This window comes from Bacillus sp. FJAT-50079 (assembly GCF_018343515.1).
Taxonomy (GTDB): Bacteria; Bacillota; Bacilli; order Bacillales; family Bacillaceae_C; genus Lederbergia.
Window position 1 is genome coordinate 1 of the sequence record NZ_JAGYPD010000002.1, and the last position, 115,343, is coordinate 115,343.

Genomic DNA, 115,343 nt, shown 5'->3' on the forward strand with positions numbered 1-115,343 from the left:
AGAAATCCCATCAACGGCTTAGAAATCCCATCAACGGCTTAGAAATCCCATCAACGGCTTAGAAATCCCATCAACGGCTTAGAAATCCCATCAACGGCTTAGAAATCCCATCAACGGCTTAGAAATCTCATCAACGGCTTAGAAATCTCATCAACGGCTTAGAAATCCCAACGACGAATTACAATCTCTATTAAAATAGTTGGAGAATTGATATGAATACCATAAGATGGTGTAAAGACTTCAATCTATGTAAAAAGAGATAGGATGATCATTGGATGAATATTTTGCTAGTAGAAGATGATAAAGCGATTGCGGCAGGGCTTGAATATTCGCTGCAGCAAGATCATTTTACAACAGTCATTTGCTATGATTTTGCATCAGCGAAAGAAATCATTACGGAGCAAATCGATCAATTTACTTTATGCTTGTTTGATTTATCATTGCCAGGGGGAAGCGGCTACGAGCTATGTAAGCTTGTAAAGGAAAAAAGTGATATTCCTGTCATCTTCTTAACAGCGGTCGATGACGAGGTAAATGTCGTGATGGGACTCGATATGGGAGCAGATGATTATATTACAAAACCGTTCAGGATTCGCGAACTTTTATCTAGAATCAAATCCGTTTTACGGCGATATCAAAAACATTCACAATCAAAGGCGATCATTGACATTGAAAAGATTCGGATCAATACATTGGAAGGCAAAGTGTATAAACAAGGCGCTGAAATCACTTTAACTGCACTTGAGTATCGTTTATTGCTCATCTTTGCCAATCATCTCGGCCAAGTTCTTTCAAGAAATCAGCTTTTGGAGCAGATTTGGGATGTGGCGGGAGATTTCGTCAATGATAATACGTTAACCGTTTATATAAAAAGACTACGGGAAAAATTAGAGGATGATCCACAACATCCTACGATGATCAAAACGGTCCGTGGTTTAGGGTATAAGGTGGGTGATTCATATGTTCCGTAATAAAGAGATTCAAGCGTTCATACTCATGATGTGCTCTATTAGTGTAGTGGCAACGATTGCGGCCGCTTTTTTCTCGTATGCGAGTGCGTGGATCGTTTTCGTTACCACAGCATTGCTTATTATTTGCAGCCTCGTATTTACACGCTGGCGTTATCGTGAAATTGCCAAGCTTTCAGGCTATTTACGAAAAATTAGCAGCGGTGATTATTCCCTCGATGTTCGTGATAATCACGAAGGTGAATTAAGTATTTTAAAGAACGATATGTATAAAGTCACGCTCATGCTTTCAGAGCAAAGCTCGTTATTACGCCAAGATAAAATCCAGCTGACAAATGCGATTTCTGATATTTCCCATCAGCTTAAAACGCCGCTAACATCGATGATGGTGATGTCGGATTTACTAAGCGATGATGAGCTTCCCAAAGAGAAAAGAATCGAATTTACCCACCATATTCAAGTTCAGTTAGAGCGGATTGAGTGGCTAGTATCCGCATTATTGAAACTATCGAAAATTGATGCAGGAACGGTGCAATTTAAAAAGGAGCCCATCCTCGTTAAAGATATAATTAAAAAAGCACTGGAACCGTTTCTTATTCCAATCGATATTAAGCAACAAGAGGTGAAGATTGACGGTGATGAGAACGCCTCTTTTCTAGGTGATTTTCATTGGACGCTCGAAGCATTCGTTAATGTGATCAAAAATTGTATCGAGCATACACCAGAGCGTGGCACCTTTCATATTTCTTTTTCAGAAAACGCCTTGTTTACAGAAATCACCATCACCGATAATGGAAAAGGGATCCCAAGAGAAGATCTTCCATACATCTTTCAACGTTTTTATAAAGGGAAAAATGCAAGTGAAGAGAGCGTTGGGATTGGGCTTGCAATGGCACATAGCATTATTACGAGCCAAAATGGTGATATAGCAGTAACGAGTGAAAAAGGCACTCAGTTCCGCATGAAATTTTATAAACAAATCATTTAATCCTAAGTGACTAAATTGTCACTTTCCAGTCACGTGAAAGTCATTTTAGACAGATAGACTAAATGCAACAGTCACATTATGGAGGTTTTAAAATGGAAATGTTAAAAATTGAACATCTGTCTAAAGTGTACGGTAAAGGTGACACGGCCGTTAAGGCACTTGATGATGTTTCATTTACAGTCAATAAAGGAGAGTTTGTAGCGATTATTGGTCCATCCGGTTCTGGAAAATCGACATTATTACACTTGCTTGGTGGAGTGGATCGGCCGACGAGTGGAAAGGTATTTGTCGATCATACCGATATTTACAATCTAAATGAAACACAACTCGCAATTTTTAGAAGGCGACAAATTGGTCTGATCTATCAATTTTACAATCTTATTCCCGTATTAACTGTGGAAGAAAATATCACACTTCCATTGTTGCTTGACGAACAAAAAGTCGATAAAAACCAGTTTCATAATATTGTTGGAGCACTTGGTTTAGAAAATCGCTTAAATCATTTACCTAATCAGCTTTCTGGTGGACAGCAGCAAAGGGTGTCAATCGGGAGGGCGCTGATGAATCAGCCCGCGATTATGCTTGCAGACGAACCAACAGGAAATTTAGATAGTAAAAATAGCAAAGAGATCATTGATTTATTAAAAATGTTTAATAAAACATATAACCAAACATTGATCGTCATTACTCATGATGAACGAATTGCTTTACAAGCAGACAGGGTTATTTCTATTCAAGATGGGAGGATCGCTAAGGATGAGGTGATTCGTCCATGAATATCGTCAATAAACTAACCATTAGGCATTTGCGGCAAAATAAGAAAAGAACGCTCGTAACGATGATCGGTGTTATTATTTCTGTGGCGATGATTACGGCAGTTGCTACACTTGCTGTCTCCTTTTTGGATTTAGTGCAAAGACAGACGATTGCCAACGAAGGCGAATGGCATGTCCTATACAAAGATGTAAATAAAGCTCAGCTTGAAGCGATAAAAAAAGACGAGGCAACGAAAGCCGTTGTCATGTCAAGAAATCGCGGTTACGCCACCTTAGCTGAAAGTCAAAATGAAAATAAACCGTATTTATTCATCAAAGAGTATAATGCTCAAGGTTTTCAGCAGTTTCCAATAGAATTAAGTGAGGGGCGACTTCCAGAAGCAGAAAATGAGGTTGTCATTTCCGAAGACATTGCAAGCAATGCCAACGTTCATTATAAAATCGGCGACCAACTGACAGTGGAAGTAGGAAACCGAGTACTCGTCAAAGAGGATGGAATAAATCAGGAGCTTTTACAGAACGATTCATTAATAAAAAGTGAGAATGGATTAGTAGAAGTAATAAAAAATAAAAAAATAGAAAACTACCATATTGTCGGAACAATCAAGCGTCCGGTCTGGGAACCGACATGGTCACCAGGATATACAATCATCACTTACGTAGATGAACGTATGATGATAGGGAACGATACAATTGATGCGATTGTTGTATTAAAAAAAGTGAGAAATTCTTTATATAAACATGCGAAAAAATTAGCAGAGAAAACTGGCATCGAGTCAGTCTCTTTTAATAATAACTTACTTCGTTATTACGGTGTAACGAATAATGGTGACTTAAGTAAAACACTTTATTCGCTCGCAACGATCATTATGGTAATCATCATTATTGGTGCTGTCTCGTTAATTTACAACGCATTTGCGATTTCTGTCTCCGAACGCTCTCGTCATTTAGGGATGCTTGCGAGTGTAGGAGCGACGAAAAAACAGAAGAGGAATTCCGTTTTTTTTGAGGGAAGCGTCATTGGAGTCATTAGTATCCCGATCGGAATCATTTGCGGACTGGTAGGAATTGGGGTTACGTTTTTCTTCATTAACTCGACAATTCAAGGTGCGCTCGGAGTGACAGAAAAATTAAACGTAACAATTACACCACTATCGATCATTGCTGCTTGTGGTGTATCGTGTATCACCATTTTTATATCCGCGTATCTTCCGGCGATCAAAGCGTCGAGAATTTCAGCCATTGATGCGATCCGCCAAACAACAGATGTGAAGCTGACTCGAAAAGCAGTGAAAACGTCAAAGCTTGTTCGCCAGCTGTTTGGCATTGAGGCGGAAATTGGTTTGAAAAACTTAAAGAGAAATAGACGTAGATATCAAGCAACGGTATTTTCGCTCGTTATTAGCATCATCTTGTTTTTAACGGTTTCTTTTTTCACAGCCAATTTGCAAAAATCGGTTGAGCTTTCACAGATAGGTGTGAACCATGACATTCAAATAGCAAATGGTAGTGTCGATATTATTGATGATCAATTCACTCAGTCCGTTGCCTCGCTTCATGATGTCACGGAATATAGCGTCATTCATATGTTGAGTGTTAATGCAATGATTGAAGAAGCAAAAATGTCTGATAAGCTACTGAGAACGGAGAATTCTGAGGCGTTTCCATATAGTATTCAATTATATGGTCTCGATGATCAAAGCTTAAAAAAATATGCAAGTCAGGTTGGTGCCGATTACAAACAATTAATCGATCCGCAGGCATTTTCAGGCATTGTCATTGATACGATTCCATATGAAGACCCCCATACTGGAAAATATGTCGAAACGAAAGCGATCCATACGAAAGTGGGAGATCGCATAGATTTGGTAGATTTTGATTGGGAAAAAGAGGAGACACATTTTTTAAATACATTGCATGTCTCTTCTTTAACGGATCAGTTTCCGATGGGGGTTTATCCAGCGGGACTAGGTAATTTAGGTATCGTTATTTCAGAGAAAGTAATGCGTCAGGTGTTTGATGACGAGGCATTAGAATATATGAACACGGATCTCTTTTTAAAGAGCTCAGATCCAATGAAAACTCAACAGGAAATAGAGGAAATGAAAGACTTTAAAATAATGGTTCACAATGTGTATCATTATAGGCAGCAGGAAGAGCAGTTGATTATGTTAATGTCGGTATTTACTTACGGCTTTATCGTTCTCATTACAGCGATTTCGATCGCTAATATCTTCAATACGATATCAACGAGCATTTCCTTGCGAAAACGAGAATTCGCGATGCTCAAATCAGTTGGGATGACACCAAACAGCTTTAATAAAATGATCCATTATGAAAGCATCTTTTATGGCATGAAGTCATTGCTTTACGGACTTCCAATCAGTGTTGCTGTCATGTATTTGATCTATAAAGCATTGATGAACAGTTTTGAGTATGGCTTTGCTTTACCTTGGATCAGTGCCCTATATGTGATAATCGCCGTGTTTATCATCACCGGCGCGGCAATGCTTTACTCAAGCGCCAAAGTAAAAAAAGAAAATATTATCGATGCGTTGAAACAGGAAAATATATAAAAGATTGAGCGGAGCATGGAAGAACAACATCCATTGCTTTTGGATTTCATAACAACCTTGCCAATAATTTAGAAGGCAAGACGAAAAGCGTCTTTCAAATCGTATTTGTAGGACGCTTTTCTTATTATCTATTAAGCAATTGTCTTTCAACTGTTTGAAGGACGGTTCAATCTAAAATGTTTCGTTTTTCGTCCTTCAAATCTGATAAGAGCTTTTCAATTTTTCACTTAAGCGATCTAATTTATCTTCAATCCGATGAAGCTGATCTTTTCGCAGACTTTTAAAAAAACACGACCAACATAATAAGAAATAAGAAAAATACTACGTTCAAAAAAGCAAACAATGTATACATAATATCGCCATAATTGATTGCCAATGAATTGACCTCCTTTTGCTGGTCATACGGATTAAGTCGGCGAAAGGATTCATCGAAGTAAAAAAAGAAAATAATTAGAGTGATTTTCCAAGTGTAACGCTCATTAAGAAAGTGGTTTGGATTGCATATAACAAAAAGAGGTGCGAATTAAGAAGGGTGTTCAAAAAGTCGATGAAATCAACTTTTTGAACACCCTTTATTACCAGGAAAGCAAGGGTTTAATCGCTTTTCTTAAAAGGTGATAAGTATCTAATTTGAAGTAATAGTACATACGTAAACAACGAAAAGCCAAATGCCATTCCCAATTGGAGGAAGTCGTTTGCATGACTGACGTATTGATACATGAACAATCCGGCATAGCCCATCAACATCCCAGATAAAATGACCTTTACAAAGTCCAATGAATGGAGACGGATTGTAATGAATTTAATCAAGGTGAAAAAATGAAAGGCTGTACTTAAAATCACTCCGACACTCATCGCAATCGCTACACCATTCATACCAAATCGAGAATTAGAAGCAAGCAAAAACATAATCGGAAGCGTCATGAAAGAAGAGACTAAGTTGTTGAGCATGACGACTTTTACTTTACCTAAACCATTAAGCACTGCTTGGGTCCATGGTACACCAACAACTAAACTTATTTTAATTGCCTGCTGGATATGTTTATTGATCAGTGAATGGTCATTTTTCTCATGGGCTTCACTAATCGCTGGAACTAAAGAAACCGTTAAAGAGTGAGTGACAAATCCAGGCAGCATTAATAACGGAATCGTATAGCCCATTAACATCCCAAACTGTTTTGTCGCAAGGGAAGTCTCCACACCAGCAATCGCTAAGCTTTGTGTAATAAGGACAGGCATAAACATGCCAATCGCCGAGAGAATGATCCCATCTCCGCTATTGGGAAGGCCAATTTGAAGCAACGATTTCAGAACAGCTTTGCAGCCGCGAAGATGTTTAATGAACGATTCTCGCAATTTGAAACTCTTCTGTTTGTCCTTTTTAAATAAAATCAAAATATAGAGTAAAGAACAAACTTCTCCAACGACACTCCCCAATACCGCACCTGCTGCCGCAAATTCAATCCCAAAAGGAAGAAGCCATTGAACAAAGACATATATACATCCGATTGTCATTACTTGCTCCAGTACTTGGGATGAGGCAATCGGCGTCATATGTTGTTTTCCTTGAAAATAGCTTTTGAAAACAGAGGAGATCGCTATTAGTGGCACGATCGGGATCAAAGCAAGGAAAGAATAATACGCTCGTTTGTCTGTTAATAGAAAGGTAGATAAAAAATTTACGGATAAAAATGCTCCGATCATGATGACGATGCTTAATAATGAAATCGTTGTTAAGGAAACGACCAGAATCTTTTTGACTCGGAGCTTGTCTCCCTTTGTTTCGGCTTCTGCGACAAGTTTGGATATGGCCAATGGGAATCCTAACGTTGTTAAGATGATGAGCAAACCGGTGAGCGGCATCGCCATCATCATGAGGCCAACTCCTTCAGGACCAAGAATTTTTGCTAACATTAATCCAATAGCAAATCCAAATAGTCTTGTAATAAAAGCAGCGGAAGTTAAAATGATCGTCCCTTTCATAAGGCTTTGTTTTGTCATCTGTTCCATCCTTTAATATAGTTTAATAATTCATCTATATGCGGGAGATGGATAGAGTATGGATAATGAAATTCATTTAATCATAAATAAAGAAAATAAGCAGAATGTGATTGAATTAGCAATCACGTTTGAAGTGGGGCCAGAAAGTCTTTGCGCTGGCGTCTTCCTTTTTCGTATGTACTAGAATGGTTGATTTTCTTAGAGGGAGCGCTTATTCACTCAGTGACTACAAATAGATTTGTGTAGTTTATATGTGATGAAGCAATGATGGAAGACGGTTTGGGATGATTAAAAACAATAATTGGGGGTACTCAATCTATTAAAATTGTGGTATGTTATAGTGGTAACGCACTAAAGTGAAATGATACTCAGTTAAAGGTGGTTTTCGACAATTATGAAACGTTTCGTAACAATGATTCTGGCGATGGTAGCGGTATTTACGCTCCTGATGGGGTGCTCTAAATCGTCAGATAAAAATCAAGACAACACATTGGTAATTGGCATTGACGATCAATTTGCACCGATGGGATTTCGGGACGAAAATAACGAAATCGTCGGTTTTGATATAGACTACGCCAGAGCAGCTGTTGAAAAAATGGGGTACACACCAAAATTTCAGCCGATTGACTGGAAAACAAAAGAGTCTGAACTTAGCAGTGGACGAATTGATCTCATTTGGAATGGATATACCATTACAGATGACCGTAAAAAGATGGTTTTATTTACAAAGCCATATTTAAAAAATGCGCAAGTAGTTGTCACGTTGGCTAAATCAGACATTCATGCACTTGATGATTTAGAAGGGAAAGTTGTTGGATTACAAGCTCTTTCATCTGCTGAAAATGCTTTAAATGCAAATCCAATTAAAGAAAAAATCAAAACCGTTTCTGAGTTTGCTGACAATGTTCTTGCCTTAACGGATTTAAAAACAGGTCGTTTGGATGCGGTTGTGATTGATGAAGTTGTCATTGACTATTATATGTCAAAAGAGGAAGGTACCTTCAAATTGCTTGATGAATCACTTACACCAGAAGAATATGGCGTAGGTGTGAAAAAAGGGAACGAGGAGTTATTGAAGAAACTTCAAGAAGCTCTTGATGAAATGAATGAAGACGGCACGGCTGCCGAAATCTCACAAAAATGGTTTGGAGAAAATAAAGTATTAAAGTAAATAAACAGAACAAATAAAAGGCAAACAGGATTTCCTTTGGGAACCCTGTTTTGTTTTTGGAGGAATCTTTTTTATGTCCTTAGATTATATGATCTCAATCCTTAAGCCCTTGCTAGCGGGAGCACAAGTAACGATCTTATTATTTGTCATCGCGATTGTCGTGTCCATTCCACTAGGCTTCATATTGACTTTGGCTGTTAGAAGCAGGATCAAACCGTTATCCTTGTTCGCCCAAGGTTATATCTATTTAATGCGGGGCACACCGCTTTTGCTGCAATTATTATTTATTTGTTTTGGGCTGCCACTCATCCCAATAATTGGTGAATATTTAGTTTTGGACCGCTTTGTTGCGGCTTGTTTAGGATTTATTTTAAACTATGCTGCCTATTTTGCAGAAATATTCCGTGGTGGACTTCTCGCTATTGATAAGGGACAATATGAAGCTTCCCAAGTGCTTGGTTTGAATAAATGGCAGACGACAACACGAGTGATATTGCCGCAAATGTTCCGGATTGCACTTCCAGCCGTTTCGAACGAATCGATAACACTTGTCAAAGATACGGCGCTGCTTTATGCGGTTGCTGTACCTGAATTATTACACTTTGCACAAACTGCGGTAAACCGTGACTTTACGATTGTGCCTTTCTTTTTCGCCGGCATCATTTATCTATTGATAACGCTAGTCATGACCTTATTTTTTAAATGGCTTGAAAGACGGTACAAATTTAACTAGAAAGGAGTGGTGAAAATGGCAATTATGGAAGTAACTAACCTCAAAAAATCATATGGCGAACTTGAAGTATTAAAACAAATTTCTTTTGATGTAAATAAAAATGATGTGATTGCCGTGATTGGTCCCTCCGGTTCTGGGAAAAGCACAATGCTCCGCAGCTTAGTTCATCTAGAGGAAATAAACGGTGGTAGTATTTGTGTATCTGGCGATTATCTCGTAAAGGACGGTCTCTACTCTAAGCCGCAAGAGATTAAACGGATTACAGCTAAGATGGGAATGGTCTTTCAACATTTTAATCTTTTTCCGCATCTTTCAGTAAAAGAAAACTTAGAACTAGCTCCTAGATTAGTAAAGAAGGAGCCGGTGGAAGTCATCCGACGACGAAGCGATGAGCTCTTGGAAAAAATCGGTCTCTCTAAATGGGCGACAGCTTATCCGTCAACCCTTTCAGGTGGTCAAAAGCAAAGGGTGGCAATTGCTCGTGCGCTTATGACGAACCCTGAAATCCTATTGTTTGATGAGCCTACTTCTGCATTGGATCCAGAGCTGACAGGAGAAGTACTACAAGTAATGAAAGACCTAGCTGAAGAACATATGACGATGATTGTCGTTACACATGAGATGGGATTTGCCAAAGAAGTAGCAAATAGAGCCATTTTCATGGATAATGGAGAAATTATTGAATCTGGAAATCCAGTTGAAATGTTCACCAATCCTTGTTTTGATCGAACAAAGGCATTTTTAAATCGGAGTTCATCGAGCTGAGTTTATCAAATATAGTGAAAAGTGGACGAGGAGTCATCACAGGTGGCTTTTTGGTCCATTTTTATTTTAGCTGATTTGGATTTTAAAGAGAGATATGGCGTTGTTTAGGTGAAATTTTCTTGGGGACTGAAATCCTAAGTAATCGTTACGATGAAGAAAAAACGATCCAAATTATTTTTTTTGCATAGTTTATGATTGACCTAGAAAAAAAGAATGTAGTATGATTATTTTTGTTTCACTTTTACTCAAGAAAGGAAAGGAGCATAGAGGTTATTTTTTATATAAAGCGCCAGAACTAATCGCGGATTGATTAGTTGACGAGGTGGAGGTTTATCGAATGGTTCGGCGGATGCCTCCCGGCTGTGACACACAGTCGTATGTTCTTTCATAAATCATCAGAGGTGACTCGGTGGACAACGGAAAGATCATGTGCACATATAAAACATCATAAACAGAGATAAGGGGGCAAGTACGCCCCCGTGCCGCTTGCCCCCTCTTTAGGGAGGAACGGAATATGTGCGGAATTACAGGTTATATTGGAACGAAAGATGCTAAGGAAATTTTAGTAAAAGGTTTGGAAAAGCTTGAGTATAGAGGCTATGATTCTGCCGGGATCGCAGTAAACAATGAAGTTGGTATTCATATTTTCAAAGAAAAAGGCCGTGTAGCTGATTTAAGAAATTTCATTGATACGCAAATCTCAGCTCAAGTCGGGATCGGACATACAAGATGGGCTACACATGGAGTACCAAGTCATGCGAATGCACATCCACATTCAAGTAGATCAGGTCGCTTCGTCTTAGTTCATAATGGGGTCATCGAAAACTATGCTTTGCTGCAGCGTAAATTTTTACAAAATGTCCTGTTTCAAAGTGATACCGATTCAGAAGTGATTGTTCAATTAGTTGAACAATATGTTTCAGAAGGAATGGGAACAGAAGCCGCCTTTAAACAAACGTTAAGCTTGTTACATGGTTCCTACGCAATCGCTATGCTTGATAAGGAAAACCCAGACACGATTTTCGTCGCGAAAAATAAAAGCCCGTTGCTTGTTGGTGTCGGAGAGGATTTTCATGTCGTAGCTAGCGATGCAATGGCAATGATTCATATGACTGATTCTTTCATTGAATTAATGGATCAAGAAATCGTCATCGTACAAAAGGATCGTGTAACGATTAGCAATCTTCAAGGGGAAATCGTTTCAAGAGCACCGTACAAAGCAGAAATCAATGCTGGTGATATTGATAAAGGGACATATCCTCACTATATGCTGAAAGAAATTGATGAACAGCCGCTCGTAATCAGAAAAATTATTCAAGCGTACCAAAATAAAAATGGTCAACTTGAAATTGATAAAGAGATCACAAAGGCGTTGGCGGAAGCTGATCGCATTTATATTGTCGCATGTGGAACGAGCTACCATGCTGGATTGGTTGCGAAGCAATTCGTTGAACAATTGGCGAAAATCCCAGTCGAAGTTCATGTAGCAAGTGAGTTTGGCTATAATATCCCGCTTTTATCTGAAAAACCATTTTTCATTTTTCTATCCCAGAGTGGAGAAACGGCAGACAGCAGAGCCGTACTCGTCAAAACGAAAGAAATGGGATACAAGGCATTAACAATCACAAATGTCCCGGGATCAACGCTTGCCCGTGAAGCCGATTTTGCCCTTTATTTGCATGCAGGTCCTGAAATTGCTGTCGCATCAACAAAAGCGTATACGGCACAAATGGCTGTCATGGCCATTCTTGCCAATGCCATTACAACATCCAAAGGACGAGACATTGACTTTGATCTCGTTCATGAATTAGGAATCGTTGCTCATGCGATGGAAATGCTTTGCCAATCCAAGGACGAATTCGAAAACATTGCTATTGAGTTTCTGCCATTTACAAGAAATTGTTTCTTTATTGGCCGTTCCCTCGATTACTTTGTTTGTCTCGAAGGAGCATTAAAATTAAAAGAAACATCCTATATCCAAGCAGAAGGTTTTGCCGGTGGCGAATTAAAACATGGAACAATTGCCTTAATTGAAGAAGGCACACCAGTGATTGCACTAGCCACTCAGGAAAACGTAAACGGGAGCATTCGCAGCAACGTAAAAGAAGTCGCTGCAAGAGGGGCCAACCCATGCATCATTTCGCGGAAAGGGCTCGAATCAGAGGAAGATCGTTTTGTCTTGCCCGAAGTAAATGAACTATTCACACCTCTTATCTCTGTCATCCCGCTCCAACTCATCGCATACTACGCATCAATACACCGTGGCTGCGACGTTGATAAACCTAGAAATCTCGCAAAAAGTGTGACGGTTGAGTAGGTGGAGGGAATTGTTGGCTTTTGTTGTATAGGACAATTAAAGTTGGAAACGTACAAAAAAAGATGGAAATGTACAAATAAAGTTGGAAACAGTCAAAAAAAGTTGGAAACTGTGGATAAGTTTCCAACTGTATTAGTAAAAGGTTTAGAAGATGTATAATATTGGGTATAATGGAAACAGTTTAGACATTAAGTGTCGTTGATATAGTGGTGATTAAAATGAAATGTTTTTCTACCCGAAAAAAATTAAAAATAAGTGTTTTAAAAAAAAGAGGACTATCCCACGGGATAGTCCTCTTTTTGGATAACTTCATAAAATAATATTCTTATGAAGTTACTTTGGAACTTTTAAGGAGAAAAAAATGGCGAAGAGAAAAAGGGAAAATTCAACTGAAACAAAAATTGAACGGTGGATTAAAGAAGGAAGAGGTCAAGGGGAAGGGACTAATTATCAACCGTGGTTGGAGATTCAAGATGTTGCTTCTAATGGTTATGCAACGAGAAATTTAGGATGGAAGACACAACGCAAGCATTATTTTCTTTCAGACCTTGAACTTCATTACTTTTATACATTGGAATGGTCTCCCCATGTATTAGACATAAGGGAACAATATCCCTTATTGCCTTTAGAGAGAACAATTGAAATTGCTGAAAGCTTTGGCATTAATCACCCTAAAGAAAATGGGAGTACAGGGCCATTAAAAGTAATTACAACAGATTTTTATTTAATTGTGAAAACACAATCTGGTTTGAAAACAGTTGTGAGAAGCATTAAGCCGTCTAATAAACTAACCATAAGGGAATTAGAAAAATTCGATATTGAGAGAACGTTTTTTAAAGAGATTGGGATAACGGATTGGGGAATTGTGACGGATACAGATATACCTAAAACCTTTATAAAAAATATTAGTTGGTTTTATGATGCGAAGACCTTAGATAATCGACCGAATTTGGATACTGCGTTAGTTAGAAAATTGGAACCTAGATTATACAAAGCAATAAAGACGGAAGAATTAGGATTATCCCAACTCGCATTGAAGTATGATGAGATATTTGGACTGGAATATGGTTCATGTTTATTTATGGTCAAGCATCTACTTGCAAATAAAATATGGCAAATGGACATTATGAATAAACTAATTAATCCATCCGCGAAGATGGAGATATTTGATAAACAAACGAATCAAATAAGTGAGCGATTAGGAGGAATATCATGACAGTTCATGTTAATACATTAATTGAATTTAGAAATAGTGGGATGGAAACAATTGCGGTTGAGCGAGTTCTTTGGATATCGTCTGATTTAGAAGATGTTGTTTTATTCAATATTGACAAGAAACTGCCCCACGTTCCTACAATTAAATCATATTCTGAATTGGCCGAAGAACTAGCTACTCCATATGCGTTAGTCCTAATGGTTGATCCATATAAAGCTTTAAATGGACCAGAACAAGATTATTTAGAAAAACATAAAGAAATAAGGGACGGAAAATGGGAGATTATTAAAGATTATATTGAGGACGAACCCTATATTTATGATCCAGATTATTTAAAAAAAATGGTTGCTGAAATGAAAAGGAAAACAGGCAAAAGTAGCAAAAGGGTCTATGCAATATTAAGAGAATATTGGCGAGGGGGAAAAACTATTAATGCATTATTGCCCAATTATGCCAATAGTGGCGGTAGAGGGAAACCAAAGCAATTAAAAGATAAAAAGATAGGTCGGCCTTCAAAATTGTCTATTGAAAAAGGAATTCAAGGGGTTAATGTCACTGATGCTGATAAAGAAATATTCGAAATTGGAATCAAACTTTACTATAAAGGAAAAAAGACAAAATTAAAAAAGGCATATGAAGAAATCATAAAAAAATATTATGTAGCTGGATACAAGACTGTAAATGGAGTTTTGGTTCCAATTGCATTACCAGACGAACGAATTCCAAATTATCGACAATTCTTAAACTGGTACAATTCAACCTATAATACCAAAGAAAGGCTCATCAATAAGAACGGTGAAAGAAAATATTATTTGAATCATCGTCCATTACTAGGGGATGCAACAAATAAGGCTGCAGGACCCGGTGATATTTTTGAAATTGATGCTACTATTGGGGATATTTATTTAGTGAGTGAAATTGATCGTTCTCGAATAATAGGTAGACCTGTTGTTTACATTGTGAAAGATGTTTATACGAGAATGGTTGTCGGTGTTTATGTAGGATTAGAGGGGCCGTCATGGATTGGGGCAATGATGGCATTAGGAAATACAACAACTAACAAAAAGGAATATTGTAAAAAAATCGGAATTGATGATATCGAAGAAGAGGATTGGCCGTGTGAACATTTGCCAAAGAGAATTAAGGCAGATAGAGGGGAAATGGAGAGTAAAAATGCTGATAACCTCGTAGCATCGCTTGGCATCCAAGTTATAAATACTCCACCGTATAGAGCAGATTTAAAGGGAATTGTTGAACGTCACTTTAGAATCCTTAACGAAAGAATCAGCCAACATTGGATGCCCGGAGTTGTCCATAAGGACTTTAAAGAAAGAGGGGGTAGGGACTACAGACTTGATGCAAAGTTAACGCTAAAAGCGTTTGAGAAGGTGATTGTCTTAACAATATTGGAACATAACAATAGCATCCTAAATGGTTACGCATTAGAGAAAGAAATGATGGAAATTAACTTACTACCTACGCCAATTAATTTATGGAATTGGGGACTTAAACACCGATCTGGCTTGTTAAAAACGGTAGACCGAGATTTAGTCAGATTAAATTTAATGCCTTCAAAAGAAGTAAGCATAACAGCAGAAGGAATTGTTTTTAATAAAATGAGATTTTCAAGCGACTTTTGTATAGAAAATGCTTGGTTTGAACAGGCAAGAATAAAAAGATGGAAGGAAGTCATTTACTACGACCCAAGAGATATTCAACATATCTATTTAAAGACAGCGGAAGGTAACAATTTCGTTAAGTGTCAAATAGTAGAGGGTGATCAAAGGTATTCTCAATTTAGATTAGAGGAAGTACAAGAGCAACAGTTCACTATGGATATTAATCAAGCATTACAGGCAACTTCACAAAGACAGTTAAAAATTGACACGAATGCACAGATTGAAAAGATTATGAAGGATGAGAAAAGGGATACAGACAAAATGAGTAATCCAGATGAAAGTAAGGCAGCAAGGTTAAGGGACATAAGGGAAAATAGAAAAAATGAAAAAGAATTTTTGAGAGGCAAAGAACATTGGGGAAATACTCTTGAACCTGACAAAGATCAATATGGAACAGAAGTGATTGAAATGAAGGACTTTAAAAATCATGATATTGAGGATGATGAAGAATACTTATTAAATTTAATCATCCAACATGATGGGAAGGAGGAAATGTAATTGTCGGGAAACGGTACTGAGTATGAACGTAAGCCTACTACTGTTTTAATGGGCAGACAATGTAATGCAATTTATCATGAGCAAAAAATAAATGACTACAAACATAACCCTCTTATTGAGGCTTTACCCGATATATTGACTCGAAAGAAAGTAATTGAACTCTTAATGGAAACACCAAACTTTGTTCAGGATGAAATAAATGAAAGTCCTGAGATTAGAATACATTTAATTCAACAAATAAAACATCATTTTATACAACCAATGCCGATTCACTTAGAATTAGAAGTTAAAATTTCAACAATGATTAGGACTGGATATGTAGGAAGAAATCCGGTTAGCCCTTTATATGCAAAGCAATTTTCTGTTGGTATATCGGAAATTTTTAGAGGGGGCTATGACTTGGAGAAGGGAAATATATTAGGAAATCGTTCTACCGCAACGAACTTTTCGATAATAGGAATTAGTGGTATTGGAAAGTCAACAGCGATTGAAAAAATACTTTTATTATATCCTCAAGTCATTATTCATTCTGATTATGAGCATAATGGGATTTATGTCGGGTATCTAAAGCAAATTGTTTGGTTGGTAATAGAATGTCCTTTTAACGCTTCCAGAGGTTCACTTTGTAAAAACTTTTTTATGGCAGTAGATAACATCTTAGGTACGAACTATTATAAACAGTTTGTCAAAGCTAGAATGAATGAATCAGATTTAATTGACAAGATGGCGCATGTTGCGGCTTTACACTGTATTGGAGTTCTTGTATTTGATGAAATTCAGCGAATGAAAAGAGGAAATGAAGGTAAATTAACCATTAACTTTTTTGTGGAGCTGCACAATAAGCTAGGTGTACCCCTTGTTTTTATTGGTACTTATTCATCTATTGATCTTTTCACTCCATTACTTGCGACTGCAAGACGGGCAAGTGGGATGGGTATTTTGTTCTTTGACAGAATGGAGAAAGATAAGAAGTGGGATTTATTTCTAGAAAAATTGTGGAGGTATCAGTGGTTAAAAGAATATACACCCTTATCCGAGGAAATGAACGAATTATTTTATCATGAGACACAGGGAATAACGGATTTAGTTGTCAATTTGTTTATTCAAGTACAATTGCTGGCCCTTTCACTAGGAAAGGAGAAAATTAGTATAAATTTCATCAAGCGAGCTGCAGAAACCAATTTAAAGATTCTTCGGCCTACACTTATAGCCCTTCAAACTGGAGATATTGAAAAGCTAAAGAAAATTGAGGATTTAAAACCAGATTGGGTAGATGTTAATAATTACATAAAAGAAATACCCGAAAGTGTAATGATTGAAGGGGAAATGCAGAAGGAACATGAAAATGCTCTCTCAAATGCTAAAGAATTTGTACAGTATATTAATTTTGCACAAAGTTTAGGACTATCTAAAAAGGAAGCTGTAGAACTTGTATCTGAAGTGTTAGAAAAGGAAAGTAATGATAGTCAGAGTATGAATAAAGTAATTGCAGAAAAAATTTTATTTCCGGATAGAGTAGGGAGAAAACCTAAAGAAAATAAGGCGAAAAATAAAAAAACAACTATTGAATATTATCTTCATGTAATTGGCTTAAAGGTGCTAAAAGAGAAAAAGCCTTTAGAAGAAGAACTGAGAAATTTGAATATTATTAAACCGTTCAATGAATTTATAGGCTAGGTGATGAAATATGTTAGGATTTTTCCCTCATATGTACAAAGATGAATTGTTGTATAGTGCGTTGGCCCGATTTCATCAAAGAAGTGGTAGCAATAGTTATAAAGATACAATTATGAATCTTTATGAAAACCGTACAACAAGTGCCATAACAGATTTCCCAAGTAGCCTCGATTTGCTTGGTAAAAAGATCAATCAGGAACCGAACTCACTTATTTATGAGCATACACTTTTTCCTTATTATGAGCCGTATATATCCGAAAATGTAGCTGAAAAGATTGTTGAACAAATGATTTATGGTGATGCTAATTCAATTTCTTTAGCATTAGGACTTGCGGCAAGTAAAGTAAAAGGACCAGATCACTTTAGATATTGCTTACGTTGTTATTTAGAAGAATTGGATTTATACGGTGAGGCTTACTGGCATAGGATACATCAATTACCGGGTGTTTATGTATGTCCAAGTCATAAAGAAAGTTTGTGGATTTCAGATGTCCCATTTCGAAACAAGACTAATAAACACAGATTCTTTTCCCTGCAAAAAAGCTGCGTAGATAGTGGACAAGAGATGAACATTCCTGAAGAATTTTATGAAAACCTAGTGTATATAGCAGAACAGTCGTATGCACTGTTGAATAGTAAGTTTGCTATATTGGGCCTGAAAAATATCAACCAATTCTATCTTGCAAAACTAAATGAAAAACATTACATTACACCATCAAAAAGAATTAGAATTCAAGAATTAATCCCTGACTTTCTTGATTCTTTTCCGATGGGTTTCTTGAAATTTTTAAATAGTGATTTTGAATATTTCGATGAAGATACTTGGTTTCACAAGGTAGTAAGAAAGCCGAAAGTAGCCTGTCATCCGTTGAGGCATTTATTTTTCCTATTATTTTTAGGACAGAGAATTGGTGACCAAATATCGGAAAATCATCATAAAGTACATTTTTTTGGAAGGACTTCTTGGCCTTGTTTAAATAAAGCTGCTACGCATTATAAGGAATTCCTCATAACCGATTGTATTGTAACAAGGGACTACAAAACTGGAAAGCCTGTTGGAACATTTACTTGTAAAGATTGTGGTTTTACCTATTCAAGAACGGGTCCGGATGCTTCAGAAAAAGATAAATACCGAATTGGTAGGATAAAAAATTTTGGTCCAGTTTGGCAGAACAAATTAGACGAACTGTATACAAGCGGGATGTACTCCATCCGTGGAATTTCATCCATGTTAGGAGTGGATTCAAAAACAACGAAAAAATATCTGACGAATGATGTCAAAAATATACCATCCACTTCAAATGAGGGTGAACAAAATACCTTTGAAGAAAAAAGAAAGATGTTCATGGAACTCAGAAAGAGATATCCGAATTTCAGCAGGTCCGAATTAAGAAAAAGCTCTCCTAGACTATACAACTGGTTATATAAAAACGACAGAGAGTGGTTTACAAGTAATTTACCACACGTTAAAAGAAGACAGATTTCAAGAACAATTGTTGATTGGGAGGAAAGAGATGATGAATATTCACTATTGATCATTAGGGAAGCTATAATCTTGTCTTTAGAGATTCCGTTGGTTCGAGTGACAAAGACAAGAATATATCAAAGACTAGATGTACAAACAAGGTTTGAAAATAATTTAGATAAACTTCCTAAATGCAAAAATATCCTTCAGGATGTTACAGAGACGGTACAAGAATTTCAAATACGAAAAATTAGATATTTTGGTGACCAATTCAGAAGAAAAAATATGGACATTTCCATTTCGACCCTAACAAGAACGGTTGGAATCAAAAAGATTTCAAACGATTTTGTCCAACAGGTAATTTTAGATGAAATGAATATGCAGGGGGATGAATGATGCTTGCTTTTTTTCCTAAGCCATATCCAGATGAAGATTTTAGAAGTATTATTCATAGATATCATATTCGATCAGGTCATTTATCATTTGAAGAAACAAATAAAGAATTATTTAACGTGAGTTCAAAACGAAATATTTATTTTCATCATAATGTTGGTGAGTTAATAGGCTTATTGAATTATTCCGAGTATTCCATAGAAAATTTTTTGAGTAATCATACAATTTTTCCGTTAATAAATCCTTTCTTATCTCAAAAAAGAAAGCAAGATTATCAGCAAAGTTTACGCATAAAGGATTCCTTAAAGAACAAAAAGTTATTTCAAGATTATATAGCTAAGGAAATAAAATATTGCCCTCAATGTTTAGAAGAGGATTATGAAAAATATGGTGAAGTTTACTCCCATCGATTTCATCAACTTTGTTTTTTGAATTATTGTGAACAGCATCAAACGGAGCTGATTTCTATATGCCCAGAATGCAGTGTGCCACTATCAAATACCGATGGCAAGGTGCTATTAAAAAGACCATTCTGTAAAAATGGACATTATTTAACTTCTAATGTTACCAACCTCAACGATTGTCCACAACTAATTAAAAGAGTCCTTCAAGATGTTTATTTTATTGTTTCCTACTCACGCAAAATAAATAGAAACTTGGTAGTAGATCAAATCTATTCAGCACTTGGTAAATGTGGCTATGGAGAAATTTACTCTGAATATCTACAAACAAGAAGATTAAAAAATGACTTTACAAAATTTGTGTCTACTTATGTTCAGATATTGGGTGTTCAACTAAAGAATGTTGTTAATAGCCGTTTTCATACACTTCTAAGCAAAATAAATAACGATGTACCTAATATTCTTGCTAATTTATTATTAATCCAATTTATATCCAACTCTGCTGAGGCATTCTTTACTGATGTTGTAGGCTATTCAATTGAGATTCCGTTTAAAAATAAGCCACAACCTTGTTTAAATAAAATCTGTAAATACTCTGACATTCTGGTAATCGGAATATACAGTAAGAAATATTATCCTAGCTATGTTCAAGGGAAATTTACCTGTCCTAATTGCGGGTATACATATGGACGTAAGTACATATGGAACAAAGATAAAAAAAGTGGAGAAGTAAAAAAGCCATTTTTAATAAGTAGGGGAGAACTGTGGGAGAAAGAAGTTTTAAGCCTTTATGATCAAGGATTAAGTTTGAAGAATATAGCAAGAAGAATAGGGCTGGGAAACAAATCAGATTCCATTGCGAAATTTTTAAAAGAAAAATTAGGTGAAGGTTATATCAAACGGTACAATCCAAAAAATAACTATTCCTTGTATAACATAAATTCAAGGCTTGAGCAGATGCCTGCTCATGATGTAGAGGCTATTAATGAAATAAAGATGGCAATGGAGGAAGTTGCGGCTACAAATTATCATCAACAATTATTGCTGATGAGACGCCAAAATATCGTAAATATAATGAGTGAAAATCCTAATCTAAAGCGATGCGACATTGAAAAATTGGCAAGAGGTGACTATAGATGGTTAAAGAAAAATGATTTAGATTGGTTCAATGAATTTCTACCTAAACCGCTTACTTGGAGAAATAAAGTTAATAATATAAATAGAAGTTAGGGGCTGTCTAAAAAATCAATTTTAAAGTGAAAATTACTTAATTTAAAAACCCAAGAATGTTGAGATTACAGCATTCTTGGGTTTTGCTTCTTTTAGCTATTCAGCGGGATAGACCAGCTTTGGACATTCCTTTTTTATTCATTCAAATTCGGATAATTCCTCGTAATGTAGTTCTGCTGGATTTGAACCATAAACACGTTTTGCATAGTCTAATCCACCATCTATACCTACTGCTCCACATTTACATTTTTGAAAGTCATTTGTATTTTTGGATTCTACAATGTCACCACAATGTTTGCAGCGAATTCGGTTTATCTTTAGTTTCTTTTGCATTCTCATACCGCCTTTTTCCCATTAACCATAAAACATTTGATATCTATTTTGCTTGTTCATTTTCTTTAAGCTTTCGTTTCATTAAAATCTCGTTTTCGTACACCTCTCCCCAATCTCTCATAAGGAAGATAATGGGTTTTAATGTTTCTCCAAAATCTGTAAGAGAATATTCTACTTTTGGAGGAATCTGCTGATATATTTCACGATGGACAATGCCATCTTGCTCCAACTCCCGAAGTTGCAATGTTAACATACGTTGCGTGACTTCAGGCATCAGTCTTCGTAATTCATTAAAACGCCTTGGACCGGGAACTAAGTGGTACAAAATAAGACCTTTCCATTTCCCTCCTATTACATCTACTGTAACTGCAACTGGACAAGCAAAAGGATCTGGACAGATTTCTTTATTTGAGTTTTCCATCATATCACTCCATTATACTAAGTATAAAAATGTATACTACACAACAAAAATGTGCGTACTTACAATTTAATATTATATATCGTACCATTGATTTTGCAAGTAAAGACGAATATTTAAAATAGAGGAGTGTTCATATGACTGCAAAACTATTTTCACCATATACGATTAAAGATGTAACGTTTAAAAATCGGATTGTGATGTCTCCGATGTGTATGCATAGTTCGGATGAATCCGGGGAAGTTAAGAATTTCCACTTAACACATTATACAGCTCGTGCGTTGGGTCAGGCTGGATTAATAATACCTGAAACGCTTGTTGTTGACTCTGATGGATTAATAGGGCCTGGGGATTTAGGAATTTGGGATGATTATCATATTAAGGGTTTGAAAAATCTTGTTGATCGAATCCATGAATTTGGAGCAAAAGCTGGCGCTCAAATTGGTCATGCCGGCAGAGTTACAAATAAAGAGGGAGTTACACCAATCGGTCCTTCTCCAATTCCTTTTAGTGAAAATACTCAAACACCAATCGAAATGACGAAAAAGGACATTCAGACAATAGTTCATAGTTTTAAAGAAGCTGCACGTAGAGCGCGAGAAGCAGGTTTTGATATTCTTGAAGTTCACTGTGCGCACGGCTACTTATTAAATGAATTTCTTTCTCCCCTTTCAAATCAACGTACCGATGAATATGGCGGAAGCATGGAAAATCGCTATCGTATGATAGGAGAAGTTATTGATGCTGTGAAAGCAGAATGGACTGGACCACTATTTGTGCGTATATCTAGTACGGATTATAAAGAAGGTGGAAATACTCCTGAAACTTATGTTGAGTATGCAAAAAAAATGAAAGAACAAGGTGTTGACTTAGTTGATTGTAGTTCAGGTGGGATTGCCCCTGTAAAAGTCAACTCATATCCAAATTATCAGGTTCCTGCTGCAGATAGAATTCGAAACGAGGTTGGAATAGCAACTGGTGCAGTTGGTCTAATTAAAACAGGAAGGCAAGCGGAGGAAATATTAAGAAACAATCGTGCAGATTTAGTATTCATTGGGCGGGAATTTCTTAAAAATCCATTTTGGCCACGTGCAGCTGCAGAGGAATTGGATGCTAATATTGAAGCACCTGTGCAATACACACGGTATGGTTCCAACTGGTTAAAAAGTTAAAAAGATTAATTTAAAGTGCTAGAAAGGGGCGATTTAGAGCCTTTTTCTAGCACTTAAAATAGTCAAGATTAAAATTGAAAATGAAATTTTATTACAAAGGAAGATGAATAATAATGCCAAATATGAAAGCAGTGGGCTTATATAAATATCTATCAATTGATCATCCAGAAAGTTTATTAGATGTTGAAGTTCCAAAACCAATAGCAACTGGGAGAGATCTCCTTGTAAAAGTAAAAGCGATTGCTGTTAATCCTGTCGATGCTATCGTTCGTTCCCCAAAACCTGAGGTAGAAGAAGTCCCGAAAATCTTAGGTTGGGATGTTGCGGGTGTTGTGGAAGAAGTAGGACCTGATTGTACACTATTTAACCCAGGTGATGAAGTTTATTATTCAGGAAGTATTATTCGTCAGGGAGGAAACTGTGAGTATCATTTAGTTGATGAAAGAATCGTCGGTAAAAAACCAAGAACACTGGACTTTGCACAAGCTGCTGCGCTTCCGTTAACAACAACTACTGCATATGAAAGCTTATTTGACCGACTTCAAATAAGCCATGATGTAAACCAAAATAAAAATAAAAGCATTCTTATCATTGGTGCTGCAGGTGGAGTAGGGTCAATTGCTATTCAATTAGCAAAATTAGCGGGGTTAACAGTTATTGGAACTGCATCACGTCCAGAAACAACAAAATGGGTTAAAGATCTTGGAACTGATCATGTTATTAATCACTATGAGGAATTTATTCCACAATTAAAAGAACTAGGTCTTGATACAGTAGATTATATTTTGTGCCTAAGTAAAACTGAAAAGTACTGGGAAACGATGGAGAAAGTCATTGTCCCACAAGGTAAAATATGCTCGATTGTTGAAACTGACGAGAAGCTTGATATTACCTTGATGAAAGATAAAAGTGTGACATTTGTTTGGGAGATGGTTTTCACACGTTCTATGTTTGAAACAAGCGATATGATCGAACAACATCATTTATTAAATAAAGTAACTGATTTAATTGATGATGGAAAAGTCAAAACGACATTGTCAGAACGCCTTTCTCCTATCAATGCAGAAAACCTAAAAAAGGCGCACAAAAAAGTGGAATCAAGAACAACTATCGGAAAAATTGTATTGGAGAATTTTTAATTGATAGATGTCTAGTTTAAAGTAGCTCTTTTCTTATGGTTATGAAAATAATTATTTTCTTTATGGAGGATAGGGGAATTGAATAAATTTAAAGCACATCAAGGCTATACGTACATGTTTAAAGAGAATAATTTGTCTTTAGGATTGTTTTTTTCTATTGAATCCTATAAGGGAAGTATTCCAGAGATGAACTTGGACCAGCAAATGAAATTAGCGAGAAAGGCAGAGGAAGTTGGTTTTGCTTCTTTATTTGTCAGGGATGTTCCATTACATGATCCAACTTTTGGGGATGTGGGGCAAATCTATGACCCGTGGGTTTTTCTTGGTTACTTAGCTGCTAATACGAAACAGATTGCTTTGGGAACTGGAAGCATCGTTACAACATTACGCCATCCATTGCATGTGGCAAAAGCAGCAGCTTCTGTTGACCGTATTTCTGGAAACAGGCTTGTGCTAGGTATTGCCACTGGTGACCGTCCTATAGAGTTTTCAGCGTTTTCCGAAGACAGAGGGCGACGTGGTCAATTGTTTCAAGAGTCGTTACATGTCATGAGACAAGTATGGGAAGAAGAGTTCCCAGAAATTCACTCAACGAAGATAAGCCTTCAAAATGGTGATTTATTGCCTAAACCAGAATTAGAGGATATTCCTGTTTTAGTAACGGGACATTCTTCACAAACGCCCGAATGGATCGCACTGAATAGCGATGGCTGGTTTTATTATCCGCGAAACTTAGATCTCCAAGCAAGGTTAATTAATGAGTGGCGCACATTAACTAGTGAATTTAAACCTTTTGCACAATCCTTATATATAGATTTATCTGATAACCCAAATGAAGATCCGACACCTATTCACTTAGGATTCCGAGCTGGACATAAATATTTAATTTCTTTCCTTAACACTCTAAAGGGAATTGGTGTTAATCATGTAGCATTCAATTTGAAATATGGACATCGTCCAGTTGAAGAAGTGATCCAAGAATTAGGAGAAGAGGTACTTCCATATTTTCCTGCATTATCAAACAATTAGATGATAAGTAGTTTTTTTATTCGGATTACAGTTGAAGATTAAAATTATATTCAAGATCGGAGGAATTTATCTCATGAAAGCATGGCAAAGACAAGGCGTTGGATTAGAAAACTTAAAATTGGTGGATTTACCAATACCAGAACCCGGACCGAAACAACTTCTCGTTCGTGTAAAGGCTGTTTCACTAAACTTCCGTGATAAAGCCATTGTTGATGGGGTTTATTTGCCAGAATTAATGACTAAACCATTCGTACCAGTATCTGATGCTTCTGGTGAAGTGGTAAGTGTAGGCTCAGAGATAACAAAGTTTAAAAAGGGTGACCGTGTAACGTCACATATGTTTACTAAATGGCTTGATGGCAGTCCGAATAAAGATGATGGTGCAAATGCTCTAGGAGGGCCTAAAAATGGTGGGTTAGCAGAATACATGTTGCTTGATGAGGATGCAACTGTAATGACTCCAGCTAGCTTGACGGATGAAGAGGCTTCAACACTTCCTGTTGCTGCGCTTACTGTTTGGTTCTCATTGATTGAATATGGGAAAATCAAAGCAGGAGATAGCGTGCTTGTACTTGGAACTGGAGGAGTTTCAGTATATGCTGTTCAAATTGCTTCAGCACTAGGCGCAAGAGTAATTGTGACAAGTAGCAGCAACGAAAAATTAGAAAGAGTAAAAGCACTTGGTGCAAAAGATGTTATAAACTATGTAGAGACTCCGGAATGGGAAAAAGAAGTATTAAAAATTACTGATGGAAAAGGTGTACAACATATTCTTGAAGTGGTCGGTGGTCAAAGTATTAACCGATCAATTGAAGCACTTGCTCTTCAAGGTCATATTTATGTTATTGGTTTCTTGGAAAGTATGATGGCAGAAGTGAATCTATTCGCATTATTAGCAAAACAAGCTCACATTCAGGGGATTAATGTAGGACATCATAGAGCGTTTGATGACATGATGAGAGCATTTGATGAATTAAATATTAAACCAGTCATTGATACTGTTTATTCATTTGATCAAGCTCTTGAAGCTTATAAACATCTATATAAAGGGGCATTTGGTAAAATTGTTATAAAAATTTCTGAATAAATAAAAGTAAAAATGTTGAAATACAAAAGCCCTTGAGCAATATTCTTGGGCTTTTGTTGTTTTTTCAAAAAGGGTTGAATATTGTAGTTATGCCATCCTTTTTTATTTGTTGGGGTAAGTGTAATGAAAAAAGCTGAATTAAGAACTGGTTGTAGCTATTATTATTTGAATGAAGAAAATGAACCAGCCGGAAAAGAGTGGTCTGAATTTCAGCGTGTTTGCGACGAAATTGGTGAACGTATTAAGCAATTTTATGAAACAGGGAAATAAGAAGCACTTTTTTCTATAGTTGTTATTTAGGGATCGTTACAAAGTTCATTGTACAATTTTCGAATGGAGGTGTTTATTCGGTCTGGATGTCTTTAAAAATCCAGAGGAAGGAGAAGATGAGTATCACATTGTCGCAATACGATATTCATGTACAGACTATGAAGGCGAGGGAACGCCTGATGCAAATCAAGCTATTGAGGCAGAAATTTTAAATGAGAACAGTTACCTGAAGAAACATTTTCGGGGACTATATTAACAAGATACAATAACATCTATTGATAAATACAGATAAATGTGACTCTACCAAAATTATGGGGGAAGTTGCTGCATAGTTATTTCAATGAAGGAAGAGAACCTACTTCTGCATTTTTGAAAATATTAAAAGTAGTAAGGTGCTTTATACCTCAATGTAAATGAAGGTTAAGGTTATTTAAAAGAAGGCCCTAAAGAACAAAGTTAATTTAAGTTCTTTCCTTTATAACATTAATTCTTCCATCGGCATAATGATGAACGAATTGATTTTTTTCATTAAGATAGGCAATTCGCCCTTCATCTCCCAGTGCCTTAAATGACTCGTATAAAGCAGTTGCTCCAGTTAAAGATAGTGCAAAATCAAATGAGTTTTTTATTTCTAGTTCATTAATCTGTTGAAATAACTTTGCACGTTTTGCGACGAACATTACTTTTTCCAATTGCTCATATTTTTCTTTTGAAATGTGGAAATCCTTAGCTTTTTTTAGCATTTTATCATAAATATCGATCACTTTTATCACCTCACTTTAATTTTATACAACTACAATCAACTTTAACAGAGCCAGAAGAAAATAATTATTCAATTTACAAAGTAAGAAATGGTTTATAATTTTGATTTTGCAGAAGAAGATGAACTTTCTCAGGTTGATACTGGCTAAATAGTTGAGCTATAAAACTACTCAGTTTGGCTCATTTTTGATTGATGAAAAAGATCGTCAAAATAAATAGATGATCTTTGTGGGTTTTAATTAGTATTTATCCTCGTCATCTTAAATTTCAAGATCACAAGTCGGATAATAACCTCTTGTATAACCTTCTTCGATTAATTCTGCGTATATTCTCTTGCGATTCCTTCATCTTTATCCACTTATAATTCCATGTTAATTAGCCTAAGACGGATAATAACTTGTCTGCGCACCTTCACGTACTAATTTTTCCAATATATCTTAATTTACTTTCACTCATATCAATTACCTAGTATATAAAAAAGGTTCGCTACGCTTTTCGGTAGCTACTAAAAAGATGATAATCCATTTTTTAACAACAACAGCAGAAAAAGAAGCATATATGATCACCCTTATTTTATTCCCCTTTTGAATTTCTGTAATCCTGCCGACTTTCGTTCCTGATAATGGTAAGATAGTAGTGAATATTAAAATATTTATTTAGGGATAATGGGGTGTTCCGAATGAATAATTCGATAAGAGAAATGATCGGGGTTAATGCTGTTTCAATTGAAATAACAAGAAATGTATTTTTAAAAGGAGAAATACCAACAAATGATAAAAGTGTTTCTTGGGACGGAGAAATACAAATATATAACGAAAAAAGTCATCATAAATCAACTTTATTTGGAAGGGTCCCTGTTCAGGTTAAATCTCGTAAAGTGAAACACTTAAATAAAGATAAAATTAAATATAGTTTGAATAAAAATGATATTCGAAATTACTACCACGACGGCGGCGTTTTATTCTTTATTGTGGAATTTATCGATACCGACCAGAAAAAAGTCTATTATGATGCTTTATTACCCTTTGATCTTAAAGAGATTATTGAAAAAATGAAGAATCAAAAAAGTATCAGTCACGAATTTAATATACTGCCTTCAGAAAATGATGCGTTGGATACTATTTGCAGACATTTTATAATCAATTCAAAAAAACAGTCGCAAAATGTATTAAGTATTAATGTTTCCGATATAAACAGAAATGGAACGATTGTGATCCCTACTGTAAGCCCTAATTTATCCACTATGTTCGATTATCCAGCATACGTGTATTCCAAAGAAGAATATTATAATTTGGAAATTCCTATTAAAAAAATACATATTTTTGAAATTATACAGGAGACCGATCTTCAAATCGGAGTAAACGGAGAAATCTATTACACAAACGCAACCAAACGGATAGAAAAAGATCGAACAATCATTGAGTTTGGTGATAGTTTTAAGATGGAGATCCAACGTGGAACAGAACTTAATATTAGGAATTTAAATATAAATTTCACTCGATCCGGCCCCATTAAGGAAAGATTAAAAGATACTAAATTTATGGTGTCAATCTTAATCGCAAAACATATCGAAGTTATGGGATCTCAAATCATAATAAATACTGTTGATCATAATGTAATAACTGAATTAACTGATCTTATAAGAGACCTTGAAGAATTGGATAAGCTATTTGATGAACTGAACGTTTCATTTGAACAACCATTTAACAATCTAAAAGTAGCTGATTTTAGAAATATGGAGAGACTTCGAGATATCATTCTTTACCAAAATTATAATGAATTAGATTTAAAGCAAACTGGTTTTTTGAAACAGGAAATTGGTAATATTACTATCTTACTTGCGGTTACAAAAAAGAACGGGGAATGGAGTGTATTTAACGCATTCGAATCGGAAAAACTTTTTCGAATAGTTGCTTCTAAGGAGCCATCTGGGCCTGGTTTTGAAATCAGCCCGTATATGATGGTAGAAGTAAAACAATTATTTAAAATGGCTAATTTCAATCTACAAGAACTTGAGAAATCATTTTTAAAAATAGATTACGATACAGATTCTGCACGACAATATGTAAATTATTATTTATTAGATATTATCCATCACTATGATGAGGTGGATCAAGACAAAGAGATCTTGGATTTTGCCAAAAAAATGTATGAACACCTGGTTAAGTTTGAAGGAGAAAAAGACGAGACTTATTTTCTAAATGTAATGCAAATTGTAAAGCGGCAACGAAAATATACTCAAGAAGAAATAGCGAAAATCATCAATAGAAAAAATAAAGCGACAGATCCGTTTATCATCTGTGGTTATTTAGCCCTTCTAGGGAATAGAACTGAGTTTGACTTTTATTTTAGTCAGTTAAGTGAGGAGGATCAGGATAGTTTTAAAGTATTTCCGATTTACAAACTCGTAGAAGGTAATTAATTTCTTAACTGGCATTCAAAACTCGGTTTTATTCTATGTAAATAAAACAAGCCGAATCTCTGGCTTGTTTTAGCTAAATCACCTTCAACCTCTGGTTTTTCCCCTCTATTTCATCACTTGTGCTGTTTAACCCCGTTTTATCTCATTGATCAAAGGTAGAGGGCGATATGTATAAATAATCCTCGTCTCTCATCAGTCAAATTATTAACAAGATCAAGGTTTAGGAATAAGAGACGAAATAGAAAAATAAAAAATTAAGCAAGATTTAATTGGTACTGTATTAATAAAAGATTCTAGATAATAAAAATCATTATAAATATCCCATTTAGTTAAAAAGAAGTGTATAATTTTATTAACGTGTGGCTAGATTTTTCGCTTGTGTTTCGCAAGTGTTGACAAAAATGGTGGGAACGTTCGCTTCTCCGATTCTAATTATCTGCATGGTGGTATACTTCACGGTTTATTCGCCGCCTTTCGCCTAATGAGTAGCCACACGTTTATTTATGAAGGAGTTTTATATAATGGAATTTCACGATATAAAAACACGAAATCACCTTGCTGACTTTCTTAAGATTCCCAGAAAAAATCTTAGTTATCTATTGTATAAAAGGGGAATTAATACTTTATACAGTTCGTTTGAAATAGATAAAAAAAATGGTGGCGTTCGAAAAATTAATGCTCCATTAGCAGAACTCAAAGACATTCAAAAAAAACTTGCAGTGGCATTGTATAAGCATAAGAAAAATAACCAGAAGATAAAAAATAATCTCTCTCATGCATTCGAAAAAGAAAAGAGCATCGTAACTAATGCAAAAATTCATCGGAATAAAAGATTAGTTTTGAATATTGATTTAGAAAACTTTTTTGAAAGTTTTCATTTTGGTCGTGTAAGAGGTTTTTTTATTAAGAATAATAAATTCTTATTATCTAGTGAAGTAGCCACAGTTATTGCACAATTAACATGTTACGAAGGAAAACTACCGCAAGGTGCGCCAACTTCTCCAATTATTACAAACCTAATTTGTGAGATACTTGACCAAAGATTATTGAAAATCGCAAAAAAATACAAGTTGGATTATACACGTTATGCAGATGATTTGACATTCTCTACCAACGATAAAAATTTTTTTGATCTACAAACGGCATTTTATGAAAGATTATCAAGTGAGTTAATACGAGCTGGGTTTAAAATTAATGATAAGAAGAAAAGGTTACAAATTAGAGATTCAAGACAGGTGGTAACAGGACTTGTTGTAAATAAGAAAATCAACGTTAAGAGAATTTATTACAAAGAGACTAGAGCAATGGCTCATCAACTCTATAAAGAAGGAAAGTTTGAGATTAATGGTAAACCCGCCAACCTTAATCAATTAGAAGGAAGATTTACGTTTATAAATCAATTAACTAGGTACAATAATAAATTAGATGGTGAGAAACATAATTTTAATAACTTGAGTTCGAGAGAACTTCAATATCAAAAGTTTCTTTTTTATAAATACTTCTATGCTAACCCAAAGCCAATAATTGTAACGGAAGGTAAAACAGATATTGCTTATTTAAAAGCATCTTTAAAAAATCTCTATAATGAATATCCTAATTTAATTACAAAAAATATTGATGGGTCATTTGAGTTTAAAGTATCATTTTTAAATAAAACTAAGAGATTAGCATACTTTCTGGGGATTTTCCAGGATGGGGGGAGTGGACTAAATAATATATATAAGTTCTTTGATGCTAATACTAAGAAATCCACTACAAATTATTTGAGTTATTTTAAGATGATAAGCAATACTTTACCTAAAAGCCCCGTAATTTTAATGTTTGATAATGAGATTAAAAGTGGAAAGAATAAACCCATAGGTAATTTTATTAACCATGCAAAGCTTGATGATAAAAAAAAGGGTATATTAGAGGATAAATACATGGTTAATATCATTGATAATTTATACCTTTTAACTGTACCGTTAATTGATGGAAAGTCCGAATGTGACATAGAAGACTTATTTGGAAAAAATACCCTTTCGCAAAAAATAGATGGAAGAGAATTTTGCAGGAAGGACAAGTATGATCACTCGAAGTACTATGGCAAGGAAATTTTCTCTAAGTATATTCTAAATAACTATACTGATATAAACTTTAATAAATTTAGATCGATTTTAAATAACATAAACAATATAATAGAAATATACACAAAGGGGATTATTGAAGCAAAAAGTTTAGGTAAGAGTAGTGAGAATAAAATTCTTGTAGAAGTCTAAAAGTAGTGTGGTTATTCACTCCTCAAAAACATAAATCCGATTTGGAAGATCCTTTTGCAGTATGATCAAAACCTTAGACGGAATACTTTTGGAATATGTTCTTGCGTTCTACAGTGAATTTACAGCAAAAATGATTGACGGAGCTTTTGATTACAATATAAAAATCGAAAAAATTGATATTGAGGCTATATCGCAATTAAATGTAAATCTCATTATTAATAGTATATTTAATAATTATTTAGAGCAACATCTCTCCAAATCACATGATTTAATTCCTGGTGAAATTATTTAGATGATTTCATTTGCGATATTGATTTTATTAATTTTATGATATATAAAATAGCCCTTTCAATTGGGAAGGGCTATTTTACATTTCATTGTACCACCTATAAACAATCCGGATACCTACCTACAATTTCATACAAAGTTCCTCTATCGCAAATTAAACAAAATAAGTCTTACGAAAAAATAATTGTTGGAGGGTTAAATTCAAAATGGCTCTTTTTCTATTCCCATACGGTTTTGTTTCCAACTTTAATTGTAATACATTTTATCCCGTTTATTATTTTTTCCTCACCCGTTACCAACTTTATTTTTATTCATCCAAATTTTAACAACCCTTGAACGCTCAATTAATAAGGAGTCTTGTTTCCAACTTTTTTTGTATTATACATTTGTTTGTGGATTTGAAATAAAGTCGTACCGTTTGTAAAAAAGATGTACTGTTTGAAATAAAGATATACCGTTTACCCCATTGGATTTTTTATCTAATGGGGTGTTTCGTTGTAGAAGGACTAACTTAATTAAGTAGTTCAGTGTAAACTGAATTTATAGAAATAATCGAATGATATATGGAAGTTTGTGACAAATGTACTCAAACTAAAGAGCAGTATTGTTTAATAACCAAAGGGAAACATTGAGAAAAATAGGTGGAAAGTATATGAATAATTATCCCCAATTGACACCGTTAGGGAAATGAGGAAGGAGCTTCAAAATAATTTAATAAAAAATTAGTGAAATGATTCTTTTCTTCACCGGCAATGCTGTATCTTAATTGTCCCTTTGTTAATACTAGAATTTGAAACAGTATATTGCAAAATGACAGGAACATAGGAGGTATGAAATTTGAAGATCCAAAGAATAGATCATGTGGGTGTAATCGTAAATGATCTCTCTGCCGCTAAAGAGTTTTTTGTCGATTTTGGACTTGAGGTGAAAGGGGAATGGGAAATGGAAGGAGAGTTGATGGGATATGCAGTTGGGCTTAATGACGTTAAAGTAGCGTGTGTAGGATTGGGAACGCCAGATGGTCAGACATGGATAGAGCTAATCAAATTTTATTCTCCGCTAGATGAAAAAGGTATTCAGCAATCCTTTGCAAATACATTGGGCATCCGACATATTGCATTTACTGTTGAAGATATTGAAGCTACTGTTGCCAAATTGAAAAAGAAGGGTGCGGAAATCTTTAGTAAGATACAGCAATATGAAGAAAGTTATAAATTATGCTACGTTCGTGGTCCAGAGGGAATTATTTTGGAATTAGCTGAGGAAATCAAATAAGTAATGTTAATTAAAATGAAGTACGACTCTTTGTCACTTTCTATTTTTATGGTTGTGAAGAAATGTACTTAAGGTTAGTTGCATAAGGAAGAAACTTTTTGTAATGATTATTCGTAACTTTAACGGCTTCAATGGACGGAGGGAGCGTACTTTATGCAGAAAGATCAAAAAGAAAAACAGAAAAAAATCCTATGATTGATTTTGCTGATTCCGTTAACCGTTCAATGGTTGGTGACCTAAGTGCATTAGGAAATGGTGGCGGTCTTACAAAAATCATTACATTAGTTATCATTATTATCGCGTTGTTTATTCTTTCTAGATATTCTTATTAAGCTATTGGTGGCAATTGTTGAACGGGAACAGTTGCTTCTTGTATTAATGTGGCAGGATCGTTGAAGAGGATTGGGAATTATACCCTAAAGGGGTGTAATAATAATGAAAAATATAATTAGTATTGTTTTACTTATGTTAATTTCCGCTAGTGTTAGTGGGAAGGTATCAGCCGATGAGGCATTAAAAGTACTTGAGTGCCAATTTAAGCAAGTTGTGAAATTACCCCTCAGCCCAATTAATTTACTAAACCGCACCAACATGTTAAGGTTCGCAATCATTTCATCATTACCTAGTAATAGCCTGAGATTCATCATGTACATATGTAGATGTTTTTGTCATTCCTTTTGTTACGAGCTGGACAATCTCATATACAGAATTTTTCCTTTTATAGTATACTGGGAATCTTGTTACAAAAATATACTTAAGGAGTTTAGCAATGGAAAAGTGGGATTTATATAATAAGCATCGTAATAAAATAGAGAAACAAATAACTCGTGGAGGTGAAATGACACTAGACGAGTTTCATTTAGTGGTACACGTGTGTATATTTAATTCAAAAGGAGAAATGCTAATTCAGCAACGTCAGCCCTTTAAGCAAGGGTGGTCGAACCTGTGGGATATCACTTGTGGTGGTAGTGCGGTTGCAGGCGATACAAGTCAGCAGGCTGCTTCAAGAGAGTTATTTGAGGAACTGGGGATTCACTATAACTTTGAAAAGATACGTCCACAATTTACTATTAACTTTGAACGTGGCTTTGATGATTATTATTTAATTGAATATGACTTAGAGTTGAATGAATTGACGTTACAGACTGAAGAGGTACAAGCGGTGAAATGGGCTTCAAAAGAGGAAATCTTAAAGCTAATTGAATTAAAAAAATTTATACCCTATTATGAGAGTATTATTGCGTTTCTTTTTGAGGGTCGATATCATTATGGCTCTATTCGTCTTTAAATGAAACATATTCATTCAATAATACATTCCCAAATGCAGGTTTGGGGACACACCTAAAAGTCATAAACGCTGTTATATCATTGTTTGTAATCTTTTTTGAGGTGCATATTGTTTATACGGTTTTTATGCAAAAGTATATAAACATAGCTACAATAATACTTTTTAAGATTTTGCAGATAAATAGGTGAAAAAATGATTTCAATTGATAGAAAATTAAGATTACGAGATATAGAGATTTTTCGTTTCTTCAAAGACGACAAAGTGTTATCTTATGTCATTATTGAAGATACGAGAGGACCTTATACAGAAGAAGACAAAAAGTTAGATTCACTTTGTTTTTTAGATGAAGAAGATTTAAATAAAATTGTTAATGTATTTAAAATTTACCTTTTAACTGATGAACCTTTAGATAAAGGGGATTCAATGATGTTAAGAGAGTTTTTCGGAAATTTAGTCGACATTAGTTCTAATACGAACTTTATTATTAAAGAATATGTACAAAATGACTTATATGAACATATAGACGATTCTTGGGATATTAAAACTTATCAAAGAATGTTAGATATCGTTGGATCAAATTATAAAATCCAAGCCATTGATGAGGAGAATTGGTTGAATTTATCTCAAGATAAAATTTAATTATATGGATTGAAGTTAAGACGCATTTAAATCAGAAGGAAACATATTTTGGTACTGCAAAGGTTTGCAACAAAGGACAAATTGTCATTCTTTTAGAATTTAATTAGGTGCAAAAGATGATTACAAATCAACAATTAGTAATCAACAATTTTGAAGAAAAGTTAAAAGTATTTACTCATCTATAAAATGATCAAACTTTTTTATAAAAAATGTATAATGTTTCACATAGAATGAATTCGTTTTGATCAATCTTTTTTCAAAACGGATTCTTTTAATTTAACGTAAAATATGGGTTTACCAGGTATTTTTGATCAAACTTTATTTTAATGCTGCACCAAGAGCTTAATTACTCAACATTAATGCAAGGAATCGAGCTTATTATCTCGGAATTCCTCAACGGTGTAAATTGTTCTTTACTGCAAGACTTCTCCTTGTATATAAATCAAAAAAAATTGATTTATTGGTTGCATATACAAAAAGTTTTCAATTATACTTTTAATATCAAAAAAATTTGATGAAAGGAAAGTTATTTATGACTGTAATGATGAAACAGTTTAAGCAATATGAAAAAAAGTTTAAAGCTTTAGCTGATCAGACACGCTTGGAAATCATGTATGAGCTTTGTCAAAGAGGAAAAACATGTGTATGTGATTTAACTGAGGTATTTCAAATGACTCAATCTAAGCTATCTTATCATTTGAAAATTTTATTGGACGCAGGGTTAATTATAAAAGAAACAAAAGGTACATGGAGTTATTATGATTTAAATGATACAGAGGTAAATGCTTTGTTGTCAGAAGAATTATGTTGCATTTTTAGAAAAAAAGGAAAAGGAAACTGCTGTTAATTACGCACTCTTAGTATTCAAGTCGCAAGAACTGAAGAGATTACGGCTCACAATGAAAGATTTGCAGTTGATGTGATAGATACAACGTGTTGTTATGCGGTACAAGATAAATTCTCAGTAGTCTTTTATACAAGGGTAGATAGTGATATTCATAAAAACAAAGCTACAACAATTTCTTGTTGCTAAGTAAGTAGGATTGTGTATTTCGTGAGGGATAATAGGAGGAAACTGCTTTGACATCAGTAATATTCGCATTAGTGATTTTCTTAGTAACACTAATTTTGGTAATATGGCAGCCTAAAGGTTTATCCATCGGTTGGTCTGCCTGTGGAGGAGCGATTCTCGCATTAATTGTTGGGGTTGTTGATTTTAAAGATGTGATCGATGTAACATCTATCGTTTGGAACGCCACTTTGGCATTTATTGCAATCATCATTATTTCATTAATACTTGATGAAATTGGTTTCTTTGAATGGTCAGCTCTTCATATGGCAAGAGCTGCTAAAGGAAATGGAATTTTGATGTTTGTTTATGTATCTATACTTGGAGCATTAGTCGCAGCTTTTTTTGCCAACGATGGTGCTGCACTCATTTTGACTCCTATCGTTTTAGCAATGGTTCGAAATCTAAAGTTTAATGAAAAAATGGTTTTTCCTTTCATCATAGCAAGTGGATTTATTGCAGACACGACATCACTTCCATTAGTCGTAAGTAACTTAGTTAATATCGTATCAGCGGACTTTTTTGGTATTGGGTTTGCAGAGTTTGCTTCAAGGATGATTGTTCCAAACATCTTTTCATTGGTAGCAAGTATTTTAGTTTTATATCTATTTTTCCGTAAAAGTATTCCAAAAAAATATGATTTGTCCCAATTGAAAAAGCCGATGGAAGCCATTAGGGATGAAAAAATGTTTCGATTATCTTGGATTGTGTTAGGTATACTACTTGTTGGATATTTTGCTAGTGAATTTACAGGTATTCCTGTGTCTATTATTGCTAGTATTGTCGCAATCTTATTCCTTTTCATGGCTAAAAAAAGTCATGCTGTTAACACTCGTATCGTTATTAAGGGGGCGCCTTGGGCAATCGTCTTTTTCTCAATTGGAATGTATGTTGTTGTGTATGGATTAAGAAATGAAGGGTTAACTAATATCTTAGCCAATTTAATTCAAGTAACAGCTGATCAAGGGATGTTTGCAGCTACCGTCGGTATGGGATTCATAGCCGCTATTCTTTCTTCCATTATGAATAACATGCCAACCGTCATGATTGATGCTTTAGCTATTGCGGATACAAATACAAGTGGTGTCATAAGAGAAGCGCTTATTTATGCGAACGTTATTGGATCAGATTTAGGTCCTAAAATCACTCCGATTGGTTCTCTTGCAACCCTGCTATGGTTACATGTCTTATCCCAAAAAGGGGTTAAGATATCATGGGGGACTTACTTTAAAACGGGCATTGTTTTAACTATTCCAACATTGTTTTTTACATTAGTTGGCTTATATATTTGGTTATTATTCATTCACTAATTAATAAAGGAGAAATACATGATGTCAAAAAAAACGATTTACTTTTTATGTACAGGAAATTCTTGTAGAAGCCAAATGGCGGAAGGATGGGCAAAGAAATATCTAGGTGATGAGTGGAACGTATATAGTGCTGGATTAGAAGCACATGGATTAAACCCGAATGCTGTAAAAGCCATGAAGGAAGCTGGTATCAATATTTCCAATCAAACATCAGATGTTATTGATTGTGAAATCTTAAATGCTGCTAATTTGGTGGTTACATTATGTGGAGATGCTGCTAATAAATGTCCAATCACACCATCACATGTTAAACGTGAACACTGGGGGTTCGATGATCCAGCCGGAAAAGAGTGGTCTGAATTTCAACGTGTTCGCGACGAAATTGGGGAACGTATCAAGCAATTCTATGAAACAGGAAAATAAGAAGCACTTTTAGGTGTTATTCGGAATTGTTACAAAGTTCATTGATCAATTTTTGTATAAAGGTATTTACTTTGATCTGGATGTCTTTACAAATCTAGAGGATGGGAAGATGAGTATCATATCGTCGCAATAGGATATTCATGTACAGACCATGAAGTAAGAGAATATACTGATGATGTTTGTGAAAAACGTTGCACCGTTTTCTCCCCTTGGATATGATTATCTATAGAGGTATTTTTATGCAGAAAAAGAACATCTGAATGGAACACGTCAATGGCAAAGAGGGGAAATGATTATGAGAAAATTGTTTGTTAGTTTTTTAATTCTTTTTATATTAAGCGCATGTTCGCAGGGAGAAAATATTGACACTAGAGAAGATGAAGAGGAAGTTCTTTCTATACAGGATGTGGAGATTCCTGATGTCATTTTTACCTCGGAAAAACAAAATAGTTTAATAGACGAAGAGGAGATAAAATTAAGCATAAAAACATATCTAGATAGCTATGATGAATTATCTAATGCTAGTGAACCATTTCAAGAGATTATATATGAAGATAAGGAATTTACTGAAAATGAATTAGAAAAATTCGACAAAATTAACAAGCTTACAGAAGAAAATGATAAGAATTTTTCTAACTATATTTTACATAATACATTGCCTGAAGATTATCAAGAAGAGTCTGAAAGAATTAGCCAGTACATTATAGCTTTAAATGAGACTCTTCATGAAATAGGTGAAATGTTCAGTAATATGGCAGATGACGTAAATAAAGGAGTTTTTCCAAAAGTAAACATTGGGTCAATAATTGATAAAAGCGACGTGGTGAATGGAAGAGAACAGAAAAAAATAGAGGATTTCCTTGATAAGAAAAATATTGATACTAAAGCATTTGGACGAGAACATTAAGAAAAAGAAAAGCAACATATGTAGCTTTGAAATAAAGTCATGATGCTTACCTCCTTTGGATATGCTCTGTATCTTTTTATGTTAAAAATGCCATAACATTATTCCGCATTCGCGCTATTTAATTAATAAGACTACACAAAAAGTCGCTTTCCTTACATAAGGAAAGCGACTTTTTAGATTGGTTTTTCCCTTGTTATCAAGTAATTTTGAAAATGTTGTTGACTATTCAGTTGAACTGTATTACCTTATTATTAAGTTGAACTATATAGTCGAACTGAATAGAAGGTGAGAATGTGAAACATAAATTATTACCGTTGTCTGAAACGATGCATTATATTCTGTTAGCTCTGCGTGAGCCACTCCATGGCTATGCTGCGATGCAAAAAATCGAGAAAATGAGTAATGGAACTGTTATTTTAGCGGCAGGTACATTATACGGTGCGATTGAAAACTTGAATAAGCATGGTTGGATTGAACCTGTTGGAGAGTCAGGACGGAGAAAAGTTTATATGATAACTGCGGAAGGAAGCGCCATTTTGAAAATCGAACAAAACAGGTTATTGCATATTTTATCTCTGTATGAAGGAAGTGAATCGAATGAAGAAAATTAAGTCGTTTTTTGATATTGAAAAAGAGGAGCAATGGCTGAACGAGCAATTACAAAAAGGCTATCGTTGTACAAATATTAGTGGATTAGGAATATACACTTTCGAAAAAACCGATAAGAGGTATGTGATGCGGCTGGATTATCAAGATTATTTATCAAAGAAAAAGTTCGATGATTACAAAGCGATATATGAAGACTTCGGTTGGATGTATATAAGTGGCCCCTGGCTTGGTGGAATTCGATACTGGCAAAAAGAAGAGGTTGGTCAAAATGAAATCTTCTCGGATCGCCAATCAAAGAGTAATTATTATAAAAGATTGATGGATTATTCATCCAGTTTAGGTATACTGTTATTGCTTTTTTGTTATATGCTCTACAAGGATTCAGGTTTATATTTAGCAGAAGGTCTTTGGAGTATGGAAGGTGCATTATTTTGGAAAGCATTTTTATTTGAAACTCCATTTGCCCTTTTGAGGTTGCTTCCCGCCCTTATGGTTGTTTTCTTTGCTAGCAGTTTCTATAAAGCGTATCGAAAGTATTCAATATTAAAAGAAAAATAATAAACGGGGGATTTAGTGATGCACCTTTCCAAAAAGAATCCTTTCTTATTAGCTGTTATTTGTCTCATGATTGTTTTATCAGGCTGTAGTAACAATGATAAAGTGTTTGATGAAGCAGAAAAATATATTTCGTCTGTTAAAAAAATGAATATTCCGGATGATGTAAGAATAATTGGCTTGGGAGAGGCAACACATGGGAATATAGAACTTCAGAAGTTGAAAAAAGATGTATTTGAAGCATTAATTAAAAATGAACATGTCCGTGTGTTTGTAATAGAAGGGGATTTTGGCGGCGGACAGGAAATTAATCAGTTCATTTTAGATGGAAAAGGTACTGCAGAAGAAGCCGTGAACGCACTTGATTACAGTATTTATAAAACGGAGCAAATGATCGATCTTGTTCAATGGATGCATGATTATAACGCTACGGCCAGTGACGATGAGAAAATATATTTTTACGGAAATGATATGCAGCGATATGATTACAGTAAAAAAGGTTTGCTTGACTATTACGAAGTAGTTAACAAGGATGCAGGACAAAAATATGCAGTCCAACTGGAAGATGCTTCAAATAATACAATGAGATCGTTATCAACGAAGCAACTGAAAAAAATTTATAAGATTCTCGATAATATCATTTTTGATCTGCAATCAAACGAAGTAGCTTATACCGAACATTCATCTTCGGAAACGTTTGCCTTTACTTTAGAATACGCACGACTTATGAAGCAACGAACAGAGCTATTTTTAAACGAGGGAGACTACCAACAACTTCGCGATCAGTATTTAGCTAACAATTTGCAATGGATTGTTGAATTTGAAGCTGCCCGTGGTCATGATAAGGTATTCTTCTCCGGACATAATGGGCATATCGAAAAAACGTCTGCTTCATTAGCTGGTTATAAATCGATGGGAAGTTACTTAGATGAGTTATACGGGTCCAAGTATTTTGCAATTGGTACCGACTTAATGAATAGTAAATTTCAAGCATTAAACCGGGGATCTAATAAAAGAAAGAGTTATAAGATAAAAAATCATAATGCTTTAGTTGATGCATTTAGTGAAGTTGAGCCAAATATCTTTTACGTTGATTTTGAAAAAGCCAGTGAGTCAAAGGAATTGTTGGGCATTATAAAAAGTAAACAAAAAATGGTAAACATAGGTGACGACTTTCGTTCTTGGCAGAAGCTATTAAAAATGTTTTACACAATCGAAATGATACCCAATCAGGCCTATGACGGCATCATTATTTTAAAAGAAGCAACACCAACAGATGTAATTGATTAAAAACAAATAATTTATGGCCTTTTTTCAAAGTTCAAATTAAAGTTATTACATTATCGGTTGCAATAATAGAATAGTATTGTGTCAGAATCGAGCCATTATATTGAAGGAGGGAATGAGATATGAATCATGACTAAGATAGTTTCAGAAAAGCTTACATTCATACAGGTTATACTTCATATTTTAATCGCCTCGATAGGGTTTATTAGTGTACCGCTGCATATACTTTTTTCTCCCGAACCAAGTGTTTCTATTACGAAATTCACAATCCAATCTAATATTATCGTCACCATCATATTTACAGTAAGCACGTTTGCTTTGTTAAAGAAAAAAGAAAGTCATATGTTGGACTTGTGTAAAAATGCAGCCCTTATATATATGATGGTAGTTTTATCAACTTACCACCTTATCCTTTCTAGTGGTGGAGAATACAGTGGGACTAGGATCATTACAAATTTCACATTACACTACTTAATTCCAATATTCGTTTTACTAAATTGGATTATTTTTGAAGAGAAAAAGTGGTATAGTTACAAATCAATCGTCTTGTGGTTGTCTTTCCCAATCCTTTACGGCGCTATATCTTTAATAAGAGGAATGTACGATGGATTCTATCCTTATTTTTTCCTAAATCCGAACGGTCATATCCCTGATGGAGTTGGAAGCTATGTAAATGTAGCGTTAGTCATAGTAGGTTTCACCTTTGTTTATTGCATGCTTGGTTGTCTGCTAATAGTAATGAATCGGGTTATTCTTAAAATAAAAAATACAAAGTGGTTGGAAAATACATGATAAAGAAAGGGAAGTATACATTAATACCCGTTGTTCTATTTGGATGAAGAAGATGGTGAAGAAACTTATATATTACGAAAAAAAGGTGTAAGAGTATTCATCCTCATCAACTACGAGACAGCTATGCTACTCATATGATCAATAACGGTGCGCCACCAGAAGTGATCCAAAGCTTACTTGGTCATGAAAAGAGTGAGACCACAAAAATATATGCTCAGCTAAGTGGTATATTGAGACAAGATTTTTATACTAGTTATTATTGAAAGCTATAAAAATTAAACTTCATCGTAATCGAGATGCGCATATAGATGCGTGTCTTTTTGTTATCGGACTAACAGTGAATAAAATAGACAAGTGAAAGAAATACCCCCTGAATTTGTAATAAATGGACGATGCGATTCAGAGATTTTTCTTTTTAGAAGACCTTTAGATTCCTTATCTAATGTTTTTTTACGGAATACTAAAGTTGCATGCTTTCCCTCTAAGATGTGTTCGTCTCGATTTGCTTTCTCAATATTGCACCTAACATAACAATCGTATATTGTTGAATTCAGTGAAATGGTTCATTAACTTAAACGATTAAACTAAATATTGGAGGTATTTTACTGAATGAATAAACAGGACCAACTAAATATGATCAAAGAGGATTTTATTAATTGTCAAAAGGTATTATTGGCAATTGGTGATGAAACACGACAATCGATCTTGTTAGTTCTAATGGGGACGGATTGTCAAACAGGATTACGTGTGGGTGAAATCACTGAACAAACACATCTTTCTCGACCTGCTGTGTCCCATCATCTTAAAGTTTTACGAGATGCCGGTGTTATTTCAATGCGTAAAGAAGGGACAAAAAACTTTTATTATATAAATGTACGTACAGAATTAGGTTTATTAAAAACGCTTGTGTTAGATATTGATAAGTTCATGCAGAATTTTTATTGAAATGATGGAAGTTAATCACACATTATTTGGAGGGATAGACTGTGAGAGCAATGGTGATTGATAGGTACGGGAAAGTTCCAATGCGTTTGGCAGAAATGCCCACACCTGAGATTGGTGAATATGAGCTACTCGCAGAAATTCATGCAGCTAGTATTAATCCTGTTGATTTTAAGATACGTGATGGCAAAGTGAAATTATTAGTTAAATATAAAATGCCTCTTATCTTAGGGAATGACTTTGCTGGTGTGGTTGTAAAGGTTGGCGCAAAAGTGACTCGTTTTAAAGTAGGTGACGAAATATATGCACGTCCGCGTAAGAGTAAAATCGGTACTTTTGCTGAATATATCGCTATTCATGAAGAAGACATCGCCTTAAAACCTAAAAACTTGAGCTTTGAAAAAGCAGCATCGATCCCACTGGTTGGATTAACATCCTATCAAGCGCTAACAGATATTTTGCAATTACAAAAGGGACAAAAGATTTTAATTCAAGCTGGTGCAGGTGGAGTCGGTACCTTTGCTATTCAACTGGCCAAATCAATGGGTGCCACTGTTGCTACGACTGCCAGTGAGGCTGGTGCGAATTTAGTAAAATCTCTTGGTGTAGATGAAATGATAAATTACAAGACACAAAAATTTGAAGAGATACTGAAAAACTATGATGCGGTATTTGATACACTTGGGGGTGAGATACTCGAAAAATCATTCGAAGTGGTAAAAAGCGGAGGAAAAATTGTTTCCGTTTCGGGATTTCCGAATGCTCGTTTTGGTAAAGAATATGGCTCCGGATTTTTTAAAACGTTATTGTTTTCAGCAGCAAGTCGCAAACTCACTAATCTTGAAAAAATGCATAATGTTCATTATACGTTTTTATTTATGAAGCCAAGTGGAGAACAATTACGTATCATCGCAAATTTTATTGAGACTGGTAAAATCAAACCTATAATTGATCAAGTTTTTCCTTTTGAGAATGCTCAAAAAGCGATGGAATATGCGGAGTCTGGTAGGGCTAAAGGGAAAATAATATTAAAAATCAAATAGTTATGATACGACCCAAAAAAATGTACTGAATCATTCTCCTTGAAAAAATCATTTAACAGAACAAGAAAGTCCATTTGTTAACATCGAGTTTTGTATTTAAGGTGATATAGAGGTTAGTTATTCAATTAAAGGGCGCAATTTAAGAATAAACTGTGTCCTTTTTATTTATTGCCAGATTCTAAAATTGAGGAATATGGCAATGCTTAACGAGAAATATCTGGCAAGGCAAATTGTTGAATCATTTTATATTTTAACAGGACCATTTCGTAGAATATTAGAATACGTCGATTGAACTCTACTGTTGTTTGGGGTAGAGTATCCATTATGAGAACTCTTTCTGTTGGTTATTTGGCAGTGCTTTAACCTAGGATTTTTTCGCGCGTTATATAATGAGGATAAGGGTTATATTGAACTTCCAGAAAATTCTTAAAGAAATCAGGATAAAGATTATATATCTAGTTCAATTGATGAAAGGGGGCTGAATCATATTGAGTAATCGCAATAATAAGATTTTTAAAACGTTCATTTGTTTACTGCTACTCTTGATCTTATTTGGATATAGTCCGCAATCAACGTTTTCTGCAAATGAACATCCAGTTTTAGAAAACAAATTAGAGAATTATATAAAAGAACATGAGGAAAATATTGCTGGCTTAGCAACGATTGTGATAGACCAAGATGAAATTATTTATAAAATGAAAGGTTATTCAAATATAGAAGAACAAATTCTAGTTAATGAAAATACTGTTTTTGAATGGGCATCTGTTTCTAAAATTCTTATTTGGATCAGTGTTTTACAATTAGTAGAGACAGGAAAGCTTGATTTAGAAACAGACATCGAAACTTATTTGCCAATTGATTTCCTCTCTAAAACAAAATTTGAAGATCCGATCACGATACATCACTTAATGCATCATACTGCGGGATTTGATGATAGCTATACAGATTTAATGATTCATCGTCCAACCAAAAAGAACTCATTAAGAGAAGTACTTGAAGAAGCAGATATTAAACAAATATTTCGCCCTGGTGATGTGGTTGCTTATTCAAATTATGGAAGTGGCCTCGCTGCCTACATTGTTGAAGAAGTTAGTGGTCTCGACTATCGAGAATACGTACGGATGAATATTTTTGAACCACTTCAAATGACGAAAACAGCAATAGATCCTGAACAAGACGATAACAAATGGGTGAAAGAACAGAGGGGAGAGGTGCAGGGATATTCGAATGCACTGCAATTAATTGAACCTAATTTTTACTCGATTCCGATGTATCCGGTCGGTAGTGTTATGGGAACTGCGTCAGATTTGCAAAAGTTATTACAAGTGTTATTGACTGAAGATGGAACGCTTTTATTTAAAGATACAAAAACGATTGAATTAATGTTTGAACCAACATTATATTACCCGGAAACGAATATCCCAAGAATCGCAAACGGTTTATTTTATTTACCATCGAAAAGTCAGCATGTTTATGGTCACGGTGGGAATTCTAAGGCTTTTAGCTCTTCTTTTTATGTAGATAGAAAAGAACGGATTGGAGTTTTAGTGTTGACGAACATGAAAGATGAAAATACGTTCACACAGGGAATACCTGAAATTATTTTTGGTGAATATGCACATGATGAAAATGACATAAATTTGGAAAACTCATCCCAATGGAAAGGGATTTATGAGCCGGCTCGGTTGCCTCGACACGGATTTAGTAAAGCGTATGGATTATTTTTAAGAGGCAATACGAAACAGAGTGGGTCACACGATTTAATGATAAACGATTTATATTATTCACAGCTAGAACCAAGCATCTATAAAACAGAAGATGATTTCAGTATGTACAGTCTGGACGTTTATTCAAAACATCCACAAACTAAAAAAATGTTATCTAATACATATTCAGATTTACTTTACGTTCCTTATTACAAACACCTCCTGGAGTGGGGAGGGATTATTCTAGGATTACTAGCTGTAATGTTTTCTTTAATCTATGTTATAGTCACTATTTTAAGAAGGATATGGAATAAAAAACACCTACCTATATTCCTTTTTGCTCAACATTCTTTAAATCTGCTTATGTTTACTAACGTTCTTTGGATCGTTTATAAGGCGTTATCGATGGTAAGTTATTCATTTCTTAAGCCATTTTTAACTTTAAATCTTATTTATGTTGTTATCGCTCTTATCAATAGTGGATATTTGATTGTTAAAATAAAAAGTAAAAGGCTACGTAAATATGAAAAACTAGCTTGGATGATGACGACTGCTTCTACATTTATTTTATGTGTCACTATTTTGTATTGGGAATTTTATTATTAGATATTTCATGTCAATACTGAGGAAGTAATTTGAGATACCAAGTATAGAATTAACCAAAATAGAACGACAAATTACGCGATAGTTGAAAATGATAGTTAGAAGAATGATAAAAATTTTTTATGGGAAATGTACAATATTTTACAATAAAAGAATTCATTTTGATCAATCTTTTTTTCAAAATGGATTAAGTTAACGTAGAATGTGGATTTGCAAAGTATTTTGATCAAAATTTATTCTAAAGCTACAGTAGCTATTGTTTTGAAATAAAGTAGCGATGTTTATAAAAAAAGTTACGAAGCTCTACCCCTTTGGATTTTTTCTAAAGGGGTGTTTTTATAGGGAAAAAAAGACATGGTTTAATTATACGAAAAAATTGTATATAAAATTACTTAAAGTGGACAATATTGAAAGGAATCTAAATAAAAGGAGGTAGCTTAAAATGTCAAAATCAGTAAAATCAGTTACATCACCTAAAAGGTTTATAGTCGGTCAAAACTTACTAGAAGACTTATCTACATATACAAAAACATATGGCGACCATGCTTATGTTATTTGTGATGATTTCATTCTAGATCGAGCAAATAAAGAAGCTGGTAAATTATTCGAAGATGCTGGACATAAAAGTGAATTTGTTAAATTTAATTACCAAATTACTCAAGAAGAAATTGATAGACACCGCGAAGCAATTAGACAAACAAATGCAAATGTAGTCGTTGGTATTGGTGGTGGAAAAACATTAGATACAGCTAAAGCAACTGCCTATTATGAACATTTACCTGTTGTGATTTTTCCAACAATCGCCTCAACGGATGCACCCTGTACAGCACTTTCTGTTATTTACAATACAGATGGTTCATTTGATCGTTACTTATTCTTACCATCAAATCCAGACGTTGTATTAGCTGATACGAATATTTTAGCAGCTGCTCCAACTCGTTTTTTTGTAGCTGGAATCGGTGATGCTCTTGCTACTTATTTCGAAGCGCGTGCATGTTACCGTAAAAACGGTGACAATCTAGTTAATTTGAAACCATCTCTTGCTGGGCTAGGGTTAGCTAAAATGTGCTATGACACAATCCTAGAATATGGCCTTCAAGCTAAAATTGCAGTTGATAATGGAATATCTACTCCAGCTGTTGAAAACACAATTGAAGCTACTATTTATTTAAGTGGTGTTGGTGCTGAAGCTGGTGGTTTAGCTGCTGCCCATGCTATTCATAACGGAATGACTGCTGTCCCATCACTCCACCATGCACAACACGGTGAAAAAGTAGTATTCGGTTTATTAACACAACTTGTTTTAGAAAGTGCTCCAAAAGAGGAAATTGAAATGGTTATTAATTTTATTAAAGAAGTTGGTCTACCATTAACTTTAAAAGATCTAGGTCTTGATGAATTTAGAGAAGAAGAATGGAGAAAAGTAGCGGAAGATGCGTGTGCTGAAGGAGACACAATGGGCAACATGCCACATCCAGTAACTCCTGATAATGTGTATCAAGCAATTATTGCTGCAAACGCATTAGCTGAATATTATCATAATTAATTAGATGCAATAAACAATAACCAAAAATATCAATGGACGCAATTCTCTAACTAAGAATTGCGTCTTTTTTTATAGTGAGTTTTTGGTTAGAAATTTGTAAAAACAGTGGAAAATATCTGTGATTTCTTATCAAAGATAGTATGCATTGAAGACTACTCTCACTCAGAATTAAAGTTCATTCTAAAATGGTTACTTGAATGTAACTAAAAAGATGAATACAGGATAGAATTTATTCCTTTTTTCTTTTGTCACTTTTTGTGGAAAATAAGGCAGGAATTTTATAGTAAAGACTTTTGAAAGTAAAAATTAACTTTAGCTGAGATTTGTGAAATTTAGTACTTAAAAGAACGGGCATGTTAGTTAATCATTGTATAATGGAGTATTATGTTGATAACAGAGTTTATCGCAAAAGGGAGATTTAAATGAAGAATCGATTTTCGATAGGAGAAATGGCTAAGCTTCATCGTAAGACCATAAAAACTTTAAGATATTATGATGAGATTGGATTATTGAAGCCTATTCAAATTGACATAAGGTCGTCATTACTTGACCATGTTGTCATAGGTGACATAATGACTCTATTCTTGATTGTTATTCCATTTCTAAAGGTGATAGGTTATTACTGTATTATGGTTATCATGATGAGCCACCACAACTTTCCTAAGTTCTTTCTCAGTATAGTTAGTTGACGTAAAGGTAAGTCAAGAGTAAAGATTACAATGATTATACACTAGATTATTGATATAATATTCTTCCATATGATATTTCTTTAATTACAGTTACGGGAACTAAGGAGGACAAAGGAATGTATCCTTAGAAGAACTTAACTATAAAATCGCCATGTATGAACTTCAGAAAGAAGAGGTTAGGAAAAATCCTAATCATAACTTTAAATGTCACGGTCTTGAGAGTAAGATGGTGAAGTAATGTACTTGCGCTACCGGGTGATTTTATTCATAACGTTCATAACAAAACAGAATCCATTCCAAAAATGGCGGTTTAGTGATTCATTGCAAGCATATTCAAATTGAATAATATGAAACAAGCCATTAATCCTTCATCAAAAGCATATGTCTATTATGTCTTTAAAATAAATGAAGATTCCCAATCCAAAGGGTTTTTTTCGGTACTTTTCCGGCAGACCTTCGTTTTTTTATGAAGAAATCGCTAGAGATCTAATCGGTTTTAACCAATTCACCTTCACTTCTTGTCCGGTTGAGGGCAGTCTCAAATCCACTTCAGTTGTTACTCCCATGGTATAAAATCAGTATCCCTTCCAGTGTTTTCCCAGTAACCTTAGTTTATAATGCTTCAAAACTGATCGCAATTATTACAGGTTTAAATAGCTAAAGCAAGCAGCATGAATTTTAAAAATTGGATAGCTAGAAATTCTGTAGGTCTGCCGTTTTTTAAATAAGGAATTTATGAAATTGATTCAGTTAAATATTTTTTTTAGTTGAACCTATTATGATTTGATAATCGTCTAATAGCAGAATTCGAAGTAGGTTGAAGGAGAGGATAGTAGATTGGACAAAGAAGAAAAAGATTTCCTATTAGAAAAAGTGATGATTGAATATGGTAATGAGTTAGTACGATTGGCATTTTCTTATGTGAAAGATACAGAGACTGCTAAGGACATGGTTCAAAATACGTTTATCAAATGCTACAAAAACCTTGATTCGTTTCGATTTGACGCACAAATAAAAACATGGCTTTATCGTATAACAATTAATGAATGTAAAGATTATTTAAAAAGTTGGAATTACAAAATGGTACAAGTAAAAAGTTTTATAAATGAGACAGCAAAGTCAATATTACCATCAACAGAAAGAACAGTTATCGATAAATACAATAATGAAGAAATAAAAGATACGATCTTTTCACTTCCCAAAATGTATCGGGAAGTGGTTTATCTATACTACTATGAGTCATTAATGACAGAGGAAATCGCCAACGTTTTGGATATTCCAGTTAATACAGTGAAAACTCGATTAAGAAGAGCAAAACAAAGATTAGAGCCGATGATAAGGGAGGCAGAACTTAATGAAAGATAAACGATTAAGGGATAAGTTTTATAAAACGTCTGATCAGGAACTAAGATTTACGAAAGAAGACCGCAATGAAGTGTTTGAACAAATTCATAAACTGGAGAAGAAAAATAATACAAAAAAGAAATCACTTGTTTCTTCTTCAAAAAAATTCGCTCCACTTATAGTTTCTTTATTAGTAGTAGGTTTGTGTACATTTTTGTTCATTCCATCGATTCTTCTTGGAAACTTTAATAATGAAAATAATGCAAGTGAATCAGTATTTCAAGAGGACGAGTTTTTAACTACTCTATTAACGGTGAAAGATGAAAATAATAGAATACCTATTAATCTTTTACTTTCTTATAGTAAAGATAAAAAGATGATGAAGGTTCTTTCTATCCCTCGGGATGCTTATGCTCCAATATTAGAAAAGAATGATGGAACTACTTCATATGATAAATTGACCCATGCTTATGTTTACGGTTCGGGAGGAGCTGAAAATGTAAGAACAACAGTTTCTAAGCTATTTGATTTAACAATAGATTATTATGCTGTTATTGATTTAGAAACCCTTTCATCAATGATTGATTTAGTGAATGGTATAGATTACGACTTACAAGAAGATATTCGAGTAAGAGCTATATCTACAGTGGCATTTGAATTCAAAAAGGGAACGCATCGTTTGAATGGAGAAGAGGTTGTGGCATTAATGATGGATGCGACAGTGGGAAGAAGCTTGGATGAACAAGACCAATTAAACCTCATTAATGCAGTTATAAATCAAACAATAAACGAATTACCACAAACAGAATTAAAACAATTCACTACTAAACTAGAAGGGAATTTTCCGATTGAACAATTGTTAGAAAATAAAATGGAACTTCCCTCAATACAATCAGTATCATTATTGGATGGAATAAAAGATGAAATGATAGATGGGGCTTACTATATTAAATTTGAGAAGGACTTTTTAAGTTCAGTTTCAGAAGAGTTAACCACATTTAACTGAATGCAAATTGGAAATTTCTGGAAAAATCTTTAATGACTTATGAATGTGATTTTATACTGAGATAAGATAAAGGTGTGTTGATTAAAGGTAGATTAACACATCTTTATTGAATAATTTTACTAATCGTAATTGAAATGGCCCCGAAATCAGCTAAATAAAGATCCCTCTTATTGTATCGGGGGTGTAATCAATCATTCCCCCAATCGGTTTTTACCATCCTCAATCAATATAGAATTAATACGGTACCAGTCTTTTTCTCTTTGTCTAATGTTGTCCTGATCCCTTGTCATTCGCGGGATGCTTATTTCCATTGTCTAGAGGTGGGAGCAAGGAAAGGAAGGAATTTAAAAATGAACATTTTATAGATGTTACGGTTTCAATTGAAGATTACGATAGAGATACCGTTCTAAAATTAGTAGAAATAACACTCCGGATAACCAAAGAACAAGAAGAGAATTACAAAAGAAAAGCTTCTGAAGAGTTAATTGAATTACACAATAAGACATGGAATGAAGGTGAAATAAACTCTAAAGAGGAGTTTGTAAACCGAATAAAGTTAGAAGGTATTTTATTCTTCTGCGAAGGTAACGCTGAATTGTATTATAATGACGGAGATTTGTTTTGGGGACATACAATTGTTGTAGATGTAAATGAAAATGGTGAATATGAATCTGCCCAAATAAATGGTTAATAACAGTAACATACAAATAAGGAATTGCTTTACTTCAGTTTTAAAAGTATATGTTTGTAAACCTAACTGGAAATATTGAACAACAAATTATTAATGAACCATCAACAAAAAGTGGTTTCAAATGCTTTTCGTCACACAAGAGTTGAAATAAGAAAACGTGGCTGTTCATTTTTTAGGCAGCCACGTTTTTTGGGTTAATACTAACCTGTATGGCGTATCGCTTCGAAATTATCCAATAATCTTTTTCCAAGTAATATTGAAAGCTAGTTTCCAAAGTATAGCCAAGCAGATGATTATAATCACTAAATATAGATATATTCCATAAGAGAACAAAGTGCTGACAAAATGTAAGCCAGCAAACAATGCAACAAACAGCATTAATCCAAATGCAATGGCACCGTTGCTGTTTTGATTGTATTGTTCAAAAGACTCCGAGAAGGGAATAGACTTTTGAAGAATCATAAAACAAATGACCGCATAAATGCAGGCATTTAAAAATACAACTACAAGATCTGGCAAAACCCTTACTCCAAATAATGCAATGAATACTGCACTTAAAAGCAAGTAAACGGGTAAATATAATTTAAAGATAAACGCCTTTATCGTACCACTAAATACCGGTTTTAGTTGTTGAATAGGAGCAACCTTGTAAATCCACGCCGCCTTATATTTTACTGAAAACTTTAGAAGGATCATGATGGTTGGGATAATAATTAGGCTAAAGTAAATAGTTAAATATAAATTGCTAGTGGATAGATGATTAAGATTAGTATTAAATCCATTCATGATAAAAATAAAAGGCATTACGATTGAAAAACCCAAAGATGGGTAGGCCTTCAATTTAAAATCTCGTTCATTTTTCATCATGGAACTGGCGAATCGAAAAAATGCTTTTTCTTCATTTGAGTGACAAATGACTCTAAGGAACAAATGACTAAGCTTACTATGTTTATTTTCCTTTGCTTTTCCATGATAAGTGAGCTTTTGAAGATTTTTTTCAAAAGCATGATTGAATTTCATATAAATCCAAATAGATAGGAGAGGGATCAAAATTCCTAAAGCTGAAAAGAAAAGGTAAAACAGCTCAAAGGAGCCATTCATCAACATTTCCATATTTGCCCCATACCACATTGGAAAGATAAATATTTGCCACCATTGTGGTTCAAGCGAAACGTTTAAATCAATAAACTGAAAAGAGCGAACAAGCAATTGGTATCCAACCATAATCATAAGTGACAACCCAATTTGGACATAATTAATAATATCTTTTAATTTTTCTCCATCAAAGAATCGTAAAATAGTTAAATAGATAAGGGCGGTTAACCCAACGATTAACAGGTCAATGAGGATAATATTAACGACTGAAACCAAGAAAAATAAGATCCCCTTTTTGATAAGTCCCACAATCAAAGGAATACTGACTAGCGCAATAGTAAGGAAAGACAAATAAATGACAACATGCACTATTTTCGCGGTGCCAATCGTTTTTCGATCAACTGGCTTTGGAAAAAGGATGTTTCGGTCACGGATGTCTAGTAAAACAGAAGAAAAATCGGCAATCATGGAGGTCATGACAAAAAAGGTAAAAATCCCAAAGAATAGACTCATTTGAAAAAGATAATTTTCACCCATCAGGACAAATGGAATCATAAACAGACCAAAAAATACGTAAATCCATAAAGATTTAATATACTGATTGTTAGTTTCCTTGTCTTTTTTTCTCGCGTTTTGTGAGAAAATGGTTGGAACACGCCGACCATCCATCGTTAACTTAACTTGTAAAATCCTTCTCATTATTTTGTAATCTACGCCAAAGCTGCTAAAGATTTTTTCAAAACGATCCAATAGTTTCAGCGTGCGATAATCCTGCATTTTTACATCTCCCTTACGACCGATACAAATTTTGCACCAAGTTCTTTATGTTCATTAAATCCTGTAAGTTGGTTAAAAATTTGTTCAAGCGACCCCTCAGTATTTTGCTGTTTTAACTCTTCAAATGTACCATCAGCAGCAATTTTACCATCATGCAGGAGAATGATGCGGCTGCTTATTTTTTCGACGACATCCATAATATGAGAAGAGTAGAATATCGTTTTTCCTTGCTCGGAAAGTTGTGTCATAATTTCTTTGAAAATCATCACGCTATTTGCATCCAAACCATTGATAGGTTCATCAAAAAATAATAGTTCTGGATCATGTAGCAGGCTTGAGATAATTAAAAGTTTTTGACGCATTCCTTTTGAATAGGATGCAATCCGAGAATGATAGACTTCGCCTACTCCGAATAGCTCCATTAGGCTTTTTGCCTTATAATTAGCGAGATCAAGGTCAAGACCATATAATTCGCCAATAAAGGTTAGATATTCTTGGCCAGTTAAATTGTCGTAAACATCGGCGATTTCCGGTACATAACCAATTTTTCTTTTATACTCGATATTTCCGTCAGAGATATCATGACCAAAGATTTTTATCTCACCCGAATAGTCGTCTTCAATGCCAAGTATGATTTTTACAGTGGTACTTTTCCCAGCTCCATTCGGTCCAATATACCCAATGATTTCTCCTTTTTTTACTTGAAGGGAAACACCTTTTAAGACCGATTTTGGACCATAATCTTTTTTCAAATCAGTAATTTCTAATATAAAGTCTTCTATCATTTTGATTTTAACCTCTATTTCTGGATTATATATCCATTTGATCTATCTCTATTTTAACATAAACCTCCTATTAAAAATTCCCATAAATCATTTTCAATTTTTTATCTGTATCTAAAAGGAAGTGGATGTTTTTGGATTTAACGAGGGCTTATGAGAAAAACTGAGAACCTCTTTTTATTGCTACTACATGCTGTTCAATATCCAATAATTAGGCGCTATTGTTAAATAGTGAAGGGATAATTTCTCAGTGAAACCTTGATAAATTAGCTCTTTCATCTTGCAGAATCCTTAATAGTGAATATGCGGGCTTCGTTGACGTTATCTCATTGTAAGTGCGGTGACGACAAGTGATAAAATCTGTGAAAATCGCTTGTAAAAAACATGGAAGAAGTCGTACTGTTTAATGGATGTAATCAGGACTATACATGATTAAAATTCCAACTTTACTTATACAGTTGTTATAACATAGTGGTAATTAGCTAAAATCTCTTATCTCTCTCGTGTTTTTTCAGGGAAAAGGAATAAAGGAAATAGAGGGAATAAAAGAGAAAGTAAACACAAAGGACACATCCCTGATGTTATATACAAGATTGGAAAAATTAAAATATTAAATAGGGAGATTAGTGAACATGCTGGGGGCTTCCTTTGTAGTATACTGAAAAGAATTAGTTTATTTAACAAAGTGAGGGGTTATATGGAACGCACGATTCCAAATAAAATCCATATTATAGGCTCAATCGGCAGTGGAAAAACTACTTTAGCTAAAACACTTTCTAATCGGTTGAAAATTCCATATTATGAATTAGATAATGTAGTTTGGAAAAGGTTTGATACTGGAGATATTAGAAGAACTGAACAAGAAAGAGACGAATATTTAAATTCAATAACCAACAATAAAAAATGGATTATTGAAGGTGTTCATCATACTTGGGTGTGCCCTTGCTTTCACCATGCTGAATTAATTTTATTTTTGGATACCGATTTATCTACAAGAAGAATGAGGATAATTAAGCGGTTTTTTAGGCAAAAAATGGGTATTGAAAAAGCAAACTATAAACCGACATTAAAAATTTTCAAAGATTTATATAACTACAACACTGTTTTCGAATATAAAAGTAAGCCGGAAATTTTTGATATGTTAACTCCCTATAATAGAAAGTTAGTCATTTTAAAAGACAACGCAGAAGCTATACACTATTTCAACTAAAGGGTGGCTTGGTGGAATAGGGTTACTGAAATGCTCAACGACTAGTATTAAAGTCAAGTTACAATGTCAGGATATTCATACATACTGTACTTGAATAAAAACCGTGATGAATTAATAAAAAATTTGCTACGATTACATTGATAAACTGAATTTTAACAATTCAAACAAACGGGCCATATGTCGAATAGAAAAGGAGTTGGTTTTAGGGATTGGGGCACTGCCAGCGGAATACTTAAATATCTATTTATGGGTGTGTTTTTATTATTTTTTGCTATGGACGCTATATCAAAAAAGACTTATAGAATTCACTTTTACACATCTTTAACAGTAGCAATCCTCTTCTTAATGTTAGAAAAAAACTGGTCTCCTGTACTAAAGATTGGTACGATCGCTTTAGTTGTCTTATTAACTATAAAAACAATTGTTGATGAGAGAAAAAGATGGGCGAATAAGGAAGTGTAGACTCTTTCCAAATAGGATTATTAGAATAAAATTAAAGGGTCTTCGGAATATATAGTGGAATTACTTTTTTTATAATTTAAAACAAATAGTGTTTAAATCGGATTATCTCTGGTGGAATGTTGTGTCAATCAATAGTATCGATCAAATACGAGTGATACTTTGTGAAAAAATTTAAAAAATGTATCGGGCTATTCGAATTATTGAATGGAAAAATTTAATATAGATCCTTGTGTAACTAACGGGGCAGTTTAGTGGAAGAGTCCTGATTGATCTTTGTTCAGCAATCGGGGCCATTTAATGGAACAATGGTATCAGTCAAAATTGTTATTATAATGAATAACATGGGGGGAGGTTAGCCATATGGAAATTCAAAAACAAAAATTCCAAAAAATTTTCGGAAACGTTACAAAGAAAAAGAATATACATGAATCTATTCTTCTTGTAGAAAACTCCAATGGAGATGTTTCATACAGTTTGGGGTACGGGGGTAAGAATGTAGATACGCCATTCTTTATTGCAAGTATCACAAAGCTGTTCACAACCACTTGTATTTTTATTTTGAGAGAGCAGGGCAAACTGTCACTGGATGATGAAATAACAAGATATTTAAAAAAAGATACATTAAGGAACCTTCACGTTTACAAAGGTCGAGAGTATTCTAATAGACTTACACTCTCGAACTTATTGTTTCATACAAGTGGATTGAGGGATGTGATTGAGGAGGGCAGCAATAAGTCGAAAAAACGTGCTATTTATAAGGATGTGCAAATTGATTTTAATGAAACCATAATAAAGACGAAGGAAATCAAACCACACTTTGCACCAGATATGGGGAAAAGAGCTCATTACGCAAATATAAACTTTGAAATCCTCGGAAAAATAATTGAAATAGTTACTAATTCAACATTGGAAGATGTGTATAGACAATTAATTTTTGATCCTTTAGGGCTCAAAAATACTTATCTCCCGAAGGATGAGGATGATTTTATCCCGTATATTTATTATAAGGACACTGCCTTTTACCGTCCAAAGTTACTTAAGAGCATTCGCGCAAGTGGCGGTTGTGTTTCTACGGCTCGTGAATTAATGGTATTCATCAAGGTTTTCTTTAAAGGAAAATTATTTAATAATACTGTTTTTCATGAACTAAAAGTAAATAACAGGTTACAGGCTTCTATGCTTCCAATTCATTACGCTGCTGGATATATGAGAGTTCCACTAAATGGTCTTGCAACACTTTTTATGGGAAAAGGTGAGTTAATTGGTCATTCTGGTTCAACAGGTTCCTTAGCATTTTACTATCCCGAAAAGGATATGTTTTTTATTGGAGATGTCAATCAAATGGAAAACCCCGCAACTCCTGTGCGGCTGGTGATGCGACTTGCCATGTCTATGAAATCATGAAGACTAAAGTATCTGGCATGAAGTAACAGACCACATCATAATAGGCAACTATGGTGTCGTTTTTTCCACACTATTAAGAATTTGGAAAAGGGAGACTTATAAACCCTTTTCCACCATAAAATCCGAATACCCAAATTAAATAGAAAAGCCAACTCATTTAAGAATCGAGCACGAGAATGGAACGAACAGATTACACAAAAACTTCATATGGACATAGGATACGGAGAAAAAGATGGTTGAACAGGATTTTAACTGATCAATCATCTTTTTTTATTTCTTTAGCGATGTTGATAGAATCTTGATTTTTTGTTGGTAAACTCCCTTTATAAACGTGAAAGGAGCTATTTGAAAATGGATAAGTATATCTTACAAACTAGACAGCTAACTAAGAATTACAGGAGGACTACAGTTTTAAATGACGTATCAATCAATGTAAGGAAGAATACCGTTTACGGTCTTTTGGGACCAAATGGTGCGGGGAAGTCAACAGCGTTAAAAATCATAACCGGTTTGCTTAAGCAAACATCCGGAGAAGTGATTTTTAATGGAAATCAGTGGACTAGAAAGGATTTAGCACATATTGGTTCTTTAATTGAAAATGCCCCACTTTATGGGAATTTAACAGCTAAAGAAAATCTGGAGGTCATCAATACAATTCTTGGGTTGCCAAAAGAACGAATCGAGGAGGTTCTTCAAATTGTTGGCTTAACAAATACAGGAAGTAAAAGAGTGATGAATTTTTCAATGGGAATGAAGCAGCGTCTAGGTATTGCCCTAGCTATCTTGAATCGTCCAAAGCTATTAATCCTAGATGAGCCCACGAATGGATTAGATCCTATTGGGATTCAAGAATTAAGGGAATTGATTGCTTCCTTTCCGAAGCAGGGCATGACAGTCCTTTTATCGAGCCACTTGTTATCGGAAGTTGAACATATAGCTGACGATATCGGCATCATCAGCAATGGGATACTCGGTTATGAAGGGAAATACCATTCTTATGAAAATTTAGAAACGCTTTTTACCGATGTAGTACGAAAGAATAAAGCTCAATAGGAGGTTACCGTATGTATTTATATTTGAAATCAGAGATCTTAAAAACAAAAAGAACAAACATAAGAAAAATACTGTTGATGATTCCCTTACTTTGCTCTCTCCTTGCACTTGGCTTTAATTTTCTAAGCGGCGATCCAGAGATTATAAGTCTCAGTGCAGAAACAATCATCAATCATTGGGGAATATTATGGATCTCCGTATTTATTGCCCTTACGACAGGGCTTTTAAATAATTTGGAAAGGAAGTCTACAAACTATAAAACCATCATTGCTTTACCAATCAATCTTCAAAAAAAGGAAATGAGCAGAGTTTTATTAGTGACTGGTTTTGCGGTGCTAGGGTCTCTTCTTATAATTGTTGCTATTAGCCTAACGAGTTTACTAATCCAGACAAGTCCATATTTGGTTCCACTATTTTCTTGTTTTTTGGCCGTTATTTTGATGTTTGTTACTTCACTATGGCAAATTCCATTTTGTTTGTGGCTTTCAAGAAAAACGAATTTCTTCATTACGTTACTATTGAATAGCATGCTTAATTTAAGCTTAGGTGCATTTTTTGCTCCCACAGAAGATTGGTGGTTTATCCCATATAGCTGGCATTTAAGGGTGCAAATGCCTTTAACACATCTGCACTCTAATGGAATACCTTTGCCACAAAACGATGAACTGTTGAGTTATTCGGCCATCCCAATCGCTCTTGTATTAAGCATTCTATTCTTTATTGTGCTTACTTTGATAACTGTTAGGTCTTTTAATAAGATAGAGGTGAAATAATGCTACAATTTAATAGATGTTTACTAGGTGAGTTTAGGAAGAGAAAGCGAAGTTTTTTCCTTTTATTACACTTGTGCATCCCTTTTATCTTACCAGGTACCTTGGTGATGTATTTTTTATCCAGAAATGGCTTGATAAGTTCAGAAGCAAGCTACGCTATTTTCCTAGAATTAATAGGTGTTGGTACACCTGCCATCATTTCTATTATTTGTGGAATGGTGGCTGATTCTGAAAGTGAAGCAGGCAATTTCCAAAATATGCTTGGAATAATTCAGAGCAAAACGATCTCATTTGTAAGTCAAACAACAATGATGATTATCTCTTATAGTGCTGCAATGACTTTAACGATTTCAATCTATACTTTGGCTCTGAAGTTTCTAGTTGGTGTTAATGAAGTTCATTTTACTCTCTACTTTTTAACAGGTACAATTTTTACAATAACTTCCGCCTTTCAATATTTCTTCTATCAAGTCATTGGTTATAGGTATGGGATAGGAATTTGTAGCATATGCGGGTTTGGAGGAGTGATTATCGTTGCTCTTTCTTTGACCACGATAGGAGATAAAGTGTGGGGGTTTTTGCCTTGGGCTTGGGCAAACCGATTCAGCAAATATGTAATGGATTACTTGAATACGATGGATGTGAACTTGATTAGAAATCCGATGCTGGTGACAGGAGGTTATTTTTTTCTTATTCTTACAATTGGAGTGATTTTTGTAAGCATTGTTTGGGTTAATCGTTGGAGCGGAAGGAAAACAACTGATTAAATAAGATTAAAGGGTGACATAATAATGGCAAAAATCTTAGCGATTGATGATGATGCAGCAATTCTAAGACTGGTCGGGAAAATGTTAGAGTTGAAAAAACATAAGGTTACAACCTTGCAAAGCATAAAGGATATCACAATAGAGGAAATAAATAAATATAATCTGATTTTACTAGATGTCATGATGCCAGGTGAGGATGGCTTTAAAATTTGTGAGAAAATTAGACCCGTGATTGATATACCAATCATCTTTATGACAGCCAAAAGTGATGAAAATTCCATTATTGAAGGTTTATCAATCGGCGGTGATGATTATATTGTAAAGCCGTTTAGTATACATGAAGTAAATGCACGAATTGAGTCTCATTTAAGACGGGAAGCTAGACCAAGGAATAGAACTAAAAGTGTGTTTATTGATGGGAATATACTCATTGATTTAGAAGCAAAAAAAATAAGTATTCAAGGTGAAGAGGTAAGTTTTACAAAGACTCAATACAGAATCTGTGAACTACTTGCTTTACATAAAGGGAAAACTTTTTCAAAAGAAGATATTTATGAATCTGTCTATTCAATAGAAAGTGATTCTCAAATTTCAACGATTGTTGAACATATTAGGGTAATAAGAAAAAAGTTTGCCCAATTTAATTTAACCCCCATTAATACGGTCTGGGGCGTAGGGTATATATGGGAATAAAGAATACATTTTCAGCTTATTTTGTTAAATCGATTATAAAGTTATGCTTTGTTGGTTTACTTATTTTGATGCTAAATATCTGGTTCGTGTTAGGAGGAATCAATAACCACCTATTAATTCCGGCAAACGAGCCGATCAAAAAGGCGGAAAATATCCAAAGTGAAATTGTAAACGCAGATTATATCGACTTCAATATTATTCCTTCTGAACTGGATTACGCCATTTTTAATAAGCAAACAAATGAGATGATAAGGAGTAATATGAGTTCCAGGAATAATGAAAAAGCAAAAGAAGCTTTTCGGAATTCAAGTAAGGACGAAAGGAGTTCTTTTATAAGATATGATAGTAAAAATGAAGCGATTTTGATTTATTATAATTTGAAAGTTCAGTTCGCAAACGTTGAATTAAGAAAGGTATTTCCTAACCCGGGTGTATGGCTTTCCATCCTTTCGATTTTGACATACTGTATTTATATAGTTTGGAATATTAGAAGTTTCTCGCGAGTGATTATACAAGAAAATCAAAAGCTAATTAATGTGGCACGAAAAATAGAAGAAAAGGATCTGAATATCGAATTTCCGCAAGTTCGATTTAATGAGTATAAAGATGTAATGGGCGCAATGGAAAGCTTATCAGAAGCGCTAGTTAAATCGATTCAAAAGGAAATAGAGGTCACTAACTCAAAGGCAGAACAAATCAGTTATTTAATACATGATATTAAAATTCCACTAACCGTGATAAAAGGAAATACGGAGCTGCTGGAAATGATGATAACCGATGATATGAAGGAAAACTTTAGTGACATTATGGACTCCGTACAACAGATTGAACGATACATTCAGGAAGTTATCGATATTAATCTGAACAATAAGCAAATAAATACGGATAAAGAAGAAGTGGCAATCAATGATTTCTTGTACAAGCTAGAAGCCGAAGTGAAGAGCTTAAGTAATAATATAGTCGTCGAAGATTTTACGGAGAATGGGACTAGAATTTTTATAGATGTAAATCTTCTTATTCGGGCAATTAATAATGTCGTACTAAACGGAATTGAAAGAACACCACAGGATAAAAAAGTACAATTAAGCGTCAGGCAAGATAAAGATTTTATTCAATTCATTATCAGTGATCAGGGACCTGGTTTTTCTAAGGAAGCTCTAAAAAAAGGATCTGAACTTTTCTATACCGAAAATGATGGACGGACGAATAACAGCCATTATGGCTTGGGATTAACGTTTACTGAAAAAGTAATCAAGCAGCATAATGGAAGGATAAGGCTTAGCAATAATGCAGATCACTCTGGAGAGGTGCTGGTAGAATTACCCGTACTAAAATTGGAGCCCGAAAAAGAGTTAATAGATAGATCATAGGTAGCAGTACTTAAAGTAAAGGGTGCGTTAATTCAGCAATCGATCCATATTGTTAAAGGAAGCCCCTCAATGATTGAGGGGCTTTTATTTGTCTAGATTTGAAGATTTTCTGGGTCAGGGCAGCGTGCAAAAGCAAATTGATTTTTGGTTTCTTAAATCATTTTCTTATAGATTTTATGGATTAATCGTATATTACAGCTTTTCCTTGTTCACGTAATTTTTTTAAAGATGTAAGCATATGATTTATCTCTTCATCGGAATGTCTTTCCCATGAACCTAATTCAGCTATTATTTTTAAAGGAGATTTAGACCTGTAAGAACGTGTTGGGTTTCCCGGAAATCTTTTGTCTGTTAAGTTCGGATCGTTTTCAAAATCACCTAATGGTTCTACAATATAAATTCTTTCTTTTGTTTTAGATGTTGCCAATTCAGCACCCCATTTAGCGGCATCTAATGTGGCAGTAAAATATATATAGTTCGATTTTTTATCTTGGTAATTTGATAAGTGGTGCGGTTCTAATAATTCTCCAACTTTTAGTTCTGCTTTAGTACCATGAAAAAAAGGACCATTATCTAAGAGATCTTTTTTGTCATTCATACTGATACACCCCTTATATTTTTAGACTTGCTTGTGTATAGCAGTATAGTACAGGAACTACAAAAAGAGTAGTCTATGATTAATTTACAAATAGTAATATAATGTAATTAGAGGGAATGATGTCGAACGGCAATTACCTAATTATTATCCCTAACAGGCTTTCTAATTTATTGATTTCGTAAGTAGGTTTTAAAGATGTATTATTTTCCTTATACTCGGAATTGAACCAACATGTATCAATACCATAGTTAATTCCACCTTGAATATCAGAAGTCAACGAGTCGCCCACAATTAATACGTTGGATTTTTCTGTAATTTGTAGCTTATTAAAAGCATAATCAAAAATTCCCTTTTGTGGTTTTTGGAATCCAGTGGATTCAGAGATAATAATATGTTCAAATGTACTTTTTAACGGTGAATTATTAATTCTTGATGTTTGTACATCAGTGTAACCGTTCGTAATAATTGCTAGACGTTTATGCGAAAGATCGCTAATGACTTTTTCAGCTCCTTGAATGAGATGTGTTTGTTCTCCAAGAAATCCTAAATAATCTTGATTGAATACAACTGCGTCTATATCAAGTTTATGCTCTAAAAATAATCTCCTAAATCTCTCTGAACCTAGTTCAACAAGGTTCATTTTTCCATTTTCTAAATCTCTCCACAACACTTTACTAATTTCTTGGTAACTCTTTTTGTATAGCTTTAAGCTATTAAATAAATTATATTTATCAAAGACTTTATTAAAAGCTTCTTGCTCCGATTTAGCAAAATCAAAGAGTGTGTCATCTATATCAAAAAATATAATATCGTAATTTTTCATTTTATCCCTCTATTTTCTAATTGTGTAAGCTTAAAAATTATCTAATTTCTATAAACTTTTTTCTCCAATAAAATTGTTTATTCAAGTATAGAGCTCATGTCTTAATCAAACTTTATTCTAAAGCTATATTGTTGAGAGACAATAACTTTGTTACATTTATAATAAAATCATTTGATAAACGAACTTCAAATATTTTTCTGTAATAATGGTAACATACAATATTATGCTTTTAAAATGATAGACACAAAAAGTAAGGTGGTATTAAGGATGATTTTGACCCCATATCAACAATTGGTGTTACATGTATTATCCGCTGAGTGGCAGACACCGATACAGCTTGTTAATCAGATTCCGAAAGAATCGGGTAATTTATCCGACGTACAACAGGCACTTAAAGATCTTTTACATGAAGGATTGGTTCAAGTCAATCCAGTTGTTTTGGGGATGTACAGATTAACTTCTGATGGCACTGCCACCAAGGCGGATCTGCTTGAAAAATAATGATTGACGAAATCTGATGTATTTTCTGTTCATTATTCCAATCTTAAAACGGAGCAATGTAGGTTTCAGAATCCGGAATTAAACAATCTTATTGTCACTAGTCAGTTTTTTGTGGTTTTGAAAACCGATTATTAGCAAGATGAACCGAAATTTCCTATCTCTATAAAGAAGGGATTTCGGTTTTTCTTTTGGATTAAGAAGCTATTAGGTGATAATTCAGTTATTCAATTAAAGAGGTAGATTGTGAAACCGTGGTGTACAATAGAATTAAGAAATCTCTATTAGAGGGTATAAAAATGTATAATGAAACAGCTAAAAACATTAGAAAAAGTTTGAAAGCCGATTGTTCGAAATGCTTTGGACTATGCTGCACAGCACTTAATATTGTAGCATCAAGTGATTTTGCAATAAATAAACCTGCTGGGAGACCTTGTCCCAACTTACAAAAAGATTTCAGGTGTAAAATTCATACGAATCTAAGAGATAAAGGATTTAAGGGATGTACAGTGTTCGATTGTTTAGGTGCTGGTCAAAAAGTTTCTCAAGACACTTTTAACGGGCAAAGTTGGCAGGAACAACCTGAAATTGCTAAAAGAATGTTTAGTGTATTTCCTGTCATGGAACAGCTATATGAAATGATTGCATTTATCGCTGAAGCATTAACTTATCATATCTCACATTCATTGCAGGAACAGTTAAATAAACAACTTGAAAAGTTACAGGCAATGACGGATATGGACGCAGATAAACTATTGTCACTAGATATGATAAGTTGTCGAATGCCTGTAAACGAGTTACTTTTAGAAACAAGTGAATATATCCGAAGTGAGCTAAGCTCAAAAGTTTTTATGATTAAAAAAGGAAAACAGTGCAGAGGTGTTGATTGGGTTGGCAAGAATTTAAAAGGTAAGGATTTAAGAACGATTGATTTAAGAGGAGCTTATTTAATCGCTGCGGATTTACGAAACTCGGATCTAAGGGGTGTTGATTTCATTGGAGCGGATTTGCGTGATGCAAATTTGAGTGGTGCGAATCTTTCTACAAGTATGTTTCTAACGCAAATGCAAATTAACTCAGCTAAAGGCAACGATAAAACAATATTACCTGTGCACATTCAACCACCATCTCATTGGATGAACTGAACTTATTCAATTAAAAGGCACTATCGTGAAACAACATTGGTAGAAAATAATTAAACTTAATAGAGATAGGTTTAACGTAATTGAAGCATTACGTAAATTTTGCGTATCCACCTCTTCTAAAAAGAATTGGGGAACGTTGTCAATGCTAGTGATACCAAAGCTTTACATACACTTAAACTCCAGGAATTAGCATAATAGTTAGTGATTTGACATATGGCGGGAATTTTTATATCGCAAATTCTTATACAGGTCATGGTCTTTGCATACTCCATTTTGATTAATCTTTATTCAAAATGGTTTTTTGTGTTGGTAACAATGCCTTTTATTTTTTGTGCTTGAATCTCCAGTTGCGTCACCTTTTATAATCAATGTAGTTACTCAAATTAAAAAGTAACTACAAAATAAATGATGGAGGTTGATGATATGAAAAGAGAAAGTTTGTTAAAGAGGATAGGGGCAAGCTCAATGCATCTATTCTCGTTATTGCTTACTTTTGTTTTACCTATATTGGTATACTTAGGGACGAAGGATAGAAATAAATATTTTGCAGATCATGCAAAAGAGGGGATGAATCTTCACTTTACTTTTTTCCCAATCTTTTTAATTTTAAATTTAGTTTCCCTAAAATGGAGTGTGGTATCTGTTTTTTCTTATGGCCTTATTATCCTTGAAACCATATTGATCCTAATTGCAGTCATTTATACTTTAAAGGGAAAAAAGTTTTCTTACCCTGTTATTCGTTATTTTAAAGTTTGAAAGATAGATATAAGTAGATAAAAACAGGAGGTGAGGAGATATGTCGGAAAAAGGGATGTTTACTATTGGAGAATTAATGCAAAAGTCTGGTGTCAGTATTAGAACTCTTCGATATTATGACAGTATCGATTTACTTAAACCAAGTGATTATACAGAGGGGGGACATAGACTTTATTCAAAAGAGGATTTATCTATCCTTCAAAAAATTAAATCCTTGCAGTTTCTCGGCCTTTCCCTAAAAGATATCAAAAACATGCTCCAAAAAAACTCTGTTACGGGTGCAGCAGTATTGAAGTCCTTAAACGATCAAAAACAGTTATTTGAAGCAAAAAAACTTGAAATCAATACTATTTTATCTGATTTAAACCATCTCATTGAAACAATAGAGGATGAGGAAATTATCAATATTCATATATTTTGTGCGATGCTTCAAAAATTAATATTTAAAGAAGATACACAAAAATGGTTTGAAGATCATTTTTCTAAAGATATAAAAGATGATTTATTTAATATAGATAAGTCGGAGGAAATTGATCTAGATAAAAAATGGACGAAAATTTTATCTGAAATCAAACAATTAACGTTTACTGAAAACACACCGTCTTCTAAGGAATCACAAGAAACAATTGAATCACTAATGCTGCTTATGAATGTAACTATGAAAGGGAATTTGGATTTGATTTCAGAAAAGCTACCATCCACGGAACCTTTTCCATTCCCTAATCCTTTTACCGAAAAGGAGCAGGAGTTTTTAAAAGAAGCAATGGAAATTTATCAAAAAGATCATTTATCGAATTCACCAGATTAGTATTTTGAGACTATATGAGTTGAAGTTAAGATGTTCATTAAAATGATTTTAACAGAAGATACCTTGTTGAATGGAGTGAAAGGCGGCGACTCCTGGGGGATTAGCAGCAAGCGCGAGACCCCACAGGAGCGCAGCGACGAGGAGGCTCGCGTGCTGCCCCCCGGAAAGCGTCCGCCTGGAACGGAAATCAACGGTGTTTACTTTCTGCATTGTATGTATGTTATTTATTTCAGCCTATATAGTATTTTAATTTAATGGCTACATTTTCAAAAATTATTAAAAGGTATTTGTGCGATGAACCGATTTAATTATATTATTTAATTATATCTAGCATAATTCCCTATCATTAAAGACTCTTCATACAAAGCAGACTCGGGCACATCCCCAGTATAAGGACTAACATCCTTAAGTTTAAGACTTACACAAAGCTCTCTAATACACTGTCGAGGTGATTATTAGTGAATTCGAACCTGTCGTCAAACCCCTTGCAATCAAAATCAATCATTTGGGCTGGCGGCGCTGTTTTTGTCTGGTCCTTTGCCTATATGCTGCCACATCTCTATTGGGCATTAGGTGGAAGAATGGGGCTATCTTTACTAAAACCTGGCGTGGCTGCATCCTCCCAGTTTGAACTGATTAATTGGATCTCGTTACCAATTTTTATTGTTGCTGGTCTTGTAGGTCTTGGTTTCATTTATTTAGGAAAAAGTAAAATTCTTCACTCTTTGTTATTTGCCATATCTGCATTAGGGTGTTCAATTGCCACTTCTCATGGCATTTTTGGTATTATCTATCGTGTCTTGCAAATTACAGGTGTGATTGGCTTGGAGAGTCGATCATTTAATATTCGTGATGATATGTACGTGGTGTGGGATTTGGTCATTTTCGAACCGTGGTTTTTGATTGAAGGCATTTTACTTGCCGTTGCAGGATGGTGTTCTTTGAAAGGGGGACGGAGCAGGATGGTGTTCTTTGAAAGGGGGACGGAGCAGGAAGGTTTGGCTTGCGGTGTGTATATTTGGCGTCATAGTTGGGTTGGTCACAGGGATGATGGGTGTGCGATTTGCATAGTTCATATGTTACAGATTTCGAGTGAGATTGTTATTATAGAAGGAAATACCGTAATATGTCTATTATCGAGTTAATTGCAGTGATTGAACAAACAAATGCCAGAGTTAAATAACTACGATCCTGCTTCAACCATTGATCTTAAGCATCCGGATCCATTAGTTGAGTTTCTGTCATTGCATTTTATATTCTCCATGGTCAGAATAAAAAATTGAAAAGAAACGCAATGAGGGGAGCTAGTTTCAAAACGAATATAAAGCAGAAAAAAATCGTATGGAAATCGTTATCTTTATATATTCAAAGCTACATATATTTGTCAACCTTGTAACTCGCAAAAAGGACCGGAAGCGTATGTCGGCATGCCATTCGGTTCTTTTTTAATGGCATAAAAATACGACGAATATTAATATCTAATTCACAAAAAAGAAATGAAAACTATATTGGTGAATTGAAGATCCTAAAAAGGCTTGGAAATAAGGAAAACATTCTCTCATTTATGTGATTACCTTATTCAAGAGAAGGTTTTTTTTGAAGAGATTGATCGGGAATTGTATCGAAAATAAATAACTCTCAAATATAAGCTAATAATATGCTATTCTTTTATTGGTGATAAAAATGATTATTCGGGACTTTTTTGTAAACTTAACTATACTTGTCTCACTTTTATTTTTATATTCTCAGATTTCTAGTAAGTTTCCTTTGACTTCTAAATCTCCAATGAAGGTAAAGATATTTACAGGTGTTTTGGGAGGCTTGCTAAGTATTATTCTTATGCAATTTAGTATTGAAATTGATGCTACAATCGTGGATTTAAGGCATATTCCTACCATTTTACTCGCTTACTATGGCGGAGCAATACCTGCATTCATTGCAATGATTTTGACGATAATGGGAAGGTTTTTCGTTTCTGCCAATATAGCCTCTTATTTTGCGGTTATTACTAGTGTATCGGGGACTATATTTGCGATCCTTTTTTCAAAAATCAATTGTTCAAGAAATGTGAAGATCATTTCAATCATCACATTTAACAATTTGGTGTTTACCTTTGTATTTAGTTATCTTATTTATGACCTTATTACGATTTTAAAAGTAATGCCAATATATTGGTTTGCTTCATATGTATCTGCTTTTTTATCGTTTTATATTTTAAGATATATACGTAAAAGTCAAAGGCTCTTTAATAAATATCAGACAGAGTCTATAACGGATAGTTTAACAGGTTTGAATAATGTAAGAAAATTTGATGAGGTTTTCAACCATTTAATTAGTGAGTTAAAAATTAATGAGCAAAAATTATCACTTCTTTATATCGATATTGATTTTTTTAAGCGTGTAAACGATATCTATGGCCATTCAGAAGGTGATGTTGTACTAAAAGAATTAGGATTAAGACTTAAAAATAATACAAGAGCTTTTGATATTGTCAGTCGTAATGGCGGAGAAGAATTTACAGCAATTCTATTAGATTGCCCTCTAAGTAGAGCTGTTGAAATAGCCGAAAGAATAAGGGGAAATGTAGAAAATAAACCTTTTATATTGAACTCAGGTAAAAAGCTTAATCTTACCGTTTCCATTGGGGTTGCTTCTTATCAAGAAACAACAAATGATCCTCTTATATTAATTGAAGATGCCGACAAAGCGTTATACGATGCAAAGCAATCCGGCAGAAATAAAGTGTGTATCACACCAACCAACGTAAGTTTTAATGAAAAACAGATAATATCTAATAAACTTCACTAAAAATATCTTTTTAGATTATGAGTCTGCTTCCTGTGCACACCCATGTCTCGAAAAAAATGCATTACCCAAAGTAACTTTAGGCAATGCATTTTTCGCTTGGATTATATTTTACTCGTCCATATTTCATATATTATTGCCGGAAAAGATAGCTTGATTTGCTTGCTACATTATTTAATTTGAAACGAGTGTTCATTGGTGGGGGAAGGGCATTGAATTGGTCTTAGCTTTAAAGTGCTCTTGTTGATGAGATTAGTATGGTGATGGCACCTATTGCGGATGGATATGATGCTCAAAGTTTAATTATCTTATCAAAAGAAAACCATTTTCGTTCCTTGTCATTGAAGTGAAACCGTTGGAAGAGGGACGGTTTAGTTACCTTGTAGAATATAGTTTATCGAAAAAGTTTCGACAGCCTGAGCATTGCATACCATTGCCCGATGTTCTTTATCATGCTGGTTTTGTTTGTAATAATTTAATCCCCATTGCAATAAAGACAATTCCTGATAATTTATTTAAAACAATAGAAACTTTAAAATTACCTCTTAATTTTTTTGTGGCCAATGACGAGAAATAGGCAGTGATTAAACACCATATTCCACCTGTTAAAGTAAAGGTAAGTCCTAAGATAATAAAAGGTGTTGGTGTTGAAACACTCGAATGAGTATGAATAAATTGCGGCAGAAAGGCTAAGAAAAACAAAGCAACCTTTGGATTCGTCACATTTGTTATCATACCTTGCAGGAATATTTTTTTATTGCTCTGTTTTGGTAATGGTTGTTGTTCTTTTGTCTCATTTTTTATAATTATCATTTTCATGCCTAAGTAAGCTAAGTAGATAGCACCTGCGATTTTAATTAAATTAAATAAAAAAGTCGACTGCATTAATATGACCGATAATCCAAATGCAGCTAAAAATGTATGTACTACGATACCAGCGGAAATGCCAAGGGCTGAATAAATTCCCGCCATTCTGCCCTGGGAAATACTTCTACTAATGATGTACATTGTATCTGTACCAGGTGTTAAATTTAATAAGATTGCTGTAAGTAAAAATACTTCGAAGTTTATAATTCCCAACAAATTCACACCCTTCTCATTATCTACGCGTTTTATCGCGGACTCTTATGTCAAAAGCTCAGAAATCACAGTATAATACAAATTTGTGTTGGGTCCAAGCCCTTATCAAATAAGATTTTAATCTGTTTTATAATCAAATATGCGTACTGTAAAGTCTTTAATAACAATTAGAGCTAGATATTAATCGGGATAAAAGATAATAATATAGAATCTAACGAGCTCATCAGAAGAATTTATATAAATGTGTTCCGTATTTGCATTAAATTTAATCGTTTCATCCGTGTTTAATTCAAACCTCTCACCTTGAATGTCAAGCGTAAGTGTTCCTCGTTGTGTAAGTACATATTCCTCGCCTGTATGTTTTTCAGATAGATGACTAAAACCAGGCTTTAAGTCGACAGTGAAAATTTCAAATTTTTTTTCTGGATGAAAGGGGAAGAGAGAATATACATGATAATTTCCATCATTATCAATTACTGGATTAAGTTCATTGATATTTATTTTTTCAATTTGTGGTTTATCATCTTCTTTTAAAAAACCCGAAAAAGACACTTGTAATCCATTTGCAATTTTCCAAAGAGTGGTGACAGTTGGATTCGATTTTCCATTTTCTATTTGAGCTAACATCGCCTTACTAACGCCAGTTAGTTCCGACATGCTATCTAAGCTTAATCCTCGCTTTTTTCTCAATTTGGCAAGATTATTTGCTATAACCTCTTGAATGAATTCCATAAAAATCTCCTTGACTCTATTTTGTATTCATTATAACATACATACAAACGCCATAACAGACAGATATTTATTATAACATACAAAAAGGTGAGGGAATAATGAATGAATTAGCATATAAAATACATAAGGAAGAAAAGCTCTCTACTTTTTCTCAAGGGGTAAAAGATTGCGTTCCAACTTTAATTGGCTACATCAGTATTGGGCTTGCCATGGGGATTGTTGGTGCATCATCCAATCTAAGTATATTTGAAATTACGCTTTTATCGGTATTCGTTTATGCTGGTGCATCCCAGTTTATTATTTGTGCATTGTTAGTGGCAGGAAGTCCGATTTCAGTCATTGTCTTTACAACTTTCATTGTAAATTTACGCCATTTTTTATTAAGTATGGCATTAGCTCCGCACTTTACAAAATATTCTTTAATGAAAAATATCGGGATTGGAGCGCTTGTAACAGATGAGTCATTTGGTGTAGCGGCTAGTAAAATTGCTAAAAGAGTACCTTTAAATGACAAATGGATGAATGGTTTAAATATTACCGCATATTTATTCTGGATTTTATCTTGTATGTTGGGAGCTATCTTTGGTAAATGGATTTCAAATCCAGAAGTATTTGGTTTAGATTTTTCATTAACAGCAATGTTTTTAGCATTACTTGTATTGCAATTACAAAACATGGATCAAGGTAAATTGAAGTTTTATCTATCATTAATTGTTTATGTTGTTCTATTGATGTTGATTTTCTGTATGTTTGTTCCATCTTACATTGCGATTCTCTTATCGACAATCATTGCTGCAACGATTGGAGTGGTAAAAGACAAATGAGTATCAATTTATCCATTTTATTAATCATTTTAGGGTGTGCCGTTGTAACCTTTATTCCGAGAGTGATTCCATTTATAGTGATAAGAAATATACAGCTACCGAAGATAGTAGTCAAATGGCTTTCTTACATTCCGATTTGTATTTTTGCTGCACTTATTGTTGATAGCTTTATCATTCAAGGACAATCATTACTATCCATTGATTGGAGTACTCTTGTTGCTATTATACCAACACTGATCGTAGCTATATGGACGAAGAGTTTGTCCATTACAGTGATAGTAGGAATCGTATGTATGGCTGCAATTAGATTTTTGTTCTAATGGAGCGAATCATAATAGTTGGGACATTAGTAAGGACCATGGGGGAAAAGAACTTAATCTTGATCCAATCGTAAAATCAACCCAAAGTCGGACTGAATCCAATGGTGATCCAGTCTTTTTTCTTTTGTCCAACCTTTCCAATTCATGGCCAATAAGAATTTATACCATTATCTGATTCAAGGTTAAATGATCTTCCTTAACTTAACCATATTGTACCAGCGTATTCCTCCATGTTGTGATTCGGACATGCCATGGTTAACAAATCCAAATCTTTCATAAAAAGAAACTAAATCCTGTTTACACGTTAACGTGATTCCTTCTCTTTCATTTTCTACGACTAGCTCTTCCAACTTTTCAATCAAAAGCTTTGCAATTCCTTGATTTCTATCCTGTTTGGACACGGCCAATCCTAAAACACTTTGAAATCCTCCACTTTTCGGATTCTCTTTGATTTTCTCAAAAAGATCATCTGTTATATAAGGTTGATCAATGATCGGTCCATTAACATAACCAAGGATTTTTCCTTGCTTTTCAGCCACAATAAATGTATCAGGTATTAATTGAATCCTTTCCACAAATGCTTCTCGCGTGGCAGCTTCTTCCATTGAAAATCCCTCATTCTCAATAATTAACATCTGTTCTAAATCTGCAGAACGAACATTTCTTATAGAAATCATCTTGTCTATAACCTCTTTTCTATCGATAGGTTTATTATCCTTTTCAATAGTTATTTTTTCAACTCGTCTGGTCGTTGGACAGTAAGTAAAACTTTATGAATATGTAGAGTAAGGATTCCAAGTGATTAATAAAATACTGCCAAAGCTCTCACATTTAATGACCATAGTGCTGAATATAATTTTTTATAGGGAAATTGAAGGAGTTAGATGATGAGCAGATGTTGGAAATTAAGTTTGATAATAACAAAATTTAAAGATAATATGATCATAAAGGATTGTTTTTTCTGACAAATTAGGATGCGTTTATGTGCAACATGAAATCGCACATAACATAAAATGAAACTGCTATAAGTCCAGAATAGATAGTGATACTCATGGGATTGAAAATGTACTACAAATAATTATAAATAGGGGGGAGGATTAGGTATGAAAAGCTCAAGAGACAACACTAAAGTTTTAATAGATAGTTTAATTCCATTGGGAATGATTTTTGGTGGCGCTATCGGTGTACTTTTCGGCATGTTTTTCAAACCTAGCGTTCTAGTATTTACAATTAGTATAGGAAGTGGAATAGGCTATTTATTTGGAACTATTGCTTATGCGATTATAGTAAAGAAGGAAGATCATAGTTTGTGAATATGAATAACAGAAACGATATTAAAAGTATGATGTGTATTAATATACTGCGTTTGGCTGATATTGATAAGTACGGATACAATTGCATTAATGAAAGCTACTAGCATGAAAAACTAAAATTACCAGTTTACCTCATAAAAAACGTGTATAGATATGATTTAACTTGTTATGAGTGCACAATTCGATTCCTAAATTAGGCAACTATTCAGTTGCTTATATTTGACATGCAACCTTAAAGTTGCTTATGATCGATCTATGAATGGGAATAAAGATGTTATATTCAAAGCACTTGGTGACTCGACGCGACGACTAATATTAGACGAACTTTCCGAACGTAATGAGCAAACGCTATATGAACTTACAGTACGCCTGATTACTAAGCATGAACTTTCCATTTCACGACAGGCGATCGCTAAACATCTTTCTGTATTGGAAGAGGCAGGACTTGTAAAATCCAAACGAAAGGGAAGATATCGGGTACTAATATTCCAAAACGAACCACTTAAAAATTTGCTGAAAGGATGGCTAGAGTAATATTATTAGGAAAAATTTGATGAATGTATGTTTTTCTGAGCGAAGCCAGATAATGCAACTATTAAGGGAGGTAAAACATGATGAAAATCATTGTTACAAGTATCTTCGTAGAAGACCAAGATAAGGCGCTAGAATTTTATTCAGATACACTGGGATTTGTAAAAAAGCATGACGTTCCGACAGGAGAATATAGGTGGATAACGCTTGTTTCTTCTGAGGATCAAAAAGGGACCGAGCTTTTACTTGAGCCGAATAACCATCCAGCAGCAAAAGAGTATCAAGAGAAGTTATTTGCTGAAGGCATCCCGGTAACCATGTTTGGCGTTGCTGATATTCAAGCAGAGTACAAACGATTAGTGGAAAAAGGCGTGAAGTTTACGATGGAGCCGACAAAAATGGGAGAAATGACAATAGCTGTCTTCGATGATACATGCGGCAACCTGATTCAAATCATTCAGCAGTAATTTTATGTACGGGTCAAGTAATAGAATGAAGCTTATAGTAATAGTAAAACCCACATTGTCACGCCACTTTTTGTGTTACGCCAATGTGGGTTTTGCTTATGTTTTTTAGGTAAATATTACAACGTACTCCGTAGTAAAGAGTAAATAAAATGAGCTACTCCGTCATCACTGTTTGTTAGCGTGATTTCCTGGCAGGCATTCCTAATTTCCTCTGGTGCATTTGCCATGGCGGCGCTTCTTCCAGCAATTCGAAGCATAGATAAATCATTAAAGTTATCACCAACCGCAGCCGTATCCACTAGATCCAATTCTAATCTTTTAGTCAGTATCTCTAAGGCAATTCCTTTTGATGCTTTTATGTGTTCGAATTCAAAGTTATGCTCAGCGGAAGTGACCATTGTAACATCTTTCATATTTTTAAATTGTGCCTTTCCTTTTTGGAGTTTTTCTTCATCAAATGAAAAGGCAAGAATGTTATAAACATCAACATTCGTGTTGATCAGGTCATTATAAGATGAAATAAAGGAAAATCCGCTTTGGCTGTATTGCTTCTCAGCAGCTTTTATGAGTTGTTCATTGCTTACTTCTGGATTTGCGCTTTTCATTCTGTCCATTTCAATGGCTAATAGTTCCCGACCGTTCTGTGGAGTGAATATGGAATCATTACTGAAAACTTCATAATAGTATTGTTCTTGCTCTAGCCAGTTCAAAATTTGGAATGCATCTTGCTGATTGATCGAAACAGAATGGAACAGTTCACCATTTGGCTGATGAATGGTTGCTCCATTGGCCCCGATGATCCAGGTTTTTAAGCCAGTATCTTTAAAAATGGTTTGGACGTCAAAATGGGCCCTCCCAGTAGCAATAACGACTTCAACCCCATTGGCTTGGGCAAACTCGAGTGCTTCTAAATTTTTCTTACTAATTTGGTTTTCTTCATTTAGTAATGTACCATCCAAATCGATAGCAATTAATTCTACCATCTTATTCATCCTCCTCTTCCAAATCAGCTGTTAAAAGTTCAACATTGTTTTTACGCAACAGCTCTCTAAACTCCTTTTGAGGAGCGCGGTCTGTGATCAGAAGATCGATATCCCGTAAGTCCGCAAAACGGAAAAAACCTGTGAGTCCTACTTTTGTATGATCGGCTAATGCGATCACTTGCTTTGCTTGCTGAATCATTTTTCGTTTGACGAGACCATCCTCTTCATGAGCGATTGTTAAGCCATTTTCCGATATTCCTATAACTCCGATAAACACTTTATCTACATAGTATTCTGATAGCTTTTCTGAAACGGCGGAACCGTAAAGAAAACGGTGCTCTTTTTGAAGTGTACCTCCTAGAAGTTGGATATTGATATCTGACTTAGAGGATAGTACTTCAGCTTGGTTAATTGAATTGGTAATAATCGTACACTCCATGTTTTCGATTTGTTCCGCACATGCTTGAACGGTTGTCGAGGCATCCAAGATCACTTTATCACCTGGATAAATGAATGATGCAGCCTTATTTCCAATCATCTTTTTCTCTTCCGTTACCGTATTTAAGCGATTAATATAGCTTTTAACTTCATTATGAACAGGTGGGAGGATCGCACCACCTCGTGTTCTCACAATGCGTTTTTCTTCTTCTAGTTTGACAAGATCTCTTCTAGCCGTGTCTCTAGATACATCAAAAAGAGAGCAGATTTGTTCAGCAGTAATCCGTTTATGCTTTTTGAGAAAATCGATAATTAATTCCAATCTTTCTTCTTGATACAAAAAATTCACCTGCTTATTAAGTGTTTGTAAGTAATTATACGCAATTTAAGTGAAAGTGTCAATAATCTATAAGTGTTAGTAAGTATTGTTGCTTTTTTAGAATCATTAAATAACAACCCCTAATCATTCCCCTAATATATGAAGATTTCAAAAGTACCTGCTTTGATCGCAAGCAGAGATTTTTCCCATGTTTCATATTCATTCATTTTAAATATGACTGACAGTTTGCGACTTTCGAAATTCGATGCATAGTTCTAATTAAATAATGCAGAACAGTGGGGTAAAATATATGAAATTTTAGGATTAAAATCGTTTAAAAGGTTACTGCTTAGATTAGCGAGGAAAAGAAAAAACGAGTCCTATTTAATGATAATTTTTGAATATATTTCCAAAAGAAGGAATAATCGAATTTGAGAATAAATCTAAAAAAGTGAAAGAAGTCACGTCATTATAGCAATAATAATCTTACTTTATCAGATCAGGATTTTTATTTTTTTGATGGAATTTTAGATATTATATTTCTATTATTCTTTACTGCATTGAATGTCATAATAAATATTTATCCAATTTTTCTACAAAGATATAATCGAATTAAGAGAGTCCTTGAAAAAATGGAGTCGATAGAAAAAAGTGATAATTGTTAAAGATTAGAGTTAGTTGCTGAAACGGGAGAGTTACTAAAATATGAATGATATTCGGTATCAATAAAAATGGTTGCGCGATATCATATGCATGTATATGATGTATATATAGTATATATACATTATTCAAGACACGAGTTTAGCGATCAAAATTTAATAATTAATCAACATGAAGTAAAGGGGGAAGCTGAATTCAAAAGTAAGCCAAAGAAAAAATGCTCCATTCTCTTCCAGTTAGCTGGATTAGATAGTATAAAGCGGATTTTGGAGTCGAAGCGCTTTACTGAACAGATCACTTCTTATTCCTAACCACTTACTACCAATTAGGTGATTGCTATTGTGATTCAAATGCGTTTTCAAAAAAGGAAAGTAGAGGGATTGGCATGCAAATCATTATTTCCAACAGTTCAAAGGAGCCGATTTATGAACAAATTACGAATCAAATGAAAGCATTGATTTTATCAGGTGAATTAAAGGAAGGAGACGCAATCCCTTCCATGCGAAATCTCGCAAAGGATTTACAAATTAGTGTGATTACGACGAAACGTGCTTATGAGGAATTGGAGAAAGCAGGATTTATCTATTCCATTGTCGGCAAAGGATCTTTTATCGCAGAGCAAAATTTAGAGGTGATAAAGGAGAAGAAACTGAAGGTCATAGAGGAGCAGCTGAGTGCAGTCATAGCGAATAGCAGGGAAATCGGCCTTTCAATAGATGAGTTACAACAATTGTTGCAGATTTTATCTGAGGAGTGAAATGAATGGAAAACGTGGTCGAATTAAAAAATGTAACGAAGAAATTCAAAGATTTTTCCGTTGAAAATATAGATTTACAAGTGAAGCAAGGCTTTGTCACAGGATTCATCGGAGCGAATGGAGCTGGCAAGTCGACAACGATAAAAATGATGATGAATTTATTAAGACCAGATGCTGGCCAGGTTAAGCTTTTCGGATTGGACTACAAAACGCATGAGAAAGAGATTAAGGAGCGCATTGGGTTTGTCTACGATGGCAATGTATTTTTTCAAGGACTGAACTTAAAAGATATCAAACGTATCGTAGCACCAGCTTATAAACAGTGGGATGATCGATTATTTTATCGATACATTGAACAATTCGAATTACCGCTTAACAAGGCGATTAAAACATTCTCAAAAGGGATGCAAATGAAGGCTTCATTGGCATTAGCTTTATCACATCATGCTGAGCTAATCATTATGGATGAGCCAACAGCTGGCTTAGACCCGATTTTTAGACGAGAGCTATTGGTTCTTTTACAGGAATTAATGCTTAATAGCAATCGGACGATTTTCTTTTCTACGCATATAACAACGGATTTAGATCGAATTGCAGATTATATTGCTTTCATACAAAAGGGGGAATTAGTTTTTAATCATTCCATTCACGATGTAGCTGAAAACTATGCTCTTGTTAAAGGAGGATTGGATCTTCTCGATAGAGACACAGAAAAAGCCTTTATTCGTATACACCGTGCACCAACAGGGTTTGAAGCATTGACGGATAATTTTCAAGCAGTGAAGGATACATTTGGAGATTCAGTCATCATTGAACAAGCATCACTGGACGATATTATGTATTACTACAAAGGGGGCATACAGCATGCTTAATTTAATTAGACGCGATGCCATATTGCAGAAAAGGCAGTTAGTTATTGGTATTCCTTTTATATTATTTTTTATCGTTATGGGGGCTCCTCCAGTTGTAACTTTTCTCGTTGCCGGTATTTTTATTCCCTTAAATGCTTTTGGGTACGATGAAAAAGCAGAGACGAATATTTTATTAAATTCCTTACCTTACACACGTAAGGAAATTATTGCATCACGCTATCTTGGTGCGATTGTCTATATGTTTTTATCTATTGGGGTGACAAGTTTAGCATTATTTGTTTTCAATAAACCTTTTACGATCACAGATATCGCGATTGGCAGTGGCTTATTCTTATTATTTGCTGCGCTTACGTTTCCTCTATTTTACATATTAAAACCAGGCTATATTACAACAGCTGTTCTTATTAGCTTTGTTCTTTTAACATGGATCGCACGGCCTGTAATATGGTTTATTACTGAACACTTACCAGCAATTACTGAGTTTATTATGAATATATCTGCTCCGACTTTATATATGGGTGTGACAATCGTTCTCATGGTCATCTATGTGATTTCTTGGGGAATCACTACTATGATCTACCAGCGAAAAGCGTTCTAATCAGGCTCTTTGTAGTAGCAAAAAAGTTAAGTCACCTCGAAGTGATATAGAGTGAAAACCAGCATATTCTTTTTTGATGTAAGTTTAGATGTAAAATGGGAATTAGATTTTTTCTAACAATCGAGTGCACATAATGAATAAGTCAATGTATCTGTTAATCGGGTCATATTGTGAAAAAATAACGGTGTAGTTTAGTTCAACAACTAGTATGATAAAAGTGAAACGAAAGAAACTGGGGAGAGAGCTAATGAATATTCGTATTTTAAATGAGTCTGATGCTCAGCTATACCAAAAATGACGATTGAGTGGATTAAAAGTCAACCCGGAAGCATTTGGTTCAACATATGAGAGGGAAGTGAAATTCCCACTAGAAACTGTTGTAGAGCGATTAAAACCAACTAAAGACAAATTTGTTATAGGTGCTTTTGCTGATAATGGTTCGTTAGTTGGAAGCGTAACTTTTATGCGTGAAAACAGCCTTAAAACTAGTCATAAAGGGAATATTTTCGGGATGTATGTAGCACCAGATTTTCGAGAGCAGTGTTTAGGAAAATCACTTATGGTTGAACTTATAAGGAGGGCGAAAAATTGTGATGGTTTGGAACAAATAAACTTAACTGTTGTATCTGAAAATGACTCCGCAAAAAAGTTATACAAGTCAGTGGGATTTGAAGTCTATGGCGTAGAACGGAGTGCCCTGAAATTTAACGGGCAGTATTTTGACGAAGATTTGATGGTTCTATATATCTAACTGGTGCTATTTAATAGATTTTTCGCATTCTCCATATTTCAGCAATGAGGTGCTATTTCGGGATGCAGTTGTGCTCTTTTTATGTATCGGGCGCTTACCATGAACATCTGAGCTTTCATTTTGGCGAATTCATACATGCCGCACAATAAGTGAATGGACTAGCTTATGCACATGAAAAACTTACCGCAAAGAACTAATTTCATCAGTATACTAATCTAAGTTTTTAAAATATTTGTACTCACAAGGAGATTCATATAAAGGATTAACATTTAGTGTTGCAAAAATCAGTTTTAGATTTCAAACAAAAGTATGCAGGTTAGCATATTAGGTCCAATGGTTTTCGTATAGTTTATTTCTTGTATAATTAATTTAATAAGATATTTCCATAATCGAAAGGAGTAAATAACTATGATGCAACCATTTGATGCACTCACTGTAAATAAACAAGAAGATCAATTTTCTGTGAAACTTCAAAAACTAACCCTTCAAGATTTGCCAGAAGGAGAGGTATTGATTCGCGTCCATTATTCTGGTGTGAACTATAAAGATAGTCTCGCTACTATTCCTAATGGTAACATCGTCAACACCTATCCATTTGTACCGGGAATTGACTTAGCGGGAGTCGTCATTTCATCTGAAGATCCTCGATTTCAAGAAGGTGACGAGGTTATTGCCACTAGCTATGAGATTGGTGTTTCCCATTATGGGGGATATAGTGAATATGCTCGTATCCCAGCTAAGTGGATTGTTCCACTTCCAAAAGCGATGACGTTAAAGGAAGCAATGATTATCGGAACAGCTGGTTTTACTGCAGCATTGTCCATTCAACGACTAGAAGAAAATAGTGTTTCACCAGAAAAGGGAGCGGTACTTGTCACAGGTGCAACTGGTGGTGTTGGTAGCTTTGCTGTCTCTATCCTCTCAACTCTAGGTTATCAAGTGGAAGCAAGTACAGGGAAAGAATCTGAACATGAGTATTTAAAAAAACTTGGAGCGTCTTCAATTGTTTCACGCGACGAGGTATTTAGTGGGAAAATCAAAGCATTAGGTAAACAAAAATGGGCAGCTGCCGTCGATCCAGTTGGTGGCGAACCATTGGCATCTCTATTAAGTCAAATCATGTATGGCGGTTCAGTTGCAATGAGTGGATTAACAGCAGGGACAAAGCTCCCGACAACCGTCTTCCCCTTTATTTTACGAGGGATAAATTTACTAGGAATCGATTCTGTTTATTGCCCCATGGAAACACGATTGAAAGTGTGGAATCGTTTAGCAACAGAATTCAAGCCAGCAAACTTAGAACAATTTATTCAACAAGAAATAACACTTCAGCAACTTCCAGATGTTCTACCAACTTTATTGAAAGGTCAAGCAAGAGGAAGAACACTTGTAAATATGGCAGAAGGAGAACGATAAATAAATTTTGTCCCCTTTTAATTGTTAGCAAATTATAACCCTGTTTTTACTCCATTAAGCGCCGTAGATAGTTTGGTTAAACAACTTTATTTTACCCCCGCCTAAAAATCAGGCGGGGGTATTGTGTTATGGATGATAGCTGCTGTATGTGTATGGGGCTTATATACGATTTGCACAAAGTGGGCGATGACCAAAACTTCAGTTTTGATGTCTACTTTATACTCCGCTATTTTTGGATTAATGATTCTCCTGCCTTTGAGTGCCCCAAATTTAATTATTTCTAATATCAATCCTTCTTTCTTAGCTGCTATGCTTTATACAGGTGTGATCTCAACAGTAGTCTGTATGATCCTTTGGAATATTAGTGTCCAAAAATTAGCTTCAATGACTTCAGGAGTTTTGCTAAATTTTAATCCGATCTTTACAGCAATTTTAGCTTTTCTATTCTTAGGCGAACAATTGACTTTGGTACAAGGAATCGGTACTGCCATCGTAATCACAGGTTGTTATTTATTCTCATGCTTTACAACGAAAGAATCGAAAATACCCTTATTAAGAAAGGTAAAGGTTCATTAAATGGTATTCATCCATTTAATATCAACACGCTGGAAAATCTTCCTTTTTGTAATATCATATTTCTTAGTTTATATTTGGAGAATGCAGAATGCTTTACCTCCGAAAAGTCTTTGCAATTTCAACATTTTTAGTTTCATTTAGCAGACAAAAATATCCATAAATATTATATTGATAAAGTAATAGAAAGTGTGTAATCTATATTACTGTAATAAATAAGTTATTTACTTCTTATTAAGAGAGAAGGAGGGACTGGCCCGATGAGATCTCGGCAGCGGAACTTAGTGATTAGGTTGCTGTGCCAAATCCAGCAAGCAACAGCTTGATAGATAAGAAAAGTGTTTTATAGATATAAGGCCTCTTCTTGTTGTTTCAAGATGAGGTCTTTTTTCGTGCAAAGAATGGGCAAAAGACGTGTTCTATTTTATTTTTTGGAGGTGTAACAATGAAAAAGGGGAATCCATGGGCGTTGATCCCATTTGTTGTGTTTTTGACTTTATTTATTGGCTCAGGGGTGGTTATAGGTGATTTCTATGCCTTTCCTGTCATAGTAGCTATTGTCATTTCGGGAGCCGTGGCTCTGGCAATGAATCGAAAAGAACCGTTTGCGCGAAAGGTTGATCTTTTTTGCCAAGGAGCAGGAAATTTAAATGTCATGCTGATGGTAATTATTTTCCTTTTGGCCGGGGCCTTTTCAGAGGTAGCAAAAGGTATGGGGGCAGTCGAGTCCACTGTTAATTTTGCTTTATCAGTCGTTCCCCAAAACCTGCTAGTCGTAGGCTTGTTCATCATTGCCTGCTTTATTTCCTTGTCAATGGGGACATCGATGGGAACGATTGTTGCACTGGCGCCAATTGGTGTTGGGATAAGCGGGCATACCGATCTTTCGATGGCTTTAGCGATCGCTGCGATTATTGGCGGTTCGATGTTTGGCGACAATCTATCGTTTATTTCAGATACAACTATTACTGCCGTTCGTTCACAAGGTGCACAAATGCAGGATAAATTTAAGGTGAATTTTTGGATTGTTTTGCCGGCAGCTATTGTAACGGGCATTATTTTAGGGATCATCACAATGGGTGAAGCGGCACAGGTGGAACATTTAAGCTATAGTTGGGTAAAAATTGTTCCCTATGTTTTGGTTATTATTTTTGCGTTGGCTGGAATGAATGTTTTCCTGGTTCTCGCTCTCGGGATTGTTCTCGCTGGGGCTGTTGGTTTAGTGGACGGTAGCTATCATTTCATGAGTCTTTTGCAAAAGATTGGTGAAGGAATGGCAGGCATGTATGAAATCGCCTTTCTTGCAATATTAATCGCTGGAATGGTGGAGGTTATTAAATTTAATGGTGGAATAGACTTTCTGCTTCATCTTGTGACTCGAAGGATTAAATCGAAAAAGGGAGCAGAATTTGGGATTGCTGGTCTTGTTAGCCTAACTGATTTATCGACGGCCAATAATACGATTGCTATTTTAATTGCCGGTCCGCTTGCAAAAAATATTGCGGATCAGTATGGGATTGAGCCAAGAAAGTCTGCAAGTATATTAGACATATTCTCCTGTGCGGTCCAAGGGCTTCTACCGTATGGAGCCCAGCTTCTGGCAGCAGCAAGTGTAGCCGGAATATCGCCTGTGAGCATCCTACAATACTCTTTCTATCCAATTCTTATAGGAATCTGCGGAATCATCTCTATCTTCATCGGATACCCAGCAAAAAAGAAAGCATAAACTCCGCCAAATTAAAGCAATGGGGGACGACCCTCATTGCTCTAATGCAATTTATTCTATGACTCAATAGCTCCAAAGTTACATGCAAAATTAGCTTTTCTAATACTAATTTTGCATTGTTTTTATTTACTATACATAAAGGTAATTACCAATTACCAGATTTTCTATTCGATCCAACTATTATATAAAGCTACTTGATTAAGTAAGTGGATAGAGAAGGAGTGAGAAGTTGACTAGCTTAACAAATTTAAATAATTTCTTATAAAATGGAAAAGAAGCAATATATCGGAAAGGTGGAAATAGTTAGGGTAATAAGAGTAAGATGTTTATGAAAGTAATGGATGATAAGTCTAGTATGTGATTATTTGAATCGGTGGTAATAAAATTGGAAATTTTAATTGAGAAATTACACGCTAAAGATTTAGAGAAGTTATTTGATTTTGAACTTGAAAATAGGGATTTTTTTGAGGAAATGGTGCCAGGCCGTGGAGATGATTACTATATCTATGAAACTTTTAAAAGAAGGAACGAAGCTTTAATGAATGAGCAAGCTCGAGGGTTAATGTATTTTTATTTGATTAAAAATACAGAAGGTTTAATTCTTGGAAGAATGAATGTAGTAGATATTGAAAAATCAGAAGGTGTAGGCCATATAGGTTATAGAGTAGGAAAAGCATACACTGGAAAAGGCATTGCTAATAAAGGATTGGGGCTTTTTTTAAAAACAATCAGTAAGCTGGGTATAAAAAAGATTTTAGCGAAGACGACAACAAATAATATAGCATCTCAAAAGGTCTTGGAGAAAAACGGATTTAAGTACACAGCGACAGGTACTGAAGAAATTAATTTGAATGGGCAACTTTTGTCTTTTGTTTATTATGTGTGGGAGAAATAATATCTAATGATAAGCGTCTCCCTAGAATAAGTGAGAATGTATTTACTCGTATTTATTAAGACAATCGCTGTATGACGACCTTACTAACACCTCGTAATCCAAAAAAATACTTCAAGTTTAATAATTTTTTTATAAAGGTAAAAACTGACAGATAGGATGGAGACAAGATCATTCATAATTGACGACTGGTCGAAAAATTGAATTGGAGTGATCCTTAATGATAAAGAGTAAAATGAATCCTAAGGTGGATCAATTTTTAAGCAAGGCGAAAAAATGGAAAGAAGAATATGAGCTGCTGAGAAATATCATTCTTGACTGTGAACTAACCGAAGACTTCAAGTGGATGCATCCTTGTTATACACTTGAGAACAAAAACGTCGTGTTAATTCATGGATTTAAAGAATATTGTGCGCTTTTATTTCATAAAGGTGCTTTATTAAAGGATCCAAATGGGATTTTAATTCAGCAAACAGAAAATGTTCAGGCGGCGCGCCAGATTCGGTTTACCAATGTCCAAGAAATCCTTGAATTGGAAAATGTTATAAAAGAATATATTTTTGAAGCGATTGAAATCGAAAAAGCCGGTTTGAAAGTAAGTTTAAAAAAACATGAAGAATATGACATTCCAGAAGAACTTCAAAATAAATTTGATGAAATCCCTGAATTAAAAACTGCTTTTGAAGCATTGACACCGGGGCGACAACGAGCCTATATTTTTTATTTTTCTTCAGCGAAACAATCTAAAACAAGAGTGTCGAGAGTGGAAAAATACGTACAACAAATTCTTGACGGAAAGGGATTAAATGATTAAAAATAAATGAATTAAGATTAAATATTCCGGTTATCAATAAAAACCTTCACCATATGATTAGCCTGTTTGGAAGTTCATTCTAAACAGGCATTTTTTATAAAGAATTAAATATTTTATACATTCATTGTTCTCACTTCCCCTGCTAATCTTGCATGTCCCCAATAGATGTCTTAGCTACAATATTCTAGCTGACTCTAATCATTCAATTGGATATAGGCTTAACATTAGGAGTTAATGTAAATAAAAATGATGAAGCTGTCTTTTATCATTACCAGTGCCTCGCTCATTGATTGGGGGAAAGACAAAAGGGATAAATGCTCAAGCAGGTACACTTACCATAGAGCAAGTACAACCTGAACAATTGTATGAAGCTGTTGACAAAATCATTGCTATTTATGTTGAATATGGGAAGAAAAGAGAAAATCTTTTTAAATTTGTAAAACGTTATGGAGTAGAAAATTTGAAAAGTCGAGTAATAAACGACTCGTTTGATGGTGACTCACTCAAATAGGTAGAAACATATTTATTGACCTGCTGAAAGGAAATTGTTAATATAGGGGTACGGGGTATAATTGAACCTTGAGGAGTGAAATATATGTCAGAAACACCTAAAACAACCGTTCAACCTAATAAACAACAGCTTCTTAATCGATTAAAACGTATTGAGGGACAAGTAAGAGGCGTTCATCAAATGATCGAAAATGATCGTTATTGTGTAGATATTTTACATCAAATTAGCGCAATCCAATCAGCGATGAATAAAGTTTCTTTGGCGTTACTAGAAGATCATACACATCATTGTGTAGTAAACGCGATTAAAGGACAAGATGGTGAGACGGCGATTAAAGAGTTGATGAGTGTCATGAAAACAATGACAAAATAAAAACTCTTTGACATACTGGTATAGGGTATGTTAAATTAATTACAATAAATTAGGAGGCATTTAATATGAAAGAAATCTTAAAAGTTGAAGGAATGTCATGTAATCACTGTGTGAATTCAATCGAAACAAATGTCGGGGAACTTGCAGGTGTAGCTGCAGTTAAAGTAGACTTAAATAATAATGAAGTTGCAGTGGAATTTGATAATGCAGCGACATTAGCTAAAATTAAAGAAACAATCGAAGATCAAGGCTATGATCTTGTCTGAAAATAAAAATAGAATTTTCACTTACACCACATGGGGGTATATGGAGAAATGATTGTACTTAAAGGTATAATCTTTCTTTTTTCGTAAATATATACCCCCTATGAGTATAAAAAAGGGGGGCAAATTAAACAGTAAAACTTGTTCAGGTTGCCCAAATATGAATCAATTTCATATTGATAAAAATTTAACTTAAAGGAGAGAAAAACATGGGAAATATAACATTAAAGGTGGAGGGAATGTCATGTGGGCATTGTGTAAAGAAAATCGAGGGAAGCGTTGGTGAATTAGCAGGTGTTAACCGAGTAAACGTAAAATTAGCCGATGCACAAGTAGAAGTATCATTCAATGAATCACAAGTATCAATTGAGACAATTAAAGAAACGATTGAAGATCAAGGATATGATGTAGAATAAGAGTGCTTCCAAAGCACTCTCAAATTTTCAAATATATATACCCCTGGTAAGTATATGAGAGGTGGATATTATCATGAGTAGAGAAGTAAAAGAAGCAAATATACAAATTACAGGAATGACTTGTGCAGCGTGTGCGACTGGTATTGAAAAAGGGTTAAATAAAATGGAAGGTGTCGAGCAGGCAAACGTCAACCTGGCACTAGAAAAATCATCGATCAAATATGATCCTTTAAAACTGAGTGAATCGGATTTAGAGAAGAAAATAGAAGCGCTTGGCTACGGAGTTGTGAAACAAAAAGCAGAATTTGATATTACAGGAATGACTTGTGCAAATTGTTCGTTAGGTATTGAAAAAGGGCTAAATAAAATGGAGGGTATTGCATCTGCCACCGTTAATTTAGCGCTTGAAAAAGCAACAATCGTATATAATCCATCAGAGGTAACGATCGCAGACATTATTGCAAAGGTAGAGAAGCTTGGTTACGGTGCACACCAAAAGCAGGAGAATAAAGAGCATGTAGATTACCGTGAAAAGGCAATTAAAGACCAGAAACGAAAATTCATTATTTCAGCCATTTTGTCGTTACCATTATTATGGACGATGGTCGGGCATTTTTCATTTACATCATTCCTTTACTTACCAGATATCTTAATCAATCCGTGGCTGCAAATGGCACTCGCCACACCGGTGCAATTTATGATCGGAAAACAGTTTTATGTCGGTGCTTACAAATCACTGCGTAATGGCACTGCAAATATGGACGTACTTGTTGCGATGGGTACTTCCGTCGCTTACTTCTACAGTTTATATCAAGCGATTGTTACGATCGGCTCTCAACACGAACCGCATCTTTACTTTGAAACGAGTGCGGTATTGATTACACTCATTCTTTTAGGAAAATATTTTGAAGCAAAAGCAAAAGGGCGATCATCAGAAGCGATAAAAAAGTTAATGGGTTTACAAGCAAAAACTGCAACTGTTGTGCGCGACGGTATTGAAAAAGAAATTCCTTTGGAAGAAGTCGTAATAGGGGACACCATTTTAGTGAAGCCAGGTGAAAAAATCCCCGTTGACGGTGAAGTACTTGAAGGGAATACTGCTGTCGATGAATCAATGTTAACAGGAGAAAGTCTTCCGATCGATAAAAAGCAAGGGGACATCTTATTCGGTTCAACGATTAATAAAAATGGTTTTATTCAAATGAAAGCAACGAAAGTTGGACGTGATACCGCATTAGCGCAAATTATTAAAGTCGTCGAAGATGCGCAAGGTTCAAAAGCAGAAATCCAGCGCTTAGCGGATAAAATTTCAGGTGTGTTCGTGCCGATCGTAGTAGGGATTGCGATCGTCTCATTCCTTGTTTGGATTTTATGGGTTCGACCAGGCGAAGTCACACCAGCATTAGAAGTTTTTATTACCATCCTTGTGATTGCGTGTCCATGTGCGCTCGGTCTTGCAACACCAACATCGATTATGGCGGGCTCTGGCCGCTCAGCTGAGCTTGGTATTTTGTTCAAAGGCGGCGAGTACTTAGAGCAGACGCAAAGTATTGACACAGTTGTCGTTGATAAAACAGGAACTGTCACACATGGTAAACCTGTATTAACAGATGTTTTACTAGCTTCTGACCAAGACGAAGAAAACTTTTTATCATTAATCGGTGCGGCTGAAAAACAATCTGAACACCCATTAGCACAAGCAATTGTCCAAGGGATTCAAGATAAAGGTATCGAACTTGGAAATGTTCAATTTTTTGAAGCAATCCCGGGTTATGGTGTACAAGCAACTGTTTCAGGTCAAGCCGTTGTCATTGGTACACGTAAACTGATGCAACAATATGGTATTGAAATCCAATCGGTCCTCCCAACGATGGAAAAATTGGAGGGCAATGGTAAAACCACGATGTTGGCTGCAATTAATGGACAATATGCAGGGCTAGTTGCCGTAGCAGATACGATTAAAGATACGTCTCGAGAAGCTGTACGCCGCTTACACGAAATGGGGATTAAAGTCATTATGATGACAGGGGATAACCAGCGTACAGCACAGGCAATTGCTAAAGAGGTTGGCATTGACGCGGTGATTGCGGAAGTGCTTCCCGAAGGTAAAGCAGAAGAAGTGAAAAAGATACAACAACAGGGTAAAAAGGTGGCAATGGTCGGCGATGGCATTAATGATGCACCAGCACTAGCGACGGCTGATATTGGTATGGCCATTGGTACAGGGACTGACGTTGCGATGGAAGCCGCTGATGTGACACTGATCCGTGGGGACTTAAACAGTATTGCCGACGCGATTATTATGAGTCGCAAAACGATGCGCAATATTAAACAAAACTTATTCTGGGCATTTGGCTATAATACACTAGGGATTCCAATTGCGGCAATCGGACTACTCGCTCCTTGGGTTGCCGGTGCGGCAATGGCATTTAGTTCCTTGTCGGTCGTACTAAACGCATTACGTCTACAAAGGGTGAAATTGGAAAAGTAAATAACCCTTTACACTTATGCTTAAAGCGCATGAAATATTTAGAACTAAGATCTTTTAGTGTGTCAATTGTGTTCGAAAAACCTAGCGACTGATCATTATTGTTGCTCAATCCTTAGGAAAAAAAGAGATTTCATCTATTTGAAGAAGTGTTTTAAAACTTGCTAATGCACCATAGGTGATGAGCGTCAAAACCTTTATATTAATTAAGGTACAGTGAGGGCAAATTTCCTGTACCTTTTTATTTTTCCTTTCTATTCATGTCATACACCTTTCGTGCGATTTCTTCCAATATAAAAATAATTGGAATTTGTGTAGTGATATTTATGCTTTCAAAAAAATTCTTCTGTTACATAATAGGAAATATTAAAATCAGATATTTTTGCAATTGTAGATTGCTCATTGTTGGTAATACTCAAAATCTTACTACCTTTTTCTTTTAACTTTTGAATATGCGACATAGTAATCGAATTTTCTCCTGAAACGGATAGAGCAATCGTAATACTATTTTTTAAGTCGGCATGAATCGGCATAAACCAATCTTTTATATACATAGAAAACTCTCCCAAGCTTGAAAAATATCTAGCTCCATATTCCGCGAACGTTCCTGAACTACCAATCCCGATAAAAATGACCGTCTCTGTTTTAGAAATAATCGTTGCTGCATCCTTTAACTTAGAAATGAATTTCTTCTTTTGAGTGCGCTCAAAAAACTTCGCTAACACATACTGGCAAGCTGCTTCTGCTAGGGTTGCGAAATTAGAAGATAACTGAGTGATTGAGGATAGTAGGGTGTCATATACATGCTTTTATTACCGTAATGACACAAAACATTTACCATCAACCTTATTTATCGTTCATAAAAGCAAAAGAACAATATATCATCCATAACTATAAAATCAGTGGAGAAGGTTGTTACCTGCTTGAATGTAAGTTTCCATCTACTCAAATTATAGATGAATTTTTAGAAGGCTTAAACGATCATGCAAATTATCAATTGTCATTAATAAATAGTGAGTACAATAAAATTGAGAAGTTTCAGAGAGGAAGTAATATGATATTGTTGACAATATACCTCCGAGGGTATAATATTATTCTTGTTATGGAAAGGAGAATTCATATGGAATACAATGATCAAATTAAAAATAGAGTAAAGCGTATGGAAGGACAACTTAGAGGGATTTTAAAAATGATGGAAGAAAACAAAGATTGTAAAGAAGTCGTTACCCAGTTGTCAGCTGTTCGCTCAGCAGTAGACAGAACCGTAGGTGTGATTGTGAGTTCAAACTTAGTTGAATGTGTTCAAGAAGCTGAAAAAAACGGGGGTAAAACGGACGAATTAATTAAAGAAGCTGTTAACTTGCTTGTAAAAAGTAGATGATTTATGGTTGACATTCTTTTTTTAACTTAGTAATATACCCATAGGGGTACAGGTAATTAAATGGAATGGAGGAATGAAAATGACTGTAAATAAAATATTAAACGCAAAAGGATTAATGTGTCCAATGCCGATCATAAAAACAAAAATGGCGATGAATGAGCTTGCATCAGGGCAAGTTTTAGAAATTCATACAACTGATAAGGGGGCAAAAAGCGATTTTCCAGCATGGGCAAAATCAGGCGGACACGACCTTTTGAAACACGAAGAAGAAAATGATGTTTTAAAATTTTGGATAAAAAAGAGTTAACTTATAAGGTGGATGGATAACAAGGAGGTATAAGATATGGAATATGTAAACTACATTGTTATTGCATTTTTCGTCTTTTTCGTCTTACAGCGTTTTCTGCCAGCAAAAGGTGTCAGACATATATCAGCAGCTGATGTAAAAGAGGAACTCATTAACAAAAATAAGCAATTTATTGATGTTCGAACCCCTGGAGAATTTAAAGCAAGCCATATAAAAGGGTTTAAAAATATTCCCCTCAATGAACTTTCTCAAAAAGCTGATAAAGAGCTATTAAAGGAAAATGAAGTAATTGTCATTTGTCAAAGTGGAATGAGAAGCCAAAAGGCTAGTAAAATACTAAAAAAATTAGGTTTTACAAAGGTGACAAATGTAAAAGGTGGCATGAGTGCTTGGCGCTAATGAGATAAGGAGGAATTTGCAATGAAAGAAATGACTGCAAAAGAAGTTAAGCTTTTAGTTAATGAAGGAAAGATATTAAACATCATCGATGTACGTGAAGTAGATGAAGTAGCAACAGGGAAAATTCCGGGAGCTATAAACATCCCACTAGGATTAGTTGAGTTTCGTATGCATGAATTAGATAAGTCAAAGGAATATATTATGGTTTGCCGTTCCGGAGGAAGAAGTGGTCAGGCAGCACAATTTCTTGAAAGCCAAGGATTTAATGTTATCAATATGCAAGGCGGGATGCTTTCTTGGGGAGGAATAGAGGGATAAATTTTTCGAGGAATTTAATACCCATACAGGTATATCTATCAGGAGAGAGTTTAAATGAATTCAGTAACCGTTTATACAACAACACAATGCCCGTATTGTGTTATGTTAAAGAACTTTTTATCAGAACAACGCATTCAGTTTAGGGTAGTGAATGTTGAAACACAACCTGAGATTATGCAACAACTTGTAAGAATAACAGGACAATTGGGAGTACCACAAACTGAAGTTAACGGCCAATGGATTGTAGGTTTTGATCCGCAAAATATTATTAAGGCGTTAAGAAATGGAGAAAACATCAATGGAGAAAAAGGTAGCAATTATTGCAAGCAATGGTGGATTATTTGATGCATACAAAGTGTTTAATATCGCAACAGCAGCTGCTGCAACAGATCAAGAAGTAGCAATTTTCTTCACATTTGAAGGATTAAATTTAATTCATAAAGAGGCGGATCAGCAACTTCCAATGCCAGAAGGAAAAGAGCATTTCGCAGAAGGTTTTGCAAAATCCAATGTTCCAGCCATTCCAGAATTAGTTGCAATGGCACAAGAAATGGGTGTAACGTTCATTGGCTGTCAAATGACAATGGATGTGATGGGATTAGAAAAAGAGAACTTTATTGATGGAATTGAAGTAGGTGGAGCCGTTACATTTTTAGAGTTTGCAAAGGATGCGGATATAACATTGACATTTTAACTTGTTTAAATAGAAGTTTTATACTTTGGGATGGCATATGACAAATTATTTGGTATGGTGGAGCAACAGGGAATGGGACATTGAAAGCGGAGCATCTTGATACAAAAGTTGCTATTCCAACATCTTTGGGAGGCAGTGGAAACGGTGCAGATCCAAAGAACTTCTCGTTTCTTCAGCAACAACATGTTATATAGCAACTCTTGTATATATGCTTGAAAACAGAAAACTGCCCGTAGTAGAACTATCAATAAATTCTGAGGCTGCGATATCAGGTAATGGGTTTAACATTACTCACAATCCAATAATCATTTTATAGAGAAGATCAGGTTCAATCTGCTGAAAGAGCAATAGAAGCAGCAGATAAAAGCTGTGAAGTTGGTAATCTATTAAAAAATGCAGATGTTGCAATTGAAATCCGAGGTAAAGTGGCATTGAAATAATGTAGATGTACGATTGCTATTTTTTAATAATCAATATACCATAGGGGGTTTAGGTATGGGTGTAAACACAATGACTTCAAAGGAAGTAACGAAAAAAGTATTTAATAATGAAGAACTATTTATTTTAGATGTTCGGAATGAAAGTAATTTTGCAGATTGGAAAATTGAAGGAAAAAACTTTGATTATTTAAATGTTCCTTACTTTGATTTACTTGATGGTGTGGAAGGAATTTTGGATAAGATTCCTTCTAATAAAGATGTGCTTGTTGTTTGTGCCAAAGGGCGTTCATCTATTGTGATTGCTGAGATGCTTTCAGAAAAAGGACTTTCCGTTTTTTCCTTAGAAGGCGGAATGACAGTATGGAGCGAACATTTGGAACCTGTTAAAGTTGGGGAACTAAAAGATGGCGGAGAAATTTATCAGTTTATACGAATTGGTAAGGGATGCTTGTCTTACATGGTCGTCTCAAACGGTGAGGCAGCCATTATTGATTCAGCAAGAATGACAAATATCTATCTTGAATTTGCCAATCATATTGGAGCAAAAATTACCCATGTATTTGATACACACTTACATGCCGATCATATTTCCGGCGGAAGAAAACTCTCTGAAGAAACAAACGCAACATACTGGCTTCCACCAAAAGATGCTACTGAAGTAACGTTTGATTACCAACCATTGAAAGATGGAAATGTAGTGACAATTGGTAGTACTGCTATAAATATTCATGCATTATATTCTCCAGGTCACACAATCGGGTCCACATCCTTTGTTGTGGACGAAAAGTATTTACTATCAGGAGATATTTTATTTATTGATTCCATTGGAAGACCAGATCTTGCGGGATTGGCAGAGGACTGGGTTGGGGATTTAAGGGAAAGTCTATATAGAAGATACAGAGAATTATCTGGGAAACTCATCGTTTTACCAGCACACTTCATGATTATCGATGAATTAAATGCGGATGGTAGTGTAGCTGCAAAATTAAGTACACTTTACGAAACAAATCACGGACTAAACATTGAAGACGAAAATGATTTTAGAAAGCTTGTTACTGAAAACTTACCTCCTCAGCCAAATGCATATCAACAGATTCGTGAAACGAATATGGGGAAAATGACCCCTGATGAAGAATTGCAGCGAGAAATGGAAATTGGACCAAATCGTTGCGCGGTTCGGCAATGAAGCTTTTTCAAAAAGATTAAATTAATAAAAGGGAGCCATTATTGGTTCCCTTTTTAGAAGGAGGAAAAGATGAATATTAGCTTCATTGCAACGCTCTTCTTAATTGGGTTGATAGGCTCCTTTATTTCAGGGATGTTAGGAATAGGTGGGGCCATTATTAATTTTCCACTGCTATTATATATCCCTGCTTCACTTGGTGTTGCCCATTTTACTTCCCACGAAGTGTCAGGAATTACTGCCATCCAAGTATTTTTTGCGACGATTGGCGGTGTTATTGCCTATCGTAAAGGCGGATTTTTAAATAAAAAGTTAATTGGGTATATGGGTGTTAGTATTTTAATTGGAAGTTTTATCGGAGGATTAGGCTCTACACGTATGTCTGAAGGCGGAATTAATGTAGTATATGGAATTTTAGCGTTCATTGCAGCTGTCATGATGTTTGTACCTAAAAAAGGACTTGATGACCTATCCTTTGAGCAAGTAAAATTTAACAAATGGTTTGCCGCATCGCTAGCATTAATCGTTGGGATAGGCGCCGGGATTGTTGGGGCGGGAGGAGCATTTTTATTAGTGCCTATCATGCTTACCGTATTAAAAATTCCTACAAGAATGACAATCGCTTCTTCTTTAGCAATAACACTTATCTCATCCATAGGCGCCGTAGCTGGAAAAATGACAACTGGACAAGTTGAAATCTTTCCATCACTTATCATGGTAGTCGCTAGTTTAATTGCATCACCGCTCGGGGCTCTGGCGGGGAAAAGGGTTAATACAAAAGTGTTACAAGAGATTTTAGCTATATTAATAGTTGCTACCGCAGGGAAGATATGGATAGATATAGTTAAATGAAAGGAGAAAGTATGTATGATTAATTTAACATCGCTCACCTCAGTAGAAAGATTTATCGAGGAACATCAGTTTAGTTTTTTATATGTATCGAGACCGAATTGCGGAGTTTGTCATGCGTTACTTCCCCAGGTGAAGGATATGCTGAAAGAATTTCCACGCATAGAGTTAGGGCATATAAATGCGGATGATATCGAAGAAATAGCAGGACGTTTTTCAATTTTCACCGTGCCGGCACTGCTTTTATTTGTAGATGGTAAAGAGATGATCAGGGAAGCTCACTTTGTTCATATGCAATCTTTGCAAGATAGGATAAGTAAAATTTATAATATGGTTGCTGTGAAATCAGATGAAAATAAACTATAAATGGAGAAGGAAGTATACCGGTGGGACAGGAATTATATAAAAAAGTTTATAACGTTAAGGAGTTTTATATTGCTCTGTATAAAGGTTTAAGAACATTCAAATATATGACAAGAAACAAAAAAACAAATAAGATGTCATCACATTTGATTGAAAGAATTATGCTCGCTGTAACGGAAGTGAATGGCTGTGAGGTTTGTTCATATGCTCATACAAAGATTGCTTTAGAGCAAGGAATGAGTGAAGAGGAAATAGCAATGCTATTATCCGGAAACACGGAAGGGATTTCTAATTATGAAGTGATGGCTATTGTTTTTGCGCAGCATTATGCGGATACGAGAGGAAATCCATCGAGGGAAGCATGGGAGCGCATCGTTGAAGCATATGAAATGGAAAAAGCCTTGGGGATCTTAGGTGCGATTCGAATGATTATGATTGGGAACATATACGGGATTGCGTTAAGTGCATTTAGAAGCCGTATCAAAGGTAAGAAGATTGACAAAACTAATCTATTATATGAGATCAAGATGATCGTAAGTATTATTCTCCTTTTACCAGCCGCTTTAATCCATAGTTTCATCTTGAATCTGTTCAACGTCCCTTTGATTGATTTCGGTTAATTCACCGTAATAGAATTAGATAGATAGACAATTAATAATAGAAAGGATGATGAAAAGATGAACCACTGGCATACTCGCTTTCAAAAGGAGAATTATGTTTATGGCAGGGAACCGAATGTTTTTTTGAAAGAATTTCAAAAGAAAATAATAATCTCTGGTGATGTTTTGGCCGTAGCTGAAGGAGAAGGACGTAATGCGGTTTATTTAGCAGAACAGGGAATGAATGTTACAGCATGGGATTATGCGGAGTCAGGACTTGAGAAAACAAATAAGCTTGCAAAAGAACGAGGTGTTATTGTCTCAACTGAGCTTATCGATTTAAACGAAGCAAACTGGAATAAAGCTAAATGGGATGAAATTGTATGTATATTTGGCCATTTCCCGCCAGAACTGCGACAGAAAACACTCCAGGGTATAAAGGAAGCCGTAAAGCCGGGTGGTTATTTTCTGACGGAGGTGTATTCACATTACCAGCTACCTTATAAAAGTGGCGGACCGCGAGATCTTGATTTTTTGTACAAACCAGAAGAGTTTTTAAGTAACTTTTCCGAATGGAGGATTGTTCATTTTTTCATGGGTGAGGTGACCCGTCACGAAGGCGAACTCCATAACGGACGATCACATGTAATCCAATTTGTTGGTCAAAAACCAGAGGGGCAGAGTCAAGAGACGATTTAAAAAGCGTTCAAACATTATTCGGGCTGAATCCACTCGATTGCGGTTCAGCTCTTTTTCTACCACTTGTTCGCTTATACTTTATAACCTCCATTGTTTTCATTTTTTTTATATGTTATAGTATCAGCATCACTTATTAAAGATGTTTAGTAAGTTTTTTATTCGATACATATTAAAGAGGTTTAATAAGTCTATTTCATAAGGTGGTGACGTTGATGAATACTACTCCAAAATCGATGGGAAAAGTCATTCTTTCAGATATTCGCAAGTCATTGTTAGAGCTTGGAAGTGCAACAAAAGTTGAGCTCAGTGAAAAATTAGTGATTAGTTTTCCAACAATAAGTAAGTTCCTTGCTCAAATGGAGAAAGATGGAGAAGTTCATTCCGTTGGTTTAGATGAATCGAGCGGTGGGAGAAGAGCAAAAAGATATACATATAATCCAGAGCATATGCTTGGCATAGCCATTTTCTTAGAGAAAGCAGAAACCCATTATACAATTTTTAATTGTGTAGGAGACATAAAGGAACAAGGAAAAGCTCCGAGTGTATTAAAAAATGATGGATTACATGTATTAATGGAGTACATTGATAACATGATGACTAAATACCATAAAATAAGTTCGATAGCTATTGGTGTTCCTGGTTCCGTTGATCGTGGACGAATTTTTTATATACCTGGATACGAGCAGTTTCAAAACTTTGATTTAAAAGGATACTGTGAGGAACGTTTTTCTATCCCTATTGTTGTAGAGAACGACATGAATGCGGCGATTCTTGGTTATTACCATCACCATAAGATAAAGAGTCATCAATCCCTTATTTATTTGTATTCTGGTCAAAATGGCCCTGGCGCAGGTTTTATGATCAATGGAGATGTCGTGCGAGGAAGTACTTTTTTCGCTGGCGAGGTTTCTTTCGTTCCTCAGTATAATGAACGAAACTTTGGACAGGCGCTAGAAAACGAAAGTGGCTCTCAAAAGCTAATGATAAGCGGGGAACAACAAATTGACGCAATCAGTAGATTAGTAGCCTCTTTTATATCGATCATTAATCCACATACGATTATTTTTTGTAACGATGAAATCGAAAAAGAGGGATTAACGAAAGTTGCAATCGGCAGTTCAAAATATATTCCATCAGAACATCTTCCAGAACTTACGGTAAGTGATTGGATGCAAGACTATTTATACGGATTACAAAGACTATGCCTTGATCTCATGATCAAAGAAATGTAAAAGTGATTGTCGATCATTTAAAGGAGTGAATGGGATGAAAATTGAACATGTAGCAATCTGGGTCAATGATTTGGAAGGCGTGAGGGAATTTTATGAAACGTACTTTAATTGTAAGTCAAACATGAAATACCACAATCGCAAAAATAAGTTTGAATCTTATTTTCTAACTTTTGATTCTGGTGCAAGATTGGAGATTATGCGTAAAGAGGGGATAAATCAGCAAAATCCGGGTGTTCAATTAGGGTGGGCTCATATTGCGATCTCATTGGGGAGCAGAGAGTCTGTTAATCAATTGACGGCCAGATTAAAAAATGATGGCTATCCTGTTATTAATGGTCCACGTGTGACTGGAGACGGATATTATGAAAGTGTGATAGAAGATCCTGAAGGAAACCTGATCGAGTTGACTGAATGATAAAATTGGCAAACAGCTGAAGATCGTTTGATTTCCACACTTATTAAAGAACTTTAATAAGCGTGGAGTAAAACGGTCAAAAATATTTTCTATGTAGAATGTTCTGTGAATAAAATTTATAGGGCGAGGGCAAATATGACAACATTCCTTTTAGTCATTATTTATTTAGCTTTTATTAGCTTAGGTTTACCTGATTCATTGTTGGGTTCAGCATGGCCTGTGATGCAATTAGATTTGGGGGCTCCACTTGAAACGGCGGGCTTTCTTTTCATGACGATTGCAGGTGGGACGATTATCTCCAGTTTAGTTAGCGGAAAAGTGCTTAAACGGTTCGGAACTGGCAACGTCACGTTTGTCAGTGTCCTCATGACTGCGCTCGCATTGTTAGGATTTCATTTTGCCCCATCTGTTGTTTGGCTAATTGTTTGTGCGATCCCACTTGGATTAGGGGCAGGGGCTGTTGATGCAGGCTTAAATGATTATGTGGCGACGAATTATAAGGCACATCATATGAGTTGGTTACATTGTTTTTGGGGCGTAGGAGCGACTCTTGGACCAATTATTATGGCTCAGGTTATTTTGGGAGAAAATTCTTGGAGAAATGGATATTTTATTATTTCTGGTATTCAGTTTGCATTAGTGATCATCCTTCTTTTCACTTTGCCTTTATGGAAAAAAGTGAACAAGAGTAGCAATATTCCATCACACGAAGAGGTAGAGGATGTAAAAGATAGCAATCATGCTCAAGATGATGTTGGAGATGCAAAACCTTTGCAAATCAAAGGAGTGAAACTAGCGCTCGTATCCTTTTTATTTTATTGTGCAGTTGAGGCGACAATGGGTCTTTGGGGAAGCAGTTTTTTGGTGAATATGAAAGGATTAAATGCAGCTACTGCCGCCCAATGGGTTTCCTTTTATTTCGCTGGAATAACAATTGGTCGGTTTATCACCGGATTTATTACGTTTAAAATGACGAATCATACGCTTATTCGAGCGGGACAACTGATCGCAGCAACGGGTGCTATTATTTTAATTTTACCTTTTCCGTCCATTTTTTCACTTATAGGTTTTATTATCGTTGGACTAGGGTTAGCACCGATCTTTCCATGTATGTTGCATGAAACGCCAACACGCTTTGGAAAAAAACATTCTCAGACAATCATGGGTTATCAAATGGCAGTTGCTTACACTGGCACTACATTTATGCCGCCTCTCCTTGGATTTATCGCATCTCATTCAACGATTGGAATCTTTCCAATTTGTATTGTTATTTTTGTTGCAGCCATGCTTCTAAGTTCAGAAACATTAAATACTTTACTGAAGAAGAAGCTATTATTAAAGAGCAATTCGAAAGCAATATAAGATTACTATATGAGTTGAAGTTAAAATGTTCATTTAAATGGTTTTAACAGAAGTATACCTAGTTGATTGGAATGAAAGGCGGCGACTCCTGGGGATTAGCAGCAAACGTGAGACCCCACAGGAGTGCGGCGACGAGGAGGCTCACGTGCTGCCCCAGGAAAGCGTCCGCCTGGAACGGAAATCAACGGTGTTTGCTTCCCACATTTTATGTATGTTATTTATTTCAACATATATAGAAGCATTTATAATTTAGAATTGTAGGGGAAAATCATATGATTAAATTAGTGTTAACGGATATGGATGGAACATTTTTAAATAATAGTGGTGATTTTAACCGGGAATTATATAAGGATGTCAAAAAAATAATAAAAGAAAAAGGAGTTGTTTTCGCTCCTGTAACCGGGAAGCAGTGTGAACGTGTTGAAGAGCTATTTGGCGATGATTCAGAAGATTTGTGGATTTTAGGTGATAGTGCGACTAGAATCAAGCATAATGGGAACTTTGTGTATGAATCTTTGTTAAGTAATAAATTAGGGCTTGAAATCATCCAATTACTAGAGGAAATAAGCCAAGAACATACGATTATTGCCTGTACTAGAAACGGTGCGGTCATTAAAGATAACATATCAAAGGAAGAGGCAGCTATTGTAAGAAGGTCATATGCTCAAGTAAAACAGGTCTCTCATTTTAACTATATAACAGATGATTTTGTTAAAATCACGATTCATGATCCACTATTAAGATGCATGGAGACAAAGAAACAGCTTGCTCGTTTTTTTGAGTCAGCTTATATTATTGCTTCTGAAGACGCATGGATCGATATAGCAAATGCAAATGTTCATAAGGGGACGACGGTTGAACATTTGCAGCGTTTATTGAATGTTACTCCGGAAGAAACAATGGCATTCGGAGATGGTTACAATGATTTAGAGCTTATGACTCGCAGCGTATATAGCTTCGCTGTTCGAAATGCAGTTCAAGAAGTAAAAGATGCTGCCCATTTCATTACCCGTTCAAATGAAGAAGATGGTGTGATGAAAACAATGATTCAAATATTATCGTTACAAGAAAGCAGGCATTAAAATGAAATCAGAAAAAGAAAAAATGGTAGCTGGAGAAATGTATGATCCAGCAGACCCTGTATTATCAAAAGAACGGATGGAAGCAAGACGTAAAGTTAGGATCTATAACCAAACGTTAGAAACGGAAGGAGATAAGCGGACAAAATTATTAAAGGAATTGCTCGGATCAACTGGAGAAAACGTATCGATGGAGCCAAATATCAGATTTGATTATGGCTATAATACGCACGTAGGAGATAACTTTTTTGCGAATTTTGACTGTACGATTTTAGATGTTTGTGAAGTGCGTTTTGGCGATAATTGTTTGCTTGCTCCTGGCGTACAAATCTATACAGCGACACATCCCCTAAATCCAGTTGAACGGAATTCTGGAATAGAATACGGAAAACCGATTACGTTCGGCAATAATGTGTGGATTGGAGGTAGTGCGATCATAAATCCAGGTGTAACAGTAGGCGATAATGTAGTAGTTGCATCAGGCTCAGTCGTTACGAAAGATGTACCTGATAACGTTGTAGTTGGCGGTAATCCGGCAAAAATTATTAAACGAATTGAAATATGAAGGAACTAGCGATCGGTTTTTGAACAATTGGTATCCATAGGAGCTAGGCTAAAAAAAAGAAGCTATATGTACTCGGAAGTTTTTCTAATCATCATCCAAACTGGACCCCATATGTATGGGTTCAGTCTTTTTGTGTCATCATTCCCCAATTTCTCTCCAGTGAGTTACAACGTAAAGGAAACATACTTGGTAGAAATTGTCTTAAAAAGTATATGGATTGTGATACACTAACCTTAAGGAGTGATTTCATGAAAATCATCTCTGTTTTCTTGCTTGTCCTATTGGTGATCATTCCATATTTATATAAATTTTTTCACTATAATTAATCCATGTTTAAGAAACTTCATTTCGGGGATTTTTGCCTTGCGAAAATCAAATTACAGTAAAATTGTTAACAATCCTTTAAAGGCTCTCATTTAGGTATGTATTTGTTACTTCCAGGAAGTCGCTTGATTTTATTCCATGCTTCAATCGCTGCTATTCGACTTTCACCATGATTTTTCGGGTCGGCGAAAAAGTCACGTATGAATTGATTGTATTCAAATTGAGGAGCAATGACTTTTTTATATGTGGGATCTTTTTTTCGAGTTTCTTCCTCATACCAAGCTTCTACAACATCACGATATGTTTTTCCAATATTGTCCTTAAAATAGTTTTGTATATAAGTAGAAAAATGAAATTTCGGGATGACTGACTTAAAAAATGCTCTTACATCTTGACTACAACGATGGTTTCTCGTGATGACTGTATCAAGGCTTAATCCGGATTGAGTTTCCAGCTTTTTATATATTTTTGATTTTCTAATCGGATTTTTAATCTCTCCCGTCCGTAGAAATGTTTCGATCCTCTCGGAAATTTCTACTTTTGAACCAGATGCACTTATTCCATTTTCCTTGCAAAATGTTTGTAATTCTTCTTTTAGCCAATAAAATTCTTGAAAACATTGAATGCTAATATCTTTTGTCAGATTAGGCCTCACTAGCAATACCTCCTTACACCCATTATAGAACGTTAGTTCCTATTAATCAAAATGAACATCACACAAAATTTTTGACAATGGATAGATAGAAGGATTAAAGCTTTATTACAGAATACTTTCGATTTACATATACCCTGATACGGTATAGTATAGAGTGAGAGAATGTTAGAACAATGTGATATATAAGGAAATATTATCTAATTATTTCTATTAGAGTAAGTGCTATTTTAATGGTTTACGAGAAGGGGAATAATTAAATGAGAAGGAAAAATGTAGGAATTTTGCTGTTTGACTATGTGGATATTTTAGATTTTGCTGGTCCCGCTGAAGTATTGGCGTTAACTACGAATAATGAAGCTGAACAAGCAGTTACACTTTACAAAAAACAACTATTGCCAGCAAGACCTTTTAAAGTGTTTACGATTACAGAAGCTGGAAAGGAAATAAAAACGCATTCCGGTATTAAAGTTGTACCTGATTTCAGCATTGATACCAGCCCTGAATTAGATATTCTAATCATTCCAGGCGGGCCTTTAAGAGCAGTACAATCCATCGTTAAAAACCAAAAGATAAAAAATTGGATAATTAAACATAAAAGTATTGAATATATATGTTCAGTCTGTACCGGAGCATATATTTTAGGAGAAACAGGGTTGTTAGATGGAAAGAAGGCAACAACCCATCATTTAGCATTAAAGCTGCTGCAAGGAAAATATCCTGATATCCGGGTTATATCAGACAGTAAAGTTGTACACGATGGCAATCTCATATCTTCTGGCGGAGTTTCTTCTGGGATTAATATGGCACTTTATCTCGTTGAACAAATCATGGGTAAACCTGCTTCCGAAAGAATAGCTAAAACGATAGAATTCGTACAAGAATGTAATCACTACTGACGGAGTTCTACTAACTTCGTTCTTTTATGGTATGATATGCGCAATTCCATAATAGAAATTTATATTAAAACAACTGATTTTTTTACCTAGGAGGCGGAGAATATGATGCGAATGCCGTTTGAACCACCAACAACTCACTATGATGAACGAATTACTGCAATTGATGAACAAATATGTCATTTAATCAAACAACGAAAAGAGCTTTCAAATGATAATCCTGGTTTTCCGTCGAAACAACTGATTAAAAAATGGGCTAAAAAATATGGTTTTTATGAAGAGTTTCTAAACAGTATATTTGCAGATTTTTTAAACGAAGAACTATATAAACCGATGGTAGAGCCGAAAGGATTTCTTAAAAATGTACCTATATTACGTTCTTTTGAAAAGGAAGATACATTTTTTTCGGTGACTTTCGTCCGTCAGTTTGAAAACGCAAGTGTTGTTCATTTGAATATAGACAGAAATACTCATGATGAGATGATTAATTGGCCTCCACAGGAACATCGCTATTTTGAACTCTCAATTGAAAGAGAAGGAATGGAGTATGATTGTCGGAACGCGGGGGGAAGTGGATCTGGAGGGCATGAATCTTATTCTTTCGTTGTCTCACCTGCTTTATCTGACGATCTTTCTACATATAAATTAAATTTTAAAGAGTATAAAATGCCATTCAATCAAACAACCAGCTTTGAATTTCAAATATAAAGGGGCAACTCATTTCTTTCTTCGTTGATTTTGTATCAGAAGCGAGAAAAGTAAGTTAATTAAATAAAACTAGTTCAAAAGACAATTGCAAACTTTCCGAAGATTTGATATGTTTGACTAGAAAACTGAATACGTGTAGAAGCAGGTGTAGATTGAAATTTCTTTCATCTACTTAATAGGGAAGTCGGTTAGAGTCCGACGCTGTCCCGCAACTGTATTTGGGAACGATTCGAAAATGCCACTGTTTTCAGAAACATGAAAATGGGAAGGTTCGGATAGTGATGATCATAAGCCAGGAGACCTGCCTGTTTCAGCACACATCAATACCTACGAGGATAGGGGGTGTTAAGTGCGAGCGATTAATTAGCATGTTTTTATTTTTTGTGGGAAAAGACATGTTTATTTGAGTATCTGTTCGATCTTAACAACTTCTTTTTGGAAGTTGTTTTTTATTTGCCTTATAAAGCAAGAGGTGTTTTGAGGAGGATTTATTTGTTTGGAACTGTTGAGTATTTTATCGATTATTTCAAAATGTGCATTATGCATAACCTTATTGGGAATCAGCCACATTCGCTATTTGATTATCGTCAGATGTTAATGAAAAAAATCATGTTGCAGTCAGGATTAAGCGAAGAAAAAGAAGTGTATTTGAGCAATCTCGAAAAGGCATACAATAATATTAATGAAGAGCTATTTGGAGATTGGGGGAAGAGATAAGTGGAAATGGAAAAATATTATCCTGGACTTGATGGTGTGATTGCGACGGAAACGAAGATCTCGTTTTTAGATACGATCCAAAGTGAAATTGTCATCCAGGGCTATGACCTTATTAAGCTATCTCAATCTAAAGAATACTTGGATATCGTACATCTATTACTTGAAGAAAGGTTACCAGATTCCACAGAAAAAACAGAGTTAGAAACGATTTTAAAGAATGAATATGAAATACCTGCTGAGCTTCTAGAAATATTCAAGCACCTTCCCGAAAATACACATCCGATGGATGGACTCAGAACAGGAATCTCAGTACTTGCAGGCTATGACAACAACCTTGATGATCGCTCACTGCCAGTAAATAAAAATCGCGCTTATCAATTACTAGGAAAGGTGCCAAACATCGTTGTAAATAGCTTTCGAGTGATTCATAAAATGGAGCCAATTCAACCAAACAAAAGTCTTTCTTATAGTGCAAATTTCTTTTATATGATTACCGGCCGAATCCCTTCTCCTTTAGAAGAAAAAATATTTGATCGCTCATTAGTGCTTTATAGTGAGCATGAGATGCCGAACTCTACCTTCACAGCAAGAGTCATCGCCTCTACCCAATCTGATTTATACGGAGCATTAACAGGTGCGGTCGCTTCTTTAAAAGGCAACCTGCATGGAGGAGCGAATGAAGCAGTCATGTATATGCTCAATGAAGCGGATAGCGTAGTAAAGTTCGAAGAGATATTAGAAACAAAACTGTTTAAAAAAGAAAAGATTATGGGCTTTGGTCATCGCGTATATATGAAGAAGATGGATCCTAGAGCCGAATTGATGAAGATGGCATTAAAAGAACTATGTGACATAAAAGGCGACCATCTTTTATATGAAATGTGTGAGGCAGGTGAGAAATTGATGGAAAGGGAGAAAGGGATTTATCCGAATTTGGATTATTATGCCGCTCCTGTCTATTGGATGCTCGGAATTCCGATCCCGCTTTATACCCCAATCTTTTTTAGTGCACGAACCGTCGGACTATGTACACATGTGATTGAGCAGCATGCAAATAATCGACTTTTTCGTCCACGTGTACATTACACTGGTGAGCGGCGGATATTGGGTTAAAAAATAGAAGGGTTGTGACCGATATTTTTTGATATTTACTTCTATCAGAAAGGAAGGGATCGCATGTTACAAACAAACGAGCATACAAAAACAGACGTGTTGTTGGAAGATATCGCAGATTACGTTTTGAATAAAGACATTACGAGCGCCGAAGCTTATCAAACAGCACGTTATGTATTGCTGGATACACTTGGGTGCGGGATTCTAGCTTTGAAATACCCTGAATGTGCGAAACTGCTAGGACCGATTGTGCCAGGAACAATCGTACCAAATGGGACGCGTGTACCCGGTACATCGTATGTTCTTGATCCTATAAATGGAGCTTTTAATATCGGGTGTATGATTCGTTGGCTTGATTATAACGATACTTGGCTTGCTGCTGAATGGGGCCATCCATCTGATAATCTGGGAGGCATTCTTGCTGTAGCCGATTATTTAAGCCGTGTACAAATTGCAAAAGGAAGAAAACCATTACAATTGAAAGCTGTACTCGAAATGATGATTAAAGCACACGAGATTCAAGGTGTTTTAGCATTGGAAAATAGTTTGAACCGTGTGGGGCTTGACCATGTTCTTTTTGTGAAAATTGCGACGGCAGCTGTCGTAACAAAGCTACTCGGTGGGTCACGCCAAGAAATCATCAATGCGTTATCGAATGCTTGGATCGACAATTCCAGCTTGCGAACGTACAGACACGCTCCGAATACAGGCTCCCGCAAATCTTGGGCGGCAGGTGACGCGACAAGCAGAGGCGTTCACTTGGCGATGATGGCGGTAAAAGGAGAGATGGGCTATCCAACTGCGTTATCAGCGCCCGGATGGGGTTTCCAAGATGTCCTTTTTAATAAAAAAGAATTGGTGCTAGGTCGTACGCTTGAATCGTACGTAATGGAGAACGTCTTGTTCAAAGTATCTTATCCCGCAGAATTTCATGCTCAGACAGCAGCAGAATGTGCAGTGCAACTTCATCCATTCGTTGTTAATCGACTTGATCAAATCGCGGAAATTAAGATTACGACCCATGAATCAGCTATACGGATTATTGATAAAAAAGGGCCGCTGCATAATCCGGCGGATCGTGATCATTGTTTGCAGTACATTACAGCAATTGCATTGTTAAAAGGGGACATTGAAGCAGAAGATTACGAAAATGATGCTGCACAGGATCAAAGAATTGATGCCTTGCGTGAAAAAATGATAGTAGTGGAAAACAAACAGTACAGTGAAGATTACCTTAATCCGACTAAGCGCTCAATCGCCAATAGTGTACAAATTCGTTTCATAGATGGATCTGTTACCGAAAACGTAGAACGAGAGTATCCATTAGGACATCGTTTTCGCAGAAACGAAGCCATTCCAAAGATTAAGGAAAAATTCATAAACAATCTTAAGACTCTTTATACAAGCAAGCAACTTCGATTGATTGAAGAAGCGTGTGACGATCAAGAAAAATTAGAGAGTATGAATGTAAATGAATTTGTCGACTTATTCATCTAGGAAGGAGGAAGATCCCGATGGCATGGATTGTAAATCAACTGTTAACACAAAAAGAGCTTGCTGATCAATTTCAGCAATTGATATCTGCTGAATCCATCTTGCAAATACCAGGCGCGCATGACGCAATGGCTGCTCTTGTTGCCAAACAAGCTGGGTTTTCAGCCCTTTATTTATCGGGAGCGGCTTATACAGCAAGCAGGGGACTTCCCGATCTAGGAATCATTACGTCAACTGAGGTGGCTGAACGAGCTAGAGACATTGTGCGTGCGACTAACTTGCCGATTTTAGTCGATATCGATACAGGATTCGGAGGTTATCTTAATGTAGCCAGAGCGGCTAGCGAAATGGTGGAAGCTCATGTGGCTGCCGTTCAATTAGAGGATCAACAATTGCCTAAAAAATGTGGTCATCTAAATGGAAAACAACTCGTATCACCGGAAGAGATGGTTCAAAAGATCAAAGTAATAAAAGAGGTTGCTCCTTCATTAATGGTCGTTGCCCGTACCGATGCTAGAAACAGCGAAGGTTTAGAAAATGCAATCGAAAGGGCAGCTGCCTATGTAGATGCTGGGGCAGACGCAATCTTTCCGGAAGCTTTAGAATCCGAAGAAGAGTTTCGCTTATTTCGAAATGGTATACAGGCTCCCCTTCTTGCGAACATGACCGAGTTTGGAAAGACCCCTTATTATTCCGCCGATGAATTTCAAAAGATGGGGTTTCAGATGGTCATTTATCCTGTCACGTCATTGCGAGCTGCGGCAAAAGCATATGAACGAATGTTCCAGCTTATAAAAAGCGAGGGCACACAGAGGGAAGGAATTAAAGATATGCAGACGAGAAGTGAATTGTATGAGACGATTTCCTATTATGACTATGAAAAACTCGATCAAAAAATCGCTAAGACTGTCTTAACTGACGAACATCAATCGTAAAGCTCGATCATGCACAGCAAAAGCAATAAAAAAATTCATTGTCTTTCTTACTGCCCGTACACGAACGGTTAACTTTTTGCAGAATGATTATGGCAAAGCAAAGGGTTTTCGCAATTGAAAGAAAGTACAATGATTGTAAAAAAACATTAAGCTTTACGGGGCTGTCTAGAAAGTTAGGAAAAGCTGACTTTCTGGACAGCCACCTTCATTAATATTAAATAGTAGATAAGCTATCGTTGGATCGATATGAAGTTGTTGGTTACGGATAAAAGATTAGTGGGTTACATATCTACTTCCGATTATAATTCCCTTCCATAATTAGCAGCAAATTCTTTAATTAAATATGTTTTTCCTTGTAAAATAGGAGACGGGGGAAAGGCGGTGTTCCGTTTGAATTTACAACAATTGAAGTATGCAATAGAAGTAGCAAGTAAGGGATCTATGAATGAAGCGGCAAAAGGTTTATTCATCTCACAGCCGAGTTTATCAAATGCGATAAAAGAATTAGAAAAGAAAATAAAAGTCACTTTATTCATCCGAACTAACAGAGGAGTTACTGTTACGAATGAGGGAGCTGAGTTTCTAGGTTATGCCAGACAGGTATTGCAGCAGTATAACATGCTTGAAGAAAAATACATAAGTGAAAATACAGCCAAGCAACATTTTTCTATTTCAACGCAGCACTATACTTTTGCAGCCAATGCCTTTGTTGAACTTGTAAAAGAATTTGGAACGTCAGAATATGAGTTTACACTACGTGAAACGAAAACGTATGAAATCATTGAAGATGTTAAAAATTTACGAAGTGAGTTAGGGATTATCTATTTAAGTAACTATAATGAATCCATATTATTAAAGTTATTAAGAGAAAGAAATATTACGTTTTCAGAACTGTTCACTACAAGACCGCATGTATTTATAAATAAAAGACATCCATTGTCTAACAAAGAATCTATTAATTTGGATGAATTAGATGATTATCCATGTCTTTCTTTCGAGCAAGGAGAATACAATTCTTTTTACTTTTCGGAAGAGATTCTAAGCACAAGAAGTGTAAAGAAAAGTATCAAAGTAAGCGACAGAGCCGCTATCGTTAATTTCATGATTGGCCTAAATGGTTATACCATTTCTTCGGGAGTCTTTCCTAAATACCTCCATGGAGATGAAATTATTGCCGTTCCTCTTAATGTAGATGAAGTCATCCGTGTTGGAACAATTAAGCATAGCGACGTTACATTAACGAGACTTGGTGAAATATATTTGAGTGCATTAAAAAGATTTGCACAAAATTATAATTGAAAATGGTCTAAATAATGGGGTTGCCATAGTCGCTGGCTATAACAGGTAATGTTATTTTAGTATTATACTATATCGAAAAAACTCACTATACTTACAAATAATAAGAATCATTTGATATGAAAGTGGAGTGAATTTTGATATGGGCGCTCAAATATTATTTTCATTTGTTACATACATACTAATAAGTGCCTTTACACCAGGTCCAGGTAATATTCTAGCATTCAATACAATGACGAATTTTGGGTGGAAAAAGGGAAAACCATTATACCTCGGAATTTTTACCGGTTATTTTTTTGTACAAACATTATGTGCCTTTTTTATTTTTGGATTCGAACACGTAATAAATCCAATAATAATTGCCCTTACATATGCAGGAGCTATTTATATATTATGGCTTGCCTATCAGATTGTCATAAGTAAGCCCGACAAACAAACATCAGAGAAACAACCCTCTTTTTGGACTGGTTTTGTTTTACAAATTGTTAATGTAAAGATATTTTTACTTGGGATTACCTCTTTAACAGGATATATCATGCCTTATTACTCATCGCTAAGCATGTTTTTATTTTTTGAAATGATAATCGCTACAATAGGTACGCTTGCTACGCTTACTTGGATATTTTTTGGAGGCTTATTCCATAAGACCTATTTCAAACATTTTCGAGTAATAAATATTATATTGGCTTTATTTCTTTTACAATGTGCAGTTGCACTTTTATTGACTTAGAATCGTAATCATTACTAGATAGTTATAACTGTTTTGTTCGTACCTGCGCCAAACGATTCTTTATTTTATTTACATAGAAAGATCATGGGGCAATACCTTTAATGATCAAAGCTTTATAAGTTGAAATTTAGAATAAATTGTGAAAATATTTACTTAAGAAGATGAGTTTTCAGAGATAAAAAGGAGAAAGGAGATAACATAATGCTGACAGAAAAAGTTCATATTGCCGTACCAACAGCTTTTTTTGAAGATGAAACGTTAAATATACAAGGGACAATAAGCCATATAAGTGACCTATATAAACAAGGAGTAAAATCTGTTCTAGTCTCTGGAAGTACTGGAGAACAACATAGTCTAAACCTCCAAGAGAAAATTGAGCTTATAAACGGTATAGTACAGGCAGAAGAACTCATTAGTAATATGGAAATTATATTTGGGGTAGCAGCCATTAGACAAAAAGAGGCAGAGCTATTAGCTGAGAAAATTCGCCATACAAAAATAGCGGGAATTTTAATAGGATATTCACCCTATGTTATACCAACCCAAGAAGAAGCAGTTATTTATACAAAGAGGATTATAGATCTCAGTAATAAACCAACCATATTATATAATAATCCAAAAAGAACTGGATTTGATTTAGCGGAAAAAAGTATTATTCAATTAAGTAAGATAGATTTAGTCGTTGGCATAAAAGATGCTGGCAATAAAGAAAAAGTCGAACGAATTAAAAATGGTATACATAGAAATGATTTATATTTTTATGCAGGCGGAGAAGTGGAGTTAGAAAAAAAAGTATTGCATGGATATGATCGTCTTTCTTCTATTGCCGGAAATGTTTCCCCAATTGAAATTAGTCAATGGTTTCAAAAGATGCTTATGAAACAAAAAGTAAGTGAACAAGAAAGCCAAAAAATAGAAAATATTATGGAACAAGTTTATCAAGGAAACGCTATTGTGAATCTGAAAAAAATCATCAATAATAAGGGAATTCCAATAGGAATTTGCAGGAGTCCAATAGGAAATGCTTAATTAGATCGTGAAAATATTGCTAAAGTAGATTTAGGAACGCTAGTATTATGGTTCCTATTAGATTTACCTATAAGAATGATAGGGAATATGATATTGTTTACGCTTCATATCCCCCTCTATAATAAAAATAAGTAGCAATGCTACAAAAAAATTGAGGGAGAGATTGAGAATGTCAAAAGCTGTTTTTTATCATGCGGGCTGTCCAGTGTGTGTAGATGCAGAGCAAGTGGTTCTTGATTATCTTGACAAAACAAAGATTACTACGGAAATTGTGCATCTCGGTACTGAGCAAAATCGTATTAATGAAGCAGAGAAGGCGGGTGTTAAATCCGTCCCAGCTTTGGTGCTTGGCGGAAATGTATATCATATTAATTACGGTGCGAGTCTAGATGAAGTTAAGGGATAAATTCCGAAAAGAAGGTGCTGCTTGTGCACCTTCTTTTCTTTCAACATCTTTAATAAATCGAAGACTTCTATCATTTTTTGCTGAAGAATATCGGATCATGAAATAGTACGGAAAGGATGAAATCCTATGATATTTGATCCTAAGCATCGAAAGGAAAATCGTTCTGCCCACATTAACTTGTCCCTATTCCCAATAACATACTTCTTCTTACTAAGCTATATTTCATCTTCTTGCATTATATAACGGATATTTTACTTTTTGTGATGTTGATTGATAGGTAAAACCAATCATTATGAGTAAAATATTGTAATTGAACCTGTACATGGAAATCAGTAATATCAAAATTATAGAAAATAAATATATTTTTTGGGGGTATAGCCAAAATGGAAAGGCAAAGGTCTGCAAAACCTTCACTTCTGGTTCAACTCCAGATACTCCCTCTAATCAAAATTTCCTTTTAAAAGAAGCGAGGAAGAGAAATGAATGATTTATGGATTGGTGATAATCTGCAGCAAATTAGAAAAAGAATAAATTTAGCTTGTCAATCCGTCGGGAGAAAACCCGAAGAGATAAAGTTATTGTTAGCTACAAAAACTGTGACGGTAGAAAAAATTAAGCAAGCTCTTGATGCAGGTGAAACCCTGATTGGTGAGAATAAAGTTCAAGAATTGCAGCAAAAGTATCCATTATTACAAGAAGATGATAGAGCTGAATGGCATTTCATCGGACATTTGCAGACAAATAAGGTAAGAAGTGTTTTAAAATATGCAACTTGTATTCATTCTGTTGACCGTTTGAAGTTGGGGAAAGAATTACATAAACAGCTCACTAAGGAAAATAGACAACTAGACATTCTTGTTCAAGTTAATACTTCATATGAGGAAAGTAAGTTTGGAATTGCTCCTAATGAAACGTTGAATTTGATAGAACAGCTTACTGAATTAGATACATTAAATCTTAAGGGCCTTATGACGATTGGAAAATTGACCACTGACGTAAAAGAGACCAGAAAATGTTTTCGCTTGTTAAAGTCAATTCAGCAACAAGTTATCCAACAAAATTTTGCAGGGGTTGAAATGGATATCCTCTCGATGGGTATGTCCAATGATTTTGAGGTTGCCATAGAGGAAGGGGCAACACTGGTTAGAGTAGGGACTGCAATTTTTGGAGAAAGGGAATATCCCGACAGTTATTATTGGAATGAACAAATATCTATATCAGAATAATCTGGTCAGCGGGAATTTTTTATGTATCAGGTCGAATTACATTTTCACTAAAAAATGATGCCAAAATTACTATATAAAATAAATGCGCACCAAGGGGGATGATAGAATGGAGAATTTACTTAAACAAGATCCTGCTCTTGCTGAAACGATTCAGCAAGAACTATACCGGCAACGCAATAAAATTGAATTAATCGCTTCTGAAAACTTCGTCAGCGAAGCGGTTATGGAAGCAATGGGTACGGTCCTGACGAATAAATATGCAGAAGGCTACCCTGGACAAAGATATTACGGGGGATGTGAGTATGTTGATACGGTAGAAGAGTTGGCTAGACAAAGAGTGAAAAATCTATTTGGGGCAGAACATGCCAATGTACAACCTCATTCAGGAGCAATGGCTAACGCAGCCGTTTACTTTGCCGCTGTAAATCCAGGTGATACAATCCTCGGCATGGATCTATCACATGGGGGCCATTTGACACATGGTAGTCCCGTGAATTTTTCCGGAAAGCTTTACCGCTTCGTTTCATATGGTGTTAATGAACAAACTTATCAGATTGACTATGATGAAATAAAGAAGCTTGCCTATAAGCATAATCCACGCATGATTGTCGTAGGAGCGAGTGCTTACCCTCGCACGATTGATTTCGAGCCATTCGCTCAAATTGCCGAAGAGGTGGGAGCATTTTTCCTTGTAGATATGGCTCATATTGCAGGCATTGTCGCAGCGGGCTTGCATCCAAATCCCGTGCCGTATGCTCACTTTGTAACAACCACAACTCACAAAACCTTACGGGGACCAAGAGGTGGGATTATTTTATGCCAGAAGCCTTGGGCGCAAGCGATTGATAAAGCAGTCTTTCCGGCTATCCAGGGAGGTCCACACATGCACACGATCGCGGCTAAAGCGGTTGCTTTTGAAGAAAATTCCAAGCCTGAATTTAAGCTATATATGACACGGGTATTACAGAACGCCAATGTATTAGCTCAAACATTGCTGGCGGAGGGTTTGAATGTTGTCTCGGGAGGCACCGACAATCATTTGATCCTCCTTGACCTCCGCAACGTTGGATTAACAGGTAAGGATGCACAACTTCTCCTTGATCAGATCGGCATCACGGTAAACAAAAATGCAATTCCATTTGATCCAACGAGTCCACTAATAACAAGTGGAGTGCGTCTCGGAACACCTGCTGTAACCACAAGAGGAATGGGTCCGGATGAAATGAGGGAGATTGCACGCATCATTGGACAAGCACTAAAAAACCCACAACGGTCAACATTACTTGGACAACTCAATGGGAGAGTCAAGGAAATAACTTCGCAATTCGCTTTGTATGAATAAAACACTCGACAACAAAAAAAGATGTTTAATCCAAAGGAACAGTGATCAGACCGAAAGTATATTTTCCGGGAGGATGATTAGCCTTGTTTAAGTATTTTTAGCTTAACACTGTTTTTATAGCAAGAGGGCAGTGATCCCACTTAAATAATATCTACAACATTGAATTCATTTTAGGACCTTGATACTCGGACAGGGTCTATCCAAAAGATGTAGAAGCCATACGGAAATATTTTCGATCAATTTATTTCGGCACTGCAAAAAGTAAAAAATACTTCAAGGAGTGATGCTATGTGAATCATGCAGAGAACAATGTTCTGTTTCCGACGTATGCGAAATACCCTATTTCGCTAGTCAAAGGAGTTGGCAGCCGATTATGGGACGATCAAGGTAAAGGTATTTGGATTTTATGTCTGGCGTTGCGGTATGCAATTTAGGACATGTATGTACCTGTGAAAGTGAAACAAAGAATTCAGGAACAATTGAATCTCGTTTGGCATGTCTCTAATCTTTTTCACATACCTAGTCAAGAGAAGCTAGCAAAGCTACTCCTAAATCAAAGTTGTATGGATCTCGTTTTCTTTTGTAACAGCAGTGCAGAAGCCAACGAAGCAGGATATCATCAACGTGTACTGGAAATTGGGAGATATGAGATTATTACGTTAGAGAAATCATTTCATGGGCGCACCATGGCAACATTGACAGCAACAGGGCAAGATAAGGTCCAGGATGGCTTTTATTCTTTACCGCAAGGGTTTAAATATGCACGCTTTAATGATTTTCAATTTGTTTGCTTAATCTGTAAAAGAACAAATGAGTGATCGAACTGCGGCAATAATGTTGGAGTTAGTCCAAGGCGAGGGCGGGGTTTACCAAGCGGAACCCGAATTTGTGGCTAAACT

Annotated in this window: 117 protein-coding genes, 1 tRNA gene, 5 pseudogenes and 2 riboswitches (1 of these 125 running past the window's edge); of the genes and pseudogenes, 108 read left to right on the forward strand and 15 right to left on the reverse strand. The window is 35.2% G+C overall.

Translation table 11 applies throughout. The features are described from left to right. Positions 1-275: 275 nt before the first annotated feature. From KHA95_RS03785 to KHA95_RS03800, 4 genes are all read left to right on the forward strand, one after another. Positions 276-971, forward strand: a complete 696-nt coding sequence (locus KHA95_RS03785) for a response regulator transcription factor (protein ID WP_213136169.1) — start codon at positions 276-278, stop codon at positions 969-971. Further along, positions 961-1,956 carry a sensor histidine kinase gene (locus tag KHA95_RS03790; protein WP_213136170.1) on the forward strand — a complete coding sequence of 332 codons (996 nt, stop codon included), beginning with the start codon at positions 961-963 and terminating at the stop codon, positions 1,954-1,956. Before KHA95_RS03785 ends, KHA95_RS03790 begins: the two co-directional genes overlap by 11 nt. A gap of 92 nt (positions 1,957-2,048) precedes the next feature. Continuing rightward, complete coding sequence (locus KHA95_RS03795; protein WP_213136171.1) at positions 2,049-2,732, forward strand: ABC transporter ATP-binding protein; 684 nt, start codon at positions 2,049-2,051, stop codon at positions 2,730-2,732. Next, on the forward strand, positions 2,729-5,308 hold the full coding sequence (locus KHA95_RS03800; RefSeq protein WP_213136172.1) for an ABC transporter permease: 2,580 nt from the start codon (positions 2,729-2,731) through the stop codon (positions 5,306-5,308). Before KHA95_RS03795 ends, KHA95_RS03800 begins: the two co-directional genes overlap by 4 nt. Before the next feature lie 594 nt (positions 5,309-5,902). Here KHA95_RS03800 and KHA95_RS03805 read toward each other — a convergent pair. Beyond that, a complete protein-coding gene (locus tag KHA95_RS03805; protein WP_213136173.1) occupies positions 5,903-7,309 on the reverse strand; it encodes a putative polysaccharide biosynthesis protein in 1,407 nt (468 codons plus the stop codon). Between the two features lie 394 nt (positions 7,310-7,703). On the opposite strand from KHA95_RS03805, the gene KHA95_RS03810 reads away from it, so the two are divergent. The 9 genes from KHA95_RS03810 to KHA95_RS03850 all read left to right on the forward strand — a co-directional run bounded on the left by KHA95_RS03810 (position 7,704) and on the right by KHA95_RS03850 (position 20,854). Next, positions 7,704-8,480, forward strand: coding sequence for an amino acid ABC transporter substrate-binding protein (locus KHA95_RS03810; protein ID WP_213136174.1), 777 nt, complete (start codon positions 7,704-7,706; stop codon positions 8,478-8,480). A 73-nt stretch (positions 8,481-8,553) separates the two neighbouring features. Then, positions 8,554-9,213: an amino acid ABC transporter permease gene (locus KHA95_RS03815; protein ID WP_213136175.1), complete on the forward strand. Its 660-nt coding sequence runs from the start codon at positions 8,554-8,556 to the stop codon at positions 9,211-9,213. A 15-nt stretch (positions 9,214-9,228) separates the two neighbouring features. Beyond that, positions 9,229-9,978 carry an amino acid ABC transporter ATP-binding protein gene (locus KHA95_RS03820; protein ID WP_249316571.1) on the forward strand — a complete coding sequence of 250 codons (750 nt, stop codon included), beginning with the start codon at positions 9,229-9,231 and terminating at the stop codon, positions 9,976-9,978. Positions 9,979-10,492: 514 nt separating this feature from the next. Next, entirely contained in the window at positions 10,493-12,295 is a 1,803-nt protein-coding gene (glmS, locus tag KHA95_RS03825; protein ID WP_213136176.1) for a glutamine--fructose-6-phosphate transaminase (isomerizing), read from the forward strand. Positions 12,296-12,656: 361 nt separating this feature from the next. Then, the gene (locus KHA95_RS03830; RefSeq protein WP_213136177.1) at positions 12,657-13,511 is read left to right on the forward strand and encodes a TnsA endonuclease N-terminal domain-containing protein; all 855 of its coding nucleotides are present in this window, start codon (positions 12,657-12,659) and stop codon (positions 13,509-13,511) included. Then, positions 13,508-15,688, forward strand: a complete 2,181-nt coding sequence (locus KHA95_RS03835; protein WP_213136178.1) for a Mu transposase C-terminal domain-containing protein — start codon at positions 13,508-13,510, stop codon at positions 15,686-15,688. The genes KHA95_RS03830 and KHA95_RS03835 overlap by 4 nt, the downstream gene beginning before the upstream one ends. Beyond that, complete coding sequence (locus tag KHA95_RS03840) at positions 15,689-17,365, forward strand: ATP-binding protein (RefSeq protein ID WP_213136179.1); 1,677 nt, start codon at positions 15,689-15,691, stop codon at positions 17,363-17,365. Positions 17,366-17,375: 10 nt separating this feature from the next. Further along, the gene (locus KHA95_RS03845; RefSeq protein ID WP_213136180.1) at positions 17,376-19,226 is read left to right on the forward strand and encodes a TnsD family Tn7-like transposition protein; all 1,851 of its coding nucleotides are present in this window, start codon (positions 17,376-17,378) and stop codon (positions 19,224-19,226) included. Further along, complete coding sequence (locus KHA95_RS03850; protein ID WP_213136181.1) at positions 19,226-20,854, forward strand: TnsD family Tn7-like transposition protein; 1,629 nt, start codon at positions 19,226-19,228, stop codon at positions 20,852-20,854. Before KHA95_RS03845 ends, KHA95_RS03850 begins: the two co-directional genes overlap by 1 nt. Positions 20,855-20,992: 138 nt before the next feature. Here the strand turns inward: KHA95_RS03850 and KHA95_RS03855 are convergent, their stop codons facing one another. Both KHA95_RS03855 and KHA95_RS03860 read right to left on the reverse strand, forming a co-directional pair. Continuing rightward, the gene (locus tag KHA95_RS03855; RefSeq protein WP_213136182.1) at positions 20,993-21,187 is read right to left on the reverse strand and encodes a DUF7695 domain-containing protein; all 195 of its coding nucleotides are present in this window, start codon (positions 21,185-21,187) and stop codon (positions 20,993-20,995) included. 43 nt (positions 21,188-21,230) lie between these two features. Further along, a complete protein-coding gene (locus KHA95_RS03860; protein ID WP_481748407.1) occupies positions 21,231-21,608 on the reverse strand; it encodes a winged helix-turn-helix transcriptional regulator in 378 nt (125 codons plus the stop codon). A 134-nt stretch (positions 21,609-21,742) separates the two neighbouring features. Here KHA95_RS03860 and namA point away from each other — a divergent pair, with 134 nt between their 5' ends. The 5 genes and pseudogenes from namA to KHA95_RS03885 all read left to right on the forward strand — a co-directional run. After that, positions 21,743-22,777: an NADPH dehydrogenase NamA gene (gene namA, locus KHA95_RS03865; protein ID WP_213136184.1), complete on the forward strand. Its 1,035-nt coding sequence runs from the start codon at positions 21,743-21,745 to the stop codon at positions 22,775-22,777. A 113-nt stretch (positions 22,778-22,890) separates the two neighbouring features. Beyond that, positions 22,891-23,916 carry a zinc-binding alcohol dehydrogenase family protein gene (locus KHA95_RS03870; RefSeq protein WP_481748408.1) on the forward strand — a complete coding sequence of 342 codons (1,026 nt, stop codon included), beginning with the start codon at positions 22,891-22,893 and terminating at the stop codon, positions 23,914-23,916. 78 nt (positions 23,917-23,994) lie between these two features. Beyond that, positions 23,995-24,945, forward strand: coding sequence for an LLM class oxidoreductase (locus KHA95_RS03875; RefSeq protein WP_213136185.1), 951 nt, complete (start codon positions 23,995-23,997; stop codon positions 24,943-24,945). Between the two features lie 73 nt (positions 24,946-25,018). After that, positions 25,019-26,032 (forward strand): zinc-dependent alcohol dehydrogenase family protein, encoded by a 1,014-nt coding sequence (locus tag KHA95_RS03880; protein WP_213136186.1) that lies wholly within the window; start codon positions 25,019-25,021, stop codon positions 26,030-26,032. A 177-nt stretch (positions 26,033-26,209) separates the two neighbouring features. Then, positions 26,210-26,302: pseudogene (locus KHA95_RS03885) on the forward strand (arsenate reductase); the annotation flags it as partial. 461 nt (positions 26,303-26,763) lie between these two features. On the opposite strand, the gene KHA95_RS03890 reads toward KHA95_RS03885, so the two are convergent. Then, a complete protein-coding gene (locus KHA95_RS03890; protein WP_213136187.1) occupies positions 26,764-27,066 on the reverse strand; it encodes a hypothetical protein in 303 nt (100 codons plus the stop codon). Positions 27,067-27,743: 677 nt separating this feature from the next. On the opposite strand from KHA95_RS03890, the gene KHA95_RS03895 reads away from it, so the two are divergent. The 25 genes and pseudogenes from KHA95_RS03895 to KHA95_RS04010 all read left to right on the forward strand — a co-directional run bounded on the left by KHA95_RS03895 (position 27,744) and on the right by KHA95_RS04010 (position 51,756). Continuing rightward, entirely contained in the window at positions 27,744-29,486 is a 1,743-nt protein-coding gene (locus tag KHA95_RS03895; protein ID WP_213136188.1) for a DUF4365 domain-containing protein, read from the forward strand. A 521-nt stretch (positions 29,487-30,007) separates the two neighbouring features. After that, positions 30,008-31,744 (forward strand): retron Ec67 family RNA-directed DNA polymerase/endonuclease, encoded by a 1,737-nt coding sequence (locus KHA95_RS03900; protein WP_249316573.1) that lies wholly within the window; start codon positions 30,008-30,010, stop codon positions 31,742-31,744. A 61-nt stretch (positions 31,745-31,805) separates the two neighbouring features. Continuing rightward, positions 31,806-32,036: a hypothetical protein gene (locus KHA95_RS03905; protein ID WP_213136189.1), complete on the forward strand. Its 231-nt coding sequence runs from the start codon at positions 31,806-31,808 to the stop codon at positions 32,034-32,036. Positions 32,037-32,869: 833 nt separating this feature from the next. Beyond that, positions 32,870-33,307, forward strand: coding sequence for a VOC family protein (locus KHA95_RS03910; RefSeq protein ID WP_213136190.1), 438 nt, complete (start codon positions 32,870-32,872; stop codon positions 33,305-33,307). 191 nt (positions 33,308-33,498) lie between these two features. Beyond that, on the forward strand, positions 33,499-33,639 hold the full coding sequence (locus KHA95_RS03915) for a hypothetical protein (protein WP_249316575.1): 141 nt from the start codon (positions 33,499-33,501) through the stop codon (positions 33,637-33,639). 437 nt (positions 33,640-34,076) lie between these two features. Further along, the gene (locus tag KHA95_RS03920; protein ID WP_213136192.1) at positions 34,077-34,595 is read left to right on the forward strand and encodes an NUDIX hydrolase; all 519 of its coding nucleotides are present in this window, start codon (positions 34,077-34,079) and stop codon (positions 34,593-34,595) included. Positions 34,596-34,787: 192 nt separating this feature from the next. Further along, complete coding sequence (locus KHA95_RS03925) at positions 34,788-35,234, forward strand: terpene synthase (protein ID WP_213136193.1); 447 nt, start codon at positions 34,788-34,790, stop codon at positions 35,232-35,234. Positions 35,235-35,775: 541 nt separating this feature from the next. Continuing rightward, positions 35,776-36,081 carry an arsenical resistance operon transcriptional regulator ArsR gene (gene arsR / locus KHA95_RS03930; RefSeq protein WP_213136904.1) on the forward strand — a complete coding sequence of 102 codons (306 nt, stop codon included), beginning with the start codon at positions 35,776-35,778 and terminating at the stop codon, positions 36,079-36,081. Positions 36,082-36,099: 18 nt separating this feature from the next. Continuing rightward, positions 36,100-36,267: pseudogene (locus tag KHA95_RS23325) on the forward strand (ArsI/CadI family heavy metal resistance metalloenzyme); the annotation flags it as partial. Between the two features lie 47 nt (positions 36,268-36,314). After that, positions 36,315-37,613 carry an arsenic transporter gene (locus KHA95_RS03935; RefSeq protein ID WP_213136194.1) on the forward strand — a complete coding sequence of 433 codons (1,299 nt, stop codon included), beginning with the start codon at positions 36,315-36,317 and terminating at the stop codon, positions 37,611-37,613. A 21-nt stretch (positions 37,614-37,634) separates the two neighbouring features. Further along, the gene (arsC, locus tag KHA95_RS03940; RefSeq protein ID WP_213136195.1) at positions 37,635-38,036 is read left to right on the forward strand and encodes an arsenate reductase (thioredoxin); all 402 of its coding nucleotides are present in this window, start codon (positions 37,635-37,637) and stop codon (positions 38,034-38,036) included. A 295-nt stretch (positions 38,037-38,331) separates the two neighbouring features. After that, the gene (locus KHA95_RS03945) at positions 38,332-38,943 is read left to right on the forward strand and encodes an NDxxF motif lipoprotein (protein WP_213136196.1); all 612 of its coding nucleotides are present in this window, start codon (positions 38,332-38,334) and stop codon (positions 38,941-38,943) included. Positions 38,944-39,236: 293 nt separating this feature from the next. Then, entirely contained in the window at positions 39,237-39,554 is a 318-nt protein-coding gene (locus tag KHA95_RS03950) for a PadR family transcriptional regulator (protein ID WP_213136197.1), read from the forward strand. Next, positions 39,541-40,110 carry a DUF2812 domain-containing protein gene (locus tag KHA95_RS03955; protein ID WP_213136198.1) on the forward strand — a complete coding sequence of 190 codons (570 nt, stop codon included), beginning with the start codon at positions 39,541-39,543 and terminating at the stop codon, positions 40,108-40,110. The genes KHA95_RS03950 and KHA95_RS03955 overlap by 14 nt, the downstream gene beginning before the upstream one ends. Positions 40,111-40,128: 18 nt before the next feature. Next, the gene (locus KHA95_RS03960) at positions 40,129-41,397 is read left to right on the forward strand and encodes an erythromycin esterase family protein (RefSeq protein WP_213136199.1); all 1,269 of its coding nucleotides are present in this window, start codon (positions 40,129-40,131) and stop codon (positions 41,395-41,397) included. Positions 41,398-41,523: 126 nt separating this feature from the next. Next, positions 41,524-42,186 (forward strand): Pr6Pr family membrane protein, encoded by a 663-nt coding sequence (locus KHA95_RS03965; protein WP_213136200.1) that lies wholly within the window; start codon positions 41,524-41,526, stop codon positions 42,184-42,186. Continuing rightward, a pseudogene (locus KHA95_RS22845) lies at positions 42,185-42,449 on the forward strand (tyrosine-type recombinase/integrase); the annotation flags it as partial. The gene KHA95_RS03965 and the pseudogene KHA95_RS22845, both read left to right, overlap by 2 nt. A gap of 346 nt (positions 42,450-42,795) precedes the next feature. Further along, positions 42,796-43,131: an ArsR/SmtB family transcription factor gene (locus KHA95_RS03975; protein ID WP_213136202.1), complete on the forward strand. Its 336-nt coding sequence runs from the start codon at positions 42,796-42,798 to the stop codon at positions 43,129-43,131. A gap of 41 nt (positions 43,132-43,172) precedes the next feature. Then, entirely contained in the window at positions 43,173-44,171 is a 999-nt protein-coding gene (locus KHA95_RS03980; RefSeq protein WP_213136203.1) for an NADP-dependent oxidoreductase, read from the forward strand. Positions 44,172-44,659: 488 nt separating this feature from the next. Beyond that, positions 44,660-46,483 (forward strand): serine hydrolase domain-containing protein, encoded by a 1,824-nt coding sequence (locus KHA95_RS03985; RefSeq protein ID WP_213136204.1) that lies wholly within the window; start codon positions 44,660-44,662, stop codon positions 46,481-46,483. A gap of 439 nt (positions 46,484-46,922) precedes the next feature. Continuing rightward, positions 46,923-48,026 carry a glycerol dehydrogenase gene (locus KHA95_RS03990; RefSeq protein ID WP_213136205.1) on the forward strand — a complete coding sequence of 368 codons (1,104 nt, stop codon included), beginning with the start codon at positions 46,923-46,925 and terminating at the stop codon, positions 48,024-48,026. A 422-nt stretch (positions 48,027-48,448) separates the two neighbouring features. After that, positions 48,449-48,556 (forward strand): annotated as a pseudogene (locus tag KHA95_RS03995) (MerR family DNA-binding transcriptional regulator); the annotation flags it as partial. A gap of 996 nt (positions 48,557-49,552) precedes the next feature. After that, on the forward strand, positions 49,553-50,080 hold the full coding sequence (locus tag KHA95_RS04000) for a sigma-70 family RNA polymerase sigma factor (protein WP_213136206.1): 528 nt from the start codon (positions 49,553-49,555) through the stop codon (positions 50,078-50,080). Beyond that, positions 50,070-51,065: an LCP family protein gene (locus KHA95_RS04005; RefSeq protein WP_213136207.1), complete on the forward strand. Its 996-nt coding sequence runs from the start codon at positions 50,070-50,072 to the stop codon at positions 51,063-51,065. The genes KHA95_RS04000 and KHA95_RS04005 overlap by 11 nt, the downstream gene beginning before the upstream one ends. A gap of 310 nt (positions 51,066-51,375) precedes the next feature. Further along, on the forward strand, positions 51,376-51,756 hold the full coding sequence (locus KHA95_RS04010; RefSeq protein ID WP_213136208.1) for a DUF2262 domain-containing protein: 381 nt from the start codon (positions 51,376-51,378) through the stop codon (positions 51,754-51,756). 228 nt (positions 51,757-51,984) lie between these two features. Here the strand turns inward: KHA95_RS04010 and KHA95_RS04015 are convergent, their stop codons facing one another. Next, on the reverse strand, positions 51,985-53,628 hold the full coding sequence (locus tag KHA95_RS04015) for a hypothetical protein (protein ID WP_213136209.1): 1,644 nt from the start codon (positions 53,626-53,628) through the stop codon (positions 51,985-51,987). 2 nt (positions 53,629-53,630) lie between these two features. Continuing rightward, on the reverse strand, positions 53,631-54,413 hold the full coding sequence (locus KHA95_RS04020; protein WP_213136210.1) for an ABC transporter ATP-binding protein: 783 nt from the start codon (positions 54,411-54,413) through the stop codon (positions 53,631-53,633). A 694-nt stretch (positions 54,414-55,107) separates the two neighbouring features. Here KHA95_RS04020 and KHA95_RS04025 point away from each other — a divergent pair. From KHA95_RS04025 to KHA95_RS04060, 8 genes are all read left to right on the forward strand, one after another. Beyond that, entirely contained in the window at positions 55,108-55,620 is a 513-nt protein-coding gene (locus KHA95_RS04025) for an AAA family ATPase (protein WP_213136211.1), read from the forward strand. A gap of 177 nt (positions 55,621-55,797) precedes the next feature. Then, entirely contained in the window at positions 55,798-56,082 is a 285-nt protein-coding gene (locus KHA95_RS04030) for a hypothetical protein (RefSeq protein ID WP_213136212.1), read from the forward strand. Positions 56,083-56,442: 360 nt separating this feature from the next. Continuing rightward, positions 56,443-57,486, forward strand: coding sequence for a serine hydrolase domain-containing protein (locus KHA95_RS04035; RefSeq protein WP_213136213.1), 1,044 nt, complete (start codon positions 56,443-56,445; stop codon positions 57,484-57,486). A gap of 351 nt (positions 57,487-57,837) precedes the next feature. Continuing rightward, positions 57,838-58,539: a lantibiotic protection ABC transporter ATP-binding protein gene (locus KHA95_RS04040; RefSeq protein WP_213136214.1), complete on the forward strand. Its 702-nt coding sequence runs from the start codon at positions 57,838-57,840 to the stop codon at positions 58,537-58,539. An 11-nt stretch (positions 58,540-58,550) separates the two neighbouring features. Then, positions 58,551-59,312: a lantibiotic immunity ABC transporter MutE/EpiE family permease subunit gene (locus tag KHA95_RS04045; protein WP_213136215.1), complete on the forward strand. Its 762-nt coding sequence runs from the start codon at positions 58,551-58,553 to the stop codon at positions 59,310-59,312. Then, entirely contained in the window at positions 59,312-60,079 is a 768-nt protein-coding gene (locus KHA95_RS04050; protein ID WP_213136216.1) for a lantibiotic immunity ABC transporter MutG family permease subunit, read from the forward strand. Before KHA95_RS04045 ends, KHA95_RS04050 begins: the two co-directional genes overlap by 1 nt. Before the next feature lie 24 nt (positions 60,080-60,103). Further along, the gene (locus KHA95_RS04055; RefSeq protein WP_213136217.1) at positions 60,104-60,772 is read left to right on the forward strand and encodes a response regulator transcription factor; all 669 of its coding nucleotides are present in this window, start codon (positions 60,104-60,106) and stop codon (positions 60,770-60,772) included. Further along, positions 60,763-62,142 (forward strand): sensor histidine kinase, encoded by a 1,380-nt coding sequence (locus tag KHA95_RS04060; RefSeq protein WP_213136218.1) that lies wholly within the window; start codon positions 60,763-60,765, stop codon positions 62,140-62,142. The genes KHA95_RS04055 and KHA95_RS04060 overlap by 10 nt, the downstream gene beginning before the upstream one ends. Positions 62,143-62,323: 181 nt before the next feature. Here KHA95_RS04060 and arr read toward each other — a convergent pair whose 3' ends face one another. Together arr and KHA95_RS04070 are read right to left on the reverse strand one after the other, a co-directional pair. Then, complete coding sequence (gene arr / locus KHA95_RS04065; RefSeq protein ID WP_213136219.1) at positions 62,324-62,740, reverse strand: NAD(+)--rifampin ADP-ribosyltransferase; 417 nt, start codon at positions 62,738-62,740, stop codon at positions 62,324-62,326. A gap of 133 nt (positions 62,741-62,873) precedes the next feature. Next, on the reverse strand, positions 62,874-63,563 hold the full coding sequence (locus KHA95_RS04070) for a YjjG family noncanonical pyrimidine nucleotidase (protein ID WP_213136220.1): 690 nt from the start codon (positions 63,561-63,563) through the stop codon (positions 62,874-62,876). Positions 63,564-63,830: 267 nt separating this feature from the next. Here KHA95_RS04070 and KHA95_RS04075 point away from each other — a divergent pair, with 267 nt between their 5' ends. The 7 genes from KHA95_RS04075 to KHA95_RS04105 all read left to right on the forward strand — a co-directional run bounded on the left by KHA95_RS04075 (position 63,831) and on the right by KHA95_RS04105 (position 69,578). After that, positions 63,831-64,064, forward strand: coding sequence for a hypothetical protein (locus tag KHA95_RS04075; protein ID WP_213136221.1), 234 nt, complete (start codon positions 63,831-63,833; stop codon positions 64,062-64,064). 296 nt (positions 64,065-64,360) lie between these two features. Next, entirely contained in the window at positions 64,361-65,206 is an 846-nt protein-coding gene (locus KHA95_RS04080; RefSeq protein WP_213136222.1) for a pentapeptide repeat-containing protein, read from the forward strand. A 423-nt stretch (positions 65,207-65,629) separates the two neighbouring features. After that, positions 65,630-65,962: a magnetosome magnetite crystal formation protein family gene (locus tag KHA95_RS04085; protein ID WP_213136223.1), complete on the forward strand. Its 333-nt coding sequence runs from the start codon at positions 65,630-65,632 to the stop codon at positions 65,960-65,962. A 40-nt stretch (positions 65,963-66,002) separates the two neighbouring features. Next, complete coding sequence (locus tag KHA95_RS04090) at positions 66,003-66,770, forward strand: MerR family transcriptional regulator (protein WP_213136224.1); 768 nt, start codon at positions 66,003-66,005, stop codon at positions 66,768-66,770. A 42-nt stretch (positions 66,771-66,812) separates the two neighbouring features. Then, positions 66,813-67,025: a hypothetical protein gene (locus KHA95_RS04095; protein ID WP_213136225.1), complete on the forward strand. Its 213-nt coding sequence runs from the start codon at positions 66,813-66,815 to the stop codon at positions 67,023-67,025. 203 nt (positions 67,026-67,228) lie between these two features. Beyond that, positions 67,229-67,915, forward strand: coding sequence for a DUF3995 domain-containing protein (locus KHA95_RS04100; RefSeq protein ID WP_213136226.1), 687 nt, complete (start codon positions 67,229-67,231; stop codon positions 67,913-67,915). 538 nt (positions 67,916-68,453) lie between these two features. Beyond that, positions 68,454-69,578: a GGDEF domain-containing protein gene (locus tag KHA95_RS04105; RefSeq protein ID WP_213136227.1), complete on the forward strand. Its 1,125-nt coding sequence runs from the start codon at positions 68,454-68,456 to the stop codon at positions 69,576-69,578. 447 nt (positions 69,579-70,025) lie between these two features. On the opposite strand, the gene KHA95_RS04110 is transcribed toward KHA95_RS04105, so the two are convergent. Beyond that, complete coding sequence (locus tag KHA95_RS04110; protein ID WP_213136228.1) at positions 70,026-70,658, reverse strand: LysE family translocator; 633 nt, start codon at positions 70,656-70,658, stop codon at positions 70,026-70,028. 177 nt (positions 70,659-70,835) lie between these two features. Then, entirely contained in the window at positions 70,836-71,387 is a 552-nt protein-coding gene (locus KHA95_RS04115; protein ID WP_213136229.1) for a helix-turn-helix domain-containing protein, read from the reverse strand. Positions 71,388-71,485: 98 nt separating this feature from the next. Between KHA95_RS04115 and KHA95_RS04120 the strand changes: the two genes are divergently transcribed. Both KHA95_RS04120 and KHA95_RS04125 read left to right on the forward strand, forming a co-directional pair. Then, complete coding sequence (locus KHA95_RS04120; RefSeq protein ID WP_213136230.1) at positions 71,486-72,211, forward strand: AzlC family ABC transporter permease; 726 nt, start codon at positions 71,486-71,488, stop codon at positions 72,209-72,211. Next, positions 72,208-72,531: an AzlD domain-containing protein gene (locus tag KHA95_RS04125; RefSeq protein ID WP_213136231.1), complete on the forward strand. Its 324-nt coding sequence runs from the start codon at positions 72,208-72,210 to the stop codon at positions 72,529-72,531. Before KHA95_RS04120 ends, KHA95_RS04125 begins: the two co-directional genes overlap by 4 nt. Positions 72,532-72,713: 182 nt before the next feature. On the opposite strand, the gene KHA95_RS04130 is transcribed toward KHA95_RS04125, so the two are convergent. Beyond that, complete coding sequence (locus KHA95_RS04130; protein ID WP_213136232.1) at positions 72,714-73,208, reverse strand: GNAT family N-acetyltransferase; 495 nt, start codon at positions 73,206-73,208, stop codon at positions 72,714-72,716. Between the two features lie 426 nt (positions 73,209-73,634). On the opposite strand from KHA95_RS04130, the gene KHA95_RS04135 reads away from it, so the two are divergent. The 3 genes from KHA95_RS04135 to KHA95_RS04145 all read left to right on the forward strand — a co-directional run bounded on the left by KHA95_RS04135 (position 73,635) and on the right by KHA95_RS04145 (position 74,842). Next, positions 73,635-73,844: a hypothetical protein gene (locus KHA95_RS04135; protein ID WP_249316577.1), complete on the forward strand. Its 210-nt coding sequence runs from the start codon at positions 73,635-73,637 to the stop codon at positions 73,842-73,844. Between the two features lie 255 nt (positions 73,845-74,099). Continuing rightward, on the forward strand, positions 74,100-74,378 hold the full coding sequence (locus KHA95_RS04140) for an ArsR/SmtB family transcription factor (protein WP_213136233.1): 279 nt from the start codon (positions 74,100-74,102) through the stop codon (positions 74,376-74,378). Between the two features lie 80 nt (positions 74,379-74,458). Next, positions 74,459-74,842 carry a VOC family protein gene (locus KHA95_RS04145; RefSeq protein ID WP_213136905.1) on the forward strand — a complete coding sequence of 128 codons (384 nt, stop codon included), beginning with the start codon at positions 74,459-74,461 and terminating at the stop codon, positions 74,840-74,842. A gap of 116 nt (positions 74,843-74,958) precedes the next feature. Here the strand turns inward: KHA95_RS04145 and KHA95_RS04150 are convergent, their stop codons facing one another. Continuing rightward, entirely contained in the window at positions 74,959-75,825 is an 867-nt protein-coding gene (locus KHA95_RS04150) for a Cof-type HAD-IIB family hydrolase (protein WP_213136234.1), read from the reverse strand. A 1-nt stretch (position 75,826) separates the two neighbouring features. Further along, complete coding sequence (locus tag KHA95_RS04155) at positions 75,827-76,603, reverse strand: DeoR/GlpR family DNA-binding transcription regulator (RefSeq protein WP_213136235.1); 777 nt, start codon at positions 76,601-76,603, stop codon at positions 75,827-75,829. Positions 76,604-77,627: 1,024 nt separating this feature from the next. On the opposite strand from KHA95_RS04155, the gene KHA95_RS04160 reads away from it, so the two are divergent. The 14 genes and pseudogenes from KHA95_RS04160 (at position 77,628) to KHA95_RS04225 (ending at position 89,694) form a co-directional block, all read left to right on the forward strand. Then, a complete protein-coding gene (locus KHA95_RS04160; RefSeq protein ID WP_213136236.1) occupies positions 77,628-77,999 on the forward strand; it encodes a GntR family transcriptional regulator in 372 nt (123 codons plus the stop codon). A 5-nt stretch (positions 78,000-78,004) separates the two neighbouring features. Beyond that, positions 78,005-78,871 carry an ABC transporter ATP-binding protein gene (locus KHA95_RS04165; protein WP_213136237.1) on the forward strand — a complete coding sequence of 289 codons (867 nt, stop codon included), beginning with the start codon at positions 78,005-78,007 and terminating at the stop codon, positions 78,869-78,871. Continuing rightward, complete coding sequence (locus tag KHA95_RS04170; RefSeq protein ID WP_213136238.1) at positions 78,864-79,469, forward strand: ABC-2 transporter permease; 606 nt, start codon at positions 78,864-78,866, stop codon at positions 79,467-79,469. Before KHA95_RS04165 ends, KHA95_RS04170 begins: the two co-directional genes overlap by 8 nt. 301 nt (positions 79,470-79,770) lie before the next feature. After that, positions 79,771-80,220 carry a GNAT family N-acetyltransferase gene (locus tag KHA95_RS04175; RefSeq protein ID WP_249316579.1) on the forward strand — a complete coding sequence of 150 codons (450 nt, stop codon included), beginning with the start codon at positions 79,771-79,773 and terminating at the stop codon, positions 80,218-80,220. A gap of 408 nt (positions 80,221-80,628) precedes the next feature. Beyond that, the gene (locus tag KHA95_RS04180) at positions 80,629-81,636 is read left to right on the forward strand and encodes an NADPH:quinone oxidoreductase family protein (protein ID WP_213136239.1); all 1,008 of its coding nucleotides are present in this window, start codon (positions 80,629-80,631) and stop codon (positions 81,634-81,636) included. A 126-nt stretch (positions 81,637-81,762) separates the two neighbouring features. Continuing rightward, a pseudogene (locus tag KHA95_RS04185) lies at positions 81,763-82,212 on the forward strand (DMT family transporter); the annotation flags it as partial. A gap of 225 nt (positions 82,213-82,437) precedes the next feature. Continuing rightward, positions 82,438-82,545: riboswitch (SAM riboswitch) on the forward strand. Positions 82,546-82,654: 109 nt separating this feature from the next. Continuing rightward, on the forward strand, positions 82,655-83,935 hold the full coding sequence (locus KHA95_RS04190; protein ID WP_213136240.1) for a Na+/H+ antiporter NhaC family protein: 1,281 nt from the start codon (positions 82,655-82,657) through the stop codon (positions 83,933-83,935). 385 nt (positions 83,936-84,320) lie between these two features. Beyond that, on the forward strand, positions 84,321-84,830 hold the full coding sequence (locus KHA95_RS04195) for a GNAT family N-acetyltransferase (protein WP_213136241.1): 510 nt from the start codon (positions 84,321-84,323) through the stop codon (positions 84,828-84,830). A 217-nt stretch (positions 84,831-85,047) separates the two neighbouring features. Continuing rightward, positions 85,048-85,641 carry a YdeI/OmpD-associated family protein gene (locus KHA95_RS04200; protein WP_213136242.1) on the forward strand — a complete coding sequence of 198 codons (594 nt, stop codon included), beginning with the start codon at positions 85,048-85,050 and terminating at the stop codon, positions 85,639-85,641. Between the two features lie 286 nt (positions 85,642-85,927). Further along, positions 85,928-86,152, forward strand: a complete 225-nt coding sequence (locus KHA95_RS04205) for a hypothetical protein (protein ID WP_249316581.1) — start codon at positions 85,928-85,930, stop codon at positions 86,150-86,152. A gap of 84 nt (positions 86,153-86,236) precedes the next feature. Further along, positions 86,237-86,524 carry a metal-sensitive transcriptional regulator gene (locus KHA95_RS04210; protein WP_213136244.1) on the forward strand — a complete coding sequence of 96 codons (288 nt, stop codon included), beginning with the start codon at positions 86,237-86,239 and terminating at the stop codon, positions 86,522-86,524. Positions 86,525-86,589: 65 nt separating this feature from the next. Then, positions 86,590-86,790, forward strand: a complete 201-nt coding sequence (copZ, locus tag KHA95_RS04215; RefSeq protein ID WP_213136245.1) for a copper chaperone CopZ — start codon at positions 86,590-86,592, stop codon at positions 86,788-86,790. 206 nt (positions 86,791-86,996) lie between these two features. Continuing rightward, positions 86,997-87,203, forward strand: a complete 207-nt coding sequence (copZ, locus tag KHA95_RS04220; RefSeq protein WP_213136246.1) for a copper chaperone CopZ — start codon at positions 86,997-86,999, stop codon at positions 87,201-87,203. A 73-nt stretch (positions 87,204-87,276) separates the two neighbouring features. Further along, positions 87,277-89,694 carry a heavy metal translocating P-type ATPase gene (locus tag KHA95_RS04225; protein WP_213136247.1) on the forward strand — a complete coding sequence of 806 codons (2,418 nt, stop codon included), beginning with the start codon at positions 87,277-87,279 and terminating at the stop codon, positions 89,692-89,694. Positions 89,695-90,023: 329 nt separating this feature from the next. Here KHA95_RS04225 and KHA95_RS22850 read toward each other — a convergent pair whose 3' ends face one another. Continuing rightward, positions 90,024-90,416 (reverse strand): SIS domain-containing protein, encoded by a 393-nt coding sequence (locus KHA95_RS22850; protein WP_349305437.1) that lies wholly within the window; start codon positions 90,414-90,416, stop codon positions 90,024-90,026. A gap of 395 nt (positions 90,417-90,811) precedes the next feature. Between KHA95_RS22850 and KHA95_RS04235 the strand changes: the two genes are divergently transcribed. The 16 genes from KHA95_RS04235 to KHA95_RS04310 all read left to right on the forward strand — a co-directional run bounded on the left by KHA95_RS04235 (position 90,812) and on the right by KHA95_RS04310 (position 101,576). Next, positions 90,812-91,072, forward strand: a complete 261-nt coding sequence (locus KHA95_RS04235; protein WP_213136248.1) for a metal-sensitive transcriptional regulator — start codon at positions 90,812-90,814, stop codon at positions 91,070-91,072. Positions 91,073-91,151: 79 nt separating this feature from the next. Further along, entirely contained in the window at positions 91,152-91,379 is a 228-nt protein-coding gene (locus tag KHA95_RS04240) for a sulfurtransferase TusA family protein (protein WP_213136249.1), read from the forward strand. Between the two features lie 36 nt (positions 91,380-91,415). Beyond that, the gene (locus KHA95_RS04245; protein WP_213136250.1) at positions 91,416-91,778 is read left to right on the forward strand and encodes a rhodanese-like domain-containing protein; all 363 of its coding nucleotides are present in this window, start codon (positions 91,416-91,418) and stop codon (positions 91,776-91,778) included. 21 nt (positions 91,779-91,799) lie between these two features. Continuing rightward, complete coding sequence (locus tag KHA95_RS04250; RefSeq protein ID WP_213136251.1) at positions 91,800-92,096, forward strand: rhodanese-like domain-containing protein; 297 nt, start codon at positions 91,800-91,802, stop codon at positions 92,094-92,096. Between the two features lie 54 nt (positions 92,097-92,150). Then, a complete protein-coding gene (locus tag KHA95_RS04255) occupies positions 92,151-92,441 on the forward strand; it encodes a glutaredoxin family protein (protein ID WP_213136252.1) in 291 nt (96 codons plus the stop codon). Then, positions 92,395-92,790 carry a DsrE/DsrF/DrsH-like family protein gene (locus KHA95_RS04260; protein ID WP_213136253.1) on the forward strand — a complete coding sequence of 132 codons (396 nt, stop codon included), beginning with the start codon at positions 92,395-92,397 and terminating at the stop codon, positions 92,788-92,790. Before KHA95_RS04255 ends, KHA95_RS04260 begins: the two co-directional genes overlap by 47 nt. Before the next feature lie 495 nt (positions 92,791-93,285). Next, on the forward strand, positions 93,286-94,416 hold the full coding sequence (locus KHA95_RS04265; protein ID WP_213136254.1) for an MBL fold metallo-hydrolase: 1,131 nt from the start codon (positions 93,286-93,288) through the stop codon (positions 94,414-94,416). A 69-nt stretch (positions 94,417-94,485) separates the two neighbouring features. Beyond that, positions 94,486-95,265: a sulfite exporter TauE/SafE family protein gene (locus KHA95_RS04270; RefSeq protein ID WP_213136255.1), complete on the forward strand. Its 780-nt coding sequence runs from the start codon at positions 94,486-94,488 to the stop codon at positions 95,263-95,265. Positions 95,266-95,280: 15 nt separating this feature from the next. Next, positions 95,281-95,628 (forward strand): thioredoxin family protein, encoded by a 348-nt coding sequence (locus tag KHA95_RS04275; protein WP_213136256.1) that lies wholly within the window; start codon positions 95,281-95,283, stop codon positions 95,626-95,628. A 20-nt stretch (positions 95,629-95,648) separates the two neighbouring features. Continuing rightward, the gene (locus KHA95_RS04280) at positions 95,649-96,245 is read left to right on the forward strand and encodes a carboxymuconolactone decarboxylase family protein (protein WP_213136257.1); all 597 of its coding nucleotides are present in this window, start codon (positions 95,649-95,651) and stop codon (positions 96,243-96,245) included. Positions 96,246-96,302: 57 nt separating this feature from the next. Further along, on the forward strand, positions 96,303-96,923 hold the full coding sequence (locus tag KHA95_RS04285; RefSeq protein WP_213136258.1) for an SAM-dependent methyltransferase: 621 nt from the start codon (positions 96,303-96,305) through the stop codon (positions 96,921-96,923). Positions 96,924-97,135: 212 nt separating this feature from the next. Continuing rightward, positions 97,136-98,155: an ROK family transcriptional regulator gene (locus KHA95_RS04290; protein ID WP_213136259.1), complete on the forward strand. Its 1,020-nt coding sequence runs from the start codon at positions 97,136-97,138 to the stop codon at positions 98,153-98,155. Positions 98,156-98,189: 34 nt separating this feature from the next. Next, on the forward strand, positions 98,190-98,570 hold the full coding sequence (locus KHA95_RS04295; protein WP_213136260.1) for a VOC family protein: 381 nt from the start codon (positions 98,190-98,192) through the stop codon (positions 98,568-98,570). A gap of 135 nt (positions 98,571-98,705) precedes the next feature. Beyond that, complete coding sequence (locus tag KHA95_RS04300) at positions 98,706-99,932, forward strand: MFS transporter (protein ID WP_213136261.1); 1,227 nt, start codon at positions 98,706-98,708, stop codon at positions 99,930-99,932. A gap of 272 nt (positions 99,933-100,204) precedes the next feature. After that, the gene (locus tag KHA95_RS04305; protein ID WP_213136262.1) at positions 100,205-101,014 is read left to right on the forward strand and encodes an HAD family hydrolase; all 810 of its coding nucleotides are present in this window, start codon (positions 100,205-100,207) and stop codon (positions 101,012-101,014) included. Between the two features lies 1 nt (position 101,015). Beyond that, positions 101,016-101,576 (forward strand): sugar O-acetyltransferase, encoded by a 561-nt coding sequence (locus KHA95_RS04310; RefSeq protein ID WP_213136263.1) that lies wholly within the window; start codon positions 101,016-101,018, stop codon positions 101,574-101,576. A gap of 412 nt (positions 101,577-101,988) precedes the next feature. On the opposite strand, the gene KHA95_RS04315 is transcribed toward KHA95_RS04310, so the two are convergent. Beyond that, a complete protein-coding gene (locus KHA95_RS04315) occupies positions 101,989-102,555 on the reverse strand; it encodes a DUF6434 domain-containing protein (protein ID WP_213136264.1) in 567 nt (188 codons plus the stop codon). Positions 102,556-102,812: 257 nt separating this feature from the next. Here KHA95_RS04315 and KHA95_RS04320 point away from each other — a divergent pair, with 257 nt between their 5' ends. The 15 genes from KHA95_RS04320 to KHA95_RS23085 form a co-directional block, all read left to right on the forward strand. Further along, a complete protein-coding gene (locus KHA95_RS04320) occupies positions 102,813-103,451 on the forward strand; it encodes a DJ-1/PfpI family protein (protein ID WP_213136265.1) in 639 nt (212 codons plus the stop codon). Between the two features lie 102 nt (positions 103,452-103,553). Beyond that, on the forward strand, positions 103,554-104,156 hold the full coding sequence (locus tag KHA95_RS04325) for a chorismate mutase (RefSeq protein ID WP_213136266.1): 603 nt from the start codon (positions 103,554-103,556) through the stop codon (positions 104,154-104,156). Between the two features lie 126 nt (positions 104,157-104,282). Further along, positions 104,283-104,479, forward strand: a riboswitch (cobalamin riboswitch). A gap of 169 nt (positions 104,480-104,648) precedes the next feature. Continuing rightward, a complete protein-coding gene (locus KHA95_RS04330; RefSeq protein WP_213136267.1) occupies positions 104,649-104,873 on the forward strand; it encodes a hypothetical protein in 225 nt (74 codons plus the stop codon). Positions 104,874-104,879: 6 nt separating this feature from the next. Further along, positions 104,880-105,986 (forward strand): citrate synthase, encoded by a 1,107-nt coding sequence (mmgD, locus tag KHA95_RS04335; RefSeq protein ID WP_213136907.1) that lies wholly within the window; start codon positions 104,880-104,882, stop codon positions 105,984-105,986. A 63-nt stretch (positions 105,987-106,049) separates the two neighbouring features. Next, positions 106,050-107,483 (forward strand): bifunctional 2-methylcitrate dehydratase/aconitate hydratase, encoded by a 1,434-nt coding sequence (locus tag KHA95_RS04340; protein ID WP_213136268.1) that lies wholly within the window; start codon positions 106,050-106,052, stop codon positions 107,481-107,483. A 17-nt stretch (positions 107,484-107,500) separates the two neighbouring features. Then, positions 107,501-108,415 (forward strand): methylisocitrate lyase, encoded by a 915-nt coding sequence (gene prpB, locus KHA95_RS04345; protein ID WP_213136269.1) that lies wholly within the window; start codon positions 107,501-107,503, stop codon positions 108,413-108,415. 390 nt (positions 108,416-108,805) lie between these two features. After that, positions 108,806-109,714 (forward strand): LysR family transcriptional regulator, encoded by a 909-nt coding sequence (locus tag KHA95_RS04350; RefSeq protein WP_213136270.1) that lies wholly within the window; start codon positions 108,806-108,808, stop codon positions 109,712-109,714. Between the two features lie 127 nt (positions 109,715-109,841). Beyond that, a complete protein-coding gene (locus KHA95_RS04355; RefSeq protein WP_213136271.1) occupies positions 109,842-110,441 on the forward strand; it encodes a LysE family transporter in 600 nt (199 codons plus the stop codon). 201 nt (positions 110,442-110,642) lie between these two features. Further along, entirely contained in the window at positions 110,643-111,470 is an 828-nt protein-coding gene (locus KHA95_RS04360) for a dihydrodipicolinate synthase family protein (protein WP_213136272.1), read from the forward strand. A gap of 169 nt (positions 111,471-111,639) precedes the next feature. Beyond that, on the forward strand, positions 111,640-111,876 hold the full coding sequence (locus KHA95_RS04365) for a thioredoxin family protein (protein ID WP_213136273.1): 237 nt from the start codon (positions 111,640-111,642) through the stop codon (positions 111,874-111,876). Between the two features lie 368 nt (positions 111,877-112,244). Continuing rightward, positions 112,245-112,316: transfer RNA gene (locus KHA95_RS04370), tRNA-Cys, on the forward strand. A 39-nt stretch (positions 112,317-112,355) separates the two neighbouring features. Continuing rightward, a complete protein-coding gene (locus tag KHA95_RS04375; RefSeq protein WP_213136274.1) occupies positions 112,356-113,102 on the forward strand; it encodes a YggS family pyridoxal phosphate-dependent enzyme in 747 nt (248 codons plus the stop codon). A gap of 106 nt (positions 113,103-113,208) precedes the next feature. Next, a complete protein-coding gene (locus KHA95_RS04380; RefSeq protein ID WP_213136275.1) occupies positions 113,209-114,444 on the forward strand; it encodes a serine hydroxymethyltransferase in 1,236 nt (411 codons plus the stop codon). Between the two features lie 449 nt (positions 114,445-114,893). Continuing rightward, positions 114,894-115,262 (forward strand): aminotransferase class III-fold pyridoxal phosphate-dependent enzyme, encoded by a 369-nt coding sequence (locus tag KHA95_RS23080; protein ID WP_349305438.1) that lies wholly within the window; start codon positions 114,894-114,896, stop codon positions 115,260-115,262. A gap of 16 nt (positions 115,263-115,278) precedes the next feature. Next, positions 115,279-115,343 carry the start of a hypothetical protein gene (locus KHA95_RS23085; protein WP_283248137.1) on the forward strand. Its footprint extends 88 nt past the window's final position, so the window shows 65 of its 153 coding nt (coding positions 1-65); it begins with the start codon at positions 115,279-115,281; the stop codon falls past the right edge of the window.

Bases quoted from the DNA above. Each gene is read 5' to 3' on its own strand.
- KHA95_RS03785 (WP_213136169.1), top strand. From the start codon at position 276: ATGAATATTTTGCTAGTAGAAGATGATAAAGCGATTGCGGCAGGGCTT.
- KHA95_RS03790 (WP_213136170.1), top strand. From the start codon at position 961: ATGTTCCGTAATAAAGAGATTCAAGCGTTCATACTCATGATGTGCTCT.
- KHA95_RS03795 (WP_213136171.1), top strand. From the start codon at position 2,049: ATGGAAATGTTAAAAATTGAACATCTGTCTAAAGTGTACGGTAAAGGT.
- KHA95_RS03800 (WP_213136172.1), top strand. From the start codon at position 2,729: ATGAATATCGTCAATAAACTAACCATTAGGCATTTGCGGCAAAATAAG.
- KHA95_RS03805 (WP_213136173.1), bottom strand. From the start codon at position 7,309: ATGACAAAACAAAGCCTTATGAAAGGGACGATCATTTTAACTTCCGCT.
- KHA95_RS03810 (WP_213136174.1), top strand. From the start codon at position 7,704: ATGAAACGTTTCGTAACAATGATTCTGGCGATGGTAGCGGTATTTACG.
- KHA95_RS03815 (WP_213136175.1), top strand. From the start codon at position 8,554: ATGTCCTTAGATTATATGATCTCAATCCTTAAGCCCTTGCTAGCGGGA.
- KHA95_RS03820 (WP_249316571.1), top strand. From the start codon at position 9,229: ATGGCAATTATGGAAGTAACTAACCTCAAAAAATCATATGGCGAACTT.
- glmS (WP_213136176.1), top strand. From the start codon at position 10,493: ATGTGCGGAATTACAGGTTATATTGGAACGAAAGATGCTAAGGAAATT.
- KHA95_RS03830 (WP_213136177.1), top strand. From the start codon at position 12,657: ATGGCGAAGAGAAAAAGGGAAAATTCAACTGAAACAAAAATTGAACGG.
- KHA95_RS03835 (WP_213136178.1), top strand. From the start codon at position 13,508: ATGACAGTTCATGTTAATACATTAATTGAATTTAGAAATAGTGGGATG.
- KHA95_RS03845 (WP_213136180.1), top strand. From the start codon at position 17,376: ATGTTAGGATTTTTCCCTCATATGTACAAAGATGAATTGTTGTATAGT.
- KHA95_RS03850 (WP_213136181.1), top strand. From the start codon at position 19,226: ATGCTTGCTTTTTTTCCTAAGCCATATCCAGATGAAGATTTTAGAAGT.
- KHA95_RS03855 (WP_213136182.1), bottom strand. From the start codon at position 21,187: ATGCAAAAGAAACTAAAGATAAACCGAATTCGCTGCAAACATTGTGGT.
- KHA95_RS03860 (WP_481748407.1), bottom strand. From the start codon at position 21,608: ATGGAAAACTCAAATAAAGAAATCTGTCCAGATCCTTTTGCTTGTCCA.
- namA (WP_213136184.1), top strand. From the start codon at position 21,743: ATGACTGCAAAACTATTTTCACCATATACGATTAAAGATGTAACGTTT.
- KHA95_RS03870 (WP_481748408.1), top strand. From the start codon at position 22,891: ATGCCAAATATGAAAGCAGTGGGCTTATATAAATATCTATCAATTGAT.
- KHA95_RS03880 (WP_213136186.1), top strand. From the start codon at position 25,019: ATGAAAGCATGGCAAAGACAAGGCGTTGGATTAGAAAACTTAAAATTG.
- KHA95_RS03895 (WP_213136188.1), top strand. From the start codon at position 27,744: ATGAATAATTCGATAAGAGAAATGATCGGGGTTAATGCTGTTTCAATT.
- KHA95_RS03900 (WP_249316573.1), top strand. From the start codon at position 30,008: ATGGAATTTCACGATATAAAAACACGAAATCACCTTGCTGACTTTCTT.
- KHA95_RS03905 (WP_213136189.1), top strand. From the start codon at position 31,806: ATGATCAAAACCTTAGACGGAATACTTTTGGAATATGTTCTTGCGTTC.
- KHA95_RS03915 (WP_249316575.1), top strand. From the start codon at position 33,499: ATGATTGATTTTGCTGATTCCGTTAACCGTTCAATGGTTGGTGACCTA.
- KHA95_RS03920 (WP_213136192.1), top strand. From the start codon at position 34,077: ATGGAAAAGTGGGATTTATATAATAAGCATCGTAATAAAATAGAGAAA.
- KHA95_RS03925 (WP_213136193.1), top strand. From the start codon at position 34,788: ATGATTTCAATTGATAGAAAATTAAGATTACGAGATATAGAGATTTTT.
- arsR (WP_213136904.1), top strand. From the start codon at position 35,776: ATGATGAAACAGTTTAAGCAATATGAAAAAAAGTTTAAAGCTTTAGCT.
- arsC (WP_213136195.1), top strand. From the start codon at position 37,635: ATGTCAAAAAAAACGATTTACTTTTTATGTACAGGAAATTCTTGTAGA.
- KHA95_RS03945 (WP_213136196.1), top strand. From the start codon at position 38,332: ATGAGAAAATTGTTTGTTAGTTTTTTAATTCTTTTTATATTAAGCGCA.
- KHA95_RS03955 (WP_213136198.1), top strand. From the start codon at position 39,541: ATGAAGAAAATTAAGTCGTTTTTTGATATTGAAAAAGAGGAGCAATGG.
- KHA95_RS03960 (WP_213136199.1), top strand. From the start codon at position 40,129: ATGCACCTTTCCAAAAAGAATCCTTTCTTATTAGCTGTTATTTGTCTC.
- KHA95_RS03965 (WP_213136200.1), top strand. From the start codon at position 41,524: ATGACTAAGATAGTTTCAGAAAAGCTTACATTCATACAGGTTATACTT.
- KHA95_RS03975 (WP_213136202.1), top strand. From the start codon at position 42,796: ATGAATAAACAGGACCAACTAAATATGATCAAAGAGGATTTTATTAAT.
- KHA95_RS03990 (WP_213136205.1), top strand. From the start codon at position 46,923: ATGTCAAAATCAGTAAAATCAGTTACATCACCTAAAAGGTTTATAGTC.
- KHA95_RS04005 (WP_213136207.1), top strand. From the start codon at position 50,070: ATGAAAGATAAACGATTAAGGGATAAGTTTTATAAAACGTCTGATCAG.
- KHA95_RS04015 (WP_213136209.1), bottom strand. From the start codon at position 53,628: ATGCAGGATTATCGCACGCTGAAACTATTGGATCGTTTTGAAAAAATC.
- KHA95_RS04020 (WP_213136210.1), bottom strand. From the start codon at position 54,413: ATGATAGAAGACTTTATATTAGAAATTACTGATTTGAAAAAAGATTAT.
- KHA95_RS04025 (WP_213136211.1), top strand. From the start codon at position 55,108: ATGGAACGCACGATTCCAAATAAAATCCATATTATAGGCTCAATCGGC.
- KHA95_RS04030 (WP_213136212.1), top strand. From the start codon at position 55,798: ATGTCGAATAGAAAAGGAGTTGGTTTTAGGGATTGGGGCACTGCCAGC.
- KHA95_RS04035 (WP_213136213.1), top strand. From the start codon at position 56,443: ATGGAAATTCAAAAACAAAAATTCCAAAAAATTTTCGGAAACGTTACA.
- KHA95_RS04040 (WP_213136214.1), top strand. From the start codon at position 57,838: ATGGATAAGTATATCTTACAAACTAGACAGCTAACTAAGAATTACAGG.
- KHA95_RS04045 (WP_213136215.1), top strand. From the start codon at position 58,551: ATGTATTTATATTTGAAATCAGAGATCTTAAAAACAAAAAGAACAAAC.
- KHA95_RS04050 (WP_213136216.1), top strand. From the start codon at position 59,312: ATGCTACAATTTAATAGATGTTTACTAGGTGAGTTTAGGAAGAGAAAG.
- KHA95_RS04055 (WP_213136217.1), top strand. From the start codon at position 60,104: ATGGCAAAAATCTTAGCGATTGATGATGATGCAGCAATTCTAAGACTG.
- KHA95_RS04060 (WP_213136218.1), top strand. From the start codon at position 60,763: ATGGGAATAAAGAATACATTTTCAGCTTATTTTGTTAAATCGATTATA.
- arr (WP_213136219.1), bottom strand. From the start codon at position 62,740: ATGAATGACAAAAAAGATCTCTTAGATAATGGTCCTTTTTTTCATGGT.
- KHA95_RS04070 (WP_213136220.1), bottom strand. From the start codon at position 63,563: ATGAAAAATTACGATATTATATTTTTTGATATAGATGACACACTCTTT.
- KHA95_RS04075 (WP_213136221.1), top strand. From the start codon at position 63,831: ATGATTTTGACCCCATATCAACAATTGGTGTTACATGTATTATCCGCT.
- KHA95_RS04080 (WP_213136222.1), top strand. From the start codon at position 64,361: ATGTATAATGAAACAGCTAAAAACATTAGAAAAAGTTTGAAAGCCGAT.
- KHA95_RS04085 (WP_213136223.1), top strand. From the start codon at position 65,630: ATGAAAAGAGAAAGTTTGTTAAAGAGGATAGGGGCAAGCTCAATGCAT.
- KHA95_RS04090 (WP_213136224.1), top strand. From the start codon at position 66,003: ATGTCGGAAAAAGGGATGTTTACTATTGGAGAATTAATGCAAAAGTCT.
- KHA95_RS04095 (WP_213136225.1), top strand. From the start codon at position 66,813: ATGATTTTAACAGAAGATACCTTGTTGAATGGAGTGAAAGGCGGCGAC.
- KHA95_RS04105 (WP_213136227.1), top strand. From the start codon at position 68,454: ATGATTATTCGGGACTTTTTTGTAAACTTAACTATACTTGTCTCACTT.
- KHA95_RS04115 (WP_213136229.1), bottom strand. From the start codon at position 71,387: ATGGAATTCATTCAAGAGGTTATAGCAAATAATCTTGCCAAATTGAGA.
- KHA95_RS04120 (WP_213136230.1), top strand. From the start codon at position 71,486: ATGAATGAATTAGCATATAAAATACATAAGGAAGAAAAGCTCTCTACT.
- KHA95_RS04125 (WP_213136231.1), top strand. From the start codon at position 72,208: ATGAGTATCAATTTATCCATTTTATTAATCATTTTAGGGTGTGCCGTT.
- KHA95_RS04130 (WP_213136232.1), bottom strand. From the start codon at position 73,208: ATGATTTCTATAAGAAATGTTCGTTCTGCAGATTTAGAACAGATGTTA.
- KHA95_RS04135 (WP_249316577.1), top strand. From the start codon at position 73,635: ATGAAAAGCTCAAGAGACAACACTAAAGTTTTAATAGATAGTTTAATT.
- KHA95_RS04140 (WP_213136233.1), top strand. From the start codon at position 74,100: ATGAATGGGAATAAAGATGTTATATTCAAAGCACTTGGTGACTCGACG.
- KHA95_RS04145 (WP_213136905.1), top strand. From the start codon at position 74,459: ATGAAAATCATTGTTACAAGTATCTTCGTAGAAGACCAAGATAAGGCG.
- KHA95_RS04150 (WP_213136234.1), bottom strand. From the start codon at position 75,825: ATGGTAGAATTAATTGCTATCGATTTGGATGGTACATTACTAAATGAA.
- KHA95_RS04160 (WP_213136236.1), top strand. From the start codon at position 77,628: ATGCAAATCATTATTTCCAACAGTTCAAAGGAGCCGATTTATGAACAA.
- KHA95_RS04165 (WP_213136237.1), top strand. From the start codon at position 78,005: ATGGAAAACGTGGTCGAATTAAAAAATGTAACGAAGAAATTCAAAGAT.
- KHA95_RS04170 (WP_213136238.1), top strand. From the start codon at position 78,864: ATGCTTAATTTAATTAGACGCGATGCCATATTGCAGAAAAGGCAGTTA.
- KHA95_RS04180 (WP_213136239.1), top strand. From the start codon at position 80,629: ATGATGCAACCATTTGATGCACTCACTGTAAATAAACAAGAAGATCAA.
- KHA95_RS04190 (WP_213136240.1), top strand. From the start codon at position 82,655: ATGAAAAAGGGGAATCCATGGGCGTTGATCCCATTTGTTGTGTTTTTG.
- KHA95_RS04200 (WP_213136242.1), top strand. From the start codon at position 85,048: ATGATAAAGAGTAAAATGAATCCTAAGGTGGATCAATTTTTAAGCAAG.
- KHA95_RS04210 (WP_213136244.1), top strand. From the start codon at position 86,237: ATGTCAGAAACACCTAAAACAACCGTTCAACCTAATAAACAACAGCTT.
- copZ (WP_213136245.1), top strand. From the start codon at position 86,590: ATGAAAGAAATCTTAAAAGTTGAAGGAATGTCATGTAATCACTGTGTG.
- copZ (WP_213136246.1), top strand. From the start codon at position 86,997: ATGGGAAATATAACATTAAAGGTGGAGGGAATGTCATGTGGGCATTGT.
- KHA95_RS04225 (WP_213136247.1), top strand. From the start codon at position 87,277: ATGAGTAGAGAAGTAAAAGAAGCAAATATACAAATTACAGGAATGACT.
- KHA95_RS04235 (WP_213136248.1), top strand. From the start codon at position 90,812: ATGGAATACAATGATCAAATTAAAAATAGAGTAAAGCGTATGGAAGGA.
- KHA95_RS04240 (WP_213136249.1), top strand. From the start codon at position 91,152: ATGACTGTAAATAAAATATTAAACGCAAAAGGATTAATGTGTCCAATG.
- KHA95_RS04245 (WP_213136250.1), top strand. From the start codon at position 91,416: ATGGAATATGTAAACTACATTGTTATTGCATTTTTCGTCTTTTTCGTC.
- KHA95_RS04250 (WP_213136251.1), top strand. From the start codon at position 91,800: ATGAAAGAAATGACTGCAAAAGAAGTTAAGCTTTTAGTTAATGAAGGA.
- KHA95_RS04255 (WP_213136252.1), top strand. From the start codon at position 92,151: ATGAATTCAGTAACCGTTTATACAACAACACAATGCCCGTATTGTGTT.
- KHA95_RS04260 (WP_213136253.1), top strand. From the start codon at position 92,395: ATGGAGAAAAAGGTAGCAATTATTGCAAGCAATGGTGGATTATTTGAT.
- KHA95_RS04265 (WP_213136254.1), top strand. From the start codon at position 93,286: ATGGGTGTAAACACAATGACTTCAAAGGAAGTAACGAAAAAAGTATTT.
- KHA95_RS04270 (WP_213136255.1), top strand. From the start codon at position 94,486: ATGAATATTAGCTTCATTGCAACGCTCTTCTTAATTGGGTTGATAGGC.
- KHA95_RS04275 (WP_213136256.1), top strand. From the start codon at position 95,281: ATGATTAATTTAACATCGCTCACCTCAGTAGAAAGATTTATCGAGGAA.
- KHA95_RS04285 (WP_213136258.1), top strand. From the start codon at position 96,303: ATGAACCACTGGCATACTCGCTTTCAAAAGGAGAATTATGTTTATGGC.
- KHA95_RS04290 (WP_213136259.1), top strand. From the start codon at position 97,136: ATGAATACTACTCCAAAATCGATGGGAAAAGTCATTCTTTCAGATATT.
- KHA95_RS04295 (WP_213136260.1), top strand. From the start codon at position 98,190: ATGAAAATTGAACATGTAGCAATCTGGGTCAATGATTTGGAAGGCGTG.
- KHA95_RS04300 (WP_213136261.1), top strand. From the start codon at position 98,706: ATGACAACATTCCTTTTAGTCATTATTTATTTAGCTTTTATTAGCTTA.
- KHA95_RS04305 (WP_213136262.1), top strand. From the start codon at position 100,205: ATGATTAAATTAGTGTTAACGGATATGGATGGAACATTTTTAAATAAT.
- KHA95_RS04310 (WP_213136263.1), top strand. From the start codon at position 101,016: ATGAAATCAGAAAAAGAAAAAATGGTAGCTGGAGAAATGTATGATCCA.
- KHA95_RS04320 (WP_213136265.1), top strand. From the start codon at position 102,813: ATGAGAAGGAAAAATGTAGGAATTTTGCTGTTTGACTATGTGGATATT.
- KHA95_RS04325 (WP_213136266.1), top strand. From the start codon at position 103,554: ATGATGCGAATGCCGTTTGAACCACCAACAACTCACTATGATGAACGA.
- mmgD (WP_213136907.1), top strand. From the start codon at position 104,880: ATGGAAAAATATTATCCTGGACTTGATGGTGTGATTGCGACGGAAACG.
- KHA95_RS04340 (WP_213136268.1), top strand. From the start codon at position 106,050: ATGTTACAAACAAACGAGCATACAAAAACAGACGTGTTGTTGGAAGAT.
- prpB (WP_213136269.1), top strand. From the start codon at position 107,501: ATGGCATGGATTGTAAATCAACTGTTAACACAAAAAGAGCTTGCTGAT.
- KHA95_RS04360 (WP_213136272.1), top strand. From the start codon at position 110,643: ATGCTGACAGAAAAAGTTCATATTGCCGTACCAACAGCTTTTTTTGAA.
- KHA95_RS04365 (WP_213136273.1), top strand. From the start codon at position 111,640: ATGTCAAAAGCTGTTTTTTATCATGCGGGCTGTCCAGTGTGTGTAGAT.
- KHA95_RS04375 (WP_213136274.1), top strand. From the start codon at position 112,356: ATGAATGATTTATGGATTGGTGATAATCTGCAGCAAATTAGAAAAAGA.
- KHA95_RS04380 (WP_213136275.1), top strand. From the start codon at position 113,209: ATGGAGAATTTACTTAAACAAGATCCTGCTCTTGCTGAAACGATTCAG.